Source organism: Pseudomonas sp. B14(2022), assembly GCF_012030485.1.
Taxonomy (GTDB): domain Bacteria; phylum Pseudomonadota; class Gammaproteobacteria; order Pseudomonadales; family Pseudomonadaceae; genus Aquipseudomonas.
This window is the reverse complement of the sequence record NZ_JAAUVM010000001.1, coordinates 397133-512475: the sequence shown is the minus strand read 5'-3', so window position 1 is coordinate 512475 and position 115343 is coordinate 397133. Positions and strand designations below refer to the sequence as shown.

At 61.2% G+C, this 115343-nt stretch carries 96 protein-coding genes (2 of these 96 running past the window's edge); 43 read left to right on the top strand and 53 right to left on the bottom strand.

Going from position 1 to position 115343, the window contains the following annotated elements; all coding sequences use genetic code 11:
* From metG to HCF10_RS02410, 4 genes are all read left to right on the top strand, one after another.
* Positions 1-852, top strand: the 3' portion of a protein-coding gene (gene metG, locus HCF10_RS02425) for a methionine--tRNA ligase (protein ID WP_167654817.1). The gene continues 1200 nt to the left of window position 1, outside the view; only the last 852 of its 2052 coding nucleotides appear in the window; its start codon lies beyond the left edge, outside the window; its stop codon occupies positions 850-852.
* A gap of 114 nt (positions 853-966) precedes the next feature.
* A complete protein-coding gene (rsxB, locus tag HCF10_RS02420; protein ID WP_167654816.1) occupies positions 967-1929 on the top strand; it encodes an electron transport complex subunit RsxB in 963 nt (320 codons plus the stop codon).
* Between the two features lie 138 nt (positions 1930-2067).
* Positions 2068-2706, top strand: a complete 639-nt coding sequence (gene nth / locus HCF10_RS02415; RefSeq protein WP_167654815.1) for an endonuclease III — start codon at positions 2068-2070, stop codon at positions 2704-2706.
* A gap of 107 nt (positions 2707-2813) precedes the next feature.
* Positions 2814-2996, top strand: a complete 183-nt coding sequence (locus HCF10_RS02410) for a PA3496 family putative envelope integrity protein (protein WP_090408779.1) — start codon at positions 2814-2816, stop codon at positions 2994-2996.
* Between the two features lie 84 nt (positions 2997-3080).
* Here the strand turns inward: HCF10_RS02410 and HCF10_RS02405 are convergent, their stop codons facing one another.
* The 3 genes from HCF10_RS02405 to HCF10_RS02395 all read right to left on the bottom strand — a co-directional run bounded on the left by HCF10_RS02405 (position 3081) and on the right by HCF10_RS02395 (position 6561).
* Positions 3081-3713, bottom strand: coding sequence for a response regulator transcription factor (locus HCF10_RS02405; protein WP_027604587.1), 633 nt, complete (start codon positions 3711-3713; stop codon positions 3081-3083).
* A 592-nt stretch (positions 3714-4305) separates the two neighbouring features.
* The gene (locus HCF10_RS02400; protein ID WP_012722490.1) at positions 4306-5523 is read right to left on the bottom strand and encodes an argininosuccinate synthase; all 1218 of its coding nucleotides are present in this window, start codon (positions 5521-5523) and stop codon (positions 4306-4308) included.
* Positions 5524-5652: 129 nt separating this feature from the next.
* Positions 5653-6561 carry a flagellar protein MotY gene (locus HCF10_RS02395; RefSeq protein WP_145335128.1) on the bottom strand — a complete coding sequence of 303 codons (909 nt, stop codon included), beginning with the start codon at positions 6559-6561 and terminating at the stop codon, positions 5653-5655.
* A gap of 156 nt (positions 6562-6717) precedes the next feature.
* On the opposite strand from HCF10_RS02395, the gene pyrC reads away from it, so the two are divergent.
* Positions 6718-7764: a dihydroorotase gene (gene pyrC, locus HCF10_RS02390; RefSeq protein WP_131697372.1), complete on the top strand. Its 1047-nt coding sequence runs from the start codon at positions 6718-6720 to the stop codon at positions 7762-7764.
* A complete protein-coding gene (rnt, locus tag HCF10_RS02385) occupies positions 7761-8432 on the top strand; it encodes a ribonuclease T (RefSeq protein ID WP_078740972.1) in 672 nt (223 codons plus the stop codon). Before pyrC ends, rnt begins: the two co-directional genes overlap by 4 nt.
* Positions 8433-8498: 66 nt before the next feature.
* Here the strand turns inward: rnt and HCF10_RS02380 are convergent, their stop codons facing one another.
* Positions 8499-9101: a peroxiredoxin gene (locus tag HCF10_RS02380; RefSeq protein ID WP_003172097.1), complete on the bottom strand. Its 603-nt coding sequence runs from the start codon at positions 9099-9101 to the stop codon at positions 8499-8501.
* 244 nt (positions 9102-9345) lie between these two features.
* On the opposite strand from HCF10_RS02380, the gene HCF10_RS02375 reads away from it, so the two are divergent.
* Together HCF10_RS02375 and bfr are read left to right on the top strand one after the other, a co-directional pair.
* Positions 9346-9564 (top strand): bacterioferritin-associated ferredoxin, encoded by a 219-nt coding sequence (locus tag HCF10_RS02375; RefSeq protein ID WP_078740971.1) that lies wholly within the window; start codon positions 9346-9348, stop codon positions 9562-9564.
* A 200-nt stretch (positions 9565-9764) separates the two neighbouring features.
* Positions 9765-10235, top strand: coding sequence for a bacterioferritin (gene bfr, locus HCF10_RS02370; protein ID WP_012722487.1), 471 nt, complete (start codon positions 9765-9767; stop codon positions 10233-10235).
* Between the two features lie 69 nt (positions 10236-10304).
* Here the strand turns inward: bfr and grxD are convergent, their stop codons facing one another.
* On the bottom strand, positions 10305-10643 hold the full coding sequence (grxD, locus tag HCF10_RS02365) for a Grx4 family monothiol glutaredoxin (RefSeq protein WP_027604591.1): 339 nt from the start codon (positions 10641-10643) through the stop codon (positions 10305-10307).
* A gap of 86 nt (positions 10644-10729) precedes the next feature.
* Complete coding sequence (locus tag HCF10_RS02360) at positions 10730-12838, bottom strand: molybdopterin oxidoreductase family protein (RefSeq protein ID WP_167654814.1); 2109 nt, start codon at positions 12836-12838, stop codon at positions 10730-10732.
* Between the two features lie 431 nt (positions 12839-13269).
* On the opposite strand from HCF10_RS02360, the gene argF reads away from it, so the two are divergent.
* Both argF and HCF10_RS02350 read left to right on the top strand, forming a co-directional pair.
* Positions 13270-14190 (top strand): ornithine carbamoyltransferase, encoded by a 921-nt coding sequence (argF, locus tag HCF10_RS02355; protein ID WP_131697374.1) that lies wholly within the window; start codon positions 13270-13272, stop codon positions 14188-14190.
* Positions 14187-15296 (top strand): ABC transporter ATP-binding protein, encoded by a 1110-nt coding sequence (locus HCF10_RS02350; protein ID WP_131697375.1) that lies wholly within the window; start codon positions 14187-14189, stop codon positions 15294-15296. Before argF ends, HCF10_RS02350 begins: the two co-directional genes overlap by 4 nt.
* A 63-nt stretch (positions 15297-15359) precedes the next feature.
* Here the strand turns inward: HCF10_RS02350 and ybaK are convergent, their stop codons facing one another.
* On the bottom strand, positions 15360-15830 hold the full coding sequence (gene ybaK, locus HCF10_RS02345) for a Cys-tRNA(Pro) deacylase (protein ID WP_167654880.1): 471 nt from the start codon (positions 15828-15830) through the stop codon (positions 15360-15362).
* A gap of 326 nt (positions 15831-16156) precedes the next feature.
* Between ybaK and HCF10_RS02340 the strand changes: the two genes are divergently transcribed.
* The 11 genes from HCF10_RS02340 (at position 16157) to HCF10_RS02290 (ending at position 28485) form a co-directional block, all read left to right on the top strand.
* A complete protein-coding gene (locus HCF10_RS02340; RefSeq protein ID WP_167654813.1) occupies positions 16157-17011 on the top strand; it encodes an MIP/aquaporin family protein in 855 nt (284 codons plus the stop codon).
* A gap of 77 nt (positions 17012-17088) precedes the next feature.
* Positions 17089-18594 carry a glycerol kinase GlpK gene (glpK, locus tag HCF10_RS02335; protein ID WP_145335138.1) on the top strand — a complete coding sequence of 502 codons (1506 nt, stop codon included), beginning with the start codon at positions 17089-17091 and terminating at the stop codon, positions 18592-18594.
* A gap of 95 nt (positions 18595-18689) precedes the next feature.
* Entirely contained in the window at positions 18690-19445 is a 756-nt protein-coding gene (locus tag HCF10_RS02330) for a DeoR/GlpR family transcriptional regulator (RefSeq protein ID WP_027604598.1), read from the top strand.
* A 235-nt stretch (positions 19446-19680) separates the two neighbouring features.
* Positions 19681-21219, top strand: coding sequence for a glycerol-3-phosphate dehydrogenase (gene glpD, locus HCF10_RS02325; protein ID WP_145335140.1), 1539 nt, complete (start codon positions 19681-19683; stop codon positions 21217-21219).
* 314 nt (positions 21220-21533) lie between these two features.
* On the top strand, positions 21534-22460 hold the full coding sequence (locus tag HCF10_RS02320; protein WP_090408822.1) for a glutamate/aspartate ABC transporter substrate-binding protein: 927 nt from the start codon (positions 21534-21536) through the stop codon (positions 22458-22460).
* 194 nt (positions 22461-22654) lie between these two features.
* The gene (locus HCF10_RS02315; protein WP_024073702.1) at positions 22655-23401 is read left to right on the top strand and encodes an amino acid ABC transporter permease; all 747 of its coding nucleotides are present in this window, start codon (positions 22655-22657) and stop codon (positions 23399-23401) included.
* A complete protein-coding gene (locus HCF10_RS02310; protein ID WP_131697380.1) occupies positions 23401-24072 on the top strand; it encodes an amino acid ABC transporter permease in 672 nt (223 codons plus the stop codon). Before HCF10_RS02315 ends, HCF10_RS02310 begins: the two co-directional genes overlap by 1 nt.
* Positions 24069-24803 (top strand): amino acid ABC transporter ATP-binding protein, encoded by a 735-nt coding sequence (locus HCF10_RS02305; protein WP_131697381.1) that lies wholly within the window; start codon positions 24069-24071, stop codon positions 24801-24803. The genes HCF10_RS02310 and HCF10_RS02305 overlap by 4 nt, the downstream gene beginning before the upstream one ends.
* Positions 24804-24911: 108 nt before the next feature.
* Positions 24912-26813, top strand: a complete 1902-nt coding sequence (locus HCF10_RS02300) for a sensor histidine kinase (protein WP_167654812.1) — start codon at positions 24912-24914, stop codon at positions 26811-26813.
* On the top strand, positions 26810-28147 hold the full coding sequence (locus tag HCF10_RS02295; RefSeq protein WP_167654811.1) for a sigma-54-dependent transcriptional regulator: 1338 nt from the start codon (positions 26810-26812) through the stop codon (positions 28145-28147). Before HCF10_RS02300 ends, HCF10_RS02295 begins: the two co-directional genes overlap by 4 nt.
* Positions 28147-28485: a GlpM family protein gene (locus HCF10_RS02290; protein ID WP_131697384.1), complete on the top strand. Its 339-nt coding sequence runs from the start codon at positions 28147-28149 to the stop codon at positions 28483-28485. The genes HCF10_RS02295 and HCF10_RS02290 overlap by 1 nt, the downstream gene beginning before the upstream one ends.
* Before the next feature lie 124 nt (positions 28486-28609).
* Here the strand turns inward: HCF10_RS02290 and HCF10_RS02285 are convergent, their stop codons facing one another.
* The 6 genes from HCF10_RS02285 to HCF10_RS02260 are packed head-to-tail and all read right to left on the bottom strand — an operon-like array spanning position 28610 to position 35966.
* On the bottom strand, positions 28610-30007 hold the full coding sequence (locus HCF10_RS02285) for a sigma-54-dependent transcriptional regulator (protein WP_131697385.1): 1398 nt from the start codon (positions 30005-30007) through the stop codon (positions 28610-28612).
* Complete coding sequence (locus HCF10_RS02280) at positions 29997-31766, bottom strand: HAMP domain-containing sensor histidine kinase (RefSeq protein ID WP_167654810.1); 1770 nt, start codon at positions 31764-31766, stop codon at positions 29997-29999. The genes HCF10_RS02285 and HCF10_RS02280 overlap by 11 nt, the downstream gene beginning before the upstream one ends.
* Positions 31766-32890 carry a GNAT family N-acetyltransferase gene (locus tag HCF10_RS02275; RefSeq protein ID WP_131697387.1) on the bottom strand — a complete coding sequence of 375 codons (1125 nt, stop codon included), beginning with the start codon at positions 32888-32890 and terminating at the stop codon, positions 31766-31768. The genes HCF10_RS02280 and HCF10_RS02275 overlap by 1 nt, the downstream gene beginning before the upstream one ends.
* A 31-nt stretch (positions 32891-32921) precedes the next feature.
* Positions 32922-33881, bottom strand: a complete 960-nt coding sequence (locus tag HCF10_RS02270; RefSeq protein WP_167654809.1) for an alpha/beta fold hydrolase — start codon at positions 33879-33881, stop codon at positions 32922-32924.
* Positions 33878-35272 (bottom strand): aspartate aminotransferase family protein, encoded by a 1395-nt coding sequence (locus HCF10_RS02265; RefSeq protein WP_053133503.1) that lies wholly within the window; start codon positions 35270-35272, stop codon positions 33878-33880. The genes HCF10_RS02270 and HCF10_RS02265 overlap by 4 nt, the downstream gene beginning before the upstream one ends.
* Positions 35265-35966 (bottom strand): MtnX-like HAD-IB family phosphatase, encoded by a 702-nt coding sequence (locus tag HCF10_RS02260; protein ID WP_167654808.1) that lies wholly within the window; start codon positions 35964-35966, stop codon positions 35265-35267. Before HCF10_RS02260 ends, HCF10_RS02265 begins: the two co-directional genes overlap by 8 nt.
* A 215-nt stretch (positions 35967-36181) precedes the next feature.
* Here HCF10_RS02260 and HCF10_RS02255 point away from each other — a divergent pair, with 215 nt between their 5' ends.
* Positions 36182-36952 carry a MipA/OmpV family protein gene (locus HCF10_RS02255; RefSeq protein WP_167654807.1) on the top strand — a complete coding sequence of 257 codons (771 nt, stop codon included), beginning with the start codon at positions 36182-36184 and terminating at the stop codon, positions 36950-36952.
* Between the two features lie 116 nt (positions 36953-37068).
* Here HCF10_RS02255 and HCF10_RS02250 read toward each other — a convergent pair whose 3' ends face one another.
* From HCF10_RS02250 to HCF10_RS02230, 5 genes are all read right to left on the bottom strand, one after another.
* Positions 37069-37473: an EamA family transporter gene (locus tag HCF10_RS02250; RefSeq protein WP_131697392.1), complete on the bottom strand. Its 405-nt coding sequence runs from the start codon at positions 37471-37473 to the stop codon at positions 37069-37071.
* Complete coding sequence (locus HCF10_RS02245) at positions 37470-37850, bottom strand: transporter (protein WP_131697393.1); 381 nt, start codon at positions 37848-37850, stop codon at positions 37470-37472. Before HCF10_RS02245 ends, HCF10_RS02250 begins: the two co-directional genes overlap by 4 nt.
* Positions 37847-38767 carry an arginase gene (locus HCF10_RS02240; RefSeq protein ID WP_131697394.1) on the bottom strand — a complete coding sequence of 307 codons (921 nt, stop codon included), beginning with the start codon at positions 38765-38767 and terminating at the stop codon, positions 37847-37849. The genes HCF10_RS02245 and HCF10_RS02240 overlap by 4 nt, the downstream gene beginning before the upstream one ends.
* A gap of 117 nt (positions 38768-38884) precedes the next feature.
* Positions 38885-39544, bottom strand: coding sequence for a DsbA family oxidoreductase (locus tag HCF10_RS02235; RefSeq protein WP_131697395.1), 660 nt, complete (start codon positions 39542-39544; stop codon positions 38885-38887).
* Positions 39545-39599: 55 nt separating this feature from the next.
* Positions 39600-40619 (bottom strand): alpha/beta fold hydrolase, encoded by a 1020-nt coding sequence (locus HCF10_RS02230; RefSeq protein WP_167654806.1) that lies wholly within the window; start codon positions 40617-40619, stop codon positions 39600-39602.
* A gap of 182 nt (positions 40620-40801) precedes the next feature.
* On the opposite strand from HCF10_RS02230, the gene metR reads away from it, so the two are divergent.
* The gene (gene metR, locus HCF10_RS02225) at positions 40802-41719 is read left to right on the top strand and encodes a transcriptional regulator MetR (RefSeq protein ID WP_053133526.1); all 918 of its coding nucleotides are present in this window, start codon (positions 40802-40804) and stop codon (positions 41717-41719) included.
* 17 nt (positions 41720-41736) lie between these two features.
* Here metR and HCF10_RS02220 read toward each other — a convergent pair whose 3' ends face one another.
* The 3 genes from HCF10_RS02220 to HCF10_RS02210 are packed head-to-tail and all read right to left on the bottom strand — an operon-like array spanning position 41737 to position 44011.
* Positions 41737-42243, bottom strand: a complete 507-nt coding sequence (locus HCF10_RS02220; RefSeq protein WP_167654805.1) for a GNAT family N-acetyltransferase — start codon at positions 42241-42243, stop codon at positions 41737-41739.
* Positions 42244-42248: 5 nt separating this feature from the next.
* On the bottom strand, positions 42249-42662 hold the full coding sequence (locus HCF10_RS02215) for an NUDIX hydrolase (RefSeq protein ID WP_145335158.1): 414 nt from the start codon (positions 42660-42662) through the stop codon (positions 42249-42251).
* Positions 42663-42694: 32 nt separating this feature from the next.
* Entirely contained in the window at positions 42695-44011 is a 1317-nt protein-coding gene (locus tag HCF10_RS02210; RefSeq protein ID WP_167654804.1) for an HD domain-containing phosphohydrolase, read from the bottom strand.
* Positions 44012-44266: 255 nt separating this feature from the next.
* Between HCF10_RS02210 and HCF10_RS02205 the strand changes: the two genes are divergently transcribed.
* From HCF10_RS02205 to HCF10_RS02190, 4 genes are read left to right on the top strand one after another with little or no spacing between them, the layout of a single operon-like run.
* Positions 44267-46141, top strand: coding sequence for a putative bifunctional diguanylate cyclase/phosphodiesterase (locus tag HCF10_RS02205; RefSeq protein ID WP_167654803.1), 1875 nt, complete (start codon positions 44267-44269; stop codon positions 46139-46141).
* Positions 46142-46166: 25 nt separating this feature from the next.
* Positions 46167-47135 carry a cytochrome-c peroxidase gene (locus HCF10_RS02200; protein WP_131697401.1) on the top strand — a complete coding sequence of 323 codons (969 nt, stop codon included), beginning with the start codon at positions 46167-46169 and terminating at the stop codon, positions 47133-47135.
* Positions 47136-47145: 10 nt separating this feature from the next.
* Positions 47146-48960, top strand: a complete 1815-nt coding sequence (locus HCF10_RS02195) for a DAHL domain-containing protein (RefSeq protein WP_167654802.1) — start codon at positions 47146-47148, stop codon at positions 48958-48960.
* On the top strand, positions 48957-50336 hold the full coding sequence (locus HCF10_RS02190; RefSeq protein ID WP_167654801.1) for an ATP-binding protein: 1380 nt from the start codon (positions 48957-48959) through the stop codon (positions 50334-50336). The genes HCF10_RS02195 and HCF10_RS02190 overlap by 4 nt, the downstream gene beginning before the upstream one ends.
* Before the next feature lie 158 nt (positions 50337-50494).
* On the opposite strand, the gene HCF10_RS02185 is transcribed toward HCF10_RS02190, so the two are convergent.
* Complete coding sequence (locus HCF10_RS02185) at positions 50495-51022, bottom strand: hypothetical protein (protein ID WP_145335163.1); 528 nt, start codon at positions 51020-51022, stop codon at positions 50495-50497.
* Between the two features lie 320 nt (positions 51023-51342).
* Between HCF10_RS02185 and HCF10_RS02180 the strand changes: the two genes are divergently transcribed.
* From HCF10_RS02180 to HCF10_RS02155, 6 genes are all read left to right on the top strand, one after another.
* Positions 51343-52974 carry a glucan biosynthesis protein gene (locus HCF10_RS02180; protein ID WP_167654800.1) on the top strand — a complete coding sequence of 544 codons (1632 nt, stop codon included), beginning with the start codon at positions 51343-51345 and terminating at the stop codon, positions 52972-52974.
* Positions 52971-55235: a glycoside hydrolase family 3 N-terminal domain-containing protein gene (locus HCF10_RS02175; RefSeq protein ID WP_337782108.1), complete on the top strand. Its 2265-nt coding sequence runs from the start codon at positions 52971-52973 to the stop codon at positions 55233-55235. Before HCF10_RS02180 ends, HCF10_RS02175 begins: the two co-directional genes overlap by 4 nt.
* Positions 55236-55316: 81 nt before the next feature.
* Entirely contained in the window at positions 55317-56936 is a 1620-nt protein-coding gene (locus HCF10_RS02170; RefSeq protein WP_167654799.1) for an FMN-binding glutamate synthase family protein, read from the top strand.
* 12 nt (positions 56937-56948) lie between these two features.
* A complete protein-coding gene (locus tag HCF10_RS02165) occupies positions 56949-57233 on the top strand; it encodes a putative quinol monooxygenase (RefSeq protein WP_131697407.1) in 285 nt (94 codons plus the stop codon).
* 248 nt (positions 57234-57481) lie between these two features.
* Positions 57482-58615, top strand: coding sequence for an OpgC family protein (locus tag HCF10_RS02160; protein WP_167654798.1), 1134 nt, complete (start codon positions 57482-57484; stop codon positions 58613-58615).
* Between the two features lie 66 nt (positions 58616-58681).
* The gene (locus tag HCF10_RS02155; RefSeq protein WP_167654797.1) at positions 58682-65173 is read left to right on the top strand and encodes an NEL-type E3 ubiquitin ligase domain-containing protein; all 6492 of its coding nucleotides are present in this window, start codon (positions 58682-58684) and stop codon (positions 65171-65173) included.
* Between the two features lie 50 nt (positions 65174-65223).
* On the opposite strand, the gene HCF10_RS02150 is transcribed toward HCF10_RS02155, so the two are convergent.
* Together HCF10_RS02150 and HCF10_RS02145 are read right to left on the bottom strand one after the other, a co-directional pair.
* Entirely contained in the window at positions 65224-66642 is a 1419-nt protein-coding gene (locus tag HCF10_RS02150; RefSeq protein WP_167654796.1) for an amino acid permease, read from the bottom strand.
* Between the two features lie 258 nt (positions 66643-66900).
* Positions 66901-71520: an apolipoprotein A1/A4/E family protein gene (locus tag HCF10_RS02145; RefSeq protein ID WP_167654795.1), complete on the bottom strand. Its 4620-nt coding sequence runs from the start codon at positions 71518-71520 to the stop codon at positions 66901-66903.
* 192 nt (positions 71521-71712) lie between these two features.
* On the opposite strand from HCF10_RS02145, the gene HCF10_RS02140 reads away from it, so the two are divergent.
* Positions 71713-74856: a transglycosylase domain-containing protein gene (locus tag HCF10_RS02140; RefSeq protein ID WP_167654794.1), complete on the top strand. Its 3144-nt coding sequence runs from the start codon at positions 71713-71715 to the stop codon at positions 74854-74856.
* Here HCF10_RS02140 and HCF10_RS02135 read toward each other — a convergent pair.
* From HCF10_RS02135 to HCF10_RS02105, 7 genes are all read right to left on the bottom strand, one after another.
* The gene (locus tag HCF10_RS02135; protein WP_131697413.1) at positions 74799-75539 is read right to left on the bottom strand and encodes a molecular chaperone; all 741 of its coding nucleotides are present in this window, start codon (positions 75537-75539) and stop codon (positions 74799-74801) included. The genes HCF10_RS02140 and HCF10_RS02135 overlap by 58 nt on opposite strands.
* 13 nt (positions 75540-75552) lie before the next feature.
* Complete coding sequence (locus HCF10_RS02130) at positions 75553-76071, bottom strand: CS1 type fimbrial major subunit (RefSeq protein ID WP_237683036.1); 519 nt, start codon at positions 76069-76071, stop codon at positions 75553-75555.
* Entirely contained in the window at positions 76071-76811 is a 741-nt protein-coding gene (locus HCF10_RS02125) for a molecular chaperone (RefSeq protein ID WP_167654793.1), read from the bottom strand. Before HCF10_RS02125 ends, HCF10_RS02130 begins: the two co-directional genes overlap by 1 nt.
* 15 nt (positions 76812-76826) lie before the next feature.
* On the bottom strand, positions 76827-77750 hold the full coding sequence (locus HCF10_RS02120) for a hypothetical protein (protein ID WP_260403616.1): 924 nt from the start codon (positions 77748-77750) through the stop codon (positions 76827-76829).
* Between the two features lie 365 nt (positions 77751-78115).
* Positions 78116-79375 carry a hypothetical protein gene (locus tag HCF10_RS02115; RefSeq protein WP_237683035.1) on the bottom strand — a complete coding sequence of 420 codons (1260 nt, stop codon included), beginning with the start codon at positions 79373-79375 and terminating at the stop codon, positions 78116-78118.
* A gap of 5 nt (positions 79376-79380) precedes the next feature.
* Positions 79381-81906 carry a CS1-pili formation C-terminal domain-containing protein gene (locus HCF10_RS02110; protein WP_167654791.1) on the bottom strand — a complete coding sequence of 842 codons (2526 nt, stop codon included), beginning with the start codon at positions 81904-81906 and terminating at the stop codon, positions 79381-79383.
* A 118-nt stretch (positions 81907-82024) separates the two neighbouring features.
* Entirely contained in the window at positions 82025-82516 is a 492-nt protein-coding gene (locus tag HCF10_RS02105; protein WP_131697417.1) for a CS1 type fimbrial major subunit, read from the bottom strand.
* Positions 82517-83038: 522 nt separating this feature from the next.
* Between HCF10_RS02105 and HCF10_RS02100 the strand changes: the two genes are divergently transcribed.
* A complete protein-coding gene (locus HCF10_RS02100; protein ID WP_145335182.1) occupies positions 83039-83587 on the top strand; it encodes a PadR family transcriptional regulator in 549 nt (182 codons plus the stop codon).
* Positions 83584-84351, top strand: a complete 768-nt coding sequence (locus HCF10_RS02095) for a siderophore-interacting protein (RefSeq protein WP_131697419.1) — start codon at positions 83584-83586, stop codon at positions 84349-84351. Before HCF10_RS02100 ends, HCF10_RS02095 begins: the two co-directional genes overlap by 4 nt.
* An 18-nt stretch (positions 84352-84369) precedes the next feature.
* Here HCF10_RS02095 and HCF10_RS02090 read toward each other — a convergent pair whose 3' ends face one another.
* From HCF10_RS02090 to HCF10_RS02040, 11 genes are all read right to left on the bottom strand, one after another.
* The gene (locus HCF10_RS02090; protein ID WP_145335184.1) at positions 84370-85326 is read right to left on the bottom strand and encodes a fimbrial protein; all 957 of its coding nucleotides are present in this window, start codon (positions 85324-85326) and stop codon (positions 84370-84372) included.
* 106 nt (positions 85327-85432) lie between these two features.
* The gene (locus HCF10_RS02085) at positions 85433-85981 is read right to left on the bottom strand and encodes a fimbrial protein (protein WP_145335186.1); all 549 of its coding nucleotides are present in this window, start codon (positions 85979-85981) and stop codon (positions 85433-85435) included.
* A gap of 11 nt (positions 85982-85992) precedes the next feature.
* Positions 85993-86472, bottom strand: a complete 480-nt coding sequence (locus HCF10_RS02080) for a fimbrial protein (RefSeq protein ID WP_131697422.1) — start codon at positions 86470-86472, stop codon at positions 85993-85995.
* A gap of 13 nt (positions 86473-86485) precedes the next feature.
* A complete protein-coding gene (locus tag HCF10_RS02075; protein WP_371920959.1) occupies positions 86486-86998 on the bottom strand; it encodes a fimbrial protein in 513 nt (170 codons plus the stop codon).
* Entirely contained in the window at positions 86991-87572 is a 582-nt protein-coding gene (locus tag HCF10_RS02070) for a fimbrial protein (protein ID WP_131697423.1), read from the bottom strand. The genes HCF10_RS02075 and HCF10_RS02070 overlap by 8 nt, the downstream gene beginning before the upstream one ends.
* 21 nt (positions 87573-87593) lie before the next feature.
* Positions 87594-88355, bottom strand: coding sequence for a fimbria/pilus periplasmic chaperone (locus HCF10_RS02065; protein WP_145335188.1), 762 nt, complete (start codon positions 88353-88355; stop codon positions 87594-87596).
* Positions 88352-90955: an outer membrane usher protein gene (locus tag HCF10_RS02060; protein ID WP_167654790.1), complete on the bottom strand. Its 2604-nt coding sequence runs from the start codon at positions 90953-90955 to the stop codon at positions 88352-88354. The genes HCF10_RS02065 and HCF10_RS02060 overlap by 4 nt, the downstream gene beginning before the upstream one ends.
* Before the next feature lie 19 nt (positions 90956-90974).
* Positions 90975-91535 (bottom strand): fimbrial protein, encoded by a 561-nt coding sequence (locus HCF10_RS02055; RefSeq protein ID WP_131697426.1) that lies wholly within the window; start codon positions 91533-91535, stop codon positions 90975-90977.
* Positions 91536-91585: 50 nt separating this feature from the next.
* On the bottom strand, positions 91586-92107 hold the full coding sequence (locus HCF10_RS02050) for a fimbrial protein (RefSeq protein WP_131697427.1): 522 nt from the start codon (positions 92105-92107) through the stop codon (positions 91586-91588).
* 424 nt (positions 92108-92531) lie between these two features.
* A complete protein-coding gene (locus HCF10_RS02045; protein WP_131697428.1) occupies positions 92532-93155 on the bottom strand; it encodes a Pr6Pr family membrane protein in 624 nt (207 codons plus the stop codon).
* A 4-nt stretch (positions 93156-93159) separates the two neighbouring features.
* On the bottom strand, positions 93160-93393 hold the full coding sequence (locus tag HCF10_RS02040) for a VF530 family DNA-binding protein (RefSeq protein WP_016977534.1): 234 nt from the start codon (positions 93391-93393) through the stop codon (positions 93160-93162).
* Between the two features lie 507 nt (positions 93394-93900).
* Here HCF10_RS02040 and HCF10_RS02035 point away from each other — a divergent pair.
* The gene (locus HCF10_RS02035) at positions 93901-96318 is read left to right on the top strand and encodes a glucose/quinate/shikimate family membrane-bound PQQ-dependent dehydrogenase (protein ID WP_167654789.1); all 2418 of its coding nucleotides are present in this window, start codon (positions 93901-93903) and stop codon (positions 96316-96318) included.
* Between the two features lie 104 nt (positions 96319-96422).
* Here the strand turns inward: HCF10_RS02035 and HCF10_RS02030 are convergent, their stop codons facing one another.
* From HCF10_RS02030 to HCF10_RS01990, 9 genes are all read right to left on the bottom strand, one after another.
* The gene (locus HCF10_RS02030) at positions 96423-98759 is read right to left on the bottom strand and encodes a putative bifunctional diguanylate cyclase/phosphodiesterase (RefSeq protein ID WP_167654788.1); all 2337 of its coding nucleotides are present in this window, start codon (positions 98757-98759) and stop codon (positions 96423-96425) included.
* 213 nt (positions 98760-98972) lie between these two features.
* Positions 98973-100148, bottom strand: coding sequence for an ABC transporter substrate-binding protein (locus tag HCF10_RS02025; RefSeq protein ID WP_167654787.1), 1176 nt, complete (start codon positions 100146-100148; stop codon positions 98973-98975).
* Positions 100145-101119, bottom strand: a complete 975-nt coding sequence (locus HCF10_RS02020; protein WP_167654786.1) for a CobW family GTP-binding protein — start codon at positions 101117-101119, stop codon at positions 100145-100147. The genes HCF10_RS02025 and HCF10_RS02020 overlap by 4 nt, the downstream gene beginning before the upstream one ends.
* 14 nt (positions 101120-101133) lie before the next feature.
* Positions 101134-101436, bottom strand: a complete 303-nt coding sequence (locus HCF10_RS02015) for a hypothetical protein (protein WP_065938646.1) — start codon at positions 101434-101436, stop codon at positions 101134-101136.
* Between the two features lie 13 nt (positions 101437-101449).
* Positions 101450-102199 (bottom strand): SDR family NAD(P)-dependent oxidoreductase, encoded by a 750-nt coding sequence (locus HCF10_RS02010; RefSeq protein ID WP_167654785.1) that lies wholly within the window; start codon positions 102197-102199, stop codon positions 101450-101452.
* Between the two features lie 77 nt (positions 102200-102276).
* The gene (locus HCF10_RS02005) at positions 102277-103038 is read right to left on the bottom strand and encodes an SDR family NAD(P)-dependent oxidoreductase (RefSeq protein ID WP_167654784.1); all 762 of its coding nucleotides are present in this window, start codon (positions 103036-103038) and stop codon (positions 102277-102279) included.
* Between the two features lie 10 nt (positions 103039-103048).
* Positions 103049-104389: an MFS transporter gene (locus HCF10_RS02000; RefSeq protein ID WP_065948897.1), complete on the bottom strand. Its 1341-nt coding sequence runs from the start codon at positions 104387-104389 to the stop codon at positions 103049-103051.
* Between the two features lie 38 nt (positions 104390-104427).
* Positions 104428-105306: a polysaccharide deacetylase family protein gene (locus tag HCF10_RS01995; protein WP_003234086.1), complete on the bottom strand. Its 879-nt coding sequence runs from the start codon at positions 105304-105306 to the stop codon at positions 104428-104430.
* Between the two features lie 11 nt (positions 105307-105317).
* Complete coding sequence (locus tag HCF10_RS01990) at positions 105318-106649, bottom strand: amidase (protein ID WP_167654783.1); 1332 nt, start codon at positions 106647-106649, stop codon at positions 105318-105320.
* Positions 106650-106985: 336 nt separating this feature from the next.
* Here HCF10_RS01990 and HCF10_RS01985 point away from each other — a divergent pair, with 336 nt between their 5' ends.
* From HCF10_RS01985 to cmoB, 6 genes are all read left to right on the top strand, one after another.
* Positions 106986-107975, top strand: coding sequence for a GntR family transcriptional regulator (locus tag HCF10_RS01985; RefSeq protein WP_027604651.1), 990 nt, complete (start codon positions 106986-106988; stop codon positions 107973-107975).
* 119 nt (positions 107976-108094) lie between these two features.
* Entirely contained in the window at positions 108095-110515 is a 2421-nt protein-coding gene (gene lon, locus HCF10_RS01980) for an endopeptidase La (RefSeq protein WP_131697436.1), read from the top strand.
* A 190-nt stretch (positions 110516-110705) separates the two neighbouring features.
* Entirely contained in the window at positions 110706-111095 is a 390-nt protein-coding gene (locus HCF10_RS01975) for a protease inhibitor I42 family protein (RefSeq protein ID WP_131698287.1), read from the top strand.
* A 1-nt stretch (position 111096) separates the two neighbouring features.
* The gene (locus HCF10_RS01970) at positions 111097-111753 is read left to right on the top strand and encodes a lysoplasmalogenase (RefSeq protein ID WP_131698288.1); all 657 of its coding nucleotides are present in this window, start codon (positions 111097-111099) and stop codon (positions 111751-111753) included.
* 35 nt (positions 111754-111788) lie between these two features.
* The gene (gene cmoA, locus HCF10_RS01965) at positions 111789-112532 is read left to right on the top strand and encodes a carboxy-S-adenosyl-L-methionine synthase CmoA (RefSeq protein WP_131698289.1); all 744 of its coding nucleotides are present in this window, start codon (positions 111789-111791) and stop codon (positions 112530-112532) included.
* Positions 112529-113485, top strand: a complete 957-nt coding sequence (cmoB, locus tag HCF10_RS01960; protein WP_167654782.1) for a tRNA 5-methoxyuridine(34)/uridine 5-oxyacetic acid(34) synthase CmoB — start codon at positions 112529-112531, stop codon at positions 113483-113485. The genes cmoA and cmoB overlap by 4 nt, the downstream gene beginning before the upstream one ends.
* Before the next feature lie 139 nt (positions 113486-113624).
* Here cmoB and tadA read toward each other — a convergent pair whose 3' ends face one another.
* Both tadA and HCF10_RS01950 read right to left on the bottom strand, forming a co-directional pair.
* Positions 113625-114122: a tRNA adenosine(34) deaminase TadA gene (gene tadA / locus HCF10_RS01955; RefSeq protein ID WP_167654781.1), complete on the bottom strand. Its 498-nt coding sequence runs from the start codon at positions 114120-114122 to the stop codon at positions 113625-113627.
* Positions 114122-115343: the 3' portion of a multicopper oxidase family protein gene (locus HCF10_RS01950; protein WP_145335210.1), read on the bottom strand. 155 nt of this gene lie beyond the right edge of the window; only the last 1222 of its 1377 coding nucleotides appear in the window; its start codon lies beyond the right edge, outside the window — the gene reads right to left on this strand; it ends in the stop codon at positions 114122-114124. The genes tadA and HCF10_RS01950 overlap by 1 nt, the downstream gene beginning before the upstream one ends.

Here is a 115343-nt window from a genome sequence, read left to right as displayed (position 1 = left end):
AAGGGCAACGCGGGCCTGCTGGTGGCCGAGAATGCCGCGCCGGAACTGACCGACGCGTTCCTGGCTGCCGCGCCAAGCATCGCGGACGCCTATGAAGCCCGCGACTTCGCCCGCGCCATGCGCGAGATCATGGGCCTGGCTGACCGCGCCAACGCCTGGATTGCCGACAAGGCCCCCTGGTCGCTGAACAAGCAGGAAGGCAAGCAGGCTGAGGTCCAGGCGATCTGCGCCACCGGCGTCAACCTGTTCCGCCAGTTGGTGATCTTCCTCAAGCCGGTGCTGCCGTTGCTGGCCGCCGACGCCGAGGCGTTCCTCAATGTCGCGCCGCTGACCTGGAACGACCACGCCACCTGGCTCAGCAACCATCAGTTGAACGAATTCAAGCCTTTGATGACCCGTATCGACCCAGTCAAGGTCCAGGCCATGACCGACGCATCGAAAGAAGACCTGGCCGCCAGCCAGACCGATACCGGCGAATCGAAACCGACCGGTAACGGCGAGCTGGCCAAGGACCCGATTTCTCCGGAAATCGACTTTGACGCCTTTGCTGCCGTGGACCTGCGTGTGGCGCTGATCATCAAGGCCGAAGCAGTGGAAGGTGCGGACAAGCTGCTGCGCCTCACACTGGATATTGGTGACGAACAACGCAACGTGTTCTCCGGGATCAAGAGCGCTTATCCGGACCCGTCCAAGCTCGATGGTCGCCTGACCATGATGATTGCCAACCTCAAGCCGCGGAAAATGAAGTTCGGCATCTCCGAAGGCATGGTGATGGCGGCAGGCCCTGGCGGCGAAGAGATCTACCTGCTGAGCCCGGACAGTGGCGCCAAGCCGGGTCAACGTATCAAGTAAGCCCTGCAAAACAGCCCTGTCGTTTCTGCGACGGGGCTTTTCAGCTAGTCCCCCTTTCTCGCTTGCCGGATAATCAGACCCTGTTTGTTCAACCGGCACGCCAATGATCACTCCATGAATCTGATTCAACGTATCGACGCGCTGCTGCCGCAGACACAATGCGGCAAGTGCGGGCACCCGGGCTGCAAGCCTTACGCCGAAGGTATCGCGCGCGGCGAGGCGATCAACAAGTGTCCGCCCGGAGGACAGGAGACCATCGCTGGCCTTGCGCTATTGCTGCGTGTGCCGGTTCTGGAACTGGACACCAGCCGCGGGGAAGCGCCGGCCCAGGCCGCCTACATCCGCGAGGCCGAATGCATCGGCTGCACCAAATGCATCCAGGCCTGCCCGGTGGACGCGATTGTCGGCGCCGCCAAGTTGATGCACACCGTTATCATCGATGAGTGCACCGGTTGCGACCTGTGTGTCGCGCCCTGCCCTGTCGACTGCATTGAGATGCGCCCACTGGCCACAGGGCTGCCGATCGTTGGCGGCCTGGCAGCGAACGAAAACGAGCGCCGTGAACGAGGCTTCAAGCGCGACCGTGCCCGGCAACGCTTTGAACAACGCAATGCGCGCCTGCGACGGGAAGAAGAACACAGGATTGCCCAACGTTTGGCGCGGGCCCAGCGCTCAGCGCCAGTGCCCCCCTTGCCACTTGACGCAGTGCGGGCCACCCAGGATGCGGCGGTAAAAAAAGCCAAGATCAATGTGGCCATGAGCCGCGCCCAATTGCACAAATCCTTGAAGGCTTTTGGGCACCCGCCGACCTTTGACCAGCAATCCCAGCTGATCGCCCTGCAACAGCAGTTCGAGGCAGCGGAGCAGGTATTGGCAGCCTTGGACCAGCATCACACACCCGCGACACCGCTGCCTGCCGTCAACAACCCCGACCTCAAGCGCGCCAAAATCCAACTGGCGATGCGCCGAGCCGAGTTGAAGAAAGCCCTGGATCAACAGGCTGATCCGCAACAATTGGCCGACGCGCAACACAAGCTCGATGACGCGCAGCGCCAAGTAGACGCCCATGGTGCATGACTGAATAATCCTGGGGGTTGTTACGGTCCATCGCCGACACCACATTGATATCCGTCGGGTTGATCCCGCTCGCAGGCTCCCAGGCCTGGCCCCATTATTCGAAACTACGCTGACCGCCCGAAAGGAAGCCTGAACCCCATGAACGCCGCAAAACGCCTGGAAATTTTCCGCAGGCTTCACGAAGACAATCCGGAGCCCAAGACCGAACTGGCCTACTCCTCGCCGTTCGAGTTATTGATTGCAGTGATCCTGTCGGCCCAATCCACGGACGTCGGCGTCAACAAGGCCACGGCCAAGCTTTACCCCGTGGCAAACACGCCAGAGGCGATTTATGCCTTGGGTGTGGATGGGTTATCGGAGTACATCAAGACCATCGGCCTGTACAACAGTAAGGCCAAGAATGTCATCGAGACCTGCCGCTTGCTGATAGAACGGCATGACAGCGAAGTGCCACAAACCCGCGAAGCGCTGGAAGCCCTGCCGGGGGTGGGCCGCAAAACCGCCAACGTGGTGCTCAACACCGCATTCCGGCAATTGACCATGGCCGTGGACACCCACATTTTTCGGGTCAGTAACCGAACCGGCGTAGCCCGTGGCAAGAACGTGGTCGAAGTGGAAAAGCAGCTGATGAAGTTCGTGCCCAAGCCATACCTGCTCGACTCTCACCACTGGCTGATCCTGCACGGGCGCTATGTTTGCCAGGCCCGCAAGCCGCGCTGCGGCAGCTGTCGCATCGAAGACCTTTGCGAATATAAGGACAAGACATCCGACGATTGAGGGTTCATTGGTTTTCTCGATCAGCCGATTGAAAAAATCTTTTTTACCCATTCATGGATTATCGTTATAAGGAGCGCCAACGGCAGTCTTACTCCGGAGTTAACGTTATGAGCACTGACAAAGAACAGTTGGACGTAGAAGACGACCTCGTTGAGTCGGAGGACGATGGCGCAGAGGCACCTGTGGCAGAGGTCGCCAAGACCAATCTGAGCAAACGCCGTACTATCGACAACCTTCTGGAAGAACGACGCTTGCAAAAACAACTGGCCGACTACGATTTCGACCTCTAATCAAGCGGTCGACGGCCGAAAGCCTCCCTGACGGAGGCTTTTTTCTGCCGGTTACGCGGCCTGTGTGCAGTGCTGTGCCCTCACCTATACCAAGCCGTTACGCTGGGCCAACTCGATCAGGTCCACGAGAGAGCGGGCATTGAGCTTGAGCAGCAGACGAGTCTTGTAGGTGCTGACGGTCTTGTTGCTGAGAAACATACCGTCGGCAATCTCCTTGTTGGTTCTGCCCCGAGCCAATTGCTGCAACACCATCATCTCCCGGCCCGACAGACGCTCGACCATATCGGCCTCACTGGCATTGCCCATGGTGGAGCGTACCGAGTTGAGTGCCTGGTTTGGAAAATAGCTGTAGCCCGACAAAACCGCCTTGATCGCACTCAGCAACTCGGTCAGGTCCTGTTGCTTGCACACATAGCCAGCAGCGCCCGCCTGCATACAACGCATGGAAAAGTGACCTGGGGCCTGGGAGGTGAGCACCAGGACCTTGAACGGTACAGCCTGTTTGGTAGACGAAAGCCGGCAAATAACTTCCAGGCCATCGAGTTTGGGAATCCCAATATCCAGTATGACAATGTCCGGCATATGCTCCCGCGCAAGTTGCAACGCATCGACACCGTTATTGGTCTCGGCAACGACCTCATAACCATGACGTTCCATTAGCATACGCACAGCAAGACGAATGACGGGATGATCATCCACGATCAGCACTTTATTCATGAGAAAGTCCAATTTCGCTGTTCGAATTATTTAGAGCAAACACAATAGCCTAGTCGTTTCCTAGTTGGCATAGCGTTCCCCCCCGAGCAACAGCAAGCAGAGACCCACCCCACAACGATAAAGGAAATCCCCTACAAAAAAACACCGATTCGGATGTTTCCAGTTTTATGGAGCCTTTCAGAACTTTCCGGGGCATCACATATTTTGAGTGAAATTTCCAGAGTCCCCAGGGGATAAGGTAAACGTGCCGTACGCAACTATCAGGAAATGCCCCTTGCCTGGCGACTGCAGGTGCCGGAGCTGGCAGAGAAAAATCGGTAGTTTCAGTTCCATTTAACATATTTACTTACATCCTTATTTCCTACAGAATTTTTGACTTCTTACGTACTCCTCGCATCTATATGAGTGAATTATCTGTAAGACTGGTTCCTACATAAATGATAAAAAATCATTCACCCGACAAAAAAACCAGCGACCCGATAAGTTGGAGCACTGATTAAACAAGTTTAAACAACGTGGACTTATTAAAAATCTCCAGGCAAAAAAAATGGCCCCTTGAACAAGGGGCCATTTTTTACAACAGGCTAAACACTCAGAACAACGAACGGCCTTTGTTGGCAGCAATGCGCATGCGCAATGCATTCAACTTGATAAAGCCCGCTGCGTCGGCCTGGTTATAGGCGCCGCCATCTTCTTCGAAGGTGGCGATGTTGGCGTCGAACAGCGAGTCATCGGATTTGCGGCCGGTAACGATCACATTGCCCTTGTACAACTTCAGACGCACAACGCCGTTCACGTGGGCCTGGGAAGCGTCGATCATCTGTTGCAGCATCAGACGCTCAGGGCTCCACCAGTAGCCGGTATAGATCAGGCTGGCGTACTTGGGCATCAGCTCGTCTTTGAGGTGAGCCACTTCACGGTCCAGGGTGATGGATTCGATGGCGCGGTGGGCACGCAGCATGATGGTGCCACCGGGGGTTTCGTAGCAGCCACGGGACTTCATGCCCACATAGCGGTTCTCGACGATGTCGAGGCGGCCGATGCCGTGTTCGCCACCGATACGGTTCAGGGTCGCCAATACAGTGGCCGGGGTCATTTCCACGCCGTCCAGCGCGACGATGTCGCCGTTGCGGTAGGTCAGTTCCAGGTACTGCGGCTTGTCTGGAGCGTTCTCCGGGGAGACGGTCCATTTCCACATGTCTTCTTCGTGCTCGGTCCAGGTGTCTTCCAGCACGCCGCCTTCATAGGAGATGTGCAGCAGGTTGGCGTCCATCGAGTACGGGGACTTCTTCTTGCCATGACGCTCGATCGGGATCGCGTGCTTTTCAGCGTAATCCATCAGCTTTTCACGGGACAGCAGGTCCCATTCACGCCAAGGGGCAATCACTTTCACGCCGGGCTTGAGCGCGTAGGCACCCAGTTCGAAACGCACCTGGTCGTTGCCCTTGCCGGTAGCGCCATGGGAAATGGCATCAGCGCCGGTTTCGTTGGCGATTTCGATCAGGCGCTTGGCGATCAGCGGACGTGCGATGGAAGTACCCAGCAGGTACTCGCCTTCGTAGACGGTGTTGGCGCGAAACATCGGGAAGACGAAATCGCGGACGAACTCTTCGCGCAGGTCGTCAATGTAGATCTCTTTCACGCCCATGGCTTGCGCCTTGGCACGTGCAGGTTCGACCTCTTCGCCCTGACCCAGGTCAGCGGTGAAGGTCACCACTTCACAGTTATAAGTATCCTGCAGCCACTTGAGGATCACCGAAGTGTCCAGGCCGCCGGAATACGCGAGAACGACCTTGTTTACGTCGGCCATGCCATCACTCCACGGGGTTTTACGGAAAGGCGTCGATTCTACCGATCAAAACCGTGGATTTACAGGGGCGCGACAGCAAATGAAGATAAAGCGACAGATTATGTCGAGCGAGCGACCGGTGGTCGCACGTTACGAAGTGTGCGCAGGGTTGCTCGGGCCAGTGACCTGGGGGGCCGGCTTCTCGGGGGCAGCCACACGTTCGAGCTGAATATTCACACGGCGGTTACGGGCCCGGTTGGCGGCAGTAGTGTTGGGCGCCAAGGGGTAACTTTCGCCATGGAACCGCAGGGTGATCTGGGACTCCGGGATACCGTTGGCCTTGAAGTAGTCCATCACCGCCAGCGCGCGACGGCGGGAAACATCACGGTTGCTCAGGCGATTGCCGCTGTTGTCCGAGTGACCGTTCAACTCGATATGGTTGACGGTCGGGTCCGCCTTCATGAATTCGAGAATCACCGCCAGCTTCTGCTTCGCCGCAGCGTCCAACTCGATGCCGCCACCGGGGAAGCCCACTTCGGTCTGCTTGACCTGATCGTAATTCATCGGCAGCAATTTGGCCGTGCACAGCTGATAGTCGCTGTAGGCCTTGTTGAATTTCACCGGCAGCAGGCGAATCTCTGAATAGCCACCCTCGCGTCCATAGTGCCGCACAGTGGGCGAGCGTCCATCGAGCAACCCGTTGAAAAGACGCCCGGCCTGGGCCTGAGAGCTATTGAAGAGCACATCACCGCTGCCGGCACGTACGGCACCGAGATTGATGTCACCCCGACCGGGCTGCCAGGGGGCAGCGGCGGCCAACAAGGTGGCCGACCCTGCACCCAGCGATCCGTTATAGGCTTTCAGACGAAACGTCGCCTGCTCGCCGGCCCGGCGCACGAACTCACCCGAACCGAAGTCGGTGATCGGCTGGGTCAGGCGGCACTCGAACTTGTCCCCCTCTACCTTCCACTCAATGTTCTCCAGACGTGTCTGGAACGTAAGGGCCATCGCAGGCAGGCTGGCGAACACACTGAGCAAGGCTAGATAATGCTGGCGCACGGGAGGCTCCACTGGTTTCTACAACACTTCAAAGCGTCATACATCGATAAGGCATACGAAAGGCTATCGGATGCATCCCGCAAAACTTGATAGCGAGTGCCTGCAAGAGTCTTTTCCGGTAGCATTCCCACCAGATTGACCCGCCTGGAATCCCCAATGTCCGACCGCCTGACCCTGCTGCGTCCCGACGACTGGCATATTCATCTTCGCGATGGTGCTGCGTTGCCCCAAACCGTGGCCGATGTAGCGCGTACGTTTGGCCGCGCCATCATCATGCCTAACCTGGTACCACCGGTGCGTAACGCCGCCGAAGCCGACGCCTATCGCCAGCGTATCCTCGCTGCACGGCCGGCCGGCAGCCGCTTCGAACCGTTGATGGTGCTCTACCTCACCGACCGTACCCAACCTTCCGAGATCCGTGAGGCCAAGGCCAGCGGCTTCGTGCACGCCGCCAAGCTGTACCCGGCCGGCGCAACCACCAACTCCGACTCCGGCGTGACCAGCATCGACAAGATCCTGCCCGCCATCGAAGCCATGGCCGAAGTCGGCATGCCGCTGCTGATCCACGGTGAAGTCACCCGTGGTGATGTGGACGTGTTCGATCGCGAGAAGATTTTCATCGACGAGCATATGCGCCGTGTGGTCGAGCTGTTCCCGACCCTCAAGGTGGTGTTCGAGCACATCACCACGGCCGATGCCGTGCAGTTCGTCACCGAGGCCTCGACCAACGTCGGCGCGACCATCACCGCTCATCACCTGCTGTACAACCGCAACCACATGCTGGTGGGCGGGATTCGGCCGCACTTCTATTGCCTGCCGATCCTCAAGCGCAATACCCACCAGGTGGCCTTGCTGGATGCTGCGACCAGCGGTAATCCGAAGTTTTTCCTCGGCACCGACTCTGCGCCCCACGCTCAGCACGCCAAGGAAGCCGCATGCGGTTGTGCCGGTTGCTACACCGCGTTCGCCGCCATCGAGTTGTATGCCGAAGCGTTCGAACAGCGCAACGCCCTGGATAAACTCGAAGGTTTCGCCAGCCTCAATGGCCCGCGTTTCTACGGCCTGCCAGCGAATACCGACCGCATTACCCTGGTCCGTGAAGACTGGACCGCCCCTGCCAGCCTGCCGTTTGGCGAGCTGACCGTTATCCCGCTGCGCGCCGGTGAAACACTGCGCTGGCGCCTGCTGGAGGAAAGCAAGTGAGTGAAGACCATTACGATGACGAACACGAGCACAGTGGTGGCGGCTCCCGCCACCCGATGGCCGAGCGGTTTCGCGGCTATCTGCCGGTTGTCATCGACGTAGAAACCGGTGGTTTCAACTGCGCCACCGACGCCCTGCTGGAAATCGCCGCGACCACCATTGGCATGGACGAACAGGGCTTTGTGTTCCCGGAGCACACCCACTTCTTCCGCGTCGAGCCGTTTGAAGGCGCGAACATCGAAGCAGCGGCCCTGGAATTCACCGGGATCAAGCTCGACCACCCACTGCGCATGGCAGTCAGTGAGGAAGCGGCGCTGACCGATATCTTCCGTGGCGTACGCAAGGCCTTGAAGGCCAATGGCTGCAAGCGCGCGATCCTGGTCGGGCATAACAGCAGCTTCGACCTGGGCTTCCTCAACGCCGCCGTGACGCGGTTGGACATGAAGCGTAACCCGTTCCACCCGTTCTCCAGTTTCGACACCGCCACCCTCGCCGGCCTGGCCTATGGCCAGACCGTATTGGCCAAGGCCTGCCAGGCGGCCGGTATCGACTTCGACGGTCGCGAAGCCCACTCGGCCCGCTACGACACCGAGAAGACGGCCGAATTGTTCTGCGGCATCGTCAACCGCTGGAAACAAATGGGCGGCTGGGAAGACTTCGGCGACTGAGGTCAAATCCCACCCATAAAAAAACCGGCCTTCTCAGGCCGGTTTTTTTTGTCCCGCGAATCTGGCTTACAGCTTGCCAGCGTTCTCGGTCAGGTAAGCCGCAACGCCTTCTGGCGAAGCGTTCATGCCCTTGTCGCCTTTTTTCCAATTGGCAGGGCAGACTTCGCCGTGCTCTTCGTGGAATTGCAGGGCGTCGACCAGACGGATCAGCTCTTCCATGTTACGGCCCAGTGGCAGGTCGTTGATGATCTGGGAGCGTACAACGCCCTTGTCGTCGATCAGGAACGCGCCACGGAAAGCCACGCCGCCTTCGGACTCAACGTCGTAGGCCTTGGCGATGTCGTGCTTCATGTCGGCTGCCATGGTGTATTTGACTTTGCCGATGCCGCCATCGTTGATGGCAGTGTTGCGCCAGGCGTTATGGGTGAAATGGGAGTCGATGGAAACGGCAACCACTTCAACGTTACGCGCCTTGAAATCGTCCATGCGGTGGTCCAGAGCGATCAGCTCCGAAGGGCAGACGAAGGTGAAGTCCAGCGGGTAGAAGAACACCAGGCCGTATTTGCCTTTGATGGCTTCAGACAGTTTGAAGCTGTCAACGATTTCGCCATTGCCGAGCACGGCAGGTACGTCGAAATCCGGGGCTTGTTTGCCGACGAGTACGCTCATTGGGTATCTCCTGATGTAAAGGTGACGATTGAAGTAAAAGGACCGGCCCTGAGTCTGCCGCATTCAAGCGACAGCCCTGTGACGCAGTCACGCTTCGTGAAGACCGACCATCATACACTGAAAAAACCGTTCGTCAGCGTGAGGGCAACGCAGGCAAATACCCTACGAATCTACTTTGACAATCATTCTCGTTAACATTAAGATCCATCGCACTTAAGCCTTAAACCCGCGACGGTTCTCCCTTATGTATGTGTGCCTGTGTACTGGCGTCACCGACGGACAAATCCGCGAAGCGATCTACGAAGGTTGCTGCAGCTACAAGGAAGTACGTGAAACCACTGGCGTTGCCAGCCAGTGTGGTAAATGTGCTTGCCTCGCCAAGCAAGTGGTACGGGAAACCCTGACGCAGCTGCAAACAGCCCAGGCTGCGCTCCCCTACACAGCAGAATTTACACACGCATAATTGGCGTGTTTTAAAGAGCCGGACTTAGTGTCCGGTTTTTTTATGCCTTTAATTCAATTAGTTAGCGCCAAGACGCGGAACACAAACATTCTTATTCCGATTAATTTTCATTTATTATTCAATAACTTAGGTTTGACACTAGGGTTTTCGCCGCTCAAACTCCGCCTTATACACAGCTATTACAGGGCAGGACCCCAGTCATGAAAGGCGACATCTCAGTCATCCAGCAACTCAACAAAATCCTTGCCAATGAACTGGTCGCGATCAATCAGTACTTCCTGCATGCGCGCATGTACGACGATTGGGGCCTGGAAAAGCTTGGCAAGCGCGAATACAAAGAATCCATCAAGGCCATGAAGGACGCCGACGCGCTGATCAAGCGCATCCTGTTCCTGGAAGGGCTGCCGAACGTCCAGGACCTGGGCAAGCTGAACATCGGCGAGCACACCCAGGAAATGATCAGCAGCGACCTGGGTTTCGAGCGCAAGAGCCACAGCGACCTCAAGGCCGCCATTGCGCACTGCGAAACCAAAGGCGACTTCGGCAGCCGTGAACTGCTGGAAGACATCCTGGAAGACCAGGAAGAACATATCGACTGGCTTGAAACCCAACTGGGCCTGATCGACAAAGTCAGCCTGGAGAACTACCTGCAATCGCAGATGGGCGAATAACCCCCTCGCTCACAGGTACAAAAAAGCCCCGCTCTCTCACGAGAAGCGGGGCTTTTTATTGCAGGCGAATCAAGCGTCGGTCTTGGCCGCCGCGTTTGCCGCTGCATCTTTGATCAACGCCTGCAACGAACCATCAGCTGCCATTTCAGTGATGATATCGCTACCGCCGACCAGTTCACCGGCTACCCACAGTTGTGGGAACGTAGGCCAGTTGGCGTACTTCGGCAGGTTGGCGCGGATTTCCGGGTTTTGCAGAATATCCACGTAAGCGAACTTCTCGCCACACTGCATCACAGCCTGGGAAGCCTTCGCGGAGAAACCGCACTGAGGAGCGTTAGGTGCGCCCTTCATGTAAAGCAGAATGGTGTTGTTGGCAATCTGCTCTTTGATCGTTTCGATGATATCCATGGAACACCTCGGCTGGAACTTTGCGACTCACAGGTCGGCACGGTGGCGCATTGTAACGCAAAATTCCAACGCGGTGCTCGGGCGCCTTATGCGGCAGCGACTTGGACCGGTACGCCATTCAATGCCGCATTGCCCGATAACTCATCCAATTGCCGCTCGTCGGTCAAGTCATTGGCGCTCGCCCCCGGTAGCTCGCTGGCGATGGTCATCTGCACGCCCGGACGGCCGTGGCCCCAACCATGGGGCAGGCTGACGACGCCGGGCATCATGTCCAGGCTGGCGACCACCTCCACCTCGATCATGCCGATACGTGAACTGACGCGCACCCGCTGCCCATCTGCCAACTGGCGACTGGCCAGGTCGTCGGGATGCATATGCAGCTGGTGCCGAGGCTTCCCCTTCACCAGCCGGTGATAGTTATGCATCCAGGAATTATTACTGCGCACATGGCGACGGCCGATCAGCAGCAACTCGCCAGCCACCGGCATCGGCTGCGCCGCAAAGCGCGCCAGATCCGCCAGAATCACTGCCGGTGCTGCCTGCACTTTGCCATCCACGGTTTTCAAGCGCGCGGCAAGATTGGGCTTGAGCGGCCCCAGGTCCATGCCATGAGGATGATCCGCCAGCTTCGCCACCGACAACTTATGGCTCGACGCATCACCATAAGCACCGGCGCGCAACCCGAAGTCGATCATTTGCGCAGGCGGCATGGTTGGCTTGAGCGCCATACCGGTCTGCGCAGCGAATGCCGTGGCCAGGCCGACAAAAATCTCCCAGTCATGCAGCGCCCCCTCAGGCTTGGGCAGGATCGCGCGATTGAAACGTGTGACATTGCGCACGGCGAACATATTGAACGTGGTGTCGTAGTGGTCGTTTTCCAGTGCCGACGTGGAGGGCAGGATCAGATCGGCATAACGCGTGGTCTCGTTGATATAGAGGTCGACGCTGACCATGAACTCCAAGCCGTCCAGCGCCTGCTCCAACTGGCGGCCATTGGGAGTCGACAGCACCGGGTTGCCCGCCACCGTCACCAGCGCACGGATCTGTCCTTCGCCGCCGGTGAGCATTTCTTCTGCCAATGCAGACACTGGCAACTCGCCACCGTACTCCGGGCGCCCGGACACGCGACTCTGCCAGCGATTGAAATGCCCGCCACCGGTAGACGCGACCAAATCCACCGCCGGACTGGTGCATAACGCACCGCCCTCGCGGTCGAGGTTACCGGTGACCAGGTTGATCAACTGCACGAGCCAATGACACAGCGTGCCGAACGCCTGGGTCGACACCCCCATACGCCCGTAGCACACCGCTTTATTCGCAGCAGCGAAATCCCGCGCCAACTGGCGGATCTGCCCGGCAGGCACTGCACACTGGCGACTCATGGCTTCGGCGGTAAAACCGGCAATTGCACGACGCACCTCCTCAAGGCCTTCTACCGGCAAATGACTGTCGCGCGTCAGGTTCTCGGTAAACAGCGTATTGAGTACCCCGAACAGCAGCGCCGCATCCCCACCAGGCCGCACGAACAGGTGCTGATCAGCGATCGCCGCCGTCTCACTGCGCCGAGGATCGACCACCACTACTTTGCCACCCCGGGCCTGGATGGCCTTGAGGCGCTTCTCCACATCGGGCACGGTCATGATGCTGCCATTGGAGGCCAACGGGTTGCCGCCCAGAATCAGCATGAAGTCGGTGTGGTCGATGTCCGGAATCGGCAGCAACAGGCCGTGGCCGTACATCAGGTGGCTGGTGAGGTGATGGGGCAACTGGTCAACGGAGGTGGCAGAAAACCGGTTGCGCGTCTTGAGCAGGCCCAGGAAGTAGTTACTGTGGGTCATCAGCCCATAGTTGTGCACGCTGGGGTTGCCCTGGTACACCGCCACCGCATTCTGCCCATGCCGCGCCTGGATGCCCGCCAGCCGCTCGGCGACCAGGGCAAACGCCTCATCCCACGGGATGGGCTGCCATTCGCTGCCCACCCGCAACATGGGCTGATGCAGGCGGTCAGGATCATTCTGGATGTCCTGCAACGCCACAGCCTTCGGGCAGATGTGGCCACGGCTGAAGCTGTCCAGCGCGTCGCCCTTGATCGAGGTGATCGCCAGGCTGCCGTCTTCGGCTTGGGTGGTTTCCAGGGTCAGGCCACAAATGGCTTCACACAGATGGCATGCACGGTGGTGGAGAGTCTTGGTCATGGCCAGTCTCTTTATTGGGCTTTGGCCTGACTATGGGCCGTGACCCTGACAGGCACCAGCATCGTTAGTCCTGTGAATCGAGAGCCATCAAGCCAGGCCATGAGCAAACATGAGCAAATGTTACAGAACCTGTAATCAACCCCTGAAACCGACGCAGCCTGGCCCAAGCCCGCCCCCGCGCATTGCAAAAGGTTGCGGCGTCAGTGTACAAATGGCCCGCTGCTGTCTGGAAATCGTCTTCAAAAGCGCTAGCGCGCCCGTCTGAACATCCGTAAAAACCGTAGCCCTATTGGTAAGACGCGACATTTAATTATAAGATCGCGCCTTCCCCTATTTCGTCGCCCCGTGCGGCTTTCGCCGCAGGTCTCGCCCGTTGTCACAATAAACAAGGCTTTGAGTATCTGCGGTCTGTTGCAAAAAGGTAGTTAATGATGAGCGCAAGGCACTTTCTCTCCCTGATGGATTGCACGCCCGAAGAGCTGGTCAGCGTGATCCGTCGAGGCATTGAGCTTAAAGACCTGCGTAACCGCGGCGTACTGTTCGAGCCTTTGAAAAACCGCGTGCTCGGGATGATTTTCGAGAAGTCGTCGACCCGCACTCGCCTGTCCTTCGAAGCCGGCATGATCCAGTTGGGTGGCCAGGCCATCTTCCTGTCGCCGCGTGACACCCAACTGGGCCGTGGCGAGCCGATCAGCGACTGCGCGATCGTCATGTCGCGCATGCTCGATGCGGTGATGATCCGCACCTTTGCCCACAGCACCCTGACCGAATTCGCCGCCTACTCCCGCGTGCCAGTGATCAATGGCCTGTCCGATGACCTGCACCCGTGCCAGTTGCTGGCGGACATGCAGACCTTCCTTGAGCACCGTGGCTCGATACAAGGCAAGACCGTGGCCTGGATCGGTGACGGCAACAACATGTGCAACAGCTATATAGAAGCGGCGATTCAGTTCGACTTCCACCTGCGCATTGCCTGCCCGGAAGGCTTCGAGCCGGCTGCCGAGTTCCTGGCCAAGGCCGATGGCCGCGTGCAAATCCTGCGCGATCCAAAGGATGCAGTGATCGGCGCGCACCTGGTCAGCACCGACGTCTGGACCTCGATGGGCCAGGAAGACGAAACGGCCAAGCGTCTCGCTATGTTCGCTCCCTATCAGGTTACGCGGGAACTGCTCGACCTGGCCGCGCCCGATGTACTGTTCATGCACTGTCTGCCGGCACACCGTGGCGAAGAGATCAGCCTCGACCTGCTCGACGACACGCGCTCCGTGGCTTGGGACCAGGCCGAAAACCGCCTGCATGCCCAGAAGGCCCTGCTCGAATTCCTCGTCGAGCCGGCGTACCACCACGCATGAGCCAGCCCTTACTGCTGAACTTGCGCAATCTGGCATGCGGCTATCAGGATCAACGGGTGGTGCAGAACCTCAATCTGCACCTCAACGCCGGCGATATCGGTTGCCTGCTCGGTTCTTCGGGCTGCGGCAAAACCACAACGTTGCGGGCGATTGCCGGATTTGAGCCGGTGCACGAAGGCGAAATCAGCCTCGCCGGCGAAGTGATCTCCAGCGCCGGTTTTACTCTGGCACCGGAGAAACGTCGCATCGGCATGGTGTTCCAGGACTACGCGCTGTTTCCCCACCTCAGCGTGGCCGACAACATCGCCTTCGGCATTCGCAAACACCCGCAAAAAGACCGCGTGGTCGCCGAACTGCTGGAATTGGTCAACCTGAAGAACCTGGGCAAGCGATTCCCCCACGAACTGTCGGGCGGCCAACAGCAACGCGTCGCCCTCGCCCGCGCCCTGGCGCCGGAGCCACAACTGTTGCTGCTGGACGAGCCGTTCTCCAACCTCGACGGCGAACTGCGGCGCAAGCTCAGCCACGAGGTACGCGATATCCTCAAGGCGCGGGGCACCAGTGCGATCCTGGTCACCCATGACCAGGAAGAGGCGTTCGCCGTGAGTGATCACGTCGGAGTCTTCAAGGAAGGCCGCCTGGAGCAGTGGGACACGCCCTACAACCTCTATCACGAACCACTGACGCCTTATGTCGCCAGCTTTATTGGGCAGGGCTATTTCATCCGCGGCCAATTAAGTTCGCCCGATTCCGTCCATACCGAACTGGGGGACCTGCGCGGTAACCGGGCCTACACCTGGCCTACGGGCGGTGCAGTTGACGTCTTGCTACGCCCGGACGACATCGTCTACGCGCCGGACAGCCCCTTGAAAGCGCGGATCGTCGGCAAGACCTTCCTCGGCGCGTCGACCTTGTACCGCCTGCAACTGCCGACCGGCGCGCAGCTGGAGTCGATTTTCCCGAGCCATGCCGACCATCAGGTGGGCGCCGAGGTGGGCATTCGCGTAGCCGCTGAACATTTGGTGCTGTTCCAGGCGTCAGGCAGCATCGCGGCGCAGGTGCCTCGATCCGAGTCCGGCGTACGGCGCTATAGCCCGGCTGGCTGAGTCGATGATCAACGTGTGGGAGGGGCTTGCCCCCTCCCACATTGGCTCTCCAGTGGCCAGGAATTACACCCGGCCAATTTCTGCAAATTTGGCCTGGGTATGTTCCGCCAGCACCGCGGCGGACAACTCCACCTCCAGCCCCCTTCTCCCCGCACTCACAAAAATTGTCGCAAACGGCTGCGCCGTCACGTCGATAAATGTGCGCAAACGCTTTTTCTGCCCCAGCGGGCTGATACCGCCCAGCAGGTAACCGGTAGAACGCTGCGCCGCGGCTGGATCCGCCATCTCGACTTTTTTTACCCCCGCCGCATGAGCAAGGGCTTTGAGGTCCAGACTTCCGACGACCGGCACCACGGCCACCAATAATTCGCCTTTCTCACTGCTGGCCAGCAAGGTCTTGAACACCTGCGCCGGGTCGAGGCCCAATTTTTCTGCGGCCTCCAGGCCATAGGAGGCCGCCTTGGGGTCATGTTCATAACTGTGGATGCGATGTTCGGCGCGAACTTTTTTCAACAAATCCAATGCGGGGGTCATGACCTCTCCGGGCGTGGCAAAAAGATGGCCAATTCTAGGCCAAGCCCGCGCAAAACGCTCTAGTCCGCCCTCCCCGCCGACAAGACTTAACGCAGGGAGCGTGATCATTCATCAAACCAATAGTTCGAAAGTGACCAACAGTTCACTTTCGACCTTTGACAGCCGTCATTCTTGTCTATATTTTGTCGTTTCCGAATACTGTAGGAATACCTCTACAGAGTTCCAGCAGTAAGCCGTGCCTTGGATGGGGATCCTCGTCACGGTGAAAATCGCGCAACCGCCCGTTGAGGCCGTGCGCCAGACAAGAACAACAATCGAGGTTTTCCATGACAACTGCTCTTCAACAGCCTTCACTTTCAAGCCAATGCATGGCTGAGTTCCTGGGGACTGCGCTTCTGATCTTCTTCGGTACGGGATGTGTCGCTGCGCTCAAGGTCGCGGGTGCCAGCTTTGGGTTATGGGAAATCAGTATCATCTGGGGGATCGGCGTCAGCATGGCGATCTACCTGAGCGCCGGCATCTCCGGGGCTCACCTCAACCCAGCGGTGAGTATCGCCCTGTGTATTTTTGCGGATTTCGAAAAGCGCAAACTGCCCTTCTACATTCTTGCCCAAGTCGCCGGCGCCTTCTGCTCGGCCGCGCTGGTGTACACCCTCTACAGCAACCTGTTTTTCGATTACGAACAAACTCACCACATGGTCCGCGGCACCCAAGCCAGTCTGGAATTGGCGTCGGTATTCTCCACCTACCCTCACGCGCTGCTGAGCACCGCCCAGGCCTTCCTGGTGGAAATGGTCATTACCGCGATCCTGATGGGCGTGATCATGGCCCTTACCGATGACAACAACGGCCTGCCGCGCGGCCCGCTGGCCCCCCTGCTGATCGGACTGCTGATTGCGGTGATTGGCAGCGCCATGGGGCCGCTGACCGGTTTTGCGATGAACCCGGCGCGGGATTTCGGGCCCAAGCTGATGACCTTTTTCGCCGGCTGGGGTGAAATGGCCTTCACTGGCGGCCGCGATATTCCTTACTTCCTGGTTCCGATTTTCGCGCCGATTGTCGGCGCATGCCTCGGTGCTGCGGCCTATCGCGGGCTGATTGCCCGCCACTTGCCGAGCGCCGCACCTGCTATAGCTGAAACAACTGACACGGCTGTCAACGGCAAGACTCGTATTTCCTGAAAGCGCCAGCCTGGTCCTCTGCCCTTTGCGGCCCAGGCTGATTTCTGACTTCCTTATTTCCGTGCAAGGCAATCAATATGACCGACCTTCAGAATAAGAACTACATCATTGCCCTTGACCAGGGCACCACCAGTTCCCGGGCGATCATCTTTGATCGTGACGCCAACGTGGTCTGCACCGCCCAGCGTGAATTCACGCAGCACTACCCACAGGCTGGCTGGGTCGAACATGACCCGATGGAAATCTTCGCCACCCAGAGCGCGGTGATGGTAGAAGCCCTGGCACAAGCCGGCCTGCACCATGACCAGGTCGCCGCCATCGGTATCACCAACCAGCGTGAAACCACCGTGGTATGGGACAAGGTCACCGGCCGTCCGATCTACAACGCCATCGTCTGGCAGTGCCGCCGCAGCACCGAGATCTGCCAGCAGCTCAAGCGCGACGGTCACGAGCAATACATCAACGACACCACCGGCCTGGTCACCGACCCGTACTTCTCCGGCACCAAGCTCAAGTGGATCCTCGATAACGTCGAAGGCAGCCGCGAGCGCGCGCGCAACGGCGAGTTGCTGTTCGGCACCATCGACAGCTGGCTGATCTGGAAATTTACCGGCGGCAAGACCCACGTCACCGACTACACCAACGCCTCGCGCACCATGCTCTTCAACATCCACACCCTGGAGTGGGATGCGAAGATGCTGGAGATCCTCGACGTTCCGCGGGAAATGCTGCCGGAAGTGAAGTCTTCCTCCGAGATCTACGGCCGCACCAAAAGCGGCATCGCCATCGGCGGTATCGCCGGTGACCAGCAAGCGGCGCTGTTCGGCCAGATGTGCGTGGAGGCCGGCCAGGCCAAGAACACCTACGGCACCGGCTGCTTCCTGCTGATGAACACCGGTGATAAAGCGGTGAAATCCAAGCACGGCATGCTCACCACCATCGCCTGTGGCCCGCGTGGCGAAGTGGCGTATGCGCTGGAAGGCGCGGTGTTCAACGGTGGCTCCACCGTGCAATGGCTGCGGGACGAGCTGAAAATCATCGCCGATGCCACCGACACCGAATACTTCGCCGGCAAGGTCAAGGACAGCAACGGCGTGTACCTGGTGCCGGCCTTCACCGGCCTGGGCGCCCCGTACTGGGACCCGTATGCCCGTGGCGCACTGTTTGGCCTGACCCGCGGCGTACGCGTGGATCACATTATTCGTGCCGCTTTGGAGTCAATTGCCTACCAGACCCGCGACGTACTCGACGCCATGCAACAGGACTCGGGCGAACGTCTCAAGGCCCTGCGCGTAGACGGCGGCGCGGTGGCCAACAACTTCCTGATGCAGTTCCAGGCCGATATCCTCGGTACCCAGGTCGAACGTCCGCAAATGCGTGAAACCACGGCACTCGGCGCCGCTTACCTGGCGGGCCTGGCCTGTGGCTTCTGGAGCAGCCTGGACGAGTTGCGCGGCAAGGCCGTGATCGAGCGCGAATTCGAACCGCAACTGGAAGAAACCGCCAAAGAGAAACTCTACGCCGGCTGGCAAAAAGCGGTAAGCCGCACCCGTGACTGGGAACCGCACGAAGGCGCCGAATAAGCCACGCGCTGGACCCATATTGGGTTGTAACTGGCAGGGAGCAGATTCCTGCGTCATCATGGGCCACTTTTGTATGGCAGCCCAAAGGACGCCCCATGAATCTGCCTCCCCGCCAGCAGCAAATCCTCGAACTGGTCCGCGAACGCGGCTACGTGAGTATCGAGGAAATGGCGCAGCTATTCGTTGTCACCCCGCAAACCATCCGCCGCGACATCAACCAGCTGGCGGACGCCAATCTGCTGCGCCGCTACCACGGCGGCGCGGCCTATGACTCCAGTGTCGAGAACACCGCGTACGCCATGCGTGCCGACCAGATGCGCGATGAGAAACAACGCATCGGCGAAGCCATCGCGGCACAAATCCCCGATCACGCCTCGCTGTTCATCAATATCGGCACCACCACCGAATCCATCGCCCGTGCGCTGCTCAACCACAACCACCTGAAAATCATCACCAACAACCTCAACGTCGCCACCATGCTCAGCGCCAAGGACGACTTCGATGTGTTGCTGACCGGCGGCAATGTGCGCCGTGACGGCGGCGTGGTGGGCCAGGCCAGTGTCGACTTCATCAACCAGTTCAAGGTCGACTTCGCGTTGGTGGGTATCAGCGGTATCGACGAGGACGGCAGCCTGCTGGACTTCGACTACCAGGAAGTCCGGGTTTCCCAGGCGATCATCGCCAATGCGCGCCAGGTGATCCTGGCGGCGGACTCGAGCAAATTCGGGCGCAATGCCATGATTCGACTCGGGCCGATCAGCCTGGTGGACTGCCTGGTGACGGATCAGGAGCCGGTGCCCGCCTTGGTGCAGTTGCTGAATCAGCACAAGGTTCGTCTGGAAGTCGTATAGCGCCTGCACTGACGCCATCGGGGGCGACGATTCGACTTGCCCCCGATGGCGGTTTATCCAGCGCTTTTTTCTCGAGCCTTGCCCAGGCTTATGTTCACAAATTTTCCTTTTCCCGCCCTTCGATGAGTTTTTTCAATCGAAGTCGGCTGGCTGTGGCCACGTTTATCAGCTACCATTTTCGAAAATGAACATTAATGTTCGATTTCCAATATGAAAAAGATCCCGAGGCCAGCCGATGAACCCTTCTACCTTGCCTGCTCCACCGCTTGCCGAAGTCTATGACGTTGCCGTAATCGGTGGCGGGATCAATGGCGTCGGCATTGCAGCAGACGCAGCCGGTCGCGGTTTGTCGGTATTCCTTTGCGAAAAGGACGACCTGGCCAGCCACACCTCCTCCGCCAGCAGCAAGCTGATCCACGGCGGCCTGCGCTACCTCGAACATTACGAATTCCGCCTGGTACGCGAAGCCCTGGCCGAACGTGAAGTGCTGCTGGCCAAGGCCCCGCACATCGTCAAGCAGATGCGCTTTGTCCTGCCACACCGCCCACACCTGCGCCCGGCGTGGATGATCCGTGCCGGCCTGTTCCTGTATGACCACCTGGGCAAGCGCGAGAAACTTGCTGGCTCCAAGAGCCTCAAGTTCGGCCCCGACAGCCCGCTGAAAAGCGAAATCACCAAAGGCTTCGAATACTCCGACTGCTGGGTCGACGACGCGCGCCTGGTGGTACTCAACGCCATGGCTGCCCGTGAAAAGGGTGCGCATATCCACACCCAGACCCGCTGCATCAGCGCCCATCGCAGCAATGGCATGTGGGACATGAACATGGAACGCGCCGATGGCAGCCTGTTCTCGATCCGCGCCCGCGCGCTGGTGAACGCCGCCGGCCCGTGGGTCGCCAAGTTCATCAGGGACGACCTGAAGCTGGACTCGCCCTACGGCATCCGCCTGATCCAGGGCAGCCACCTGATCGTGCCGAAGCTGTATGAAGGCGCCCACGCACACATCCTGCAGAACGAAGACCAGCGTATCGTCTTCACCATTCCGTACCTGAACCACCTGACCATCATCGGCACCACCGACCGCGAATACACCGGCGACCCGGCGAAAGTGGCGATCACCGAAGGTGAAACCGACTACATGCTCAAGGTGGTTAACGCGCACTTCAAGAAACAGCTGAGCCGCGACGACATCGTCCACACCTACTCGGGTGTGCGCCCACTTTGCAACGACGAGTCGGACAACCCGTCGGCCATCACCCGCGACTACACCCTGTCGCTGTCCGGTGGCGTGGGTGAGGCACCGATCCTGTCGGTGTTCGGCGGCAAGCTGACCACCTATCGCAAGCTCGCCGAATCGGCGATGGCGCAACTGGCCCCGTACTTCACCCAGATGCGTCCAAGCTGGACCGCCACCGCCAGCCTGCCCGGCGGCGAGGACATGACCACGCCAGAAGCCCTGGCCGAGGCCATTCGCAGCAAATTCGACTGGGTGCCGAGCGAGATCGCGCGCCGTTGGTCCACCACCTATGGCAGCCGCACCTGGCGCCTGCTGGAAGGCGTGCAATCGCTGGCTGACCTGGGCGAGCATCTGGGTGGCGGCCTGTACACCCGCGAGGTCGATTACCTGTGTGCCGAGGAATGGGTAACCCAGCCCCAGGACGTGCTGTGGCGCCGCACCAAACTCGGCCTGTTCACCACTCCGCAGGAACAGGACAACCTGCAGCGCTACCTGTCCAAGGTTGAGCAGAACCGCAGCAAGATCGAAGCGGCCTGACAGGCCCGTCGTACAAAAGCCCCTGCGCCGTAAGGCCCAGGGGCTTTTTTATGCCGGCCTTGGCATTCGGTTTTCCGAACGCCACAGGCAAGCCTATTCGGTTTGCCGGATCAAACAGTTACACATACGCTGCCACACAAATTTAATCTTTATATAAATCATACGGTTAACCTTTTGATCCGGGTCTGGCACGACTCATGCTCTACACTCTTTGACGATTGCCTGAAACGCCTTAGGAGCCGTCACGGGCATTCGCTGTACAAGAGAGCCGTCTAGCCGGCTTCATAAAAAAAACAAATGTCGAGGAAGTATTGATGCGCATCGTTCCCCATATCCTGGGCGCAGCTATCGCTGCTGCTCTGATCAGCACTCCAGTTTTTGCCGCCGAACTCACCGGCACGCTGAAGAAAATCAACGACTCCGGCACCATCACCCTCGGGCACCGCGACAGCTCCATTCCGTTTTCCTACATTGCGGATGGTTCGGGCAAACCTGTGGGCTACTCTCACGACATTCAGCTGGCCATCGTTGAAGCCCTGAAAAAAGACCTGAACAAACCCGATCTGCAGGCCAAGTACAACCTGGTCACCTCGCAGACCCGTATTCCGCTGGTTCAGAACGGCACCGTCGACATTGAGTGCGGTTCCACCACCAACAACGCCGAACGCGCTCAGCAAGTCGCCTTCACCACCAACATCTTCGAAATCGGCACCCGTCTGCTGGTCAAGAAAGACAAGGAAGGCAAGCCTAGCTACGCCGACTTCGCCGACCTGAAAGGCAAGAACGTCGTCACCACCGCCGGCACCACGTCCGAGCGCATCATCAAGGCGATGAACGCTGACAAGCAGATGGGCATGAACGTCATCTCCGCCAAAGACCACGGCGAGTCCTTCCAGATGCTGGAAAGCGGCCGTGCCGTAGCCTTCATGATGGACGACGCCCTGCTGGCCGGTGAAGAAGCCAAGGCCAAGAAGCCGGATGACTGGGTCATCACCGGTACTCCACAGTCCTTCGAAGCCTACGCGTGCATGGTTCGCAAAGAAGACCCTGCCTTCAAGAAAGCGGTAGATGACGCCATCGCGGGCCTGTACAAGTCCGGCGAAATCAACAAGATCTACGCCAAGTGGTTCGAAAGCCCGATCCCACCCAAAAACCTGAACCTGAACTTCCCAATGAGCGACAAGGTTAAGGAACTGATCAAGAACCCGACTGACAAGCCGGCGCCTGACGTAAAAATCTGATTTCTGACTAACCTTATCGCCTGAGGGAGCCAACCCTCCCTCAGGCGTCTGTTACTACCTGCTGGCTATACTTTGGAACACTCGACCTGGCGGTTTTCGAGCCGATCGTGTGTGCCTGGCGTTCATCGTCAGGCGGGAATGGACTTTCCCCAAGCGGGTGCTTGTACATCGATCGATCTCGAGGGGAGACCCTAATGAATTACAACTGGGACTGGGGCGTGTTCTTCAAGTCCACCGGCGTGGGCAGCGAGACTTATCTCGACTGGTACATCGCCGGCCTGGGCTGGACCATCGCCATCGCTGTCGTGGCATGGATTATCGCCTTGCTGCTGGGCTCCATTCTTGGGGTCATGCGCACTGTGCCAAACCGCCTCGTATCAGGCATCGCGACCTGCTACGTGGAACTGTTTCGTAACGTGCCGCTGCTGGTGCAGCTGTTCATCTGGTACTTCCTGATACCCGACCTGCTGCCGCAAAACCTGCAGGACTGGTACAAGCAGGACCTGAACCCGACCACCTCGGCCTACCTGAGCGTTGTCGTGTGCCTGGGCCTGTTCACCGCTGCCCGTGTGTGCGAGCAAGTGCGCACCGGTATCCAGGCGCTGCCACGCGGCCAAGAGGCCGCCGCGCGTGCCATGGGCTTCAAGCTGCCGCAGATCTACTGGAACGTGCTGCTGCCCCAGGCTTACCGGATCATCATTCCACCGCTTACCTCGGAATTCCTCAACGTCTTCAAGAACTCCTCCGTGGCGTCCTTGATCGGCCTGATGGAACTGCTGGCACAAACCAAACAGACCGCCGAGTTCTCGGCCAACCTGTTTGAAGCCTTCACCCTGGCCACGCTGATCTACTTCACCCTGAACATGAGCCTGATGCTGCTGATGCGCGTGGTCGAGAAGAAAGTCGCCGTGCCCGGCCTGATCTCCGTGGGGGGTAAATAATGGAACTCGATTTCAGCGGCATCATCCCCGCCATCCCAGGCCTGTGGAACGGCATGGTCATGACCTTGAAGCTGATGGTCATGGGCGTGATCGGCGGTATCGCGCTGGGTACGATCCTCGCACTGATGCGCCTGTCGTCAAACAAACTGCTGTCCCGGGTGGCCGGCGCCTATGTGAACTACTTCCGCTCGATCCCACTGCTGCTGGTGATCACCTGGTTCTACCTGGCGGTGCCGTTCGTGTTGCGCTGGATCACTGGCGAAGACACACCGATCGGCGCGTTCGCCTCCTGCGTCGTGGCGTTCATGATGTTCGAAGCCGCGTACTTCTGTGAGATCGTGCGGGCCGGCGTGCAGTCGATCCCCAAGGGCCAAATGGCGGCGGCACAGGCAATGGGCATGACCTATGGCCAGACCATGCGCCTGATCATCCTGCCCCAGGCGTTCCGCAAGATGACCCCGTTGCTGCTGCAACAGTCGATCATCCTGTTCCAGGACACCTCGCTGGTCTACACCGTGGGCCTGGTGGACTTCCTCAACTCCGCCCGCTCCAACGGCGACATCATCGGGCGCTCCAATGAGTTCCTGATCTTCGCCGGTGTCGTCTACTTCATCATCAGCTTTTCCGCCTCGCTGCTGGTCAAGCGTCTGCAAAAAAGGTTTGCCGTATGATCTCTATCAAGAACATCAACAAGTGGTATGGCGACTTCCAGGTGCTGACCGATTGCAGCACCGAGGTTAAAAAAGGCGAAGTGATCGTGGTGTGCGGGCCATCAGGCTCGGGCAAGTCCACCCTGATCAAGTGCGTCAACGCGCTGGAACCGTTCCAGAAAGGCGACGTGATCGTCGACGGCACGTCCATCGCCGATCCGAAGACCAACCTGCCGCAACTGCGTTCGCGCGTGGGCATGGTGTTCCAGCACTTCGAACTGTTCCCGCACCTGACCATCACCGAAAACCTGACCATCGCGCAGATCAAGGTGCTCGGCCGCAGCAAGGAAGAAGCCACCAAGAAAGGCCTGCAACTGCTTGAGCGCGTGGGCCTGTCGGAACACGCCCACAAGCACCCCGGCCAACTCTCTGGAGGTCAGCAACAACGCGTGGCCATTGCGCGTGCACTGGCCATGGACCCGATCGTCATGCTGTTCGACGAACCGACCTCGGCGCTGGACCCGGAAATGGTCAACGAAGTGCTGGACGTGATGGTGCAACTGGCCCAGGAAGGCATGACCATGATGTGCGTGACCCACGAAATGGGCTTTGCCCGCAAAGTGGCCGATCGCGTGATCTTCATGGACAAAGGCCAGATCATCGAAGACTGCCCGAAAGAGGAATTCTTCGGCGACGTCAGCGCCCGCTCCGAGCGCGCGCAGCACTTCCTTGAGAAAATCCTCCAGCACTAAGCACTCCATAGCGCCTACTGTAGAAACCGGGCCAATGTGGGAGGGGGCAGCCCCCTCCCGCATTGGACCGCACAGGCTGGCAGCTCTGGTTGACCCAAGGCATCTGTGATGAAATGCGACCCCAACCAATTTCGCGCCGCACCGCCATCACTTGCCGTGAAACCTCGCCTGATTCGCCAACTGTTCCTGCCGCCGCTGATCATCGCCCTGATGATCGGCCTGGGTTATATCGGCTTCTGGATCAGTGAGTACTACGGCATCCGTACGCTCAGCGACAATGGCGAACGCCAGCTGGAGCTGCACGCCCGCACCGTCGAAAGCGAAATCAGCAAATACACCTACCTGCCCAGCCTGCTGGAGCTGGAGACCAGTGTCTCCAAGCTGCTGGCCGAGCCGAGCCAGGAAACCCGCAAAGCGGTCAACGACTACCTCGAAGGCCTGAACCGACGCAGTCGCAGTCGGGCCATCTACGTGATGGACACCACCGGCCGCGTGCTGGCCACCAGTAATTGGCGCGATGCCGACAGTTACCAGGGTGAAGACCTGTCCTTTCGCGCCTATTTCCAGAATGCCGTGCGCGGCCAGCCCGGGCGTTTCTACGGCATCGGCAGCACCAACGGCGAACCCGGTTACTACCTGGCCCACGGTCTGGAAGAGCACGGCAAGATCATCGGCGTGGCGGTGGTCAAAGTGCGCCTGGAAGCCCTGGAGGAACGCTGGCAACGTGCGCGCCTCGAAGCCTTTGTGAGCGACGAGAACGGCATCATCATCCTCTCCAGCGATCCCGCCCGTCGCCTCAAGGCGGTACGCCCGCTGAGCGATGAGATCAAGGAACGCCTGGCGCACAGCCTGCAATATTACTGGGCCACGCTGAACGAGCTGGAACCCCTGGCCCGCGAGCGCTTGAATGAACGCAGCGAAAAGCTGACCTTCCCGGCCAACACCGAAGTGGTCAACGACGAGCACGAAGTCAGCTACCTGGCGCAAACCCGTCCACTCAACGACACACCGTGGAATTTCACCCTGCTCACCCCGCTCAACGACCTGCGCCGCGCGGCGATCAACCAGGGCATCCTGGTGGCTGTCGCGTTTGGCCTCGTCGCGTTTTTGCTGATTGCCTGGAACGAGCGACGCAAAGTCATTGCCACCCGCCTCGCTGCGCGGGAAGCCTTGCAGGAAGCCAACAGCCAGCTGGAGCGACGGATTGCCGAACGCACCGCCGACCTGCGCGCCAGCAATGAACGACTCAAGGGCCAGATCCGCGAACGGCGCCAGGCCGAAGAAACCCTGCGCCGCGCCCAGGATGAACTGGTACAGGCCGGCAAACTGGCAGCCATCGGCCAGATGTCCACCAGCATTGCCCATGAACTGAACCAGCCGCTGGCCGCGTTGCGCACCTTGTCCGGCAACACCGTGCGCTTCCTCGAACGCGGCGCCCTGGACACTGCCAGCGCCAACCTCAAGACCATCAACGAACTGATCGACCGCATGGGCCGCATCACCGCCAGCCTGCGCTCCTTTGCCCGACGCGGCGATGACCAGGGCGAAGCCAGCCTGGCCAAGGCCGTGGACGCCGCGTTCCAGGTCCTCGGCCCACGCCTGGACAGCCTGCCGCTGACCCTGCACCGCGACTTTATCCCGGCCCAATTGCAGATCGACCAGACACGCCTGGAACAGATCCTGGTCAACCTGATCGGCAACGCCCTCGACGCCATGCAGGCACAACCGGCTCCCGAGTTGTGGCTGGAAGGCAGCGTCGCCGAGGGCAAATACCGCCTGCTGGTACGCGATAACGGCCACGGCATCGACGCCGAGGTCCGCAAGCATTTATTCGAACCGTTCTTCACCACCAAACCCGGCGAGCAAGGCCTGGGCCTGGGCCTGACCCTCTCCGCCAGCCTCGCGGCGGCCACCGGCGGCAGCCTCGCCGTGGAACACCCGGCCGGTGGTGGAACTGCCTTTGTCCTGAGCCTGCCGCTGGTGGGCGCTCAACCAGCTGAGTCGACATGAATATTGATCCTCAAGACCTCACCGTGCTGATCGTCGAAGACGACCCCCATGTGCTGCTCGGCTGCCAGCAAGCCCTGGCGCTGGAAGATATCCCAAGCGTGGGCGTGGGCAGTGCCGAGGAGGCATTGAAACGTATCGGCGAGAACTTCGCCGGCATTGTGATCAGCGATATTCGCCTGCCGGGCATCGACGGCCTGGAGCTGCTCACCCGTCTCAAGACCCTGGATAAAAGCCTGCCCGTGGTGCTGATCACCGGGCACGGCGATATTTCCATGGCCGTCGGCGCCATGCGCAATGGCGCTTACGATTTCATGGAAAAGCCCTTCTCCCCCGAACGCCTGGTCGATGTCGCACGTCGCGCCCTGGAACAACGCGGGCTGGCGCGGGAAGTCTGGTCGCTGCGCCGCCAGTTGGCTGAACGGGATTCGTTGGAAGGCCGCATCATCGGTCGCTCGCCGGCCATGCAGAACCTGCGTGAGCTGATCGCCAACGTCGCCGACACCTCGGCCAACGTGCTGATCGAAGGCGAGACCGGCACCGGTAAGGAACTGGTCGCGTGTTGCCTGCATGACTTCAGCCGCCGCCACGATCACCAGTTCGTCGCCCTCAACTGCGGCGGCCTGCCCGAGAACCTGTTCGAAAGCGAGATTTTCGGCCACGAAGCCAACGCCTTTACCGGCGCCGGCAAGCGCCGTATCGGCAAGATCGAGCACGCCCACGAAGGCACGCTGTTCCTCGATGAAGTGGAAAGCATGCCGATCAACCTGCAGATCAAATTGCTGCGGGTGTTGCAGGAGCGCACCCTGGAACGCCTGGGCTCGAACCAGAGCGTGGCCGTGGATTGCCGGGTAATCGCCGCCACCAAGTCCGACCTCGACGAACTGAGCCGCGCCAGCCAGTTCCGCAGCGACCTGTACTACCGCCTCAACGTGGTGACCCTGGAACTGCCGCCCCTGCGTGAACGCCGCGAGGACATCCTGCAACTGTTCGAACACTTCCTGCAGCAGTCGTCGCTGCGTTTTGACCGCACCGCGCCGGAACTGGACAACCAGACCCTGTCCAGCCTGATGAGCCACGACTGGCCCGGCAACGTACGCGAACTGCGCAACGTCGCCGAACGCTTCGCCCTCGGCCTGCCCGCCTTCAAGAAAAGTGGCAGCAGCAGCGGCAGCCAAGGCCTGGCCTTTACCGAGGCGGTCGAAGCCTTTGAACGCAACCTGCTCAGCGATGCCCTGCAACGCAGCGGCGGCAACCTGACCCAGGCCAGTCAGGAACTGGGCATGGCCAAGACCACCCTGTTCGACAAGGTCAAGAAATACGGGTTGAGCCACTGATGGATCTTTTTTTGAAAGCCGCCCTTGGCGCGGCGGTGGTGTTGATCCTGGCGGCACTGGCCAAGACCAAAAACTATTACATCGCAGGGCTGGTGCCGCTGTTTCCGACCTTTGCGTTGATCGCCCACTACATCGTCGGCAAGGGCCGTTCGGTGGACGACTTGAAGACCACCATCCTGTTCGGGATGTGGTCGATCATTCCGTATTTTGTGTATTTGGCGACGCTGTATGTGATGGTGGATCGAATGCGGCTGGAGGCCTCTTTAGCCGTAGCAGCGGTGGCGTGGCTGATGGCCGCGACGATCCTGGTGAGTATCTGGGTACGCATCCATACCTGACCCGACTCGGCCAAAAAATGTGGGAGGGGGCTTGCCCCCGATAGCGGTGTGTCAGTCAGCTCATCTTTAACTGATCCACTGCCATCGGGGGGAAGCCCCCTCCCACATTTTTAATCGAGGCGTGTCAGCGAACTATCTTGTCGACCTGGATCCCAAGCTTCTTCAGGCGATACCAGAAACTGCGCTCGGAAATACCGATCTTCGCCGCCGCAGCAGCCTGCACGCCGTTGCTCTCCTGCAAGGCGGCCAGGATATAAGCCTTCTCCACCTCCGCCAGCGCCGCATCCAGGTCCCGGGGAATGCCCGGCCCGTCGCTGAGGATCGCGGTCACGCCGCCTTCGCTGGGTTTGGAAGCAAACAGATAACCCGGCAAATCAATGTCTTCGATCACAGGCGTGGCGGCCACGATGGTCGCGCGCTCCACACAGTTTTGCAGCTCACGAATATTGCCCGGCCAGTGATACGCGGCCATGGCCTGCAACGCCTCAGGGCTGAAACCGGTGATACGCTTGCCGGCCGTGGCGCTGAGGGTCTGGGCAAAGTGACGGGCCAGGGGCGCGATGTCCTCCACACGCTCACGCAGGGCCGGCAGCGGGATCGGGAAGACGTTGAGGCGGTAATACAGGTCTTCGCGAAACTCTTTATTGGCCACCGCCTCCAGCAGGTTCTTGTTGGTGGCGGCGATCACCCGTACATCCACCTTGCGCTCGCGCGGGTCGCCCACCGGCTCGATCACCCGCTCCTGCAAGGCCCGCAGGATCTTGGCTTGCAGCGCCAAGGGCATATCGCCCACTTCATCAAGAAACAGCGTGCCCTTGTCGGCTTGCTGGAAACGCCCTACCCGGTCAGACACGGCGCCGGTAAACGCGCCCTTGCGATGGCCGAACATTTCGCTTTCCAGCAGCCCTTCGGGGATCGCCGCGCAGTTGACCGCCACGAACGGTTTGTCGGCACGGCTGCCGTGCTTATGGATGGCGCGGGCGACCATTTCCTTGCCGGTGCCGCTTTCGCCGGTCAGCAGAATGGTGGTGCTGCTGTCGCGCACCGAATCCACCGCCTGCAGCACTTTGCGAAACGCCGGGCTGTCGCCGACCAGGCTGTCGAACTGCGTCTGCTCATCCAGCTCGGCGCGCAGGCGGACGTTGTCGCGCATGATGTCGCGAAACTGCAGGGCCTTGGCCACGGTGATGTCCAGCTCGTCGATATCGAACGGCTTGGCGATGTAGTCGTAGGCACCGTTGCGCATCGACTGCACGGCGTTTTTCACCGTGCTGTAGGCGGTCATCACGATCACCGGCACGTGGGGATAACGCACCTTGATCTCGGCCAACAAGGCCGGCCCGTCCATGCCCGGCATCCGCCAGTCACTGATCACCAGGTCAATGTCTTCCTGTTCCAGCACCTTGAGCGCATGCAGGCCGTTGCCCGCAATGAACACCTGCACGTTGTTCTGGCCCAGGGCCGACGCCAGCAGGTCGCAGAGCTTGGGTTCGTCGTCGACTACCAGAATGTTATGCGTCATGACTGTCCTCGTCGTCTTCGCCTATCGCTGGAATGTACAGGCTGAAGGTGGCACCGGCATCGTTTTCGCTGGCGCATTCGATGCTGCCGTCGTGACTTTCCATGATCGAATAGACTTTGGCCAGGCCCAGGCCCGTGCCCGAGGCCTTGGTGGTGACGAAGGGCGTAAAGATGCGCTCGATCATCTCCGGCGCAATGCCCTGGCCGGTGTCGGCGATGGTGATGACGGTGTTGTCGCCCAGGCTGCGAATGCCCAGGGTCAGGCACCCGCCTTCGGGCATGGCATCGATAGCGTTGATAATCAGGTTGAGGCACGCCTGCTTGAGCTGCTTGGCATCGGCGTAGATCGTCGCTCCCGGCGCCTGGTCATCGATCTGCGCGTCGATGTTATGGCTGGCCAGTTCCGGCGCACAGAAGCCAAGGATCTCCTCCACCAACGGGCGGGCCGGCTGCAGCACGCGCAACGGTGGGTTGGGTTTGGCAAAGTCGAGGAACTCGGTGATCAAGTCGTTGATGCGGCTGACTTCGCTGATCACATATTCCAGGTGACGCTTGTCGGCGTCCGGCAGGTCTGCGCGGCGGTGCAACAACTGGGTAGCCGTCTTGATGATGCCCAACGGGTTACGAATCTCGTGGGCCAGGCCCATGGCAACTTCACCCAGGGCATGCAGGCGATCACGCCGGCGCAGTTGGGCTTCGAGGTGGTGCAGCTCGCCCAGGCGCTCGGTCATATGGTTGAAGGTGCTGCTCAATTGCGCCAGTTCGTCGCCACCACTGACCAGCACGCGGTGCGCGTAGTTGCCTGAGATCACCGCGCTCACGCCTTCGGACAAGTCCCGCAACGGCTTGGTCAGGCGCCGCGACACCAGCACACCGGCCGCCAGGGACAATGCCGAACTGAGCAGGAAAATCAGCACGAACAGGTTGCTCTGGTTCACCAGCCCCACCAGGCTGGTATGGCGCAGCAGGCCGCTGAAAATCACGCCTTGCAGGTCACCGGCGTCATTGAAGATCGGCCAGTACAACCCACTGTAGCTGTTGGTGAACTGCTCGCTGGGCTGCTTGGTGTTGCGCATCGCGGTCTCGACACTTTTCGGGATGCGCGAAGGGTGATCCACAAAGCGCTGGGTCGAAAATATCTCCGAGAACCCCTCGGGGTTGGCCAGGTACAAGCGCAGGTCGAGGGAATGCACATCGGCCACGCTGGTGAGGAAGCTGCTGTCCAGGTAGGTCGCCACCAACAAGCGGTAGTCGACGCCGTCCTGGCTGGTTTCGAAGGTCGAGACCACAATCCCCGTGCTCACCCCCGCCACTTGCACGGTCTGCAGCACCGCGTTGCTGGTCAGGCTGATCTGTTTGACGATGTCATCGGAGGCGGTACTGAACACCACCTTTTGATCGCTGGTGCGAATCAGCGCCACCACGTCGATGTCAGTGGCATCGGCGATGTCCGCGGTCAGCCGGTCATGCTTGGCGGCCTGCTTGCTTGAGGGCGGGCTGGTGTAGCGCAGGAACAACTTGGCCATGCGCGCGTTGTCGTGAAGGATGTCGCCGATCTCATCCTTGACGATCTTGGTCGATTCTTGCAGCCAGATACGCACGTTGCTGTCGAAAATCTGCGACAGCGTGGTCGCCGCCAGCTCTGCCGCGATCATGGTGGGAATCACGCTGACCAGCCAGAACGCCAGCACCAGCTTGCGCTGGACGCTCCAGCGCGAAATGGCAAAGGGGCGGGCTTTCTGGCGGGTCTTGGTGATCATCAGGTTTCGCTTATCGCAGCAGCCATGGCAGGGTCGGAACGATCCGGTCGAATAAACAGTTTTACAAGCTTGAGCAGGCCGTTGACCAGCCGGTTGCGGTGGCGGAAAAACACACTGTTGCCCTGGAACTCGCAGCCCAGGCGCAGCTTACTGGCATACCCGGCCTGACCGCACTCATACACCGCAATATTGTGTTGAATACAGTAGTCGACGTTGGTCAGCCAACTGCGGAAGTACAGGTTGTAGTCACGGGAGAACGCAACGTCATGCCCGAAAAACTTGTCCACCAGCCGGTGCTCGTCCACCAGGATCAGGTTGAACGCCACTAACTGCTCGTCGACCCAGTAAAGAACACAGACGGCGCGATCGCCAAGGCGTTCCAGCACGCCGGTAAAATAACCGGCAGGCAGGCGTTCGAACTGCAACTCGGCCCGCTTCAGCGTGGCCTCGTACAGGCGCATGACCTCGGGCAGCACATCGTCGATATTGCCTCGCCATTCCACCCGTGGTCCCGGTGCACGCAGCTTGCGGCGCAAGTCCTTGCGGGTGGATTTGCCCAGCGAGCCGAGGTAGGCGTCCACCGAGCCGTACGGCAGCGGCAACACCCCGGTGGGCAAGCTCGGCATGCTTTGAAAACCCACCGCCCGGCAACTGTCGAGCCAATGCGGGTCCTGGCTGGGTGCATCCTTGACCGCCACCAGGCCGATACCGAAATCATCGGCATCCTGTCGCGCGGCGTCCAGCAAGTGTTTAAGCAACAACGGGCGACGCGACTCGGGCACGCCACTGGCAACCCCGGCGTCGCAACGCTCGGCCACCGGGGAGCCAATGGCATACAGGCCCAATTGCAAAACACCCGGCCACAGCCGCTCCACACGTTCGGCCAAACGCTTGCCGGCGCCCGACACCGTGGTGTCGAGCCGGTAATGGGTGATGAACGCAGTGGCCACGGCCACCAGCGTTCCATCGTCGTAGACCGCCAGGTAGCGCCATTGGAAGTCATCGATGGCGGCGTTTTCCACGGCGACGTAATAGTCCCAGTCTTCCAGCGCACCGGGAAAACAGTCGTTCCAGGCACTACGCTGGAGGGCCCGGATAGTCGGGAAGGCTTGGGTGGTGATCACAGGTATCCCTTATTTCTGTGGTGAACGCCGATCAAATGTGGGAGCTGTCGAGCCCCGGCGAGGCTGCGATGGCATCACCTCGGTGTACCTGAAAGACCGAGGCGCCTGCATCGCAGCCTCGCTGAAGCTCGACAGCTCCCACATCGACCTGTATTGGGCTGACGCCCGTGTGCTGCTCGACAAAGTCGGCACTCAACTCGATCACCCGCCGGTATTGCAGGTCGACGGTGATCATGTGGTAACAGTTGTCCAGCAGGATCTTGGTCACCGGGCCACCCAGGTGACGCTCCACGTAATCGGCGTTCCAGCGGCTGGTGATGTCGTCTTCGAGGGAGTGCAACACCAGGGCCGGCACCTTGACCTTGGGCATGCGTTTCCTGACCACGGCGTTCATGCGGTGCAACTCGCGCACCGTGATGCCTTCCATGGTCAACAAACCGGCTTCGCTGCTCTCCCCTTCCTTCATCTGCCGCTCGACGATTGCCCGCAAGCGTTCGTTCTTGATGCCGTAGGGCGGCTTCTCTTCGAAGCGACAGACGTGCACGCCGAACGGAATCTTCATCAGCAACGGCGTGAGGAATGCCAGCTTGTTGATGCTCCAGCCGTCGTACTTGAGGGTGGTGGAATACATCAGCAGCCCGGCGACTTGCCCTGGGTGCTCGGCGGCCACGTACATCGACATCACCGCGCCCATGGACAAGCCACCGACAAACACCTGTTCGTGGCGTTGCCTGACCTGTACGAAGGTCTTGCGCACGCCTTCGTACCAGTCGCGCCAGCCAGTGGCCTGCAGGTCGCTGTTATCGCCGCAATGCCCGGCCAGGGTGGGCACGTACACCGTGCAGTTACCCGCCTTGGCCAGGCCCTTGGCGACCTGGCGCAATTCCGTCGGGGTGCCGGTCAGGCCGTGGATCAACAGGATCCCGACCGGACCTTCACCGAGAACGAAACCGGCACTACCTTCACCGAGGTCGATCCCAGTTGCGTTCACCGTTTGGTCGCCCGTACCAGCAGTTGTTCGAGCAGCTTCAGGCCCAGCTCGATTTCCGGGTAGCTGATTTCCAGGGACGGTGCCAGGGTGATCACGTTTTTGTAGTAGCCGCCCACGTCGAGGATCAGGCCGAGTTTGCGCCCATCCACCACCATGTCGCCTTTCATGCCTTCTTCGACCATGTAGTCCAGGGTCGCCTTGTCTGGCGTAAAGCCGTCCGGGCCGCAGATTTCGCAGCGCAGGGCCAGGCCCAGGCCGTCGACGTCGCCGATGATCGGGAAACGCTTCTGCAGGTCTTGCAGGCCTTCGAGGAAGAATTTGCCTTTGGCCATGACCATCGCGCCGTAGTCGACTTCGTTGGTCATCTTGAACATTTCCAGGCCCACCGCCGTGCCCAATGGGTTGGAGGCGAAGGTGGAGTGGGTCGAACCTGGCGGGAAGATCTTCGGGTTGATCAACTCTTCACGGGCCCAGATGCCGCCCAGTGGGTTGAGGCCGTTGGTCAGCGCCTTGCCGAACACGATTACATCCGGTTGTACGTCGAAGTGCTCGATCGACCAGAGTTTGCCGGTGCGGTAGAAGCCCATCTGGATTTCGTCGGACACCATCAGGATGCCGTGCTGGTCCAGCACATGCTTGAGCTCGCGGTAGAAGTTCATCGGCGGGATCACGTAGCCACCGGTGCCCTGGATCGGCTCGACGTAGAACGCGGCGTATTCACTCTGGCCGACTTTCGGGTCCCACACACCGTTGTATTCGGTCTCGAACAAGCGGGCAAATTGCTGCACGCAGTGGCTGCCGTACTCTTCCTTGGTCATGCCTTTGGGGCCGCGGAAGTGGTACGGGAACGGGATGAACTGGGCACGCTCGCCGAAGTGACCGTAGCGACGACGGTAGCGGTAGCTGGACGTGATCGACGAGGCGCCGAGGGTACGCCCGTGGTAGCCGCCTTCGAAGGCGAACATCAGGCTTTTGCCGTTGGTGGCGTTACGCACCACTTTCAGGGAGTCTTCGATCGACTGCGAGCCGCCGACGTTGAAGTGCACGCGACCGTCGAGGCCGAATTTCTTCTTGGCGTCCACCGCGATCATTTCCGACAGCTCGATTTTGCCTTTGTGCAGGTACTGGCTGGCGATTTGCGGCAGGGTGTCGATCTGCTGTTTCAGCGCGTTGTTCAAGCGCGGGTTGGCGTAGCCAAAGTTGACCGCCGAGTACCACATTTGCAGGTCGAGGTAGGCCTGGTCTTCGGTGTCCCACACGTAGGAACCTTCGCAACGGCTGAAAATACGCGGTGGCTCGATGTAGTGGACGGTGTCGCCGTAGGAGCAGTACTTGGCTTCTTTATCCAGAAGGATCTGGTCTTCGGCGGTAGCGATGCGGATATCAGACATGATGGAAGAGTTCCTGGTTGTCGGCAGCAGAAAAAGGGGTGGCGTTGGCGGCGATGCCCTGAGGCAGTCGGGCCAGCAATGCAGGCACTTCGGCGAAGGTGTCGAAGCGCGCGTAAGGAATGTTGTTGGCTTCGCAGTACAGGGCGAGGCTGCCTTTGGCGAACACGAAGTCGGCGGCGGAGGCCACGCACATGTCCGACTTGCCGTCGCCGATCACCAGCACGCGCTTGTTGCGCGGGGTGGATTTGCACTTACAGTTGCCGGACGCCGCGCGGCAGGCGTCGCTGGCGTACGGGAAGTCGATGCGCCAGCTGTTCTGGTCGACCTGGCGCAGGCGGTTGGCGAGGATCGGCAGCAAGGTCACGTAGTTGCGCGACAGGATCCGCGCGATGCCTTGCTCGATGCCGTCGCTGACCACTTCGATGGACGCACCCAGGCCCATGACGTGATCGACGAAATCCGGGAAGTCCGGGTCGATCTCGACACTGTCGAAGTACGCCAGCAGTTCGCTTGGGGTCGCCTTGATCAGCGCCAGTTGGCGGCTCAGGCATTCGCGGGAACCGATATGCCCATCCAGCCATTCCTGTTCGATGGTTTCCCACTCGGGGCCGGCGAAGCGTTGGAGGACGTTGTCGATGACATCGGTGGGGGTAATGGTCCCGTCGAAGTCACACACGATATGCCAGTGGATCATCTGCGTTTACCTTGAGGAGCGCGCTGTGTGCGCTTGCCCAAGGGGTAGAGCAGGGAGTGTGCCAACTGGCTGAAGCCCGGCGGGGCTGGGCGCGCGCGGGGATATGTGTCGCAGGAGCTACAATTTTTGTAGCTTGCTACAAACAAGATGAGTGCTTGCGCAGGCGCGGCGGTTTGCGCGTTCATGCGGGCGTATTCAATCAAGGAACTGTGACCATGTTGAGGATCACATGCGCGGCATTCGCCGGTTTACTCGGACTGTGGAGTGTCTCCAACACCGCATTGGCGAATAGCATCAGCGGTGACGTCGGTGCTGGCATCAGCTACCAACCCCACGACCCCACCGGCAGCCGCTATGAAACTCGGCCGGTGCCCTATCTCGACCTGGACTGGGGCAACGTCAGCCTGGGCACCGATGACGGTTTGACCTGGAGCGCGCTGAACACCCACGGCTTCAGCGCCGGCCCTTACATCAATTACCTGCAGGGGCGCACCTCCAATGGCTCACTGCAGGGGCTGCGCAATGTGTCGGACATGGCCGAGATCGGCGGTTTCATCCAATACGCACCGGCCGACTTCTGGCGGGTCTATGCCCAACTGGGCCAGGCGGTTGGAGGCGGTCATTCGCAAAGCGGCGCGCTCGGCAAGGTAGGCGGCGAACTGGGCTACCCGCTGGGCGGTGGGATTATCGGCAGCAGCGGCCTGGTGGCGCACTTTGCCGATGCGCGCCAGACCCAGACGTTTTTCGGGGTAGACGATAACGAGGCGGCAGCCACAGGTTTCAAGGCCTATAACGCCAGCGGCGGTTTCCAGAACATCACGCTGAGCCAGAGTTTCCAGTTCCCGCTGGCGCCCAACTGGTCACTGCTGACCAGCGCCAGCTGGGTGCACCTGGTGGGTTCGGCGGCCAACAGCAGCATCGTCAAGGAAACCGGGGACGTGAACCAGGGCCAGGTACAGACGGCGATCAGCTACACGTTCGATTGATCACTTCGGACGAAATGTGGGAGGGGGCTTGCTCCCGATAGCGCAGGGTCAGCCAATGCATACTGGACTGATCTACCGCTATCGGGAGCAAGCCCCCTCACACATGGGTGCGTATTTCAGTTTTCCTCGCCTTCGGCCAGCAGCGCTATACCGCCAATAATCACCGCCACCCCCGCCCAATGCAGCGGGCTGATATGTTCCCCCAGCCCCAGCCACGAACCCAGCAACACCACCACAAACACCAGCGAACTCAGGGGAAACGCCAGGGACAGGCTGCTGCGCCGCAGGATCAGCATCCACACGAAAAACGCGCCGATATAGCAGGCAATCGCCGCCAGGATCCCCGGATTGCGCGCCACCTCGGACAACCACTGCCAGTTGAAATCCATCTGCCCCAACTGGTCGCCGGCAACCTTGGTAAACAGCTGCCCGGCACTCTCGGTGCAGATCAGCAAGGCCCATAGCACCACCGTGCCCAGGCGCCCATGTAACCAACCGGTGTGGATCGTTTGCGTACTCATGCCTGACTCCCTGCAATCGCTACCAGCATCACACCCAAGGTAATCACCAGCGTGCCCAACCAACGGCGGCGGCTGACGACTTCGCCCAGTACCACTTTGCCCGCCAGCACCACGCCGCAATAGGCCAGCGCCGCGGCCGGGAACAACAGGCTCAACGGCGCACGAGACAGCGCTTCGAGCCACACGAAAAACTCAATCACATAAGCACCGATCCCCGCCCACAGCAGCGGCGCATTGAATACCTGGCCCCAGAACGCATTCAGGCGAAAGTTGCCCTCCAGCTCCGGCAAACGGTCCAGGCCGAGCTTGAAACACAGTTGGCCGATCACATCGAGCACGATGGAAAAGGCCACCAGCAACACCACGGTCAGGGTCACGGGAACAGCTCCTCAAACAGGTCGATCAGGGCTTCATTGGTGGCGGCGTTGCGCTGCAAATCCTCCGGGCTCCAGCGCTCCGGTGGCGGCTGGTCGGACTTGGCTTCCCAACGCTTGAACGCATTGCTGAAGGCCGGCGTGGCGAACTCGCCGCACACGTCGATGCCGATGATGCGCTTACGCGCTGCCAGCGCCCGCAGGGCTTGCAGCAGGTGGGTCAGGCGCATGCCACCCTGGTCCCAGTTGGTGGCGGCGTCTTCGCTGGCGAGCACGTCTTTGTCGAGGGTGATCCAGATCGCTTCGGTGGGCAGGCTGCTGATCATCTGTTCGAGAAACGCCGCCCAGTCCAACTCGGCCAGGTTGCGCCAGTGCAGGTGGTTTTCCCGTTGCTGGTGGCCGGCGCCATCGCCGACCCGGCCCCAGACTTTCGACGGCGGATGCTGCCAAGGAAACAACTGCAACTGCCCACGCTTGAGGGCGGCGAGGTTACCGCCACGCAACTGCGGGTTATGCAGATCATCGCTGCACGGGCCGAGGGTGACGATGCGCTTGATCGCCGGCATGTTCAGCGCGCGGTTGACCCACGAGCCACAGTGGCGCTTGGGCGCAAAGCGCACCCAGTCGGGGTGGTTGTCGAAGTGGATCAGGCTGATGGGTTCTTTCAGGTCGGCCAGGAACGCCGGGGTCAGGTGGTGATAATCGCCGGAGCCGACGAACAGGATTTCCGGGCGCGCATCCGTGGGCCGGGGCCGCAGGGCCAGGCGTTCGGCGAAGCGCTTCCAGGTTTTTTCGGTAGACCACAGGCGCAGCTTCGGGCCCAGGTCCAGCAGGTCGATACGCGTGGCACGGCCACTGGCCAAACGTCGGGCAATCGGTGCCTGACCGGTGAGGCTGTGGTCGAGGTCAAGAATGTTCAAGGTCATGTTCCCCTATGGCTTTAGGGGGTCAATGCAAGGGGCGGGCCAGCGCTTACCTCAAGGTCAGTGAGAAATAAATGTGGGAGGGGGCTCGCCCCCTCCCACATTGGATCTCAGTCAGCCTTGGTTTTTGGCTTCGCTGATGATCTGGCGAATCGCGCCGACAAAGGCTTCCGCCGGCTGGCCACCGCTCACGGCGTACTGGTCGTTGAACACGATGGTCGGCACCGACGTCACCCCACGGGAAGTCCACAACTGCTCTTGCTCGCGGACTTCGGCGGCGTATTCATCGGAGGCGAGAATCTCGGCGGCGCGCTTTATATCCAGGCCGACGCTTTCAGCGATGATCGCCAGGGTGGCGTGATCGGAAGGGTCCTGGCCATCGGTGAAGTAGGCTTTGAACAACGCTTCCTTGAGGTTGTACTGCAAGCCTTCGAGCCCGGCCCAATGCAACAGGCGGTGTGCGTCGAAGGTGTTGTAGATGCGGCTTTGGCCATCGGTGCGAAAGGCAAAACCGAGCTCGGCGCCCATGTCACGGATGCGCGCACGGTTGGCCTGGGATTCTTCGGCGCTGGAGCCGTATTTCTCGGTGATGTGTTCGACGATGTTCTGACCGATGGCGGGCATGTTCGGGTTCAGTTCGAACGGCTGGAAATGGATCTCGGCCTGCACCTCGGCACCGAGCTGGTCGAGGGCTTCGGTCAGGCCGCGCAGGCCGATGATGCACCAGGGGCAGGACACGTCGCTGACGAAATCGATTTTCAGGGGAGTACTCATGGTAGGCAACCTCGCAGGCTTCAATACGCCGTAAAGGGTGCACGATACACCAATGTCACAGCAGCTTCGAAGGCGCGACCGGATCGATCTGTGCCCAATGTGCGGCATCTTCGCGATGAGCCTGCAGGTACGGCAACACCGCTGTCAGCAGCGGCGCCTTGAACGCTTCCTGGAAACGATGGGCCATGCCGGGAATCAACTTCAACTGGCTGCCCTGGATATGCGCCGCCAGGTGCACGCCGTGCATCACCGGCAGCAACGGATCGGCGGTGCCGTGGACCACCAGCGTCGGTACACGCAGTTGGTTGAGCAACGGCACGCGGCTCGGTTCGGCGAGGATCGCCATGATCTGGCGCTTCACGCCGTCCGGGTTGAAGGCGCGGTCGTAAGACAACGCCGCCTGGTGCAGCAACGCCTGGCGATCATCCTTCACGTTCGGGCTGCCCAGCGCCGCGAGCAAATCGGCCTGCTGCTCCAGCGCCACTTCACGATTCGGCGCACTGCGTCGCGACAACAACTGCACCAGCGCCGCATTCGGTGCCGGCAAGCCTTCGGCACCGGAGCTGGTCATGATCAGGGTCAGGCTTTCCACGCGCTGCGGCGCCATCGCCGCCAGGTGCTGGGCGATCATGCCGCCCATGCTTGCGCCCAGTACGTGAAACTGCTGGATCTGCAAGGCGTCCATCAAGCCCAGGGCGTCGTCGGCCATATCCGTCAGCGTGTAGGGTGCCGCCACCGGCAGGCCGAGCTTGTAGCGCAGTACCTCAAAGGTCAGGTTGGCGTTTACCGGCGCCTGGCGCCAGGTCGACAGGCCGACATCGCGGTTGTCATAGCGGATCACTCGGAAACCCTGCTGGCACAGGGCGACGACGACTTCGTCGGGCCAGTGGATCAGTTGCCCGCCCAACCCCATCACCAGCAGCAAGGCAGGGTCGGACGCACGGCCGATACTCTGGTAGGCGATGCTCACCTGAGCCAGGTCGACCGTTTGGGTCGGGACATTGACATCACATCGAGAAGCCGCAAAAGACGGCAGGCCGAACAGTAGAGCGGCCAGTAAAAGCAACACGCGCATGAAAAACACCGAAACGCAGAACCCCAGTAGAGCGCGAGTCTGATGAAGTTTGTTCAAGCGCGCTGCCACACTTCCATGACAGTTTGATGAAGAGTGCCCGGCGGTCCTGGTCGACACGGGTTGCAACATGAGACAAACTCACGCCATCCCGCTTCGTCACAAATTGTCTTCATGGAGAGCCCGTGCTCGAGATCCGCCACCTCAAGACCCTGCACGCCTTGCGCGAAGCCGACAGCCTGGTGGAGGCCGCCGAGCGCCTGCACCTGACGCAGTCGGCGCTGTCCCACCAGTTCAAGGAGCTGGAAGAACGCTTGGGCATGCCGCTGTTCGTGCGCAAAACCAAGCCGGTACGCTTCACCAGCGCGGGTCTGCGCCTGCTGCAATTGGCCGACGCCACCCTGCCCCTGCTGCGCGGCGCCGAGCGCGACATCGCACGCTTGGCCGGTGGCACCGCCGGGCGCTTGCACATGGCGATCGAGTGCCACAGTTGTTTCCAGTGGCTGATGCCGACCATCGACCAATTCCGCGATGCCTGGCCGGAAGTCGAGCTGGACCTGGCGTCGGGCTTTGCGTTCGCCCCGCTGCCGGCCCTGGCCCGTGGCGACCTGGACCTGGTGGTGACCTCCGACCCGCTGGAGCTGCCGGGCATCACCTATGTGCCGCTGTTCACCTACGAAGCCATGCTCGCCGTGGCCAACCAGCACGCGCTGGCGAACAAGGCGTACATCGTGCCCGAAGACCTGCTGACCGAAACCCTGATCACCTACCCGGTGGAGCGCGATCGCCTGGACATCTTCACCCGCTTCCTGGAACCGGCCGATGTGGAACCGGCCCAGGTGCGCACCTCGGAACTCACGGTGATGATGATGCAACTGGTCGCCAGCGGCCGCGGCGTGTGCGGCATGCCCCATTGGGCGCTGCATGAATACAGCTCGCGCGGCTACGTGAAGGCCAAGCGTTTGGGCGAGAAAGGGCTGTTTGCGACGTTGTACGCGGGGATTCGTGCGGACATGCTGGATGCGCCGTACATGCGCGACTTTTTGCTGACGGCCAAGGACACGTCGTTTTCAACGCTGGATGGCGTGAGCGCGGTACGCTGAAACAACACATCTGGAACTCAGTGAGCCGTGAGCTCGCGCCACATGTAGATTTTGTCGAAGTAGTCCACGCCCACCCGCACCGCCAACGGTTCCAGGCCGTACTGGATAAACCCGCAGCGTCGGTACAGTGCAAACGCTGCATCGTTGCCGGCAGTGACGGTCAGCTGGATCACTTTCAGACGCGGATGTCGGCGCGCTTCATCCAGCGCGGCCTCGACCAAGCGCCGACCCAAGCCTTTGTGCTGGTAAGCCGCGTTCACGTACATGCCGAACAGGGTCACCTTGTGCCGCGCCTTCTCGCGAGGCTCGAAGGCCAGGCCGACGATGCCGGCCAGTTCCCCGTCGACGTACGCGCCGAGCAAGCGATCCAGCGGACTCTCCAGGCGCTTTTCCCACCAGCTCAACGGCATGGCTGCACGCTCGGCCACACTGGAAGTGAACGCCTGGGGATAGGCGCCGTAAGCTTCCAGCATCAACGCCCGATAAGCTTCGGCATCGTTGGCCCCCAGCGCACGGACGCTCATTCGCGTCAGGCCGGCGTGGTCAGTGACGCACGGTAAAACGGCAGGATCAGGTCACGGGTCAAGGGCGCCAGAACCAGGCCACCATCACCGGCAGGATCGATCCAGCGCACCTCTTCGATTTCAGCGGCCGGGCTGACCGGACCATCGATCTGCACCTGGAACAATTCAGCGTCCACGGTGAATCCCGGTTCGTTGGCTGCGGGGGCCGAGAAGTGACCGAGGTAGACCGCGTCACCGGGCTTGATGCGCAGGTTCAGCTCTTCGTACAGCTCGCGGGCCAGGGCCTCGGCGGGCTGCTCACCGGCGTCGATCTTGCCACCGGGTTGCATAAAGGCCTGGGTGCCGCGCTTGCGTACCAGCAGGGTGTGGCCATCGCTGCCGATCAGCAGGGCAGCGGCGATACGGATAGTGCTAGGCATGAACTGAAAACCTTGAACTCAAAAAATGAAAATTAATGAAGCACCGCGTCGGTCTCGTCCGGCTCCTTGATAAACACGCTGTACTTGGCGCCTTCCATCGCCTCAAACGCAATCAGCTTGTCCACCAACGGCAGGTTCAACACCTTGCCGGCATTGAGCAGCAACATGCCGTTATCGGCGTTGAGGTTGCGCGCCAGGACCATGCCTTCTTCCAGCTCACGGGTGGTGAGCACCTTGACGGTGGGGTCGCCCAGGGTCACATCACTGAGAAACGCGGCGCAGGCCAGGATGAAGTCCTCGACCAGCTCCGGATCGTAGAGGCGCCCGGCATATTTGCGGATGTACAACAATGCCTCATCGCTGTTCATCTGCCGCTCAAGGATCAACCCCTTCTGCAACTCGATGAAGTCCACCGCCAGTTTCAGCAGGCGCGAACCAAACGGAATCGCATCGCCCTTGAGGTGGTCGGGAAAACCGCTGCCGTCCCAGCGCTCCTGGTGATGACGAATGATCCGCGCGGCATCCTTCATCGGCTCCAGGGTCATCAGCAGCGATTCGCTCTGGGCCGGATAGCCACGGTAGCGCTCGCGATCGGTGCTGTGCAGCTTGTCGGCTGGCTCGATCAACATGCTGTCGCTCCAGCTCAGCTTGCCGATGTTGTACAACGCGGCGGCCATGGCCAGGTCGCGCGAACTGGCTTCGTCCATGTACTGGGCGGCGCAGTACACGCGCACCAGTTCGATCAGCGGACGATTGGTCTGTTTGTTCTTGGGCAGGCGTAGGTTGGCCAACAACGAAAACACTTCAGTGCCGGTCACGTAGCTGCGCTTTAGCTCGTCATAGGCAAGGTCGAGCATGTCGGCGGTTTGCTGCAACTCGGACGTGCGCGCCGCCACCCGTTTTTCGAGTGTGGCGTTGAGCACCTTGAGCTGTTCGTTCTGCTCCAGGGTCAAGCGCTCCAGGCGCTGATGATCCAGGGTCTGCAGGAGGATCAGCTTGAGTTCGTCGTCGTTCCAGGGCTTGCCGATATAGCGGTGGATCTGCCCTTCGTTGATCGCCTTGATGATCGTCGGCAGATCGGCGTAACCGGTCAACAGGATACGGCAGGTGCCGGGGTACAACCGATGGACTTCGGCCAGCAATTGCGCGCCGTCCATGCCAGGCATACGCGCATCGCTCATGATCAGGTCGATGGGCTGGGCCGCCATTATTTCCAGGGCTTGGGCACCGCTGCCGGCCAGCACCACATCGAAAGGCTGGCCACGCAGCAGCCGACGCAGGCTGTTGAGGATCGACTCTTCGTCGTCGACCAGCAAAATAGTGGGCTGTTTAGCGAGTTGTTCATCCATGCTGACTGCGCCTTCAAATTAAACAAAATTGAGCCGATTTATACACTTGTGCCATGCCGCCTCCGTCTCTGGAAGGGCAAAGCCGGTCGACGCGGTGTGTATACATGCAAAAGCCTGCACTGATTTGACGCCAACTGGCCGTCGATATCAAGGGAGCTCGACTATGCTGTCACCTTAAGTGGGCGTCTCACTCATCTTTGCAATCAGGGAAGGAATCGTTATGTCGTCGAGTCGCTTGCAGCTATGGAGTGCGTCATGACCCCGGACTCAGGACGGGCCAATCGGCGAATTCTGATCGTCGATGACACCACATCCATCCACCAGGACTTTCGCAAGATCCTCTGCGCCGACACAGACGGCGAGGCTTCCCTGGACACCCTTGAGCAAACCCTGTTCGGCACCACGACGGTTGTGCGCCAGGCGTTTGTGCTGGACTCCGCCTACCAGGGCCAGGAAGCCCTGGATCTGGTGAATCGGGCCCTGGCAGCCAATGCGCCCTATGCCATGGCGTTCATCGACATGCGCATGCCGCCTGGCTGGGACGGCCTGGAAACCATCGAGCAGTTGTGGAACGTCGATCCCAACCTGCAGATCGCCCTGTGCACCGCCTATTCCGACTATTCGTTTGAAGCGATCGAAGCGCGATTGAAGTACAACGACCAGTTGCTGATCCTGAAGAAGCCCTTCGACCACCTGGAAATCCGCCAGATGGCCAGCGCCCTGACCTGGAAATGGCAGCTCGCCCAGGATGCCGCCCTTAAGGTGATCGGGCTCGAACGCACGATTGAGGACCGCGTGCAGGAGTTGCTGAAAGTCTCGCACCTGCTGCAATACGACGCGCTCACGGAGTTGCCCAACAGCACGTTGCTGGGCGACCGCCTGACCCAGGCCATTGCCCTGGGCCGACGCCATGACACGCAACTGGCGGTGATGTTTATCGGGCTCGACCGCTTCAAGCGCATCAACAACGCCCTGGGTTATCCGGTGGGAGATGAGGTGCTCCAGCAGGTCAGCCAAAGCCTGGTGGCGGCCGTTCGGGCGTCGGACTCGGTGTTTCGCTATGGCTCGGACGAGTTTGTGATCCTGCTCAATGATGTCCAGCATCCCCAGCAAACCCAGCACATCGCCCAGAAGGTACTCAAGGCCATCAGCGTCACCCGCCATGTCGCGGGGCACGACCTGAGCGTCACCGCCAGCCTGGGCATCAGCCTCTATCCGAATGACAGCAGCACTGCGGTGGAGCTGATCAAGCACGCCGAAACCGCCATGCACACCACCAAGGAGCGTGGCCCGGACGATCTGAGTTTCTACACCGAAGACATGAACCTGCGCGCCCAGCATCAACAGAACCTGGAAAGCGCGATCCGCCAGGCCCTGGAACACGATGAGTTTGCGCTGCACTACCAGCCCAAGCTGGACCTGAAAACCGGACGGATCCTCGGCGCAGAGGCGCTGATCCGCTGGTTTCAACCGCGCTCGGGCTGGGTCCACCCGGCCGACTTCATTCCGGTGGCCGAAGACAGCGGGCTGATCGTCCCCTTGACCCAGTGGGTGCTGCGCCACGCCTGCGAACAGGCACAGGCCTGGCGCACCATGGGCCTGGCGCCGCTGCGCATCTCGGTGAACATCTCGGCCATCGACTTCCGCCAGCGCGAGTTTGTCGACAACCTGGCCGCCATCCTCAAGCAGACCGGCCTGCCGCCCAACCAGCTGGAGCTGGAAATCACCGAAAGCGTACTGATGCAGAATGTCGACGATACGGTCGATATCCTGAACCGGATCAAGGCCATGGGCGTGCGCCTGGCCCTGGATGATTTCGGCACCGGCTACTCCAGCCTCAGCTACCTGCGACGCTTTCCCATCAATGTGCTGAAGATCGACCAATCATTCGTGCGCGGGCTGCACGAAAATAGCCAGGACGCGCAGCTGATCAGCGCTATCATCGGCATGGGCAAAAGCCTGGAGCTGAACATTATCGCCGAAGGGGTGGAGACCGTCGAACAGCTGAACTTCCTGAGAGCCCAGCACTGCGAAGAAGGCCAGGGTTTTCTGTTCAGCAAGGCCGTACCTGCGAAGGATTTCGCCCAGTTACTGCAGGTGGGCAGCCCCACACTGATGCCCGACCAATAGCCCTATGCCTGCAAGGAGTGCTCGCTTGAGCGACGTTTCAACCTACCGTTTCGGCCTCACCCTCTCGTTGGGGCTGTGCCTGGGGATGACCGTGACGGCCGCGCCGCTCGACGAAGCGCTCAAACCCATGCCGCCGGTGCCGCCACTCGACCCGGCCAAGGTCGAGCTGGGGCGCCAACTGTTCAATGAGCCGCGCTTGTCGGTCAACAACACACTGTCCTGTGCCAGCTGCCATCACCTCGAATCCGGGGGCGCCGACACGAAACCCTTCTCCCTGGGTTTCGACGGCAAGCCCGTGGAAATCAATACGCCTTCGGTATTCAACGCCAGCCTGAACTTCAAACAGTTCTGGAATGGCCGGGTGGATACCCTGGAAGCGCAGGTCGAGCAGGTGGTCATCAGCCCGGTGGAAATGGGCAGCGACTGGAAAACCGTGGTGCAGAACCTGACCGCCCTGCCCGCCTACCAGGCAGCGTTCAAACAGACCTACCCCGATGGCATCACCGCGGCCAATGTGCAAAATGCCCTGGCCACCTATGAACGCACGCTGCTGACGCCCAACTCACGGTTTGACCAGTACCTGCTGGGCAACACGGAAATCCTCACGATCCAGGAAAAGTACGGTTACCAGCGCTTCAAGGATTACGGCTGCATCGCCTGTCACCAGGGCATCAACATCGGCGGCAACATGTTCCAGAAGTTCGGCGTGATGGGCGACTACTTCAAGGCACGCGGCAACCCCGTCGAGTCGGACCTGGGGCGCTACCTGCTGACCAAGGATGAAGAAGACCGCCACGTGTTCAAGGTGCCCAGCCTGCGCAACGTCGCGGTCACGGCGCCGTATTTTCACGATGCCTCGGCCAGGACCCTGGAAGAAGCGGTTGACGTCATGTTCAAGTACCAACTGGGACGCAACCCCTCACAAGAGGATAAAGACCTGATTATCCAGTTTCTCAAGACCCTGACCGGCGAATGGTTGGGCAAGCCTTTATGAGCAGATTGTCATGACCCTCTATCGCCGCCGCGCCAGCCAGTTGGCCTTGGGGTTCATCACCCTGTTGCTGGCCTCGACGCTGATCTTCCTGTACGTCAAGTCGTCCAGCGACCAGTCGTCTTCCTACACCCACTCCCGGGACCTGATCCGGCAGCTGCAACAACTCAACGCCCAGTGGGACAGCGAAGTGCTCAAGGCCAGGATCGCCATCACCCACAATTACGACCCCCTGGTGGCGCCTCTGACAGAAATGACGCGGCTGTGGGCCGAGCTGGAAGCGCACGACTCGTACCACAGCGCGCAAGACCTGCCCGCCTGGCAAGCCAGCCGGCAGGCTTATCAAGCGGCCATCCAGGAAAAGGCCCGGCGCATCGACCAGTTCAAATCCCACAATGCCGTGTTGCGCAACTCCCTGGCCTTCCTGCCGACCGCCGAAGACGATATCCAGGCGCAGTTCAACCAGGTGAACGACGATACAAAACCGCAACTGCAAAGCGTGGCCACCGACACCTACGACTTGCTGCTCAGCAGCCTGGAATTCGCCCTGGTCACCACCCAAGAGCGCGCCGCCGACATCCTCGTCGGCCTGGGCAAGCTGGCAGTCAACAAGGAACTGCTGCCCAGCGAGTTCCGCGCCCCGGTGGAGATCCTGAGCAATCACATCGAACTGATCCTGCGCGAGCAGCCGGTGGTGAACACTTTGCTCGAAGAGATCGCCGCCATCCCGGTTGCCGAACGCCTGGATGACCTGACCAACCACCTCAACCAGGACCAACAGGCCCTTGACCTTGTCGAACAGCAATACCACCGCTACCTGCTGGTGTTCTCGACCCTGCTGGTGGCCTTGTTGCTGTACCTGACGATTCGCTTGCTGCGCAGTTTCGCCGAGATCAACCGCGTCAATCGCGCCTTGCAGGCGGTGAACGAAACCCTGGAACAGCGCGTGGAGCGGCGCACCCAACAGCTCAAGAATGCCCAAACCGAGCTGATGGACAGCGCGCGCCAGGCCGGCATGGCAGAGATCGCCACCAACGTGCTGCACAATGTCGGCAATGTGCTTAACAGCGTGAACATCTCCGCCGACCTGGTCACCCGCAAACTGCGCAGCAGCAAGGCGATGGGCCTGGGCAAAGCCATGCAGTTGATCAATGAGCGCCAGGCCGACCTGGGCACCTTTATCACCGAGGATGAAAAGGGCAAACTGCTGCCCGGCTACTTGAACCAATTGGTGGACGCCATTGCCGTCGAGCAACAAGGCCTGATCGAGGAACTGGCGCAGTTGAGCAAAAGCGTGGACCACATCAAGGACATCGTCTCCACCCAACAATCCTATGCGGGTGCAGCCTCACTGAAGGAGCCGGTGCAGATCAGCACCTTGATGGAAGACGCCCTGCGCATGAACGCGGGGGCACTGAGCCGGCACAATGTCACGGTGGTCAAGCACTACGGGCAGGTTCCGGAAGTCCTCGGCGACAAACATCGCTTGCTGCTGATCATGGTCAACCTGATCAGCAACGCCAAGTACGCCATGTCCAACCTCACCGACCGGCCACGGCAGATGACCCTGACGGTCCAGCAGCTGGATGAAGACACTCTGCAGATCAGCGTGAAGGACGAGGGCGAAGGTATACCCGCAGAAAATATGACGCGCATCTTCACCCACGGTTTTACCACCCGCAAGGAAGGCCACGGCTTCGGCCTGCACAGCTGCGCACTGGCCGCCGTGGAAATGAATGGACGGCTCACCGCCCATAGCGACGGGCCGGGCCAAGGTGCGATATTCACCCTGACAATCCCCCTCACTCCTGCCGGAAGCCCCGTATGAACCAGCCTCCCAACCGGCGCATCCTGCTGATTGATGACACGCCGTCGATTCACGACGATTTCCGCAAGATCCTGATGCCTGCCGTTGAATCCAACCAGGTGCTGGACGACATGGAGTCGGCACTCTTCGGCGATACAGCCAAAGCCCAGGCCCAGGTGTTCGATCTGCACTCGGCCTACGGCGGCGAAGAAGGCCTGCAGTTGCTCATCACCGCCATGGCGCAACAAAAGCCCTATGCCCTAGCGTTTGTCGACATGCGTATGCCCCAAGGCTGGGACGGTGCGAAGACCATAGAAGAACTCTGGAAAGTCGCCCCCGACCTGCAAGTGGTGGTGTGCACCGCGTACTCGGACTATTCCTGGGAAGACCTGCTGGATCGCCTGCACGGTCATGATCGCTTGCTGATCCTGAAAAAGCCGTTCGACAACATCGAAGTCCAGCAGATGGCCAACACCCTGAGCAATAAATGGGACATGGCCCGTCGCGCCACCCTGCAAACCAGCCAGCTGGAACGGCAGGTGGAACAACGCACGCAAGCGCTGCAGCAGGAAATCGAAGAGCGCAAGCACCTGGAAAGCCAACTGGTGCAGTCGGAAAAACTCGCCTCGCTGGGGCAGCTCGCCGCGGGCGTGGCCCATGAGATCAACAACCCGGTAGGCTTTATCTCGTCCAACCTCAGCACGCTCGACGGCTACTTCAACCAGTTGCAACAGATGCTGGAGGCTTACCAGCAGGCCGAAGAAACCCTCGCCACGGGTGAACAGCACGCGCAGCTCAAGGCATTGCGCACCCGCCTGGAACTGGACTTTCTACAGGACGACATTCCGATATTGATCCACGAGTCCAAGGAAGGCATCGGTCGCGTGGCGCAGATCGTCAAGGACCTGAAAAACTTTTCGCGGGTGGACAACGACCAGACCTGGCAATTTGCAAACCTGCAACAAGGCATCGATTCGACACTGAACATCGTTGCCAGCGAACTCAAGTACAAGGCCGATGTGGTCAAGCACTACGCGCCGCTGCCAGAGATCGAATGCCTGGCCTCGCAGCTCAACCAGGTGGTGATGAACCTGATGATCAATGCGGCGCAGGCCATGGGGCCGGAACGCGGCATCATCACCCTCAGCAACGGTGTGGAAGGCGAGAACGTGTGGCTGGAAGTGGCGGACAACGGCTGCGGGATTGCCCCCGAGGCGATACAGAAAATCTTCGACCCGTTTTTCACCACCAAGCCGGTGGGCGAAGGCACGGGGTTGGGGCTGTCACTCTCCTACGGCATCGTCAAGAAACACCATGGCGATATCTCTGTCAGCAGTGAGCTGGGCAAGGGGACGACGTTTCGCGTGGTATTGCCGATTCGGCAGACGACGACGTAGGACACGCCCTCCGCGAACTGAACGTAGGCCGCTTGACGCTCAGCGGCCCCGCCAGTAAGGACATCGCTCGAATGCGGGGGATCAAATCCCAGTCGGCGCTGTTTTCAGTGCTCCTGCAAGCCCGGCAGCGCAAACGAACGTGCCCCCCAGCGCCTGGGTCAGCCCAACATCGACTTGACCGACTTGGGCGTGGACTCGTTATGGGCGACCGCTTGCCCGTATCCGTTTATAACCGACAACCAATCGCCCCTCGTGGCCCCCGCAATCGCTGTGGCCAAACCCGTCTTCAGGGTTTTATCAAGGCCGCTTTTCAGCCCTTCCATCATCCCGTCTACGCTGCCATCTGACTTTTCCACCCCATGAAGCATGTTGCTCAAGCCGGGAATAAACCAGGTGTGCCGAGCAATGTCGCCACTCGCCTTTTGTATCCCGCTGCGCTCTGCGGCTTCGGGCGTCTGCGCCGATGGAGCCCGGTGAGTAGAACCCAATGACGGTGCCAGTTGCCGATCGAGCCTGGCCTTGACCAACGCGTTGTCATTGGACATGGCGGGTGCAGATTCGCGGCGTGTCGACGTATAGAGCGGCGTGCTGTCTGACGCAGAATGAGGCGCGGTAGAAGGCACCTGCGGCGGCTGGGCAAAGCGTGCCAGGAGGTCCAAAGAGGTCAGGGCAGTATTGATATTCATGGTCGGCTCACTTTGGGAAAGGTGGAGGAACTCTTGTTTAAGTGGCCAGGGACGACCTATGAGTTCCGCGCGCCAAGGCCTCTGAAATGGGCACCTGCGTGGCCAAGCCTTGGCCGCGATTTCGCAGCAGACGCAGCATGAACGATCGACCTTTAAAAAAACCTGCTCAGAGCGTTGATCTGCCTGCCCTCGCAACCTGTTATTTCTGACAGTAGACAGACCCTTTTCCCGACTCGACACTCCACACAAGCAACACGGTTGCATGCCGGTGGCGTGCTGAACGTGAGGCCCGGCCCCTCATCGTCGAAGGAAAGGACACCATGTCTACGCGCCGCGAGTTCCTCACATTCGCTTCACTGGGCGCCTTGCTCACGCCACTGGGCAGGGGCGCCCTGGCGACCGATACAACCGACCAGCCCAGCGCGTTTTCCTTCGAAGACTTGATCGAACAGGCACAAGCCGATGCCTTGAAACCCTACACCTACCCCAGCACCGCATCGGCCACGCTGCTGGCGAGACTCGACTACACCGCCCACGGCCAGATCCGCTTCAAACCCGAGCGCGCCCTGTTCGCCAAAGGCCCCGGCAAGTTCCCCGTGACCTTCTTTCACTTGGGGTCGTTTTTTCGCACCCCCGTGAGGATGTATGTCCTGGACAACGGCATAGCCCGCGAGATCGTCTACGACCCGGCGCACTTCGATATGCCAGGCGACAGCCCGGCCCATGCCTTGCCCCGTAACAGTGGGTTCGCCGGTTTCCGTATCCAGGAAAGCCGCCTGGGCGACCAGGCCAGGCTGGCGTGGCAACAGAACGACTGGGTGGCCTTTCTTGGCGCATCGTACTTCCGGGCCATCGGCGAGTTGTACCAGTACGGTCTATCGGCACGGGCGATTGCCCTGGACGTGGCACAAGCCGGCAAGGCCGAAGAATTTCCCGACTTCACCCACATCTGGTTCGAGCCGCCAAAGCACCCACACGCAAACGCCATGACCCTCTATGCGCGGCTCGACGGTCCCAGTATCTGCGGCGCCTACCGTTTCGAGATCCACCGCACACAGGGCGTGGTCATGGACATCGACTGCACGTTTTTCCTGCGCAAGAACGTCAGCCGGCTGGGCATTGCGCCGCTGACCTCGATGTTCTGGTTCAGTGAAACCGCCAAGCGCACCGCCGCCGACTGGCGCCCCGAGGTCCACGACAGTGACGGCCTGGCGCTGTGGACCGGCAGCGGAGAACGTATCTGGCGCCCCCTGAACAACCCGCCACGCACCCTGGTTTCGGCGTTCAGCGATCGTCAACCGAAGGGCTTCGGCCTGCTACAACGCGACCGCAATTTTGACCACTACCTCGATGGTGTGAATTACCAGCGGCGTCCCAGCCTGTGGGTCGAGCCGTTGGGCGATTGGGGCGAAGGCAGCGTGCAACTGATGGAAAACGGCACCGACGACGAGATCCACGACAACATCGTCGCAATGTGGGTGCCCTCGGCGCCAGCCGAAGCGGGCAACCGCTATGCGCTGCGTTATCGCCTGCACTGGCTGGCCCGGGAGCCCTACGTTTCGCCACTGGCAGTGTGCGTGGCCACACGCCTGGGCAAAGGCGGCCAACCGGGCCAGCCGCGCGCTGTGGGTGTGCGTAAATTCGTGGTCGAACTCCAAGGCGCACCCTTGGAAAAACTCGCGCCGGGGGTCAAGCCCGAGGCCGTGATCAGTTGCTCCAGAGGCGAGCTCAGCCAGGTTTTTACCGAAGCGGTGCCGGACGACGTCGCCGGCCATTGGCGAGCACAGTTCGATTTGAGCGTCGACGGCAAGGACCCGGTGGAACTGCGCCTTTTCCTGCGCCTTGACGGCCAGCCGCTGTCAGAGACCTGGCTGTATCAGTACCATCCCTTCAATTCGGAATCGACGGCAATTGGTACCCCTTCAACGGCTGACACCGGCAATCGCCCGTGAGGCTCTATAGCAAATTGGCACTGTGCTACCTGGCGTTCAGTCTCAGCGGCAGCGCTCTCCACGCCGGCGAGCAAGACCCCGTCGAGCGCTTGTTGCAGCAGATGACACTCGAAGAAAAAGTTGGCCAACTCAACCAACTCGGCGTCCAGGACACGCCTACCGGCCCCGTCATTGACCAGGGCGAACTGACGCAACTGCCCATGCACACCGTTGGTTCGGTCCTCGGCGTCTACGGTTTCGAGCGGACTCGCCGGTTGCAGGAACAGGTCGTCACGCGTTCGCGCCTGCATATACCGCTGTTGTTTGCGTTCGATGTGATTCACGGTTTTCGTACCGTATTTCCCGTTCCGCTGGCAGAAGCCGCGGCCTGGGACCCCGACCTGGCACAACGGACCGCTCGCGCGGCGGCCGTTGAAGCGACGGCCAGCGGCGTGCATTGGGCCTTCGCCCCGATGGTCGACATTGCCCGCGACCCGCGCTGGGGTCGCGTGGTGGAAGGTACCGGCGAAGATCCGTTCCTGGGCGCGGCGCTGGCCAGCGCTAAAGTGCTGGGGTTCCATGGTCCCGGGCCTCCAGCCCCCTCATTTATGCTGGCGACCGCGAAACACTTCGTGACCTACGGCGCGGCGGAAGGCGGGCGCGACTACAACGTCGCTGACGTGTCGGAACGCACGTTGCGGGAAGTGTATTTGCCGCCTTTCCAGGCGGCTATAGCAGCTGGCGTCGATGGGATCATGCCCGCATTCAACGAGCTGGCCGGGACACCCCTGCACAGCAACAGCGCCTTGTTGACCGGTGTGCTGCGCAATCAGTGGCGGTTCCGTGGCCTCATTGTCAGTGACTTCAACGCCCTCTGGGAGCTGAGCCAGCACGGCATCGCCGGCGCTCCGGCCGACCGGGCAAGGCTGGCGTTCAACGCCGGCGTGGACATCGACATGGCCAGCCAGACTTACCGCCAATACCTGCCCTCGCTGGTGCGCAATGGCCAGGTTCCCCTGGCCGCCGTGGACGATGCGGTGCGCCGCGTACTCCAGGCCAAGCAGCGCCTGGGACTGCTTGAAGATCCCTACCGCTACAGCGACGAGGCACGGCAACGGGCCAATGTGCTGACACCGCAGCACCGGGCACTGGCGCGCGAGGCCGCGCAGAAGTCCATCGTACTGTTGAAAAATACCGACGCCCTGCTGCCGCTGTCCAAGCACCTGCGTAACGTGCTGGTGGTCGGCAGCCTGGCCACGGATGCCGAGGCCACGATCGGCCCATGGGCCTTGGCGGGTCATCCCGAAGATTCGATCACGGTCTTGCAGGGCATACGCCGCGCCGTCGCGCCTGACACTGAGGTGGTTTACCTGCCCGGCGCTTCGCCCATCAGCAACGAGACTCAGGACCTCAACGAAGTCCAGCAGGCCGCCCGCGTTGCCGAGGTGGTGGTCGCCGTACTCGGCGAGCACGCAGATCTGAGCGGCGAAGCCCGCAGTCGCGCGAATCTGGGCTTGCCGGGTGGCCAGGAGGCGCTGTTGCGTACCCTGCTGGACAGCGGCAAACCCGTGGTCATCCTACTGATGAATGGCCGCCCGTTGGTGCTCTCGCAGACCGTGCGCCAGGCGCCGGCGCTGCTGGAAACCTGGTTCCTGGGCAGTGAGATGGGCAATGCCGTGGCCGATATCCTGTTCGGTGACGTCAACCCCAGCGGCAAACTGCCGATCACGTTCCCGCGCAGCGTGGGGCAGATCCCCCTCTACTACGCGCACAAGCGCACCGGTCGTCCGCCCAGCGGCGATGAGAGGTATGTCTCCGGCTACATCGATGAGCACTGGGCGCCGCTGTACCCCTTCGGCTTCGGCCTCAGCTACACCTCGTTCAGCTACTCCCCGCCGCGGCTCAGCGCACAGCGGCTGGCGTCCACCCAAGCGTTGGCCGTATCGGTCACCGTCACCAATACCGGAGCGCGCTCAGGCGAAGAAATCGTGCAGTTGTACCTGCGCGATGATGTCGCCAGCGTGACCCGCCCGGTTCGCCAATTACGCGGCTTTCGCAAAGTGCACTTGGCGCCCGGCGAGGCTCGGGACCTGACCTTTACCCTTGATCAAGAGGACTTCGCCCTGCTGGACCGCGATTTTTCGCCGGTGGTTGAGGCCGGCACGTTCACCGTCTTCGTCGGGGCAGATTCGACCACCGAAAACCAGGCCCGGTTTGAACTGACCGATAGCCGCGCATTGTCTATTTCGGGCCAGTCTGTCCCATCACGGGGATCAAACTGAGCACACCTGCAGGTTGTCTGGCGTTTCGTTACTGGCGCAGAATGCCGGATCGACCTGAGAGTCCGAACCCAAGGAAACCGTATGAGCCTGTCCTTGCTAAGCCGTTACGCCTTCTTTGCCGTGTGCGTCATTTTCACCCTCGCCAGCCTCCCCTTTATCCAACACGAATGGCTGTGGCCCATCACCCTGGTCACCGGTGTGTTGAGCCTGATCGGTATTTTCGACCTGTTGCAAAGCCCCCACGCGGTGCGCCGCAACTACCCGATCCTGGGCAATATCCGTTACCTGGTAGAAGCCATCCGCCCGGAAATCCGCCAGTACCTGCTGGAGTCCGACAGCGACGCCCTGCCCTTCTCGCGCTCGCAACGCTCGCTGGTGTATTCGCGCGCCAAGAACGAAACGGCCGACAAACCCTTCGGCACCCTAATCGATGTGTACCAGCTGGGTTTTGAATTTATTGGCCACTCCATGCGCCCCGCGCCGCTGAGCGACCCCAGCGCCTTTCGCGTGATGGTCGGCGGTCCGCAATGCACGCAGCCGTATTCGGCGTCGGTGTTCAATATCTCGGCGATGAGCTTTGGCTCGTTGAGCGCCAACGCGATTCGCGCGCTCAACCAAGGCGCCAAGCTCGGCAATTTCGCCCATGACACCGGCGAAGGCAGCATCAGCCCCTATCACCGCGAAAACGGCGGCGACCTGACCTGGGAATTGGGCAGCGGCTACTTCGGCTGCCGCACCAGCGACGGCCGCTTCGACCCGGAGCGCTTTGCGGTGCAGGCGCAAAACCCGCAGGTGCGCATGATCGAAATCAAGATGAGCCAGGGCGCAAAACCCGGCCACGGCGGTATCCTGCCCAAGCACAAGGTGACTAAAGAGATTGCCGAAACGCGCGGCATCATGATGGGCGAAGACTGCATCTCGCCGTCGCGTCACAGCGCCTTCTCTACCCCTGTCGAGTTGATGCAGTTCATCGCGCAACTGCGCGAACTGTCCGGCGGCAAGCCGGTGGGCTTCAAGTTCTGCCTGGGCCACCCGTGGGAGTTCATGGGCATTGCCAAGGCCATGCTCGAAACCGGCATCCTCCCGGACTTTATCGTGGTGGACGGCAAGGAAGGCGGTACTGGCGCGGCGCCCGTGGAGTTCACCGACCATATCGGCGTGCCGCTGCGCGAAGGCCTGTTGTTCGTGCACAACACCCTGGTGGGCCTGAACCTGCGCGACAAGATCAAGCTCGGTGCCAGCGGCAAGATCGTCAGCGCCTTCGACATCGCCAGCGTGCTGGCCATCGGCGCCGACTGGGCCAACTCGGCGCGTGGCTTCATGTTCGCCATCGGCTGCATTCAGTCCCAAAGCTGTCACACCAACAAATGCCCGACCGGCGTCGCCACCCAGGACCCATTGCGCCAACGCGCCCTGGTGGTACCGGACAAGGCCCAGCGCGTGTTCAACTTCCACCGCAACACCCTCAAGGCCCTGGCCGAGATGCTCGCGGCGGCAGGTTTGGACCATCCGTCGCAGCTGTCGGCCAAACACTTGGTACGGCGCATGTCGGCGACCGAGATCAAGCTGTTCTCGCAGTTGCATGTGTTCCTCAAGCCTGGCGAATTGCTCACCGGCGAGGTCACTGGCGAGTTTTATTCACGCATGTGGCAAATGGCGCGGGCGGACAGTTTTGAGCCCCATGAAGTCGACGCTGCTTAAAGGACCCAGATCGTGTTGAAAGTCATCGCCGAAGATTTCATCAAACCCGAATACCTCGACACCGTGCGCCCCTGGTACGCCGAACTGGTGGAAAAAACCCGCCAGGAACCGCTGTGCATTTCGTACGATCTGTTTGTCGATCAGAAAGACCCAGGGCACTTCATTTTCATCGAGCAATGGCCCGACCAGGCCGCGCTCGACACCCATTGCCGGACCGAACACTTCACCCGGCTGGTGCCGCAGATCAACGAGCACCAAGCCAAGCCGTGCACAGTACTGTTGATGAATGCGTTCTAGCCCACCCTTTCCCCGCTGAACCGGACCACCGACGGCATCGTTGAAGCAAGGAGATTCACATGCCGTTACTGGACTTCGCTGCAATCGCCGGGCTACTGGTGATCATTGATGCCTAGAGACATTCAGTAATACCCAACCTTTGCAATTACTTACAAATAACGCCAACCTGCGCCCGCCCGACGTGCGGCGTACGACGACGCGCGCGTTCGCCTGTCATTACTAAACCTTTTGTTCAAGAGCCCGCTGCCATGCTGAACGGACGCGACCCACGCATCGATTTTTTTCGGGGCCTGGCGTTGATCTTCATTTTCTGGGATCACGTCCCCCACAATCCTCTCGGCCAGATCACCCTGCGAAATTTCGGCTTCAGCGATGCGGCGGAGGTCTTTGTATTCCTCGCGGGTTACGCCGCCGTCCTGGCCTACGGCAAGATCCTGCAACGTGACGGCTACTGGATTGCCGCACTGAAAATCCTGCGCCGCGCCTGGGTGTTGTACGTGGTGCATATCTTCCTGCTGGCGATGCTGATGGGCATCGTGTTCTTCGCCAACAGCCATGTGGAAACCCGCGACCTGGTCGAGGAGATGGGCCTGACGCACTTCGTCACCCACCCGCAACAGGCCCTGACCGATGAGTTGCTGCTGCGCTTCAAACCCAACCTGATGGACCCGCTGCCGCTGTACATCGTGCTGCTTGCCGGATTGCCGCTGGTGTTGCCGCTGCTGTTGCGCAAGACCTGGCTGGTGGTGGCCGCGTCGGCGACCGTGTACCTGCTGGCGCCCTGGATGGGCTGGAACCTGCGCGCGATTGCCGACGGTGTGTGGTACTTCAACCCGGTGACGTGGCAGTTCCTGTTTATCCTCGGTGGCGCGGCGGCGCTGCATGCCAGCCAAGCGCGCCCGCCGGAACAGCGCCCGCTCAAGCGCCAGCCGTTGTTCCTGGCGGCGGCGGTGTACACCGTGGTGGCGTGTGTGCTGACGCTGTCGTGGCGCTGGCCCGAGGTGCATGACGCGGTGATGCCGTCCTGGCTCAGCGACCTGATCTACCCCATCAGCAAGACCAACCTTTCGCCGCTACGCCTGCTGCACTTCCTGGCCCTGGCCTATGTCACCGCCAAACTGTTGCCGGGTCGCGGCTGGACGCAAAACTGGCTGGCCGAGCAAAGCTGCCGCATGGGCCGCTACTCCCTGGAGGTATTCTGCCTCGGCGTGCTGCTGGCGCCGCTGGCAGACATGCTCAACGCCCAGGCCGAGGATGCCTGGCCTATGCAGATTTTCAGCGCACTGCTGGGGCTGGCGCTGATGGCCGGGCTGGCGGCGTGGCTGGAGTTCAACAAGCGTCTGGACCAGACGCTGCGCGGCGATGCACCGGCCTTTAAATAGATAGCCCCGGCGCCGGCATGCGCGATGGTTCCATCTGCCTTCCACTTATCGTGAAAGGTAGAGCGCATGCCGACTCATCAATTACTCAACGGCCTGTCCGGCAATCTGCAATCAAGTACCGCCTGGTCCCAGCAACAGGCACTGGCACTGATCCAGCGTAATGTCCTGCAAGCCCTGGAGGGCCTGGACGCCGAGGAAAAACCACGTTTCCTGCGCTTGCAACGCAACGCCCTGGCGGCCCTGGCCGCGGTTGAGGCCGAAAAGGAGCGGGTGGTACGCAGCTTCAAGACAGATGGCCTGGCGCAGTTGCGTAACCGAATCGGTGGGCGCGATCCGGAGCACTATCGCTTCGAGACCACCTACCTGGAAAAGGTCGAGCAACCCTTGCCCTGGGACCGGCAGCCGGGCAGCCACGTCCGCGTGCCCCGTCGCTCCGATAGGGATCTGCGCGACATCGAACACGTCAAGAGCCTGTCGTTATGGGAAGCCGCCTGCCTGAATTTTGGTTTCACCACTTCGATCCGCCAGGACTCCGGCTACAGCCTGGTGGACGCCAGCCGCGTCGTGGGCGAAGACGGTGATCTGAGCCTCACGGCGCAGGCATTCATCGCCATTGCCCGCGAGCTGGACCTGGGCCACCAACTGCAAGTGAAAATCCAGGCCACCCTCGGTGAGAAAGGCACGCTGCGCCGGCTGATGGGCGAGGCGGTACTGGCGCTGTTGCAATTCGATGTGCTCGACGCCTGGCGCAACCGCGCCCGCAACGGCCTGACCCGCGAGGTGTATGACCGCCTTACGGCATCGCTCGAAGGCAGTGGGCCGCAACTGCCGGTCGACAGCCTGAGCCTGACGTCCGGCGTCACGCCCATCATCGCCGTGCCTTTCGTCCCCTGGGAAAGCGCGATTCCCGTACCGCTGCTGCTGATCAGGGTGGCCAGCCTCGGCGTGCTGTCCTATTTTCCGTTCCGCCCCGGCGGGGCGTTGCGCCACCACAGCGACGCGCGCGCGGCAGAGGCGGATTTTCGCCAGCAGTTGCTGGACAGTCACCAGCAAGGCGACCTGGGTTGGTTTTCCCAGCAACTGCCGTTGGTGGGGCTGTCGGTGTTCCAGTCGTTGCTGACCCAGGCGCCACGCCCCGAGGGCATGAGCTGGCTGGCCGGGCGGCTTTACGATGGCTTTCACACGGCGTTCCCGGAGCGGACGCTCAACGATATGCGCTTCTCCACCGACCCGCATACCGGCCCCGCCGTCACCCTGGTGCAAGCCCTGACTTACCGCCAGATCCAACGCTGCCAGGCCGATCTGGACACCCTGGCCAACAGCCGTTCCGAAGCCGATTGGCAAGCGGTCAAGGACGCCACCGCCGCCATTGCCGCCGAAGTCCTGCAACTGCTGCTCACACCCCTGCCCGGCGGGGTCACGGGCATGAACCGGGTCATGCAACTGGCAGTACTGGGCAGCATGACCTACAGCGTCAGCGCAGGCCTGGATGAAGCGGTCAAGGGCGATGCCAGCAGCTTCGCCTCGACCCTGAGCGATGTCGCCGACCTGGCCATCAGCGGGCGCTTGATCAGCGTTGCCGGCAGCGCCCATCGCCAGCGCATGCGCGAACACCTGCACCGGCTGGGCAACCCGCGCAAAGTCACGCGCCCCGACGGTGTGGATGAACTGTGGAAACCCGACGCCCGCCCCTATGCCCACAGCCAGCAATACCTGCTCGAGGGTAAACGCGCCGACGCCCTGTGCGTGTTCACCGTACAAGACCGGCAATACGTCAAGCTACACCATGACAACCAGACCCTGGTGGCAGAGGTCGTCCACGACCAGGTCTCGCAGCGCTACAGCCTCAAGCGCAGCAGCAGCAGCGGGTACAAGCCGCCGATTATCTTCAACCCGGCGCTGCAAGCCTGGACCTTCGACCTGCACAACACCCAAGCCCTGTCGGATACCCAATTGCTGCAGCAGATGCTGCCCAACGATGCATCGGTTATCGCCCAGGCCGATCTGGAACGCACACTGCGCAGCACGGCCACCTCCCGCGATACCCTGGAGCATGTGTGGCGCGGCGAACCGGCACCGTTGAACCTGATCGAAGGCGTGCGACGCCTGCAGGCCGACCAGGTGATCGAACACATCATCAATCGCTTTCATGAAGCCGGCTACCTGCCTCCCTATGGCGAAAGCGTGGTGTTATGCCTGCTGACCCAGCTCCCCGATTGGCCCAGCGCCGCCCTGCTGAGCATCAAGGACCCGCAACGCAGGGTGATCGCAACCTTCGGCAAGACCGAGCAGCCGATGCCCGGCTCGACGACGATCACGATCATCCGCAGCGCTAACGGCAGCTACCAGGCCGAAGGCGATCACGGCCAGCCGCCCTATCGGGCCGACCCCCTGTTGAGCCTGGTCATCAGCCTGCAACCGGGCACCTCACCACTGGGCTTCACGGATCAACCCGACGCCACGCCTGAACAGCGGATCATGGCGGTACGGCGCGACGTCGCCGCCCTCGCGCGTCGCGAACGCCTGGCATTGTTCGCCGCCGTGGTGAATTACGCCGGTTATGAAAAACATGAGGCATTGCCACCCACCAATGTGCGCCGCTTCCTGCCACTCAAGGCTTCAGCGCCGGCGGTCGCCGTCACTCCACTGCTGAAAAAATTGCGCGACCTCAATAACCCACTGTCACCGGCCATGCTGGAGCGTCTATTGGCCCAGCATCCGCTGACCCCGCGCCAACAGCAGGCCTACTTACGAGAAGGAGGACTGCCGACGGTCTTTGCCGAACTGCTGGATAACCATCGCACCGCGCTGCGTATCGACGCCGCGATCGACGCGCTGTATCACCCGCGCCAGTTCAACAACGATGCCGATCAATGGGCCAGGGAGTTTGCCTCGGCGTTGATACGCCGAAGTCTCAAGCGCAATTTCGTCATCACCGAAGTGGTTGCCGGCCGTATCGCCAAGCCGTATGCCAGCAGCGGTCCTGACGACCTCACTGTAGAGCTGCGTCACTACGGCGAGGGCGTCTATGAAGCCTACGATATGCACAATGCCGGCACGATTGCGGTATCGCCGGCGGTGGACAGTTTCTACCTGGCCATCAGCTCGGTGCTGCAACCCCATGAGCGGCAACAATTGGGCATGCGCAGAGCCTCCGACGCCATGGGCCTGCGGGTCACCTTGGGCGACTACATGAGCAACCAGCGCGGCCCGGAGGGTTTTGTGAGGCTGGCCGACGGGTCGCTGGCGCAGTACGAGCATACGCTGTCACTGCCGACCCACCTGCGGCCGGATGCCCTGGGCATTTTCGCGCTTGGGGGCGAGCACTATCTGCCCCTGTTCGGTTCCTGGTACCGGATTGTCCATGACACGCGGACCTTCAAGTGGCGGCTCAAGCACCCGCAAAAGATCGGCGTCGACACGCCAACCCTGGAGCACAATGGCGACGGCGCCTGGCGCCTGTCCAGCGAGAATCCCATGGGGTGGGACGACCACAGCCTGCTCTACCGTCTTGGGGGCGACCACTACGCATTCCCTCGGGATACCGCCCGCACCCTTCTCGCCCTGACCGACACCCCGGCCCACGTACTGCGCCAGGCACACCGCAGCGGCCGGGCGGCGCCGCCGCTGCTGGCCGATACCTGCAAACGCCTGCGTATCGACCAGGAAATCAACCGATTCATCGAGGCAATGTATGAGTTTCCCGGCTCCCCTTCCGCGCGCCCGGACCTGCAATTGCTGGTGATCTCCAGCCTGCCCGGCTGGCCCGACAGCCACGTGCTGCAGATTGTCGACAGCAATGATCGTGTCACCCACCAATACCCTGAGCATCGGCGGCCCAACGACCAGGTCGTGAAGGTCACCGATGCGCAGTTCAAAAGCGCCAGGCTGCTGGACGCCATCGTCCCCCACGACGATGTGGTCCAGGGCCTGCTGGGTCGGCTACCGAAGACCCCGGAACAGCGCCGGGTCGAGCTGATTACGCAAATCGTCGAGTACACCGACCGGGAGCGGGCGCAAATCCTCAAGTCCCTTTACCGACGCAGCGAGTCCGAAGGCACCGAGCAAGAGCGCCGCTTCAAGACCCGGCATCCAGACCTGCCGACCCGCACGGTCAAGGCCATTCTTGGCCACGCCTCGCCACGCGAGCTGAAGCAGTTGCACGAGAAAAACCAGTTGAGCCTGCGCCTTTCGGAACAGGCGCGCCTGAGTAGCCACGAGTTGCGCTTGAATCGCGCCTTCGAAGGCTTATATGCAGACGCCTGCGCCAATGCCGACAGCGACAGGATCACCTTGTACCTGCTGCGTTCCCTGCCGGGTTGGCCACGGAGCCTGCGCATCGATATCCGTGAACGGGACAACGAGGGGCGCCTGCTGGAAACGGCGGGTTACCTGGTGGGTTCATCACGCAAGACCGTGGCCCGAACCACCCACGGCTATCAAGCCTATGACCAACAGGGCCGAGCCTTGGGCCAGCCTTCGATCAGACTGCTGCGGGTCATTCTCAGCACCTTGACTGCCGCCGAGCAGGCCGTCCTTGAAGTGGACACCGAAGCCGGTATCGCCGACCTGCGCAACCAGCTTGCCGAACTGGCCTTCGCCCGTCGCGTGGACATCAAGGGCCTGCTGGACATCCCGCACTTGCAGCCCTGGATGCAACCGGCCATGGGGCTGGACCGTTCGTTTCTGGTGTATCCGCTATGGCGCCAGATCCAGTCTTTTTTCGGCCCCCGACCGCCGAGTCTGGTGGCCAAGGCCCAGGAGCTTTACCCCAGCTTCAACAACGACGACGCACGGCGCTTCTTGCGGTCGTTGAACATGACGGACCCGGAAATACTGATCGAGCTGGAGCGCCGCCAGGCCGAGTACCAGGCCATGGATGTGGAGCTTTCCCGCTGGAGTGAAACCTTGCTGCCGGCTGACAACGCACTCAACGACCCCTTGGGCATGAACCGTGGCCGGCGACGCCATATCGCCTACCAACTGCGGGGCGCATGGCGGCGCGAAAACGCGACGTTCTATATCGCCGGCCTGTTCAACGTGCCGTCACTGGAGTTGCAACTGGACGATGAAGGTCTGCCGCCGGGGTCTTTCCTGACGGGTACCAGCGGCTTCAGCCACATTGAATACCTGCGAATTTCCGGCAACACGTTCCCTGCCACGGGGGCGGAATTTCTCAGTAAGTTCGCCCAGCTCAAGGCATTGCGCGTCGACTGTCGCCTCACGGACTTGCCCAGCGCGATCACGGATATGACCACCCTCACCCACCTTGACCTGAGTGACAACGACCTGCGTTTGACCGAAGAGGCCGTGCAGCGCCTGGCAAACATGGTCAACTTGCAAAAACTCGACCTGAACGACAACCCGGACCTGACCCTCACACCGGATGTCAGCCGGATGCTGCAGATGAATACACTGCGCCTGGCCAACACCGGCATCACGCAATGGCCCATCGGGGCCAGCGCGCTTCCGGTGCTTACAGAGCTGCACCTGCAGGCAAACGGGATCACTACCGTTCCCGAAGAAGTCTTCACCAACCCCTGGCTGCAAACCGCCAATCGCAACACCCTGCTGCACGAAAACCCGCTGTCGGTGGAGACCCTGGAGAGCATCGACGCCTACCGGATTGCCACGGGTATCCGACTGGGTGGCCAACTGCGTACACCGGCCCATGCCCCGGCGGCGCCGAACGACCTCGATACCTGGCTGACCGGCGTGGCGGCGCAGGACGTGGCCGCCCGCCAACAACTGTGGGAGCAGTTGAAGGCGAATGAAACGGCAAGTGCCGATGATGTGTTCCGGGTACTGCGTGACCTGAAGAGGACCCACGCCTACCGCAGCCCCGCGTCAAGAACACGGCTGACCGAGCGGGTCTGGAGCCTGCTGATCGCCATGGGCGAATCGACGCAACTGCGCAACACGATCTGCCTCAATACCTATGGTTCAGGCAATTGCGGCGACAGCGTGCTGCTGGCCTTTACCAACATGGAGCTGCATCACCGTATCCACCAGGCCAAGCTGCAACCCAGGAGCTACCTGGCCGACCGGGCCTTGCTGGAACTGGCCAAGAGTTGCTTCTACCTCAATCAGCTCGATCACTTTGCCGACCAGTTCGTGCTTGCGCGCGAGCGTGCCGACCTGGACGTCGATCACGCCGAGGTGACCATCTACCTGCGCAGTAAACTGGCGCGGGAATTCAACCTGCCGTTTTATCCACTGGAGCTGCTGTACAGCGTGGATGACTATGTGACGCCGGCAGTGATCGACGACGCGCGCCGAACCCTGCGCAGGCTCGGCCAGTCACCGGCGTTGCAGGAGGCGATCGTGGCCACCGAGTTCTGGATCGAGTACCTGGCCAGCAGTGAGCCGGAGGCGTTTTTCACCGTCAAGGACACCATCACCTACAAAGTCAGCGTGTTGGATCAGGCGTTTTCGGACAGGCGTTCGGATGAATACCTGGAGCGTCGCCAGCAACTGGCCGACGAGGAAGCCAACGAACACAACCGCCTGGTGCGGCAGTTGACCGAAGGCACGCAACGCACGTTGCAGCGGGTCTGAGACAGTGCGGGCCGACCTGTCGCGAAACAGGCCGGCCCGCGCTCAAGGGATCACACCGACGGCTGTGAACCCTGGGCGACCTGGGTCGGCTGCAGCTTGAACACGTAGAACAACACGGTCAGCAGCACCAGGAAGGCCGGTCCCACATAGAGCGCCACGCGGGTATCCGGGAAGTACGCCATCAGGCCCACCACCAGCACCAGGAACGCCAGGGCCAGGTACGAACTGACCGGGTACAGCCACATGCGGTACTTGAGGGCTTTCTGTTCGGCCGGGCTCAGGCTGCTGCGGAACTTGAGCTGCGCCAGCAGGATCATGACCCACGTCCAGATCGCACCGAAGGTGGCGATGGATGTGACCCAGACGAAGACTTTCTCCGGCACCAGGTAGTTGAGCAACACGCCCAGCAGCAAGGCAAAAATCGACAACAGCAGTGCCTTGCGCGGTACCCCGTTGCTCGAGGTGGTACCGAACGCGGCCGGTGCCTGGCCGTTCTGCGCCAGGCTGTAGAGCATGCGCCCGGTGCTGAAGATGCCGCCGTTGCATGACGACAACGCTGCGGTGATCACCACGAAGTTGATGATGCCGGCGGCGGTCTTGATGCCCAGGCGCTCGAAAGTCATCACGAACGGGCTGCCCTGGGTGCCGATTTCATTCCATGGGTAGATCGACAGGATCACGAACAACGCGCCCACGTAGAACAGCAGAATGCGCCAGAACACCGAACCGATGGCGCGGGGAATGGTCTTCTGCGGGTTCTTCGCTTCCCCGGCGGTGAGGCCGATCATCTCTACGCCCAGGTAGGCGAACATCACCATTTGCAGGGACATCAACACGCCCTGGACGCCATTGGGCATAAAGCCGCCGTGGGTCCACAGGTTGGAAATGCCGAGTGCCACGCCGTCGTTGCCAAAGCCGAACGCGATGATGCCGACGCCGCCGATCACCATCGCAATGATGGTGACGATCTTGATCAACGCGAACCAGAATTCGAATTCACCGAAGGCCTTCACTGCGATCAGGTTGATGGTACCCATGCTGATCAGGGCTGCCAGGGCCCAGATCCAGCGCGGTGTGTCGGGGAACCACACGCCCATGTAAACGGCCACGGCGGTAATCTCCGCCACGCAGGTCACCAGCCACAGGAACCAATAGTTCCAGCCGGTCAGGAAGCCCGCCAACGGGCCGAGGTAATCCTGCGCGTAGCGACTGAATGAGCCGGCGACCGGGTTGTGCACGGCCATTTCGCCGAGGGCGCGCATGATCACCAGGATGGCCAGGCCGCCGATGATGTAGGAGAGCATGATGGCCGGGCCGGCCATTTCGATGGCCTTGGCCGAGCCAAGGAACAGGCCGACACCGATACAGGCGCCGAGCGCCATCAGGCGGATATGCCGTTCGCCCAGTTCGCGTTTGAGCGGGCCGCCCGAAGCGGTCTCGCCATGGGGCAGGTGGTTGCCGACTGGCATAGGGATACAACCTCGTCTTGTTATTGGATATGAGCCTCCGAGTCCGGCACGCCACGGCGGGTGCGCCATGGGGTGCCGTCTCCGCTTGACCTTTTGGGTCAAACGGTCTGGCCGGGCCAGATCAGGGGGGTGCAGTATAAAAAGCTCAACCCAGTGATTTTCACTCTATAAACGGCAATATTCAGCGAGAATTCCCGGAAAACTCCGATTGCGCGGTTGGAGTATCGCACGGCAATGGTGCGTCATTTCAAGCCGCGCCTATTCGTCACGCCTCCACTGCGGTGCGTCGAAGAACAACTTGCGCGCCATGCGCAGGTTGATTTCGCCACGATGGATCTCCAGGGCCTGCGAGGCCCGCCCGCCCTGCCCGGCCTGGATGCTGGCAAACGCCTGGGCCTGCGCCTGGGCCTGGGTTTGTTTGCCCATGCGGTGTTGCTCCGGGGTCTTGAGGTGCGCCGCAGTGAAATGGTCGTCCGGCCCCGCCTGGCGTTCATAGTGGAAATGCGCGTACCACAGGGGCTGGCGCGTGTGTACATCCACCACCCCATAAGCCTGCAACCAATCATTGGGGCGTGCGGCGAGAGCGACACGCCCGCCCTGCCGGAAAATATTCGCCTCATGATGGCTGACCAGCACGTCCACCCCGGACTGAGTGGGCAGGCGCGCTTTGATCGCATTCAATCGAGCCTGCAGGCCCTGCTCGGATAAACGACTGGCAGCAGCCCGCAGTGCGTCGGCTTCGGTCCTGGCCCGCGCCCGCTGGGTGGCAGCCAGGCGCGCCGGCTCGCTGTGCTGAAGGTGGCGCTGGATGGCCTCGGCACACTGGCGCAACTTTTCGGCGCGCTGCTCCAGGATGTCCTGCAGCGACTGCGGTTCGTTGGCCCTGCGCGCCATTTTCAGGACTTCGCCAATGGCTTGCTCCACCGCAGCCCGCAAGGCCTGGCCCTGCTCAATCAAGCGACTGAGACTGGGCATTGAACCTGCACGCCGGGGAGCCGCTTTCTCGACCGGTTCCCAGATCCCATCGGCGGCCGGGGTGAACGAGGCAATCACGCTGTTCTGGGCATCCAACACCTCTGCCACCTGCGTCGGCTGTTCGCCAGTCGTCATCTTGAGTTGAGCGACATACAAACCCTGATTGCGTGTGCGAATGATATTTTTGCGCGGTGCACGAGGTGCCGGCACCGGGCGTGGCGCAGGGTTCGCGGGCATCAGGGCCGCAGACAGCTCGCGTTCGACCTCAGCGTGCAGTTGGGTGAACAGCTGCTGCAACTTATCCAGGTAATCGAGATGGAATTTATCCGGCTCCATGGCCCGCCAGAATTCGATGCGGTCATCGGTCTGGGCGTAGACACGGTTGAAGCTCTCCAGCAACTCGATGCGTAACTCCGTGCTATGGGGCGCCAATTCGTCCAGTTGCGCCTGGGACCCACTGGCCCAACGCGCGCGCTGAATGGTGTCGTCCAGGCTTTGGAAAAAATCTTCATCCAGCCTCGGCCCTTCGGTCTTCAGCGCCACCGCCCACAGGGCCGTCACCTGCAACGACTGCAGTTCCAGCACCGTCGGCCCAACCAACTCGTTCTGCCGCAAAGCTTGGGCCCTGTCCCGCCCGAACTTGGGAACCGCTTCCAGCTCTTGCAGCAAGTTGAGTTCCTGAGTACGCCAGCGGATCGCATTTTCGTTGCTGTCAGCCAACTGCCGCAGCCCTTCCATCAACACCTGGTGAGCCTGTTGATTGACGTCCCAGGTGGCCTCGTCCTCACTCAGCGATTGCACCCGGTCCAGCACCGGTACCAATCGGGCATTGATGGCGACGGTCGTTGCCCGGGCGTGCATCAGCAGTTGCCGCAGGCTGAGGATCAGCCCCTCGAGCGACGTCGACAGTTCACGTTCATAACCCGCTCGGGGCTTGAGCAGTTGCAGCGCCTTGAGGCATCGCAGTTCCAGCAACGAAGCCTCCAGCTTGCTTTGCAACTCCTGGGTATAACGACTGCTCGCCGTGGCGCGCTGCTGGTCGGTGACGCTGGCGGCATCACTGGTCTTAAGGGTGTAGGCCACGACCATGGCCCGATTCGCAGTTTCCCGACGCTGGCCGTATTGACGATAGTCCCGCTCCAATTGCTCGTGACGCGACTCAGTGTCCGCCCCTGCCACCGGTGTATCGGGCTGCCCGCCGATCAAGCGCAGACGCAGGCTCAAATCCACGTCCCAATAGACATTGTCCACCAACTTGAGCCAAGGCCCGGACACACGACCATCGGCACTGATGATCCGCACACTGTTGTCCGTGACCCTGGCCCGGTACAAATGACCGCGTACCAGCACCTGCCACTGCGGCGGTTGCGTGGAGGGGTTGAATAACATCCCATTGAGCCGCCCGCCCACCTGCGCGCCGGGCAAACGTACCGGCCAAGGCAGGGCAAAGGCCTTGAGACTCAGCTGCTCAAGGCGGGCTTTCAAATCCGCTGTCAGGGTGTCGCGGGCATTGCTCCAGCCACCGGGGGCGCGTAGTTGCACGTCGAGTGGGCCACGCACCAGGGTTGCCGGCGCGAGCCTCGGGGGGATCGGCTCGAACGCCGGGTGTTGCAGGTCCAGGGTCGACGGCCACTCGTGGGGCGAAGCCCGGTGCGCGAGTATCAGCACCAGGTTGCTCAACAGGTCCATCACACCCGATGCCTGTAAGGCCGGCTGGTTGCCGCTGATGGCCTGCACGTCCTGCTGAACACTGTCCATCACCTGAACCATCCATCCCACCAACGCCACCGGTCCCCTGAGGAACGGCAACAGGCTGTTGAACAGCAACCAGCCGCCTTCCTTCAACGTCGCCCAGCGCTGCTCGGCGTTGGACACCGATTGGCGTTGGGCCAGACTGACCAGCGCCTGGACCGTGGAAGCAAATACCTGAGGCAGCGGGTCAGCGGCCAGCGGTTGCTTGCTCAAGCGCGCCGGCGCCGGGCGCTCGGGCACGCTGAACTCATCGCCGGCCAGGAAGCGCCGCACATGCGGTTCCTCGAAACCGCCGTTGGCATACACCGCCTGGCGTGTCGCGGGGAGCCAGGCCAGTACCGTGTCCTGCAGTTCGCCGGGAGCCTTGATCGCATCGAACAAGGCTTGAGCCGTTGCGAATTCACGCAGGCAGGGACTGAACAAGGGCTGGTAGAGCAGATGCGGCCCCTCCTCGGACTGCCGGGGGCCAATCACATACAGATTGACCACCGCATCCGGCGATGAGGTCGGCGTGGCCTCGAATGCCAACGGCCAAAACGCCGCCTCCGGCTGCTGCATCACGGCCGCCTGCACCAGGCGATAACCGGCCTCGGTCAAGCCGTGCTCGCCCTTGATCTTCATCTGCAACGCCAGCAGCGGCAGTTGTGCACGGACCTGCCGGGTGAACAACCCTTCACGGCGCTGCCGCTCAGCCGCATCGTCCACCAGCGTTTGCTGGAGCAGCGCCGGGTAGGTTTGCCCGATATCCACCTCGGTCACACACCCCTTGAGCAACGTTGCCGTCAGCCAGTCGGGGGCGGGGCTGCCGTTGAGGTGGATCGACGACGGCAAATGGGGAAAACCACCCAGGTTCGCCAAGGCCAGGTCCGTAAGGCTCAGGCTCACCGGGTGCACCTCGCCCGTGGCAAACCCGCCCGGCGTCATCGCCGCCGTTACGATGTGGTAAGTCAGTTCGATGTCTTCCGGCTCGATGCCGTCGGCCCGGCGATCCTTGCGCAGGCATTGCTTCAGAGCCTGTGCGGCAAAGGTACGCAGCGGCGCGATGCCGTCAACAAAGCTACGCCCGTCGGCTGCGGCCTGCGCCACGACCAGTGCCTGAAGCGCACGGGCGTACGCCAGGCTGTCTGCCGCCGACGCATGGATCAGCCACAGCGGCAGTTGGTCCTGCAAGCGCAGTTGAAACGGGGTCAGGACTGACTCAAACCAGCGCGAAGGATCAGTCACATAGTCGAGCATGTGCTGAAACTGCGCGGGCGTTCGGGGCACCGTGAGGTCGATGGCCAATACATCCGCCCGCTGGCGCTCGGCATAACTGGCGGCCAGCGCATCGAACGGATCCCCCCAGGGCACCTGGACAAACCACTCGAGCGTCGGGCCGGCCAGGCGCTGGCTGAGGTAGTCGGGAATCAATGGCTCGATGTCCTCCAGGCGGGCGAGCGGGTGAAGGCCGGTCGCCGGGCTGAACAGCAGCAAGGCAGGCAGCTCGGCACCGGGCAACCGATGGGCGAGGATCAGCAGCGGCAGCATTTCCGAGGTCTGTGAACCTTGCGGCCTGACATGTACGGTCTGGACCTGCAACGTTGCGCCGTGCAGGCTCCATTCGCGATCCGGGCGACTGGCGCGTAACGCCGTGCGGGGGAATAACCGGGCAAATTGCTGCTCATCCATCCCCGGCGGTTTCTGGCTGTCATACAACAAGGCCAGGCAGTCATCGGACAGGTAGGCCCATCGCGTGGTGTTCACCGGCACCGTTGCCCGCCACCATGCTTCCAGCCGCTCCAGCCAGGCCTGCAACAGGTTCGGCCCGAGCTGGTTGACCACCTGCTCAATAGCAGCCAAGGGCGGGCCACCGGGCACATGGATTTCTCGTTGACGCAGGCATACTTGATGGTAGTCCTCGATATACCGCATCGGCCGGGCACTGGTCAGGCGCACCATCACCTCATCGGCAAGCAGGCTGTAGTGGTACTGGTCGGCCTGCATCGGGGTGCCGATGGCCACCCGTTCGGCCAGCAGGTTGAAGGCTGGGAAACGTCGATCGAGTGTGGCCTGCACCTGCGTGATCGCCACCTCCCGCAGGGTGGGGACGTTGGAAAACAGTGTGAGAATTTGCTCGATATGGTTACGACGCAATGAAGGTGTTTCAGGCATGGGCTGGACTTCCTTGTACGGACGCTGGAATCGGTCCGATAAGCCCTGAACGGTAGGGGCAGTCCCGCGCCCATTTGTGGTAACCGGGTATGCACCCGCCCGCCCTCACTGCAGACAATTTCCTCGACAGCGCCAATCAGCGTCTAAGCTTCAGTCAAGTCCGATCAATCTGCAGGGATGGATCAATCGACTATGGGCGCTTTATGGCAAACCGATTCAACCGAGGCTGCGGCTCCCACCGACAGCATGGACGAACAGCCATTGCCACGACGCCCCCGCAAACCGTTGTACAGGTGGCGAATGGTATGGCTGCTGCTGGTGATCGGCCTGATCGCTGCGGGCTTTGCCGCCCAGCGCGAAATGCGCACGTCGCACTGGCAGGCCCGGGAACTGAGCCGCCTGGCCGCGACCTTGACCTACACCCTGGAACCCGGCCCCAGCGATGCGCTGGTTTATCCCGGTGCCGGGCCGTTCGACAAACGCCTGGGTTACAGTGACCTCGATGAGTTCCTGCCGCGCCTGCTCAAGCGCAACTACCTGATCCAGAGCCAAGTGCGCTTCTCCGCGCCCTTGATGACCTATGTCGAGCGCGGCCTGTTCGTGCCCTACACGGAGAAAATCCAGGCGGGCTTGTCGATCAGCGACTGCCGCGCCGAGCCGTTGTACCAGTTCATCTATCCACAGCAGTCCTACCAGCGTTTCGACGCGATCCCGCCCGTGGTGGTCAACAGCCTGCTGTTCATCGAAAACCGCGACCTGCTCGACCCGGCACACCCCCAGGCCAACCCGGCGGTGGACTGGCCGCGGTTCGCCAAGGCGGCGTGGTCGCAAGTGGCCAAGCTGTTGCATTTGCCCGGACAGACGGCCGGCGGCAGCACCCTGGCCACCCAGCTGGAAAAATACCGCCACTCCCCTGATGGGTTGACGCTGTCGGGCGGCGAGAAACTGCGCCAGATGTTTTCCGCCAGCGTGCGCGCCTATCAGGACGGCCCGCAGACCTTGCAGGCGCGCCAGAACATCGTGCGCGACTACCTCAACAGCGTGCCGTTGTCTGCGGTGCCCGGTCACGGCGAAGTGCATGGTATGGCCGACGGTCTGCGGGTGTGGTACGGCGCCGACTTCAACCGCACCAATGCGCTGCTCGCCGACAACAGCCCGCAGAACCTCGCGCAAAAGGGCCTGGCCCTGCGCGAAGTGTTGTCGTTGATGATCGCCCAGCGCCGGCCTTCCCATTACCTGTCCAAAGGCCACGCGGAGCTGGCGACCCTGACCGACAGCCATATCCGCCTGCTGGAACAAAACAGCGTCATCGCCCCTGCCCTGGCCAAGGCGGCCCTGGCCAGCAAGGTCAGTTACCGCGACTGGCAGCAGCAACCGACGATCCAACCGATTGAAACCAACAAAGGCATCAGCGTGGCCCGCAACCGTCTAGCCACCCTGCTCAACCGCCCGCTGTATGACCTTGATCGCCTGGACCTGAGCGCCACCAGCACCTTGCAAAATGACCTGCAAACCCAGACCACCGCCTACCTCAAGCACCTGGCCGATCCGGCCTTCGCCGGGCAACTCGGCCTGCTCGGCCCGCGCCTGCTGACACCCGCCAGCACGACTCAGGTGCGCTACAGCTTCACGCTATACGAGATGACGGGCGACGGCGCGCGGGTGCGGGTGCAGACCGACAACACCGACCAACCTTTCGATATCAACGAGAGCAGCAAGCTCGAACTGGGCTCCACCGCCAAGCTGCGGGTGCTCACCACCTACCTGCAAATCATCAGCGAGTTGCACCAGCGCTATGCCGGCCAGACGCCCGCCGCGTTGAAGAAAGTCGAGATTGACGAGCAGGACCGCTTGTCGCGCTGGGCCGTGGACTACCTGACGCAAACCCGCGACCAGAGCCTGTCGAAAATGCTCGACGCCGCGCTCGACCGGCAATATTCCGCCAGCCCCGGCGAAAGCTTTTTTACCGGTGGCGGCCTGCATCGCTTCCATAACTTTCGCAATGAAGACAACGGCCGCAACCCGACCTTGCGCGACGCCCTGCGCGAGTCGATCAACCTGCCGTTCATTCGCCTGATGCGCGACCTGGTGCGCTACAGCACCTATCACGGTGACAACAACAGTGCCGAGTTGCTCAAGGACGACAGCGACCCACGGCGCCAGGAATACCTGGCCCAGTTCGCCGACCGCGAAGGCACAACCTTCCTGCTGCGCTTTTGGAAAAAGTACCGCAACAAGGACACCCAGGCCCGGCTCGCGACCTTTCTGGACGGCCTGCACCCTACCGCCATCCGCCTGGCCGCCGTGCACCGCTACCTGTTGCCCCAGGCCAGCCAGGCGAGTTTCAACAGCTTCGTGCGCTCGCACCTGACCGGCACCAAAACCGCAGAAAAACTCACCGACGAGCGCCTGAGCAAGCTCTACAAAAACTACGGCCCCGGTGCCTACGACCTGCCGGACCAAGGTTATATCGCCAGGGTCCACCCCCTGGACCTGTGGTTGCTCGGTTACCTGCTGAACCACCCCGACGCCACCTTCACCCAAGCCGTCGCCGCCAGCGAGCACGAGCGCCAGGAGGTCTATGGCTGGCTGTTCAAGAGCCGTCATAAGAGCGCGCGCGACAGTCGCATCCGTACCATGCTGGAGATCGAGGCGTTCCTGGATATTCATCAACGCTGGCGGGCGGTCGGCTACCCGTTCGACCATTTGGTGCCTTCCCTGGCCACCGCCATCGGCAGCTCGGGAGACCGCCCGGCGGCGTTGGCGGAACTGGTGGGGACGATCCTTAACGACGGCATACGCGAGCCGACGCTGCGCATCGACAGCCTGCATTTTGCCGCAGACACCCCCTATGAAACCCACCTGGTCAACAACCCCGACAAAGGCAAGCGGGTGATGCCCAGCGAAGTCGCCACCGCCTTGCGCGGGGCGTTGTCCCAAGTGGTGGATGCGGGCACGGCGAAACGCGTGTCGGGCAGCTTCAAGCTGGGCGACGGCACACCGCTGGCCATGGGCGGCAAGACCGGCACCGGCGACAACCGCATCGAAGCGATTGGCGCCGGTGGGCGCGTGCTCAGCTCCAAGTCGATCAACCGCACGGCAACCTTTGTGTTCTACATCGGCGACCGGCATTTCGGCACCCTCACCGCCTTCGTCCCCGGCAGCGGCGCGCAGAACTTCACCTTTACCTCGGCACTGCCGGTGCAGGTGCTCAAGGGCATGGCGCCGGTGCTGATGCCGTATCTGCAACCGGGTGGCCATACCTTGTGCAGCGTGCCTCAGCCACTGATCTCGACGACTTTCTCGGTGCTGCCCTCTACCACGAAGAACCGATAGACCCGTCCGGCCTGCTTCTCAAAGCTGAACACCCGACCCGGGAAGATATGATTCTTGGTGATCGGCGCGCAGTCCGTGCGGTCGGCGACCGAACAGTCCTTGAACTCATCCACCACTACGACGGTGTTACCGGCATTGCGCAGGGTGTAGGTGCGCCCGCCGTTCTCGACGCGGGTATCAAAACGGCTGTGTTCGGGCCGCACAAAAAACACCGTGCCGTATCCGGACATCACCCGCACACCCGCCGCCAGGGATGCTTCATAGGCGGCGCGGTCTTCGTCATTGATGCCGAAGTCATCGTCCTTTTCCGGCGCCACCGGCAGGTAGCGCACCCGGAAGTAACGTTCCCGATCGCGCTCGCCCATGAACAGGAAGCGCGTGCTTTGCATCGCATTGGCCGGCACGATCAGGCGTGCCGGGCTGGCCATCAGGCCATCGCGCACGAGGCCGTCGGCCTGGCTTTTGAGGGGCACTTCGTCGTAGCTGCCATCGGGTTTGTAGAGCATCTCCGTGACTTTGATCTTGACGAACGCGGTGCTGGTGCCGCCGTTGAACACGCGCTTAAGGTAAGTGTTCTTGTCGCCATTCAAGTAGTCGTAAAAATCGCCGACGTTGATGGCCGGCCCGGCCTGGGCGTTGAAGGACCACAGGCACATGCCCAGTACTGCATAAACGTATTTCATAAGCACCTCGTTATCACGGTCGCAACGCGTCGAAGATCAGATGAACGCTGCCGAAATAGTCGCCCGGGGTATAACCGTCCTCGGGCTCGACAGCGGCAATTTCCAACAGCACCCGCTTGCCGGCCCGCGCCTCCTCGGCAGGCACCACCAGGGTGTCGGTCAAGTCCAGCCATTCGCCGTTGAAGTTGACATTCAACAGAATCAGGCGCCGGCCGTTGGAGAGCACCGGCAACTCCCCCAGGCGCGCAACGATGCCGCCGCCGCTGTTCTTCACATCGAAGTGCTCACGCAATGGCTTGAGCGTGCGACTCACCAGGTTCCAGGCCATCTCCTGCTCGCGCTCCAGAAACACCGGGTTGATGGGCAGCACGTAAAAATCGGCGGTTGGGATGGTGACCGACACATCGAACACCTGCTCCTCACGGATCGCGAGGGCCTGGGTACTGAGCAGCGCTGTAACCATCAACAGCAATAGCGTCGCGATGACCTTGTCCGGGCGATACCCGGCTCCATGGGCTCTTTTTCTGAGCATCAGCCTTTGACCTCATAAGGTTTTTTTTCGCTGCCCTCAACCAGGGTAAAGCGGTAGGTACGCCCGGCCTGCTTGGGAAAGCTGAAGGCACGACCCGGCAGGATGTGGTTCTTGGTGACGGGCAGACAGTCCTGGGCATCGCCGCTGGCGCAGTCCTTGAACTGATCCACCACCACGACGCTGTTACCGTCGTTATGCAGCGCGTATTGGGCGGGTTGCTCGTCGATACGGGTGGCAAAGCGAGTGTCTTTGGGGCGCACGAAGAACACCGTGCCAAACCCGGCCAGCACCGTGACCCCGGCCGAGAGACTTTCTTTATAGGATTCACGCGCCTCACTGGACACGGCAAAGTCATCCTCGGGCTCCGGCATCACCGGCACGAAGCGCAGGCGGAAATAGCGCTCTTTTTCCCGCGCGCCCAGGTACAGCAAGCGTGTGCCCTGCATGCCATTGGAGGGGACGATCAGACGCGCCGGCGTGGCCATCAAGCCATCGCGAGCGGTGTTTTCTGCGTTGCTCTGGAGCTCGACTTCCTCGGAGCTACCGTCGGCCTTGTAGAGGATCTCCATCACCGACACCTTGATGAACGCCGTACTGTCGCCGCCGTTGAAGACCCGTTTCAGGTAGGTGCTTTTGTCGCCGTCCAGGTAGTCATAAAACACCCCCACGTTGATATTGGGGGCCGCTGGTGCCGACAGCGGCAACCAGCACAGCGCGCACAGCGCCAACAAATGTTTCATTGCTGTAAACCTCATTTAGAGCTCCGAATCCCAGACCACCGTGACCTGGCCCGAGTAGGTGGATCCACCCCGGCTGAGCATCTGGTCGGCGTAATCCTTCTTAACCTCGAAGTGCAAGGTGCCGGGCCGTTGGTTGACATAGAAGCCCGGCTGGAACTGCTCGGTACCGGCGCCGCTGCGCAACAGCGGTTGGCGATTCACAGCGCTGCCGTCCGGTCGATTCAGGCCATGGGGCAGGCTGACGCTGACGTCCAGCGGCACCTCATGGCCGTCGGTGGGGTTCTTCAGGGCGCAGGTGTCGCCTATGGTCCGCTCGCAGCTCATTTGCATCTTGAAACGCGACGAAGCAGAAATGCGGAAGGTCTGGTCGCGGAACAAACGCGCAGGTTTGCGGCCCTGGTTCAGCCAGGCTTGCCAACCGCCTTGGGGCACCAGCTCGATACGGTTGCCGTTGGGGGGAACTTCGACTTTAAGGTCATGTTGCACCGCCAGGGTGAAGTTCAGGGTCAGGGTAGGACTGCTGGGCAACATCACGTCGCCCAAATCAAAGTCCTTCCCTGGCCCTACGGTGTATTGATGGCGACCGACGTACTCCCCTGAAGTCATGCCCAAGGGGTTGGGCGTGATGAGTTCATAGGCGAACTCCAGGTTGGTTAAGCGCATGGTGGGAATATCGAACCTGGCTTGTCTGGCACAGAGAGAACCGACCGGTGTTCGCCAGAAAAACCCATACGTTGTCGTCCCATACAAGCTCACCCCTGTGCCCAGGCAGGTGCGCGGCGGGTAAACCCAACTGGAGCCGGTCCATAATTGCTGGTGAGCTTGCAAAGGTGTAACGCCGCCGCCCACCAGGCTGACCAGATTGGGGATGGCATACGTCGAGCCGACACCCATGATCCGTACCCTTAACGTCTCGGTCTCCTGAGTCTGTCGATGCACGACGGTCAGGTCCTGCCACTCCGTTGGCACTTTAAACATCGCGCCTTGGCGTTGATCCGTATGAAAAGCAGCGATCTGCGTAACGGAATCCGCCGAAATGGCGGCCCTGAGACTGAATATATTCAAGGCAGTACATTGGGCGGGAAAAGACGCACAGTAACCAACGCTTGGCGTTTTGTTCTCGAACTTATTCAAGTGCGGCTGTGAAGGGTCCGGCCGAAACTCAGCATGGATGTTCATCTCCACACCCATTACGGGCATTGCCAGCGACGCCAATAACAAACTGGCAGCAAGCTGCGAACACCGCCCTGCCAGCCTCGATACACTCTTGCCTCTTCCAGCAACGGCATCCATCTGACGGCACCTCATACTTCTGAATCCCAGACCACAGAAACCTGGCCCGAATAGGTCGATCCGCCCCGGCTGAGCATCTGGTCGGCGGAGTCTTTCGTGACCTCGAAGTGCAACGTACCGGGCCGTCGATCGACGTAGAACCCCGGCTGGAACAACTCGGTACCGGCACCGCTCAACAGCAGCGGCTGGCGGTTCACGGCTGCGCCATCCTGACGATTCAAGCCATGGGGCAGGCTGACGCTGATATCCAGGGGTACTTCATGACCGTCGGTGTTGTTTTTCAACGCACAGGTGTCACCGATGACGCGCTCGCAGGCCATCTGCATCTTGAAGCGCGACGAGGCGGAAATATTGAAGGTCTGGTCACGGAACAGCCGCGCCGGCTTGCGCCCCTGGTTCAACCAGGCCTGCCAGCCGCCCTGAGGGATCAGTTCGACACGGTTGCCACCGGGGGGAACCTCGACCTGAAGTTGGTGTTGCACAGTCAGGGTGAAATTGAAGGTGATGGAATTTTGTGAGGGCATCATCACATCACCAAAATCATAATCACCCCGAGGTCCCATCGTGTAGGTGAGGCTACCGGTGTATTCGCCGGAGGACATGCCCAGCGGGTTGGGCGTCCTGAGCTCATAGGCATACTCCAGCTGAGTGAACCTCATCACCGGGATGTCCACCGAGGGCTTTCGATTGCAAATGCCAGCCCCTTCAGGAACCAGCCAGAAGTACGAGGCAAACGTAACGCCTGCCGCCAGATGGTTGGTGCTTTGGCAAGGACTGGGCGCTTGTCGCCATTGACGGTCCCAGCCAACACCTGGTTGGGCCCAAGCCGAGACTCCCGGCGGGCGCGAAACACTCCACATCCCACCCAGACCTGCAATGCGCATCTGCACAGTCTCAGTCTCTCCCGTTCTAAGATGCGTGACGGTCAAATCTCGCCAGTCTGAAGGCACCTGCACCATAAACCCTTGACGGTCGTCCTCGTGATTGGCCAAAACCGGTCCATTGGAGCTGGCGGTGAAGGTCGGTTCTCGAAGACTGAAAATATCCAGCGCCTTGCACCGCGCCGGAATATGGAATTCGCAGATCGTACTGATGGGCGTGGTGTTCTTGAATTTGTTGACCATCGGGTTGCCGGGATCGGGGCTGAACACAGCAGTAATTTCCTGGGTAAATGCAGCCGCCGTTGTACTGAACAACAGAGCTGCGCCCACACTGCCGAACCGGGTGATCAATGTGCTGATAGGTCTCATGGTAATTAGTGAACGTGTCATGACACTCAACCTGCTACGTGTGTGGTGATAGCGGAATCGGCCAACGTATCCGGCGTACACCGCAGATCACCGATCATCAGCACGTCGTTTTCATTGCGCGCGTTGGCGGTATCCAGGCGGAACTGGCACAGCAACTGGTTGTTGCGGCGCACTTCGAGGGTCGGCGAGCTGGCGTTCATTTCCAGGGAGAAGAACCCATCCACTTCGCTTACCCCACGGCTGGCGTGGTTGAGGATGTGATGGCCCTTGAGCGGCTTGCCCTGGGGGTCCACCAGGCGCCCGAGTACGGTGACGGTGCGCATCACGCTGACCTTGCGGTAGTCCACGCCGCCCTTGTTCAAGTGGTAGGCGGTGCGCGGTGGCTGGATATTGGCCGCCGGGGCGTGGTTGCCGTCGAAGTCGAAGCTGACCGAGCTGCCCCTGTAGGCGGTGATCGGAATGAAGTTGCGCCCCGGCCGCAGCACGGTGCTGCCGCCACTCAGGTCATCGGCGCGCAGGACGATGTCGTCCACGTCGCTTTCAATATCGACAATCATCCCCGAGCCGCTGCCGGCGTATTGGCTGGTGAACACCATCTTCTGCCCGCCGAAGGCGAAGGTACTGTCCAGGTTCAGGCCACCGGTCAGTTCGTTATTGAACGATGAGCGCTGCACGAAGCCGTCGCCATTGACCGCGTCGTTCTGGAAGCTGGCCATGCCCGACAGGCCCACGCCGTAGGTATCGGTCAGTACCGTAGCGGAGACGCTTTGCAGCACGTGGTCCTGCAGGTCGCGTCGGTAGCTCAGCGAGCCATTGTTGTCACGCTTGCCATCGCGGGAGGTTCGCGTACCGATGCTGGCGGACCACTGCTCGCCGGGGCTGCCGAGCGCCAGGCTGACGCTCAGGTCGATCCCGCGATTGCGTTTGTCGCCGGTGCTGGAGCTGGCCGGGCGGTCGAACACCGACAAGCGCCAGTTGGCATCGCTGCCGAACAATTGGGTGCGTTCGGTCCAGCCCAGGTCCAGGCCCAGGCCTTCGTTGTTGCCTTCGCTGTAGGCCAGCCGCGCATTGATGGAACGCAGGTTGCTCAGGCGATGATTGATGGACAGCGACGAGAGGCTGGTCTGGCCGATGAACACATCGCGCTGGCGGATGCGGGTACCGTCGGGCAGGGTTTCGTAGGTGTTGCGGTTGTCCAGCCAACTGCGCGTGTGGTTGAACACCACGCTGCCCAGGCCGTAGTTGTAGAGGCTGTTGAAGTCGACGCCGGTGCCGTAGTTGTCGGTCTGGTAGACGTTGGCATACAGGCTGGCGTTACTGGCCAGGCTCCAGTCCAGCGACGTGCCGTATTGCATGCTGTCCTTGACCTGGCGCCCGGACATGCCCAGCACCACCCGCGGGTGAGCCAGGTAGTTGAGGGATACGCCGGCGGTCAGGTCGCCGCTGGATTGTTCGTCCCAGTTGCTGAGCAACTTGCTCTCTTGCCCGGCAAATACGTTGTAGCGCCAGCGGTTGTCGAGGTTGCGCCAGTTGTTGGGCTTGTACACCAACTCCTGGGTGGTGCTGGTGATCTGACCGTCTTCTACCAGGCGCACTTCCACCTCGTAGATGCCGCCGGGCAAGGGCCGCGTGTCCAGGCTTTGCAGGCCGGTGGAAACGGCTTGGGTGTTGATCAGCAGGCCGTTGCGGTAGATCTCCGCCGAGGCCTGGCGATTGGCGGTGACGTAAATCGGGTAGATGCTCGGCTTGGGGTTGCTGATCATCAGGCTGTCGGAGCTGCCATACATCACGCCGACGGCGGTGTCGGGGCTGGCACCGAAGGTGCGCAGTTGGCGGGTCAGGCCTTCGGCATTGGGGGTGAAATAGCCCAGGCGCAGGAACTCACCGCGCATTTCGCGCTGGGCATACAGCGAGTACACGGCATGGTTGAGGGCATCGTCGTCCGGGCCGCCCAAGCGCGAAAACTGCATGTTCATCACCTGGTTCCAGTTGCCCAGGCTGCCGCTGGCGTCCAGCCCCAGGCGTCCGCCGAGGTCCTGGCCCTGGCCGCCGCTGAGGTTGAGCTGGTTACGTACGATCAGGCCGGTGCTACCACCGGAGGGCAGGGAGTAATACTTGGACTCTTGCCCCTCACGTTCGGCGTTTTCGGTCAACAACGTGACCAGGGACTTTTCCAGGTTGTAGTGGACCGCCAGCAGTTGCGCCGGGCAGCTACTTTCGCAGGCGCCCAACGGCACGCCCTGCTTGAGGTAATCACCCCAACTATCACGCTCGACGTCCTTGATCACACTGCCTTCGTGATCGGTGAAATCCAGCAGGGTCAGGCGGTCATCACGGGTCAGCACGATCATCGCCTCGGCGACAAACTCCTGGTCCAATTCGACCCGTACTGCCAACGGCACATCAAAAAAGTGCTCTTCAAAGTCCGCCGGTAAACCCTTGGCCTGGGACAGCAAACTTCTTGGGGTTGTGCCAGTTGTCGCGTCAGCTGCAAACGCCCCCGTACAAAACAACAAGGCAAGCGCTGCCGCGATGAGAATCATCGGGAACATGAACGGATACTCTGATTACACTCGGGGAATTCTTGGATACCGATCAACCGACAGAGGCTGCCCGTCGATCGGTAAGGGCTAAGCAATAAGCCGATGCTTATCGATCAACAAATCGCGCTCAACGGGTGACGCGCGGCTCGTGATCGAACACCACGGTGTAGTTGGTGGTGTACAGGCCAGCGTCGGTGTCAGCCGGTTTGGCGGCCGCAACGACCAGGTCAGCCTGGGTGCCGGGAGTGGAGCTGGCATCATCCACGACTTCCAGTGGCGAACCGGTGAGGGTCACGCCGTTGAAGGTGGTGGTCAGGGCAATCGAAGAGGTGCCGTTGCTCAGGGAAGCCGGGCCGCCTTCGATGTAGGCCTTGATCGAACCGTCGGTATTTTTTACCGCGTAGGTCGCACGGATCGGGCTCAACTGACCGGTCACGGTGTTGTAGGACATGGTTTCGTCCTTACCGAAATCCGGGTCCAACGGCTGGGCGTGGAACTGTTTGGTTGGGATCGTTGCCTTGATGTTGATGACGCTGGTGGCTTCACCGGCGGCAAACACGCTGGAAGCGCCGACAGCCAGTGCGATCAGTGGCAGTACGAAAGCGGTCTTTTTAAGCATTTTAATTACCTGTTGTGGCATCAGATGTTAGTGGGGGATTCGTTATTTACTGCATGGCAAAACCCGAGCAATTCGTGTCTTGCGACGCCGGTAAATAGTCCCTCGAAAACCCACTTAACGATGCCAGCGCTTTCGCTTAAACGCGTAATTAATCACGACGCGACGCGACAGATAAAAACCTTATTATTCAATAAGATGAATATTAACTGTCATCCATTTATTACACCGCAGATACCTCAGTACCACTCGCATTAATCACTTATCCGTAGGACATGGGCTACACGCTATCTATTGAGGGGTTCTCAACGTGATTAGAACTAACGCACTGATTAACCAGTTTATCTTTCATTCATAAAAGTGCCATTTACCTGTCAAGTAATTGCTGGTATTGCCAGGCGCTAATTCAATGCATCCGGCCCGTTGCAGGCTGCCTTTTGTCGCCGCTACCGCTCGTCAGACGCTTTTGCGCAAAGCGTAAGATATATCTTAAGTTGTATCTAAATCAGACAGGAGAACACGACAATGAGAGACCCTCATCACCACCGAGACCACGGTGACGACCGCGACGGCTTCGAAAAACGCCCCGGCCGCGAACGCGGCGGACGTGGCCCGCGCGTCTTTGCGCCGGGTGACCTGAAATTGCTGCTGCCAGCTCTTATCGCCGAACAGCCATGCCACGGCTATGACCTGATTCGCCGGATCGAAACCCTCTTCGATGGCGCCTACAGCCCCAGCCCCGGCGTGATCTACCCCACGCTGACCTTCCTGGAAGAAAGCGAATTGATCGCCGGCGATGCCGAGGGTGGAAAAAAACGCTACACAATCACCGACGCCGGTCGTCTGTTCTTAAGCGAACAGGCTGTCGCTCTCGACGGCATTCGCCTGCGCATGGAGGTGAGCAAGCGCTCGTTGCGCGGCCATGATCGCCCAGCGGAAATCCACGAGGCGGTGCATAACCTGCGTCACGCCTTGCATTCGCACCACGGGCGCTGGAGCCCGGAAGAAATCGTTCGTGTCGCGGCGCTGCTCAACGGCACCGCCCAAGCCATTGCCGACGGGGAAGCCCAATGAATACTCAAGCCATCCACCGCGTGACCCACGAAATCAAACGCCGCCGCCTCGAGGTACTGCGGGTAGTCGATATCACCCCGCGCATGCGCCGCATCACCTTGGGCGGGCCGGAACTGGCGGGCTTTATCAGCCTGGGCAGTGACGATCACATCAAGCTGCTGTTCCCGCAGAACGCCGCCGAACAGGCAGCGCTGGAGAGCCCGACGTTCAGCATCAAGGGTGACGGCCCGCAACCGGCGATGCGCGACTACACGCCACGCCGCTTCGACCTGGACACCGGCGAGCTGGACATCGACTTCGTGCTGCACGGCGACGGCCCCGCCTCCACCTGGGCCGACCAGGCCAAGGTCGGCCAACACCTGTACATCGGCGGGCCACGCGGCTCGATGATCGTGCCGGACATCTTCGACAGCTACCTGCTGATCGGTGACGAAACCGCGCTGCCGGCCATTGGTCGACGCCTGGAAGAACTGCCGGCGGGGCGCAAGGTACTTGCGCTGATTGAAATCGCCAATGCGGCGGAACAGCAGGCCCTGGAAAGCGCCGCCGATGTGGAGGTGATCTGGGTGGTGCGCGGTCAGGATGACCTGCTCGACAGCGTGAAAAACCTCACGCTGCCGAGTGGCTCGCTGTACAGCTTTGTCGCCACCGAAACCAAGCTGTCGCGCCAGGTCCGCCGGGTGCTCCTGGACACGCATAAGGTCAATGAGGAATTCCTCAAGGCCGTGGGTTACTGGCGTGCGGCCGACAGCGAAGAGGAGTAAGCCTAAGGTGTGGGAATGTCATGGCACCCCCATGACAAGTACACCGCTGCCGCTCACAGCCCCGGCGGCAGGCAAGGACCCGGCACGCCGTACGAGGGAAAACGTCACATCGTCGCCTCCTACACTGTTGGTAATCTGGGTCAGGAACGAACCACCGACTTGAACCGCACTTGCGCCACGAACAAGGGCTGTCCCCACGTCCGGGTTGGTCATCATCAGCAGACGCGTGTCGAACGATGAGGGGCTGCCCTTGTAAGTGATGGTGATCGGCGTGGAAATCCCGCCGTCCGGGCATGAATAAGTGAGCCGGCGATTGCTGCGGATGGACGTGGTCAGCGGATCGGTACCTATTGCTCTCTGATGAACATCGCCGAAGTTGATCTCGATCGGGTTGTTATTGTTGATCGTGCAGGTAGACGGGGAGATGGTGAAGTTGTTGGCGGCCGTATAAGTGACGGTGAGTTGCGGCCGAGTCGCGTCGTAATTGTTCGAGCTGGTCAGGCGTAACAGGCCGAGGGTGTCGCCTGCTCGAATATCGATCGGGTTGGAGGGACTGTGGCGCACCAGAATATAGGGGGTGATATTGATCGGATAGCCGATCCCGTTGTTGGGCATGGTGGCCACCCGTATACCCGCCGGAACCGGGGTATTGAGGAAAGCGCCATTGATGCGCAAACCACTCTGTTCACCGGCGAACTTGGGGCCGGATGTCCAAGGTGTACCTGAGGCATTGCCCGTTTCCCAATAGTCAGCGCCCCACACGGGGCCCGCTCCAGCCGTAAACCGACATTCGAGCCGAGCACCTTCCATCAGAATCCTCGTGCGATCTGTATCGAGTCGCACAGTTACGGGAACGGTCAGATGAGTGACGCGCGCCCACTCACCGCCATTGACCCTGCAGTCTACGGCTTGCGCGGTTGTGTTAATGCCCATCAGCAGGAGAAGCACAATGGCGCTGTCATATAGTCGTTTCATGTTGATCTCTCGTTGCTTCTCTACACAGGCGCCATCCAGCGAACAATCAGCCCGTGTAAATGACCTGAAAGCCAATGCGTATGCACCCGGTTGTTGAGCTTATGAATTACGGATAGTCCAGCGTAAACGTAGAGGTCACGGTGTAGGCGCCATGGCCAATGGTCTGATCCCTGATGGCATTCGGCTCACCCTGCACATAGGCTTTGAGCTCGATCACATTGCTGCCATTGACCAATACCTGTTCGTCACTGACGTTATTCACGGGTAATGGCTTGTTGCTCAGCGTCTCCAGCCCCAGCCCGATACCCGAGGCACCGCTACCGCCATCAAGCGCGAACAATCCGGGCAGCGCCTGGTTTTCCACGCCGCCGAACGTGATGGTCACCGTGTTGCCGATCGTGGTGTCACAGTCCTCCAGATGCAGCTTGAAACCTTTGCCCACTGAGCGCGTGTTGATGTAGAGGTGCTTGCTGGTAAGGTCCCAGAGCTCCAGGTTAATTGCCTCGTCGCCAGGCCGGATAGTGCAGGCCTCTTCAACCAGGTTGCCCTTGAAATTCAGGTTGTCCGCCGCCTGCGCCCCGGGGATCAGGCTGAAGGCTGGCAGCCCCGCCAGCACGGCACACAGCCACCTCCGATGAACCCTTTCATGTCCCATGGCTTCAACTCCTACTGGTATTCGGCCAACAGCGTGGCCACCGCTGTAAACCTTGCGGGGGCCAGCGTTGCACCCGGCTGCTTGACCGGCACGACTTCCAATACCGGCGGTGACGACACGGTTATGTCCAGTGGCGTATTGAGTCGAAACGGCAGGTTATTCTGAAATATCCGAATCCCCAGGTCTGGCGCACTGGTCTGCAATGCCGCGCCGTCGAATGTCGTAGGTGCCCCGTTGACACTCAACTTCAGCACCCACGGCAGCGTGTCAGCCCCACAACTGATGGTGTAGCCAACCTCCTGACGGTATCTCACACCATCGACTCGCTTTACGCCGACATCGCCGAAATCGACTTCAATTTTGTTCCCCGCATCGATCGTGCAGGGCGGCGGTTCATTAAGCGTTCCGCTGAAGGTCAAGTTGGCCGAGGCGCCGCTGCTGAGGGCGATGGAACACAAGGCGAGCAAGGCTCGCCGCTGCCAACAGGTCATTGATCGTTCCTCATCACTGGTAATCGACCACGAGGGTAGCGGCGGCATCGAACGCGCCCCCCGTCAGTCTGCTGCCCGCGCGTTTGACAGGCACCGCCTGCACGACGGGGAAGGTTGGATAGGTAAAGTTCACGGCCGCATTCAGGGGCCAATCCGCGCCATTAACGAACAGTTTCACCCCAAGATCCGGGTTACGGGTCGAGAGTACGCGACCATCGAACGAAGCCCCGGTGCCCCTGAGCTCAAGCCTCATCGCATTGCTGAAAGGCGCGTCGCAGGTGACGGTATAGGGCACGTCGCGACGATAGTTGACACCGTCCACCCGCGACGTCAGCAGATCATTGCCAAAGGGCACGTTGAGCGTACTCCCACCATTAATGACGCATGGAGGAGGCGCAATGATGACCGCGCGGATGATCAGGCTGGTTTCGGCCAGCGCACCCTGGCTGACGGCCCACAGCAGGCCTCCCCCTATAAGAATGGCCCGCGAGCCGACTGCCTTCGTCATTAGATTGCCCTCACTCATAACTGAGCCTGAAATCCACCACGGCCCGAAATGCCCCACTGGTCAACGGAGCGGAGGTGCGCGTGGGTTGAACATGCCAGGTCTGGAGACTGCTGCCCTCGGTCAAAAACAACGGCTCGCCCCGGGAGCCCAGTTGCACGTCCCGGCCCAGGGCGTCGGTCAAACGCAGCCCCATCCCGGTGATGCCTTGCACTTTGACCAGCCGTGGATCATCAGCATCGGCAGGCGCGATAAACGTGACCGACAGCACCGGTTGATGGGCGCTCCATGCCAGGTTCCCGGTACGCTCACTGCGGATACTGCCGGCGATGCGCTGGCAGTCCTGGAAGCGCAGCTGAAAGGGCCTCGATGGCGCCTGATCGCCAGGTCTTTGCAACTGGCTGGCCGACACAGCGCCCAGGTCAATCGTTTGATGGCGCGATGTCATCTCCAGGCTGCAAGGCGATTCATGCATGGACCCGTTAACGTTCAACCGGCCACGCTGACCATCGATACCGTCGTCATCCTCGGCGCTCACACGCGCCGCCAAGGCCAATAACACGCAGCCCAGGACTTTCACGTTGTGCGACTTCATGGCGTTCTCCCGCAGCAGACGCTACTCATTAGGCGATGAGACTTGCGCGTTCACCGTGCAAGTCTGGCCACTGCAGGTGAACGCCAGGAGCGGGCGTCCACCGTAATCGTTCACATAGGCCAGATAGGGGGCCTGGCCAAGTGCCTTGGCCGTTGGCCCCAAAGCCAGCGTGCCCTTGGGCGGGATCATCACCGGTTCAAAGCCCGCCACGGTTTTGCCGTCTTTGCTGCTGCGCGCGTCCACCAGGGACACGTAGTAAGGCGTGGGGTTATTCACCTGGTAACGGTCGCCTTGCCGGGTGAGGGTGAGCTTTTCCTGCCAGGGATTAGCCAAGTCCTGCTGGCTGGGCATGATGGCTTGCGGGCGGTAAAACAATTTGATGCGGGTCTGCAGCGCAATTTGCAGGGTGTTGGATTTGTCGCTGCGCGGCGGAATTTCCCTCAGGTTGAAGTAGTAGACGGTCTCGCGATCCTGGGGCAACGATTTGACCGCTGGCAACGCCTGGACTTTCACCTGGCTTTGTTTACCGGGCTCCAAGCGTTGAACCGGCGGCAGCACGATAAGGGGCGAGGCGATTTTGTTGCCCTGCTCGTCCTCGATCCACCCCTGGGCCAGGTACGGCAACTGGGTGTTGTTATTGGTAATGTTCACGCTGGTGGCATCCTTGCCCCCATCAAAAATCACACGGGTCCGGTCCAGGCCAACCGCAGCGTCAGCGTTCGGATTGAGGCCCAGAGCCAGCAGTGCGAAGACCAGGAGTGTAGGGCGCGTATTGAGCATCATGAGGCGGTATTCTCCGTATCGGTGCGCTTCCCGGTCAGCGCTGCTGGCTCGGGTGAGGATTGATCAGTGGCGACACTCTGGCAGCGCAGTTGCAGGGCATCGGTCAAGCTGTCTGCTGGCAACACCACAGGCAGCGTGAGCAGGCATTGGTCGATGCCGCCCCAACTGACGATCATCTGCTCGCCGGCCTGGATGCCGCTCAGGTAAACGGCGCCGCCGTCGTTCACAATTCCGGTGTCCTGCTGTTTTATGTTTTTCACCGTCGCGCCGAAGGGCGGTGAACTGCCATCCGGCAGGCGCAGGACTGCCATGGCCTTTTCACCGGCAATCACGTCCAGCGATCGATAACCAATGGCCCCGTCGGTGAGTGTCAGTTGCGTCACCGACTGAGTGGCCTCGACGTTGCTCGGCAAGCTCTCCAGGTCAACACTGGCGGCCGTACGCTGGTAGCTGCTGATATCGGAGATCACCGCCTTGCCGAAGGCATTGGTGCGGGTCGACACGCCGTAACCCCGCACAGGCACGTCGGGTACCCCACCGGTGTCGAGCATCAGGCGGGTCCCGCCGACGGTATTGGTTCGGTGCAGGGCCGCACCGTAGGGCGTGAGCGTGCCGCCACCGCGAATAGACGCACTGAGGGTTCTGCCATTGCCTTGTTGTGTGCTGGCGCTGAGATCGATATCAGCCTGGTCGCCAATATGGCTCAGATAACCACTGGCAGAGCGATCGCTGGCACTGAGCTGGTAGCTGTTGCGTTCATCGATGCGGTCACTGTAACGCGTGGAAAAGCTCTCTTTGCCCGAGGTCCTGCTCCCATCCAGCGACAGTGTGCCGCTGCGCCCCAATGGCAGGCTGACCGTCAGCGCCATTCCGCTATCCTTGTAGGCGTACTCCTGACTGCGGTACATGTTCAGGGACAGGCTCATGTTCCTGACGGAGCCCACATTGAAGTAGCGCGACATCGACAGGTTCCAGCGCTGCGTGTCCGGGCGCCCCCAATACGTCTGTTTGTTGTAACTGGCGTAGACCGTCGCCCCAAGGTCACGAAACTGCTTATTGAGCGTCACCGTATACAGTGCCTTGCTGTCGCCGATCGGTTTCCAGCCCTCGATGAACTCAACGTTATCGATTTCGCCGCGCTCGCCATTCAACCCGTAATGGCGAGCATCCAGGTACTCACTCATGCTCAAGTAGTTTTTCTCGGAAAACCGGTAACCGGCAAACGTTACCTGGCTGTCGTACTGCTCGAAGTGCTTGGAGTATTGAAGGCGGTAGGATTTGCCCGAGAGCGACTGACTCCACACACTGGCGTGGGACTGAGTGACATCCAGCGATACGGCTCCAAGCGCCAACAGGTCACGACCGGCGCCGACAGACAACGCACGGTAGTTGTTATCGGTGATAGCGCCGCCGAACAGCGACCAGCCATTGCTGACCCCCCAGGAGAATTCACCGGTACCGAAAACATTGCCATCGGCGCCGTATTGAAGATCGGAGGGTCGCCCCGCCGCCAGCTTGTAACGAACCTGGCCAGGGCGCGTCAGGTAGGGAATGCTTGCCGTATCGATCTGGAAGGTGTGTACCGAACCATCCTGCTCTTCCACCCGCACATCCAGGGTGCCGCTCACGGCGTCATTGAGGTCCTGAATACGATACGGGCCTGCCGCGACCAGCGTTTCATAGAGCACGCGGCCCTTCTGGCTGATAACAACCCTGGCATTTGTTTTGGCGACCCCTACCACTTCCGGCGCGTAACCACGCAAGTTGGGGGGCAGCTGGCTTGCATCCGAAATGAGAGCGGCGCCGGTATAGCGGAAGCTGTCAAACAGGTCCGAATACAGGTAGTCCTCTCCCACCGTCAGGCGCGCCTTCAGTGCAGGCACTGCGCGATAGGCGTAGTAACGACTCCACTCCAGCTGTTGTGGGTCCCCGTACCCGCTGTCGAGGCCTTTTTCGACACGCGCCTGCCAGTCCGCCCTCAGGCGCCAGGCCCCGGCATTCGCCCCCAGGGTACCGTTACCACTGAGATTGTTACGGGTGCCGTCATTCTTCTGATAACTGGACTGCACCGTCATGTTGTAATCGACCAGCAGCCCCGGCACGCCCTCATCCCAACGGGAAGGTGGATCCCAATTGATGGCGCTGTATTCAAGGTAGGCCTGGGGCACGCTGATGTTCAGCGTGGAGGTGGCCAGGTCGCCACTGACCTCCATGCCCGGCAAGCTTTCTATATCCAGGCAGTCACTGCCTTTCCACCACTTGAGTTCAGCAGCGCCCGACGCCTTGAGGCCCAACAGGCCCACCAAGGCCGGCGACAAACAGGCCTGGCTGCCTTTAGGATCATTATCGGGAGGATAGAAAGCCACTGAGTGCTCGGCAATCGCCTGGTTATTGATCTGCACCCCCATCGAGTAAGTGCCAGGCAGAATAAAACCGCTGCGCGCGAACTGAGACAAGTCAATATTAGTTCGATCACTCAGATCAAGAACGTCCGTATTAAACTCAATATCCCCGACAGCCATCGCAGTGCCCGGCAATAATATCAACCCACTGAAAAAGTTTGAGCGCAGCGTATTTTTGACCTTCGCCGTATTCAACATGCAAGCAACCCATCAAAGTTCAGAAATATTCCAACTTGAACCGCACTGCGGCACGGTGCGCGCCGGCCACTATGGGCAATCCGTTGCCAACAAAATGAAGCGTGAAGTGAAGCGTCATGTCGCCTTCCGACAAGGGATGCGGCGTCATCGGCTGACCGGGAATACTCAATTGGCCAACGGAATCCTCGATATTGAGGGCAACACCTTGTGAGCCACCAAATACCGCAAAAGAACGGCCGCCTCTGTCGGTGGGGCCATCAAATGTCACCCGCAGGTGCTGCCAGTCGGGCAGCGTTACCCCAGGGCGCAACGGGTCGGTGCGACTCAATGTGCAATTGACCAGGCGCAACTGGAAGGATTGGTCCCCTCCCCTGGCGCGTCGCAAAAACCGGCCAATGGGCTCGGGGTCCACATCGATGGTTTGATCGACACTGACCAACTCCAGCCCACAGGCCGAGTCAACGACCTCTCCTCCCAGCGTGACGAGCCCATTACCTTGCGCAGGCACCTGGGCAACCACCCAAGGGCTGATGAACATCGTCAATGAAGAGGAAATAGCGAGACTTATGAATGTTTTCACCTATGCCTCCACCAGCCTCCCCCGCCACCCTGGGTGGCGGGGGAAAAAGCTTACTGATAAGCCAAGGTGAAATTGGTCACCGCGCTGAAATCGCCCGGCACGATGTCGCCCGTAGCAGCGCCTTGCACATAGGCACCGAACTCCAGTGTGTTATCACCGGTGGCAATAACCTGCGGTGTGGTAGCCACACCCAACTGAACGGGTTGGCTGCCATGGGTCATCATGATGCCCACATTGCCCGCGCTACCGACGGTACCCAGCGCACCCGGCACAACGCTGGATGGCGCCCCCGTGAAAGTCGTGGTCACGGTGTTATCGGTGAGGCCGGCCAGATCGCAGCCTTCGAGCTCAATCAGCAAGCGCCGAGGCTCGGACTTCCCTCCCGCCTGCAACTGATGCTTGGCAATCGCGCCGAGGGGAATGGTTTGATCGACGGAGTCAGGCTTGATGGAGCAGGCCCCGGAATGGACCGAGCCCACAAACGTGACCGTTCCATCCGCCGCCTGAGCGACAGACATCGACCCTACCAACAACCCGATGGATAACAGCGCAGTGTTAATTTTAGCGTTCATGTATAGAGGCTCACATAGTAATAAACGTCATTAAGTCATTCCGCCGCTTTAGCACGCAGAACATCCCACTTTTTTCCAATTACTTGCATTGCAACTCAGCTCATTTGAAGCCCGGCAATTATCCAGCGCAGATTTTAGAAGTTAAGTCGGCACATTCATTTAATTACGTAGCCCTGCAACACCAAGACACATAGGAAAATTATGGCAATTTGCCAAAACTTTGAATATATCTGTAAGAATTGGATTACATGGATTTTAAGGAGAAGGTTTTATGGGTAAATATAACTGTAGGAACAGGATTACATCACCTGAAAAACCAGGGCATTTATGTGAAAAGATTAACTAATGAGTTGAAGAGATCGAGAGGAAGCACGCAACCGTTCGACAAGACGGTGCGTGCCCAATAGCGCTAAGGAAAGGTGAATCAGGCGCGGGGCTTGATGAGCTTATCCAGCCCCACCACGGCCAGTGCAACCAGCACAAACCCGGCCAGAATGCCCCCGGCATTCACAAACACCTGTGGATAACCGAGGGTGCCGACATCGATGAACGGGTATTGATATTGCCCGAGCAAATCCCCGCGCAGCAGCACATAAGCGAAGTAGATCAGCGGATAAATTACCCACGCACCAACGTGCTTGAGGCGCAGGCTGCCCTTGGGTACACACCGGCACCAGTAGATGACAAACAACACCGGCATCACGTCGTGCAGCAATTCGTCGGCGATAAATTGAAAGCCTTCGGGCTGCCACAAGTGCCGCAGCAACAGGCTGTAGGCCAGGCTCACCACCACGATGCTCACGGCAATGCCACTGCTGACACTGGGCGCGAGAAAAAACCGCCTGGCGGCAGAGTCCCGACGAATCAGTGCGTAACTGAGCACCACCGCTGCCAGGGTATTGGTCAGCACCGTGAAGAAACTGAAGAAGTTGATCAGCCCGCCCAGCAGGCTGGCGCCGGCTTCCCAGCGCGAATAGAAAATCAGGTATTGCTGAATCGCCAACCCCACCCAACCGGCCAGCGCCGCTGCCGCCACATACCGCTTCATGGGATCAATCCAGCGGGCGTTTGGTGCGCATCAGCTTGACGTACAAGCCTTCGACCTTCTCCCGCGCCCAAGGCGTCTTGCGCAGGAAGGTCAGGCTGGACTTGATACTCGGGTCACTCTTGAAGCAGCGCACATCAATGCGTTCGGCAAGGCCTTCCCATTCGTAATGTTCCACCAGGGTGGTGAGGACGTGTTGCAGGGTCACGCCGTGGAGGGGGTCGTTGCTTGTCGCGGTCATGCCGGGCCTATGAAAAAGTACTCACGAAGGTGCACACCTTATCACTCCACCCTTACAGGTAAAAAAGTTCCCGCTTTCGGCGAAAGACAGATGTTAGGTTGTAACCACCCGTCTCAACCCTTATCACCGTCCGCCCCCACCGTCTAAAAAACCCTGAAGTTCCCCCTCCCCCCCTATTTGGCAGCGACGATCTGTCACTGTTACCAAATCGGAAATGATGCATCTTGCGATTCGTGCTTTCTCTTGGTGCGCCGGCGCTTTATCCTTGTCGGCAATAACCTGAAACGTTTCACTCCCCCGGTCGACCCCATTTTGCTGATTATTCCTACCCGTCAAGACAGCGCTGTCTTACACCGATCTGCGCCTGGGAATAAATCGCCCGCCTGTGGATAACGCTGATATCCCCAGAAAAACGTAATTAACGCTGAACCAAGCCCGTGCCGAATCGTCATCTACAGTGAAGAAACACGGGGATACATAATTCCAACGTAACGGAGAAACACAACTATGAGCACTGACGGTGCTTCAAGTCCAAGCCGCCTGCTCCCAAGGCTGCTAGGCGTCTTGCTGCTGATCATGGGGCTGGCCCTGCTGGCCGGTGGTATCAAGCTGAGCCTGCTCGGCGGGTCGCTGTATTACCTGCTGGCCGGTATCGGCATCACCCTGACCGGCCTGTTGCTGCTGGCCACCCGCCGCGCCGCGCTGGGCCTGTACGCGCTGGTGCTGTTCGCCAGCACCGTGTGGGCCCTGTGGGAAGTCGGCCTGGATTGGTGGCAGTTGGTGCCGCGCCTGGCGCTGCTGTTCGCCCTGGGCATCGTCATGCTGCTCCCGTGGTTTCGCCGTCCATTGCTGCGTGGCCAACCTGCCCCGCTGGGCACTGGAGCGCTGAGCGTGGCCGTGGTGCTGGCCGGTGCTACTGCCCTTGCCAGCCAATTCACCACCCCCGGTGAAATGGTCAAGACCGGCCAACTGGACCGCGACGCGGTACCGGGCATGGCCAGCGCCGCACCGTCCCAGGCGGATGGCGATTGGAATTCCTATGGCCGCTCGGCCTACGGTGATCGCTACTCGCCATTGGCGCAGATCACCCCGGAAAACGCGCACAAGCTGGTACCGGCGTGGACCTATCGCACCGGCGACATCCCAGGCCCGAACGATCCGGGTGAAACCACCGCAGAAAACACCCCGCTGAAAGTCAACGGCATGCTCTACGTGTGCACGCCGCACAGCCAGGTGATCGCGCTGGACCCGGACACCGGCAAGGAAATCTGGCGCTTCGATCCGAAGATCAGCAGCCAGGGCGCCGAGAACTTCAAGGGTTGGGCACACATGACCTGCCGTGGCGTGTCGTATCACGATGACGCCGCCTACGCTTCCGAGCAGAGCCCGACCGGCAGCGCCAGCCCGGCTGCCGCGCCGAACGCCTGCCCGAAACGCATCTTCGTACCGACCGCCGACACCCGCCTGATCGCCCTGAACGCCGACACCGGCAAGATGTGCGAAGACTTCGGTGACAAAGGCCAGGTCGACCTGCGTGCCAATATCGGCAGCTTCGCCCCCGGCGGTTACTACTCCACTTCGCCACCGGCCGTGACCAAAAACCTGGTGGTGATTGGTGGCCACGTCACCGATAACGTCTCCACCGACGAGCCCAGCGGCGTGATCCGCGCGTTCGACGTACACACCGGCAAGCTGGTGTGGAACTGGGACAGCGGCAACCCGGACGACACCACCCCGTTGGCCGAGGGCAAGACCTACACCCGCAACTCGCCGAACATGTGGTCCATGTTCGCCGTGGATGAAAAACTCGGCATGCTCTACCTGCCGATGGGCAACCAGATGCCTGACCAATACGGCGGCGACCGTACCGACGATTCCGAGAAGTACGCAGCGGGCCTCACCGCTTTGGACATCGACAGCGGCCACGTGAAGTGGACCTTCCAGTTCACTCACCATGACCTGTGGGACATGGACGTTGGCGGCCAGCCGTCGCTGATCGACATCAAGACCGAAGCCGGCGTGAAGCAGGCGGTGATGGCGTCGACCAAGCAAGGCAGCATCTACGTACTGGACCGCGCCACCGGCCAGCCGGTCGTGCCGATCCACGAAGTGGCCGTGCCGCAAGGTGCAGTCGCGGGTGACCGTACTTCCCCGACCCAACCGAAGTCCGAACTGAACTTCATGCCACCGCCGCTCAAAGAGCGTGACATGTGGGGCGTGACGCCGTTCGACCAGATGCTGTGCCGTATCGATTTCAAATCCATGCGCTACGACGGTGCTTTCACCCCGCCTTCGCTGCAAGGTTCGATCGTTTACCCAGGTAACTTCGGCGTGTTCGACTGGGGTGGCATTTCCGTCGACCCGGTACGCCAGATCGCCTTCGTGAACCCGAGCTACATGGCGTTCAAATCCAAGCTGATTCCGGCGGCCGATATCGCCAAGCAAGGCCCACGCGTCAGCGAAACCGAAGGCGTGCAGCCGAACAAAGGCGCGCCGTACGGCGTGATCCTCGAAGCCCTGCTGTCGCCCCTGGGCCTGCCGTGCCAGGCACCGGCATGGGGTTACGTGGCCGCGGTCGACCTGACCACCCACCAGACCATCTGGATGCACAAGAACGGCACCGTGCGTGACAGCTCGCCGGTCCCGGTTCCCCTGACCATGGGCGTACCGAGCCTGGGCGGCACCTTCACCACCGCCGGTGGCGTGTCGTTCCTCAGCGGTACCCTCGACCAGTACCTGCGTGCCTACGACGTGAAAAACGGCAAGCAACTGTGGGAAGGCCGCCTGCCGGCCGGCGCGCAAACCACACCGATGACCTACACCGGCAAGGACGGCAAGCAGTACGTGCTGGTCGTGGCGGGTGGTCATGGTTCCCTGGGGACCAAACAGGGTGACTACGTGATGGCGTTTAAACTGCCGGATTAAGCGTTATCGGCGGCAAAACAAAGGCGGCTACCCTCACAGGTAGCCGCCTTTTTCATAACCAATGAAGATCAAAATCCGGGAGGGGCGATGGACGGCACCCGTCGTTAGAGCGGTGTCCGTTCACGCCGCATCCACATCTCGAACGCCATGGCATTGAGCGGCCGGCTGATCAGGTAGCCCTGGGCAGTGTCGCAGTTCCAAAGCTTGAGCAGCTTGAGGCTGGGCTCGAATTCCACGCCTTCGGCCACCACCTTGAGCCCCAGGTTGTGGCTCATTTCGATGGTCGAACGCACGATCACGCCGTCACCGCTGGTGCTGTCGAGGTTGCGCACGAAGGACTGGTCGATCTTCAACTCCTGCACCGGCAGGCGCTGCAGTTGCGCCAGCGACGAATAGCCGGTGCCGAAGTCATCCACCGACAGGCTGATGCCACACCCGCGCAGTTGCTCCAGCACGCTCAAGGCTTGTTGCGGGTTGTGCATGATCGCGCTTTCGGTGATCTCGAAAATCAGCTGCTTGGCCGCCACGCCGTACTGCATCAGCAGGGTGGTGACACGGATCGCCAGGTCGTCATCGACCAAGTCATCCACCGAGATATTCACCGACAACTGAATGTGCATGCCGCGCTGCGACCACTCACCGATCTGGCGGATGGCTTCTTCGATCACCCACTGGGTCAGCCCGCCCATGCTGCCGGTGCGCTCGGCCAGGGGGATGAATTCGGCGGGCGACACCAGCCCCAGGGTGGGATGCTGCCAGCGCAGCAAGGCTTCGGCCTGGCACACGTCGCCGTGCTTGAGGTCGAGCTTGGGCTGGTAGCACAGGTACAACTCGCCTTCGACGACGGCCCGGCGCAGGTCGCGGATCAGGGTGATCTGGCGCTGGTGGGCGAGGTCGCGGTCCTGTTGGTATATCTGCAGATAGCCCGGCAGCGTCGCCGCATCATGGCGGGCGATGGCGGCGCGGCTGATCAGTTCTTCAACGTGCTGACCATCGGCGGGGTAAGCGGCGATACCGATGCTGACTTCGTGGCGCACTTCGTCATTGCCGATGCGCTGGGGTTCGGTAAGCAGCGCGTAGAGGCGGTCGGCGCGGGCCACGGCACGGTCGACCTCGGTGTTTTCCAGCAACAGCAAAAACTCGCTGCCGGTGATGCGCGCCGCCGTGTCGCTGGCCAGCAGGCTCATGGACAGGCAGCGGCTGGCTTCGCGCAGCATTTCATCCACACCCTCGGGACCGAAGCCCTCGTTGATAACGCGGTAGTTCTCGATCCCCAGGTACAGCAACACCACCGGCCGCCGCGCACTGATCGCACTGCCCAGGCGCTCCATGGCCAGGGCACGGTTGGGCAGGCCGGTGAGGGAGTCATGCAAAGCGTTATGGGCCAGTTGCCGTTCGCGCACGGCGATGCCGCTTTGCATGGCATTGAAGGCGCGGGCCAGCAAACCGAATTCATCGTGGCTGCGTACCCGCACCGGCGTGCGGTAATCACCGGCCCCGATGCGCCCGGCCGCCTCCACGAGTGCATTGAGCGGGCGCGAGACCCGCCGCGCCAGGAACAGCGCGCCGGCCAACGACACCAGCAGCACCGCCAGGGCAATCCCGAGAAACTGCCGGTCCAGCGGCGCAAAGGATTCCAGTGCATGGTCCAGCGGGCTCTGAAGCAATACACGCACTTCATCACCCTCGCCAGTGTTGGCCAACGCCAGCACTCGGCTGAGCACGCGCTGACCGTGAAACACATGGATCTGCGCCTCAGGGTTGAGCGGTGCGCCGTGCAGCAGGCTGAGGGCAGTGGCCTGGTACGCGTCGGGCTGGGTGCTGAACAGCGGGCCGGGCGTGCCGTCCTGCACACTGAGGAACGACACTTCCAGGTTGCTCATGGAGCGCAGTTCATAGGCGAACAGTTGGTCCATGGCAAAGCCCATCACGATGCGCGCGATGGGCAACGGGTCGCGCACCTCATCCTGCACCAGCAGGTAAGGCCGCCCGTCCAGGGCCACGATCAACATTTGCAGGCCATTGCGCCGCGCATGACGCAAGGCGACGTCATAGGGGAACCGCTGGCCGCGGGTGAGGATGGGGAGCGTGCTGACCATGACCTTGCCGTCCAGGCCCAGCACAAACACTTCGCTGGAACGGATGCCGGTGCCGTGGCGACGCAGTGCCGCCAGGATCGGCGCAGGCTTGCCCGCGGCCACGGCCTGCTTGAACGGGCCATCGCCAGCGAGCCAGTCGAGCCCGTATCGCAGGCGCCGCCCGCGCAGGTCCAGCAGACGCTCGAATACCTGGGTTCCGGTTTTCAGTTGGACTTGTGCCTGATTCTCCACGGCTCGGCGGGTGGCGCTCTTGACGGCGAAATAGGTCGCGGCGACCACCACCAGCAGCAACAGCGCCAACACCCCGGCGATGCGGGTTTGAAAGGTATGGCGCCATGTCATGGCAGTGCCCTCCGGCAGCGTTCGCCTCTCTCTGCCGCCGCGTCCCTTAGTCATGTGCAGTCCCTGCGCCCAGACCCGCCGTCAAAAAAACATCTATTTAGATTGTAAATTTTGTTTTAGCAGATTAGCTGGGACAAAGCAGAAGCGCACCGAATAAAACCGGGGATTTTACTGTCATTTTATTGGCGACAACCGGTTGGCCATTCCGGTCAATCAAAGAGCGCGAGCGCGCATGAAGTCCCCCCAACGCCGCACCAGATAGTTGTGCTCATCCATGACCGAGTTCCACACCGCGATATGCCCCATGCGCTGCTCGTAGGAGCCGCCATCGCGCACCTCGCCGATATCGATCAACGGCAACCCATCGCTGCCGGGCAACTCTTCCCGCGCAGGCTTGCCGGCGTACCAGTAATCCCACTCGGCACTGCTGAGGTGATCGCGGCTGCGCGCCGGATTGCCGATGTAGTAACCCTGGCGCGCCATCACCGCACCCGGCCAGCCGGACAACCACCAATTGAGGTACGCATACGCCGCATCCAGCACCGGGCCCTGGGCATGGCGCGACAATGACAAGCCGCCGAACCAGGCGCGATAGCCTTCGCGGGGGACCGCCAGGCGGTATTTCACCCCGGCGCGGTGCAGGCGCATCAGGGTCGGCGACCACAAGCTCTGAATATCGATGCTAGGGCTGAGCATCAGTTGCGCCGCCTCTTCATCGTCGGACCAGAACGCGGCGAAATGTCCTTCCTTCTGCTTGCGCACCAGAATATCGGCGAGCACGTCGATCTCTTCGATGCTCATATTGCCGATGTCGTTAAAGCGCGCCAGCCCCGCGCCCTGCACGGCCAGCGCAGCATCCAGGGCGCCGATGGCGGCATCGCTCTGCAGCGCCGTGCGGGCGCGCCAGGCCGGGTCCAGCAGCCAGCCCCAGCTTTCGTTACCGTGGCAAAACCCCTCGGGCAGGCGCTCGGGGCGGTAGGCGAAGCTGTCGGCATTGTGGGTCAGGGGCAGCATGCTGATGCGTTCGGTGACGGTGCTGCCAAGGCCGCCGTCGTGCTGAACGAATAGGCGCTCGCTGGGTACGCTGCCGCTGCCCAGGCGGTCGCTGGGCGACAGCCGACCGCGCTTGGGCAGGTCGTTGATCTCGTGCCACAGCGCGATACGCCGCGTGTCGATGGGCTGGATCGCCCGGGCCGGCCACACGAAGTCGACGTTGTGAAACCATTGGTCGTACAGGTCATAACTGTCGGGCTGCATCACCGCGATGCGCTGGGCCTGTTCGACGTCGTGCACCTGGTACACCAGGCGAATCCCCAGTTCCTGTTCGGCGCGCACCCGCAGGCATTCGAGCAAAGTGACCGAGGTGCCGAGCACCCGTAAGGTGATCATCCGGCGAACCGCCGTGAGAACACTTCAAAGGAACGCTGCAGCAACGCAGGGTCGAGGCCACGCAGGATAAACACCAGGCGCGATTGCCGGTCGGTGCCTGGCCACGCAGGCAGATGGACCGGAGCATGCAGGCAATGCTGCACGCCATGAATGACGATGGGGGCGTTACTGGCGTTCACGTTGAGCAGTCCTTTGACGCGAAGGATTCGTTCGCCGTGGCATCTTAACAGCATCGACAACCACACCCCGAAGCCGACCCAGTCCAGCGGCTGGTCGAAGGTCATACTGCACACTTGGGCTTCCCCATGGCTGGCGCTGGTGGTCTGATGCAATTGCCAGCGGCTGACTTCCATGGCGGGTTCGGCACTGCGCAGGCCTTCACCGAGCAACAGTTGGTCGCCGCTGTGGATGGCGTGGGTATCGAGGATCGGCGTACCGGCGTTGAGCGCCTGCAGGTGCGCACGCAGCGGTTCGCAGTCATCCACAAGATCAGTCTTGCTCAGCAGCAAACGGTCTGCCGCCGCGACCTGGGCCAGCCATTCCGGGTGCAGGCGTTCTTGCAACGCGGCGTGGCTGGCGTCGACCAGCGTCACCACCAGGCCGATATGAAAACGCCCGCGCAGTTGCACGTCGTTGTTCAAGGTGGCAAGGATCGGGGCCGGGTCGGCCAGGCCGGTGGTCTCGAGGATCACCCGTTTGAACGCAGGAATTTCGCCACGCTCGCGGCGTTGCAACAGACCGAGCAACGCGTCCTTGAGCTCGCCACGGATGGAGCAGCAGATGCAGCCGCTGGGCAACAGCACGGTATTAGGCGCGACTTCTTCCACCAGCAGATGATCGATGCCGATGTCGCCGAATTCGTTGATCAGCAGTGCCGTGTCACCCAGGCTTTCACCTTGCAGCAGGCGCTGGAGCAAGGTGGTTTTGCCGCTGCCGAGAAAGCCGGTGATCACATTTAGAGCAATGCTCATATTTACCTCCGGCCCTACAATGGGGTGTTTTCCAGGTGGTCAAGTAGACGCGGGTCAAGGGGATCCAGCGGCCGGCCGAGCATGGTTTCAGCTGCCTGCCAGAGTTGATCCAGCCCGCTTGCCAGTGCCTGTTTGCCGGTGGCGCCCAACAGCAGATAGGAGGCGCCCTGGAAGTCTTCGACCTTGAGTCGGAACACCGCCAGCACCTGGTTGATCGCAGCGATACGGCGCAGGCGTTCGCGGCGCCGGGGCAGTTCATCGCCCAGGGGGTCGCTCCAGTGCAGGTCTTCGCCGAGCAATCCGCAGAGTCCGCACATGGCTACACCTCACTCATGGCATGACATCGCCGGAGTTCGGGCCCAGGGTCTGGCCGACGAACAGGTTGCCACCCGGCTCACTGGCCAGCAGCACAGCGGTGGGCGCCACTTCGTCCGCCAGGCCGAAGCGCCCCAAGGGCAGCTCCTTGGCCTTGGCGCGCTTCCAATCGTCACTGATACCGCCCACTAACGGCGTCTCGATCGGGCCGGGGGCGATGGCGTTGACCAGCACGTTGTCCTTGGCCACTTCCAACGCCAGGGATTTGGTAAAGCCGATCACCCCGGCCTTGGCGGCCGCGTAGTGGGTCAGTTCGGCGCCGCCCTTGATGCCCAGTTGCGACGCCACGTTGATGATCCGTCCCCAACGCTGGGCGAGCATATGCGGCAAGGCGCGCTGGCTGGCGACGAACACGCTGGTGAGGTCGACGCGCAGCATGTCGTTCCACATCTCGATGGACAGGTCGACGCAACGCGCCTGGGTAAGCATCCCGGCATTGTTGACCAGGATATCGATGCCGCCGAAGTGTTCGACGCAACGGTCGACACTGGCCTGGGCACCTTCGACCGTGCCGACATCGGCCACGCACTCGACCACTTCGGCGCCGAGGTTGCGGCAGGTGATTGCGGTTTCGGCGAGGCTGGCGGCGTTGCGGTCGGCCAATAGCAGACGCGCGCCTTCAACGGCGTAGGCGCGGGCGATGGCGGCACCGATGCCGCTGCCGGCACCGGTGATCACGGCGCGGCGGTTGGTCAGTTGGTTCATGCAAAAACTCCTGAAAAATTCCACTTCCAATGTGGGAGGGGGCTTGCCCCCTCCCACATTTGGATCAAGTACATCAGTCAGTCAGGCCAGCGCACGGTGAGGCCGCCGTCGATGACGATGCTCTGCCCGGTCAAATAACTCGACGCCTCACTGGTCAAGAACTGCACCAGCGACGCCACCTCATCTGCGCGCCCTACCCGCCCCAGCGGAATCGCCCGCGCGGCCTTGGCCAGGCCTTCCGGGCCGAGGGAGTTCTTCGCATCCAGCGATTGCGGTGTTTCGATCAACCCCGGGATCACCGCATTGCAGCGAATGCCCAGGGGCGCCAACTCCACCGCCAGCGAGCGGCACAACCCCGGCACACCAGCCTTGGCTGCGGCGTAATGGCTGTGTTCCTGCCAGCCATACACGCCGCCGGCAATCGAAGAGATCGCCACCAGCGCGCCGCCTTCGTTCATATGCCGCGTCGCCGCGCGGAAGGTGCGCATCACCCCCGTGAGGTCGACATTGAGCATCTCGTTCCATCGCTCATCGGTCATTTCCAGCAGCGGCGCACGGCGCAGCAAACCGGCGTTGGCCACCGCGTAATCCAGCCGGCCGAAATGCTGTACCGCCTGTTCGGCGAGGGCGTCCACCGAGGCGGTATCGCCCACGTCCAGCGGTAACATCAGGCACTCGCCCCTCGCCTCCTCCACCTGCGACACGGTGGTGCTCGGGTCGTGGGGATCGGCCGGGTAATACCCGCCCACCACCGCCACGCCGCTGCGTGCATAGGCCACGGCGAGGGCTTGGCCAATGCCACTGGCGGCACCGGTAATCAGCGCAACTTTACGGCTCATCACATTCTCCTTACTGAACGGTTTCCGGACGCACATGGCGGGCGGCAAACATCAGCGCGCCGGACAAGAAGCACGGCAGCGCGCCGAACCACAGCGCGGCGGTCTGCCAGTCACTGCCGGCGGACAACACCTGGGTCGCACCAAAGCCTGCGACCACGGCACCAATCGGGCCCATGGCATGGATGATCGCGCCGCCGGTGGCGCGGATGCTGGTGGGGAAGCTTTCACTGATAAAGAACAGCGCCGCCGAGTACGGCCCGATCAGGAAGAACAGGCCCAGGCTGTACAGCCCGACCACCATCGGCATATTGCTCGGACCAAACAGCATGCCGGCAAACGCCAGGCCGCCGAGCATCCAACCCAGGCCGATGACGTTACGACGGCCGATCTTGTCGCCCATCCAGCCGTGGCTGAGGTAGCCGCAGTAACCCACCAGGTTCGACAGCACGAGGATGATCAGCGAGTTCTCGAACGAGATGTGGTGCACGCTGACGATCACCGAAGTGCCGAGCACGCTGAACACCTGGATCGCTGCCCAGTTGAGCAGCAGCGCAGCGCCGATCACCAGCGTGGCGCGACGGGCCGGGCCACGGAAGGCCGCCTTGAGACCGGCCTTGCTGTGTTCGTCGTAGTCCACGCCGTAGGTCACGGCAACGTTTTGCGCTTCGGTCACCGCACCGCTTTTACGCAGTTGGCTGATGCGCTGGTGGATCTGGAACTGCGGGCTCTCCTTGAGCTTGCGCGCCATGATCGCGATCACCACCGCGGGGATCGCGGCGAAGATGAAGCAACCCTGCCAGCCGATGATCGGCAGCAACAGCGCGGTCAAACCGGCGGCGATCAACGCACCGACCGGCCAGCCGCCCTGCACTAGGCTGTAGATGAAGCCGCGACGCTTGGTCAGTCGTGGGTCTTCCGAGGCGCCATACAGCTCGGTCAAATAGGTGGCGTTGACGGTCTCCTCGGCATACCCCAGGCCGCCCAGCGAACGGATCAGAATCAGCGGCGACTTGCCCCACGCCCCGCCAATGGCGGTCAGCGCCGAGCACAGTGCGGAACCGGCCACGGTGAAAATAATCCCTTTGCGCCGCCCCAGCTTGTCGACGATCGGCCCGATGGCCAAGGCGACGACGGCGGTACCCACCGCCACCCAGGTCGCGATTTCAGCTTGCTCCACTTCACCCCAGCCAAAGTGCCGGCCGATCTCCGGCAGCAAGGTGCCGAACAGGATGAAGTCATACACCGCAAACACCCAGGCGAAAAACGCGATCCAGGTGGCGAAGCGCACTTCCTGGGACGTCAGTTGCCGGGGTTTCCAGCCAGTCAGGTCAAGCTTGTTGTAGATGGACATAATCGCGCCTCGGGAGGTGGGGGCTGCTTGGGTTGGGATCAGGTACGCGGTTGGCGGCGGATAAAGTCGTCGGCGATTTCGTCGAAGGTGACGAAGCGCACGCCGGCATGGCTCTGGATGTGTTCGATCAAGCGCTCGAGCATCAGCAGCACTTGCGGGCGGCCGGACACGTCGGGGTGGATGGTCATGGTGAACACCGCGTGTTCGTGCTCGCGGTAGACCCAGTCGAACTGGTCGCGCCACATTTCTTCGAGGTGACGCGGGTTGACGAAACCGTGGCTGTTGGGGGCTTTCTTGATGAACATCATCGGCGGCAGGTCGTCGAGGTACCAGTTGGCCGGGATCTCCACCAGGTCGGTTTCTTCACCGCGCACCAGGGGTTTCATCCAGGTGTCGGGGTGCTGGCTGTAGTCGATCTTGGTCCAGCTGTCGCCCTTGCGCACGTAGTAGGGGTGGAAGTCGTTGTGCATCAGGCTGTGGTCGTACTTGATGCCTTTCTTCAGCAGCAGCTCGTTGGTGACCTTGCTGAATTCCCACCACGGCGCGACGTAGCCGGTGGGACGCTTGCCGGTGACTTGGGTGATCAGTTCGATGGACTTGTCGAGGACGATTTCTTCCTGCTCGGCGGTCATCGCAATCGGGTTTTCGTGGCTGTAGCCATGCACGCCGATTTCGTGACCGGCGTCGGCCACGGCCTTCATCTGCTCGGGGAAGGTTTCCATCGAGTGGCCGGGGATAAACCAGGTGGTGCGCAGGCCGTAGCGTTCGAACAGTTTGAGCAGGCGCGGCGCACCGATTTCACCAGCGAACAGGCCGCGGGAGATGTCGTCGGGCGAGTCTTCGCCGCCATAGGAACCGAGCCAGCCGGCGACGGCGTCGACGTCGACGCCAAATGCACAGAGGATGTCTTTAGCCATGGTGTGTCTCCTTAAATGTTGAGTACGGATTCGACGGATAAGGCCGCGCGCAACAGCCGCGCGTCTTCTCCTGTCGGGGCGCTGAGCAGCAGCCCGGTGGGCAGGCCCTGGGCATCACGGCCACTGGGTAAGCTGACGCCTGGCATGTCGAGAAAGCTGCCGGGCATGGTCAGGCGCAGGGTGGCGAGGTTGGTTTTGACGAACAGTTCGTCGTCGGCTTCAAGCGGTGCCAACGCCGGGGCGACATGGGCGACGGTGGGGGTGATCAGGATCGCGCCGTCGAGGTCGTCGAGCAGTTGCTGTTGCAGGCGGCGGCGCGCCTCGGTCAGGTGGATCAGTTGGCTGGCCGGCAATCCGCGCGCGGCTTCAAGGCGGCGGCGCACACGGGGGTCGAGTTGCTCGGCATCAGTGCTGTCGAGCAGGGCCTGGTGCAGGGCGAAGGCTTCGAACGCGCCGAGCCAGCCTTGGTGCTTGATGAGGTCCAGGGTGGCCTGGAACGGGGGGCTTTCACGCTCTTCAATCAGCGCGCCTTCCGCCTTCAGTCGCTCAACGGCGCGCAGCAGGTTGTTGCGCACGGCAGGCTCCACGTCGGCCAGCACGCCCTGTTCCAACACAAAACGCTGCCCTTTCAGGCGGCGGGCACTGTGCTGCTGGGTACGGCCATGGAGCAGGTCGTCGATGGCCAAGGCATCGCGCACGCTGCGCGTCAACGGACCGAGGCTGTCGAGGGAGTGGGCCAAGGGAAACACACCGTCGCGGCTGTAGCGTCGGCTGCTGCTGCGGTACCCCACCAATCCGTTGAGCGCCGCCGGAATGCGGATGGAACCGGCGGTGTCGGTGCCCATGGCGATCGGCACGATACCGGCCGCGACCGCCACCGCCGACCCGGACGACGAGCCCCCGGGAATGCGCGCATGGTCCGTGCCATGGGGATTGTGCGGCGTGCCGAAATGCGGGTTCAGGCCCAACCCGGAATAGGCCAGTTCGCTGAGGTTGGTCTTGCCGACGCTGACCATCCCGGCACGGCACAACAGGCCCACGCTGGGGGCGTCGAGCAACGCGGCGGGCGCAGTACGGCGGTAGGCGGCGCCCGCGGTGGTGATGCTGCCGGCCACATCGAACAGGTCTTTCCAGGCCAGGGGTACGCCGTCGAACACGCTCAAGGGCTGGCCGGCACGCCAACGGGCGGCGGACGCTTCGGCTTCACGGCGGGCGCGCTCGGCGGTCAGGGAAATAAATACGCTGGTCGAGCGGCTCGCTTGATCGAGTGCCTGCTCAAGGACTTGCACCGGGTCGCTGCGACCGCTGGCGAAATCCTCGGCCAGTGAAGTGGCGTCTGACATCAGGGAAACCTCATAAAACGTACATATTCATAAAATGTACATTTTATAAAGGCAGCTTTCGTGCCAGTCTCTGCGTAGCGCTCTTGACGCGATTACGCATTTTTACCCAGAGCTACGGGATAGATGGTGTTGCTCGATGGAAAAAAACCTTGCGCCACGCTTGCGAAGCGCCTCCGATGAAATAATGTACCTTTTATTAATAAGTACATTTTGGTGCAGAAAAGTAACATTCCTACATTCAAGGCCCCAAAAAAGTGCCACCGACGTGGCGCAGAGTGACAGGCGCAACTTATGAGAGAATCCCCGGCCACCGTCCTACATGCCTTTGAGAAATCGATGAAAGCAGTGTCCGCCTCGGCCTCCCGTTACGCGATGATTCACCAGGTGTTGCGCGACGCGATCGTCAACGGCACCGCCCGCCATGGCCTGGTATTGCTGGAAGCGCCCCTGGCCGAGCTGTTCGGCACCAGCCGCGTGCCGGTGCGCAAGGCGCTGGACCTGCTGCACGCTGAGGGCTTGATCTGCCGTTTCAACGGCCGGGGTTACCTGATTAACCCCGAAGGCCTGGCCATGGAACCGCTGCGCCTGCCCCTGAGCCATGCGCACCTGGGCCTCAATGGCGAGGCCGAACTGGTGGACACCCGGCCGCTGGGCGAGCGCATCGTCGAGGAAATCGGCGCGGCGCTGTCCACCTGCATCGCCTTTGGCCATTACCGCCTGGATGAACAGGCCGCCGCCGACCACTATGGCGTCAGCCGCGCGGTGGTGCGTGAGGCGCTGATGCGCCTGCGCGACCGTGGCCTGGTGGAAAAAGAGCCCTATTCCCAATGGCTGGCGGGGCCACTGACCGCGCGGGAGGTCACCGAGGATTACGAACTGCGCGCCTGCCTGGAACCCGAAGCCCTGCGCCAAAGTGCCCCGAACCTCGACCGCGACATGCTTGAAGCCATGCTGCAGCGCGTGCTGGATGCCCAGGACAGCCCGCAGTGCAGCCTGGAAGCCATCGAGCAGATCGAAGAGGACCTGCACCAGCGCTGCCTGGCCGGCCTGCAAAACCGCAAGATTGCCGCGCTGATTCGCCAAGGCCAGAGCCCGATGATTATCAGCCGGATTTTTTACCGATTGCTGGGGATCGGCGCTGATCCGGCGATGCTCGCCGAACATCGCTTGATTTTGGAACTGCTGCTGCATGGCGCATTCGATGCGGCCGCGTTGAACTTGCGCGAGCATTTGCAGCGGGCGCGGCAGCGGATGTTGCAGCGTCTGAAAGTGCTGTCGGTGCTGCCAGAACAGCCACTCCCCGCCTACCTCCACAAAATCAGCTGACCCACATTGACCAAGTCGCCGCAGTAATTTCATGCAATATATTGCTATCTCACCCCCACCATTGAAACCACTGCTACCCCGCCCCATCTAACCTGCATACTTCCTTATGCAGGTGCCCCATGAGCGACCAGCAAGAATTCCCTGATTACGACCTCAACGATTACGCCGACCCCGAAAACGCTGAAACCCCTTCGTCCAATACCGGCCTGGCCCTGCCTGGGCAAAACCTGCCGGACAAGGTCTACATCATCCCGATCCACAATCGGCCGTTCTTCCCGGCGCAAGTGCTGCCGGTGATCGTCAACGAAGAGCCGTGGGCCGAGACCCTGGAGCTGGTGAGCAAATCCGACCACCACTCCCTCGCCCTGTTCTTCATGGACACGCCGCCGGAAGACCCACGCCACTTCGACACCTCCGCCCTGCCGCTGTACGGCACCCTGGTGAAGGTGCACCACGCCAGCCGCGAGAACGGCAAGCTGCAATTCGTCGCCCAGGGCCTGACCCGCGTGCGGATCAAAACCTGGCTCAAGCACCACCGCCCACCGTATCTGGTGGAAGTCGAATACCCGCACCAGCCAAGCGATCCGACCGACGAGGTCAAGGCCTACGGCATGGCGCTGATCAATGCGATCAAGGAACTGCTGCCGCTCAACCCGCTGTACAGCGAAGAGCTGAAGAACTACCTCAACCGCTTCAGCCCCAACGACCCGTCGCCCCTCACCGACTTCGCCGCCGCCCTCACGTCGGCCACCGGTAATGAGCTGCAGGAAGTGCTGGACTGCGTGCCAATGCTCAAACGCATGGAAAAAGTCCTGCCGATGCTGCGCAAGGAGGTGGAAGTCGCGCGCCTGCAAAAAGAACTCTCCGCCGAGGTGAACCGCAAGATCGGCGAGCACCAGCGCGAGTTCTTCCTCAAGGAACAGCTCAAGGTCATCCAGCAGGAACTGGGCCTGACCAAGGACGACCGCAGCGCCGACGTCGAACAGTTCGAGCAACGCCTGGAGGGCAAGGTGCTGCCGGCCCAGGCGAAAAAACGTATCGATGAAGAACTGAACAAACTGTCTATCCTCGAAACCGGCTCACCGGAATACGCGGTGACGCGCAATTACCTGGACTGGGCCACCTCGGTGCCATGGGGCGTGTATGGCGAGGACAAACTCGACCTCAAACACGCGCGCAAGGTGTTGGACAAGCACCATGCCGGCCTGGATGACATCAAGAGCCGCATTCTCGAATTCCTTGCGGTGGGCGCCTATAAAGGCGAAGTCGCCGGCTCCATCGTGCTGCTGGTGGGTCCGCCTGGCGTGGGCAAGACCAGCGTGGGCAAATCCATCGCCGAGTCCCTCGGGCGGCCGTTCTATCGCTTCAGCGTCGGCGGCATGCGCGACGAGGCCGAGATCAAGGGCCATCGCCGCACCTACATCGGCGCCATGCCGGGCAAGCTGGTGCAGGCGCTCAAGGACGTGGAGGTGATGAACCCGGTGATCATGCTCGACGAGATCGACAAAATGGGCCAGAGCTACCAGGGCGACCCGGCCTCGGCGCTGCTCGAAACCCTCGACCCGGAGCAGAACGTCGAATTCCTCGACCACTACCTGGACCTGCGCCTGGACCTGTCCAAGGTGCTGTTCGTGTGCACCGCCAACACCCTGGACTCGATCCCCGGCCCGCTGCTGGACCGTATGGAAGTGATTCGCCTGTCGGGCTATATCACCGAAGAAAAAGTCGCGATCGCCAAACGCCACCTGTGGCCAAAACAGCTGGAAAAAGCCGGCGTTTCGAAAAACAGCCTGAGCATCAGCGACGGCGCCCTGCGCGCACTGATCGACGGTTACGCCCGTGAAGCCGGGGTGCGCCAGCTGGAGAAACAGCTGGGCAAACTGGTGCGCAAGGCGGTGGTCAAGCTGCTGGACGCGCCGAACTCGGTGATCAAGATCGGCAACAAGGACCTGGAAAGCTCCCTCGGCATGCCGGTGTTCCGCAACGAGCAGGTGTTGTCGGGTACCGGTGTGATCACCGGCCTGGCCTGGACCAGCATGGGTGGCGCTACGTTGCCGATCGAGGCGACGCGCATCCACACCCTCAATCGCGGCTTCAAGCTCACCGGGCAGTTGGGTGAGGTGATGAAAGAGTCCGCCGAAATCGCCTACAGCTACATCAGCTCCAACCTGAAGTCGTTTGGCGGCGATCCGAAGTTCTTCGATGAAGCCTTCGTGCACTTGCACGTACCGGAAGGCGCCACGCCGAAGGACGGCCCGAGCGCCGGGGTGACCATGGCCAGCGCGCTGCTGTCCCTGGCCCGCAATCAAGCGCCGAAAAAAGGCGTGGCCATGACTGGCGAACTGACGTTGACCGGGCATGTGCTGCCAATTGGCGGGGTGCGTGAGAAGGTGATTGCGGCGCGGCGCCAGAAGATTCACGAACTGATTCTGCCGGAGCCGAACCGTGGCAGTTTTGAAGAGTTGCCGGAGTACCTGAAGGAAGGCATGACCGTGCACTTTGCCAAACGCTTTGCGGATGTGGCGAAGGTGTTGTTCTGATAGAGCGCTAGCGCCTGAACTGGCCTCATCGGGGGCAAGCCCCCTCCCACACTTGAATGTGTTCACACATCAACATGTGGGAGGGGGCTTGCCCCCGATGGCGTGAGTGGCCGCAACCTGTATCCTGCTTGTAACACCCTGTCTTATCTTCGGTTATGCTCGGTCTTCGTCGCCAAACAACGGAGCCCCCATGACCGCTGCCCGCCTGCTTCTCCCCCTGAGCCTTTGCCTGCTCGCCGCCTGCGCCAGTGCGCCGAAGCAAAACGTCACCGTGGAAGAACAGGGCGCTTGTCCGCTGCAACTCAAAACCGGGCAAAACCTGATCCTCACCCTGCCAAGCAACCCAACCACGGGTTATCGCTGGGCCATCCAGGATTCCGCTGGCGGCGTACTGCGTGCACTGAGCCCCGAGGTGTACAGCAGCTCGGAATCCGGTGTGGTCGGTGGCGGAGGCCAGTCCACCTGGCGCTTCCAGGCTTTCACGGCCGGCCAGGGTCGTTTGCGCCTGACCTCCCAGCAACCCTGGGAACCGGAAGCCGAGCCCGCCGAGACCTTCGACTGCGCCATTACGGTGAACTGATATGCCATGGCTGATTCTTGCGCTGATGGGCGCAGGCACCTTTATCTACGGCCTGAGCACCCATGCCACGTTGCTGTGCCTGCTGGTCAAGCCGCTGCCGGTACTGGCGCTGCTGGGCTGGCTGCATGATGCGCCGCCTACTGACTATCGACGCTGGATCAGCCTCGGGCTGATTTTTTCCCTGGTCGGCGATGTATTGCTCGCCTGGCCGGGCGACCTGTTTATCTTCGGCCTCGGCGCCTTCCTGTTTGCGCACCTGGCCTATCTCAAAGCCTATTTCAGCGACTGCCGCCGCTTGGCGCTGTTGCCGTTGGTATTGGCGCTGGGCGTGGGCGCGATCCTGCTGAGCATCCTGATCTCCCACGGCCTCGGTGAACTGCTGATACCGGTGGTGGTTTACGCACTGGTGATCAGCGCCATGCTTTGGCGCGCGCTGGCACGCCTGGGCAGCGATGTGCCGAAACGCTCGGCGCTGTTGGCGGCGGCGGGAGCGGTGTCGTTTGTATTTTCCGACACGCTGATCGGCATCAATCGGTTTGTGCTGTCGTTCGAGGCCGCGCCGTATTTGTTGATCACAACTTACTGGCTCGGCCAATGGGGCATCACCGCCTCGGCTTTCCATCAGACAACCCGCGCATCCGCTGACCAACTTGGCTAAAATGCCGGCCTTTCCCCCTCGTCGCCGGAACAACCGTGAGCAAAGAACCCGATCGCCTATTCGCCCAGCCCCTGCCCCAGGTGCCGGACTTCGCCTTTAACGAGGACGTGGTGCGGGTGTTCCCGGACATGATCAAGCGCTCGGTGCCTGGTTACCCGACGATTGTCGAAAACCTCGGCGTGCTCGCGGCGCAATTTGCCCAACCGAACAGCGTGCTCTACGACCTGGGCTCGTCCCTGGGTGCGGTGACCCAGGCCTTACGTCGCCATGTGCGCACGGACGGTTGCCGAGTGATCGCTGTGGATAACTCGGCGGCCATGGTCGAGCGCTGCCGCGAATACCTCAATGGCCAGGACTCGATGTTCCAGGAGCTGCTGCCGGTCGAGGTAATCGACGGCGATATCCTCGCGCTGCAGTTCCAACCGGCCTCGGTGGTGGCGTTGAACTTCACCCTGCAATTCATCGCCCCGGATGAGCGCCTGGCGTTGCTCGGGCGTATCCGCCAGTCATTGCTGCCCGGCGGTGCATTGATCCTTTCGGAAAAGCTGCGCTTCAACGACCTTGAAGAACAGGCACTGCTCACCGATCTGCATATCGCGTTCAAACGCGCCAACGGCTACAGCGAACTGGAGATCGCCCAGAAGCGTAGCGCCATCGAAAACGTCATGAAGCCCGACAGCCTCGAAGAACACCGCGAACGCCTGCTGGCGGCCGGGTTCTCGAAAGTCGTGCCGTGGTTCCAGTGTCTTAACTTTGCCTCGTTGATTGCCTTGCCATGATTGATCTGTCCCCCCTCGCCCGCCATCTGGTCGGCACCCCTCTGGCTGTATGGGCCCAAGGCCTGCAAGCGCAGCTCGATAGCAAGATGGAAAAGGGTCATGGCGACCTGGAGCGTTGGCAGAGTGCCCTGGACGCGCTGCCAAAGATCCAGCCCAGCGAAGTCGACTTGCTCAATGGCTTGGTGCTGGACACCGATTGCGACGATGCCACCCGCGCGCAGATGCACACCGCGCTGATGGGCTTGAGCCCGTGGCGCAAGGGCCCGTTCCACCTGTTCGGTGTGCATGTGGACACCGAATGGCGCTCGGACTGGAAGTGGTCGCGTGTGGCCCCGCACCTGGACCTGAAGGGCAAGCGCATTCTCGATGTCGGTTGCGGCAACGGTTACTACATGTGGCGCATGCTCGGCGCCGGGGCCGACAGCGTGATTGGCGTCGACCCGAACTGGCTGTTCTTCTGCCAGTTCCAAGCCGTACAGCGTTACCTGTCCGAACCCAAGGCCTGGCACCTGCCGTTCCCGTTTGAAGACCTGCCGGCGAACCTGGAAGGCTTCGACACAGTGTTTTCCATGGGTGTGTTCTATCACGGTCGCTCGCCGATCGAGCATCTGCTGGCGCTGAAGGACACCCTGGTCAAGGGCGGCGAACTGGTCCTGGAAACCCTGGTGGTGGAAGGCGACCAGCAACAGGTGCTGGTGCCGGAAGACCGTTATGCGCAGATGCGTAACGTGTGGTTCCTGCCGTCGGTACCGGCATTGATGCTGTGGCTGCGGCGTGCCGGGTTCAGTGATGTGAGGTGCGTGGATGTGAGCGTGACTACGGTGGAGGAACAGCGCGGGACGGCGTGGATGAAGTATCAGTCCCTCAGCGACTTCCTCGATCCGCAGGATCACAGCAAGACGATTGAAGGACTGCCGGCACCGATGCGGGCGGTCATCATCGCTAAAAAGTAACCGCTAGTCTCCCTGAAACAACAGAGATCCAAATGTGGGAGGGGGCTTGCCCCCGATAGCGATGTATCAGCCATAGATGTGGTGGCTGACACTCGGCTATCGGGGGCAAGCCCCCTCCCACATTTGCTCATCAGTTTTTTTAGAGCGGGGGCTTGGCCCGGCGGGCCTTGAAAAATTCGCTCAACACCGTGCCGCACTCCTCCGCCAGCACACCGCCTTCAAACAACACCCGATGGTTCAGAAAGCCCTGGGTAAAAAACTGCCCCTGGCTTTGCACGATCCCTGCCTTGGGCTCCAACGCGCCATACACCACCCGCGCAATTCGTGAATGCACGATCAGGCCGGCGCACATGCTGCACGGTTCCAGGGTCACGTACAGCGTACTGCCCGGCAGGCGGTAGTTGCTGACCGCTTGCGCAGCCGCGCGGATGGCGACCATTTCGGCATGGGCGCTGGGGTCATGGCCGCTGATCGGGCAGTTGAAGCCGCGACCAATGATTTCACCATCCTGCACCAGCACCGCGCCCACCGGCACTTCGCCCAGCGTCGCGCCTTGGGCGGCAAGTGCCAGGGCTTCGCGCATGAAATCCTGATCGCGGCTGCGGTCGATAACGGCCGTGGGGCGAAACTGGCGCATCACGCCACCTCGATGGCGGCCATCAGACCGGTTTCCATGTGGTCGATCACGTGGCAGTGGAACATCCACACCCCAGGGTTATCCGCCACCAATGCCACGCGGGCGCGTTCGTTCTTGCCCAGCAGGTAAGTGTCGGTGAAATACGGGATCACCTTGTGGCGGTTCGAGGCGATCACCTTGAAGCTCATGCCGTGCAGGTGGATCGGGTGCTGGTACTGGGTCATGTTTTTCAATTCGAAAATGTAGCTCTTGCCTTTTTCCAGCTTGGCAATCGGTCGGTCGGCGCAGGTCTTGTCGGTGATGTCCCAGGCCTGGCCGTTGATCTGCCACAGGCTCGGCGGCTTGCCGTTATCCACCGATACGGAGCCGACCCACTCGAAATTGAAGTTGAGTTTCTCCGCATTGGCCAGGTCCGGCTCGGCAATCGGGTTGGCGGGCAATGCCGGGGGCCATTCGCTCGGTGCATCGGTGTTGGCGACTGAGCGGAAAGTGCCCAGGCGCACCGGGCCGTTACGGATCGACAGTTCTTCGCCCGCCGGCGGCGCCTTGATCGCCAGGCAGATACGCATGCCCGGGCCCAGCCAGTATTCCTTGCCCAGCGGGCGCGGCTCGACGGGGTTGCCGTCCAGGGCGTAGATCTGCGCTTCGACGTCGGGGATGTTGATGCGATAGGTCAGGGTGTTGTCGAGGTTGAGCAGGCGCACGCGGGTGATCTGCCCGGCGGGCAGGTCGATCACCGCCTGGGATACGCCATTGATCGTCGACAGCCGCCCGGCCGTGCCGCCACGCGCGGCTTCACGGGGAATGCTGAAGGCGACGAAGGCGCCCTCTTCGTCCACGTGCCAGCTCTTCAGGCTGAGGGTGCGTTCGTGCTTGAAACCGGTGGGCTCGCGCTCTTCGATGATCAGCGGGCCGACCAGGCCTCGGCCGAGTTCTTCGCTGCTGTTCACATGGGGGTGATACCAGTAGCTGCCGGCATCGGGCACGCGGAATGTGTAGTCGAAGTATTCGCCGGGCAACACCGGCAATTGCGAGACGTAAGGCACGCCGTCCATTTCCAGCGGCAGGCGGATGCCGTGCCAGTGGATCGTGGTGGCGACCGGCAGGTGGTTGATAAAGCGCACCCGCAGCCACTCACCCTGGCGCACGCGCAACTCGGTGCCAGGTGCCGAAGGGCCGAAGGCCCAGGCTTCGGTCTTGTGCCCCGGCACCAGCTCTACA

Excerpts from the sequence above, each read along its gene's own strand:
- rsxB (WP_167654816.1), top strand. The coding sequence starts at position 967 with ATGAATCTGATTCAACGTATCGACGCGCTGCTGCCGCAGACACAATGC.
- nth (WP_167654815.1), top strand. The coding sequence starts at position 2,068 with ATGAACGCCGCAAAACGCCTGGAAATTTTCCGCAGGCTTCACGAAGAC.
- HCF10_RS02410 (WP_090408779.1), top strand. The coding sequence starts at position 2,814 with ATGAGCACTGACAAAGAACAGTTGGACGTAGAAGACGACCTCGTTGAG.
- HCF10_RS02405 (WP_027604587.1), bottom strand. The coding sequence starts at position 3,713 with ATGAATAAAGTGCTGATCGTGGATGATCATCCCGTCATTCGTCTTGCT.
- HCF10_RS02400 (WP_012722490.1), bottom strand. The coding sequence starts at position 5,523 with ATGGCCGACGTAAACAAGGTCGTTCTCGCGTATTCCGGCGGCCTGGAC.
- pyrC (WP_131697372.1), top strand. The coding sequence starts at position 6,718 with ATGTCCGACCGCCTGACCCTGCTGCGTCCCGACGACTGGCATATTCAT.
- HCF10_RS02380 (WP_003172097.1), bottom strand. The coding sequence starts at position 9,101 with ATGAGCGTACTCGTCGGCAAACAAGCCCCGGATTTCGACGTACCTGCC.
- HCF10_RS02375 (WP_078740971.1), top strand. The coding sequence starts at position 9,346 with ATGTATGTGTGCCTGTGTACTGGCGTCACCGACGGACAAATCCGCGAA.
- bfr (WP_012722487.1), top strand. The coding sequence starts at position 9,765 with ATGAAAGGCGACATCTCAGTCATCCAGCAACTCAACAAAATCCTTGCC.
- grxD (WP_027604591.1), bottom strand. The coding sequence starts at position 10,643 with ATGGATATCATCGAAACGATCAAAGAGCAGATTGCCAACAACACCATT.
- HCF10_RS02360 (WP_167654814.1), bottom strand. The coding sequence starts at position 12,838 with ATGACCAAGACTCTCCACCACCGTGCATGCCATCTGTGTGAAGCCATT.
- argF (WP_131697374.1), top strand. The coding sequence starts at position 13,270 with ATGAGCGCAAGGCACTTTCTCTCCCTGATGGATTGCACGCCCGAAGAG.
- HCF10_RS02350 (WP_131697375.1), top strand. The coding sequence starts at position 14,187 with ATGAGCCAGCCCTTACTGCTGAACTTGCGCAATCTGGCATGCGGCTAT.
- ybaK (WP_167654880.1), bottom strand. The coding sequence starts at position 15,830 with ATGACCCCCGCATTGGATTTGTTGAAAAAAGTTCGCGCCGAACATCGC.
- HCF10_RS02340 (WP_167654813.1), top strand. The coding sequence starts at position 16,157 with ATGACAACTGCTCTTCAACAGCCTTCACTTTCAAGCCAATGCATGGCT.
- glpK (WP_145335138.1), top strand. The coding sequence starts at position 17,089 with ATGACCGACCTTCAGAATAAGAACTACATCATTGCCCTTGACCAGGGC.
- HCF10_RS02330 (WP_027604598.1), top strand. The coding sequence starts at position 18,690 with ATGAATCTGCCTCCCCGCCAGCAGCAAATCCTCGAACTGGTCCGCGAA.
- glpD (WP_145335140.1), top strand. The coding sequence starts at position 19,681 with ATGAACCCTTCTACCTTGCCTGCTCCACCGCTTGCCGAAGTCTATGAC.
- HCF10_RS02320 (WP_090408822.1), top strand. The coding sequence starts at position 21,534 with ATGCGCATCGTTCCCCATATCCTGGGCGCAGCTATCGCTGCTGCTCTG.
- HCF10_RS02315 (WP_024073702.1), top strand. The coding sequence starts at position 22,655 with ATGAATTACAACTGGGACTGGGGCGTGTTCTTCAAGTCCACCGGCGTG.
- HCF10_RS02310 (WP_131697380.1), top strand. The coding sequence starts at position 23,401 with ATGGAACTCGATTTCAGCGGCATCATCCCCGCCATCCCAGGCCTGTGG.
- HCF10_RS02305 (WP_131697381.1), top strand. The coding sequence starts at position 24,069 with ATGATCTCTATCAAGAACATCAACAAGTGGTATGGCGACTTCCAGGTG.
- HCF10_RS02300 (WP_167654812.1), top strand. The coding sequence starts at position 24,912 with ATGAAATGCGACCCCAACCAATTTCGCGCCGCACCGCCATCACTTGCC.
- HCF10_RS02295 (WP_167654811.1), top strand. The coding sequence starts at position 26,810 with ATGAATATTGATCCTCAAGACCTCACCGTGCTGATCGTCGAAGACGAC.
- HCF10_RS02290 (WP_131697384.1), top strand. The coding sequence starts at position 28,147 with ATGGATCTTTTTTTGAAAGCCGCCCTTGGCGCGGCGGTGGTGTTGATC.
- HCF10_RS02285 (WP_131697385.1), bottom strand. The coding sequence starts at position 30,007 with ATGACGCATAACATTCTGGTAGTCGACGACGAACCCAAGCTCTGCGAC.
- HCF10_RS02280 (WP_167654810.1), bottom strand. The coding sequence starts at position 31,766 with ATGATCACCAAGACCCGCCAGAAAGCCCGCCCCTTTGCCATTTCGCGC.
- HCF10_RS02265 (WP_053133503.1), bottom strand. The coding sequence starts at position 35,272 with ATGTCTGATATCCGCATCGCTACCGCCGAAGACCAGATCCTTCTGGAT.
- HCF10_RS02260 (WP_167654808.1), bottom strand. The coding sequence starts at position 35,966 with ATGATCCACTGGCATATCGTGTGTGACTTCGACGGGACCATTACCCCC.
- HCF10_RS02255 (WP_167654807.1), top strand. The coding sequence starts at position 36,182 with ATGTTGAGGATCACATGCGCGGCATTCGCCGGTTTACTCGGACTGTGG.
- HCF10_RS02250 (WP_131697392.1), bottom strand. The coding sequence starts at position 37,473 with ATGAGTACGCAAACGATCCACACCGGTTGGTTACATGGGCGCCTGGGC.
- HCF10_RS02235 (WP_131697395.1), bottom strand. The coding sequence starts at position 39,544 with ATGAGTACTCCCCTGAAAATCGATTTCGTCAGCGACGTGTCCTGCCCC.
- HCF10_RS02230 (WP_167654806.1), bottom strand. The coding sequence starts at position 40,619 with ATGCGCGTGTTGCTTTTACTGGCCGCTCTACTGTTCGGCCTGCCGTCT.
- HCF10_RS02220 (WP_167654805.1), bottom strand. The coding sequence starts at position 42,243 with ATGAGCGTCCGTGCGCTGGGGGCCAACGATGCCGAAGCTTATCGGGCG.
- HCF10_RS02215 (WP_145335158.1), bottom strand. The coding sequence starts at position 42,662 with ATGCCTAGCACTATCCGTATCGCCGCTGCCCTGCTGATCGGCAGCGAT.
- HCF10_RS02210 (WP_167654804.1), bottom strand. The coding sequence starts at position 44,011 with ATGGATGAACAACTCGCTAAACAGCCCACTATTTTGCTGGTCGACGAC.
- HCF10_RS02205 (WP_167654803.1), top strand. The coding sequence starts at position 44,267 with ATGACCCCGGACTCAGGACGGGCCAATCGGCGAATTCTGATCGTCGAT.
- HCF10_RS02195 (WP_167654802.1), top strand. The coding sequence starts at position 47,146 with ATGACCCTCTATCGCCGCCGCGCCAGCCAGTTGGCCTTGGGGTTCATC.
- HCF10_RS02190 (WP_167654801.1), top strand. The coding sequence starts at position 48,957 with ATGAACCAGCCTCCCAACCGGCGCATCCTGCTGATTGATGACACGCCG.
- HCF10_RS02185 (WP_145335163.1), bottom strand. The coding sequence starts at position 51,022 with ATGAATATCAATACTGCCCTGACCTCTTTGGACCTCCTGGCACGCTTT.
- HCF10_RS02180 (WP_167654800.1), top strand. The coding sequence starts at position 51,343 with ATGTCTACGCGCCGCGAGTTCCTCACATTCGCTTCACTGGGCGCCTTG.
- HCF10_RS02170 (WP_167654799.1), top strand. The coding sequence starts at position 55,317 with ATGAGCCTGTCCTTGCTAAGCCGTTACGCCTTCTTTGCCGTGTGCGTC.
- HCF10_RS02160 (WP_167654798.1), top strand. The coding sequence starts at position 57,482 with ATGCTGAACGGACGCGACCCACGCATCGATTTTTTTCGGGGCCTGGCG.
- HCF10_RS02155 (WP_167654797.1), top strand. The coding sequence starts at position 58,682 with ATGCCGACTCATCAATTACTCAACGGCCTGTCCGGCAATCTGCAATCA.
- HCF10_RS02150 (WP_167654796.1), bottom strand. The coding sequence starts at position 66,642 with ATGCCAGTCGGCAACCACCTGCCCCATGGCGAGACCGCTTCGGGCGGC.
- HCF10_RS02145 (WP_167654795.1), bottom strand. The coding sequence starts at position 71,520 with ATGCCTGAAACACCTTCATTGCGTCGTAACCATATCGAGCAAATTCTC.
- HCF10_RS02140 (WP_167654794.1), top strand. The coding sequence starts at position 71,713 with ATGGGCGCTTTATGGCAAACCGATTCAACCGAGGCTGCGGCTCCCACC.
- HCF10_RS02135 (WP_131697413.1), bottom strand. The coding sequence starts at position 75,539 with ATGAAATACGTTTATGCAGTACTGGGCATGTGCCTGTGGTCCTTCAAC.
- HCF10_RS02130 (WP_237683036.1), bottom strand. The coding sequence starts at position 76,071 with ATGCTCAGAAAAAGAGCCCATGGAGCCGGGTATCGCCCGGACAAGGTC.
- HCF10_RS02125 (WP_167654793.1), bottom strand. The coding sequence starts at position 76,811 with ATGAAACATTTGTTGGCGCTGTGCGCGCTGTGCTGGTTGCCGCTGTCG.
- HCF10_RS02115 (WP_237683035.1), bottom strand. The coding sequence starts at position 79,375 with ATGACACGTTCACTAATTACCATGAGACCTATCAGCACATTGATCACC.
- HCF10_RS02110 (WP_167654791.1), bottom strand. The coding sequence starts at position 81,906 with ATGTTCCCGATGATTCTCATCGCGGCAGCGCTTGCCTTGTTGTTTTGT.
- HCF10_RS02105 (WP_131697417.1), bottom strand. The coding sequence starts at position 82,516 with ATGCTTAAAAAGACCGCTTTCGTACTGCCACTGATCGCACTGGCTGTC.
- HCF10_RS02100 (WP_145335182.1), top strand. The coding sequence starts at position 83,039 with ATGAGAGACCCTCATCACCACCGAGACCACGGTGACGACCGCGACGGC.
- HCF10_RS02095 (WP_131697419.1), top strand. The coding sequence starts at position 83,584 with ATGAATACTCAAGCCATCCACCGCGTGACCCACGAAATCAAACGCCGC.
- HCF10_RS02090 (WP_145335184.1), bottom strand. The coding sequence starts at position 85,326 with ATGAAACGACTATATGACAGCGCCATTGTGCTTCTCCTGCTGATGGGC.
- HCF10_RS02085 (WP_145335186.1), bottom strand. The coding sequence starts at position 85,981 with ATGGGACATGAAAGGGTTCATCGGAGGTGGCTGTGTGCCGTGCTGGCG.
- HCF10_RS02080 (WP_131697422.1), bottom strand. The coding sequence starts at position 86,472 with ATGACCTGTTGGCAGCGGCGAGCCTTGCTCGCCTTGTGTTCCATCGCC.
- HCF10_RS02075 (WP_371920959.1), bottom strand. The coding sequence starts at position 86,998 with ATGAGTGAGGGCAATCTAATGACGAAGGCAGTCGGCTCGCGGGCCATT.
- HCF10_RS02070 (WP_131697423.1), bottom strand. The coding sequence starts at position 87,572 with ATGAAGTCGCACAACGTGAAAGTCCTGGGCTGCGTGTTATTGGCCTTG.
- HCF10_RS02065 (WP_145335188.1), bottom strand. The coding sequence starts at position 88,355 with ATGATGCTCAATACGCGCCCTACACTCCTGGTCTTCGCACTGCTGGCT.
- HCF10_RS02060 (WP_167654790.1), bottom strand. The coding sequence starts at position 90,955 with ATGTTGAATACGGCGAAGGTCAAAAATACGCTGCGCTCAAACTTTTTC.
- HCF10_RS02050 (WP_131697427.1), bottom strand. The coding sequence starts at position 92,107 with ATGAACGCTAAAATTAACACTGCGCTGTTATCCATCGGGTTGTTGGTA.
- HCF10_RS02045 (WP_131697428.1), bottom strand. The coding sequence starts at position 93,155 with ATGAAGCGGTATGTGGCGGCAGCGGCGCTGGCCGGTTGGGTGGGGTTG.
- HCF10_RS02040 (WP_016977534.1), bottom strand. The coding sequence starts at position 93,393 with ATGACCGCGACAAGCAACGACCCCCTCCACGGCGTGACCCTGCAACAC.
- HCF10_RS02035 (WP_167654789.1), top strand. The coding sequence starts at position 93,901 with ATGAGCACTGACGGTGCTTCAAGTCCAAGCCGCCTGCTCCCAAGGCTG.
- HCF10_RS02030 (WP_167654788.1), bottom strand. The coding sequence starts at position 98,759 with ATGACATGGCGCCATACCTTTCAAACCCGCATCGCCGGGGTGTTGGCG.
- HCF10_RS02025 (WP_167654787.1), bottom strand. The coding sequence starts at position 100,148 with ATGATCACCTTACGGGTGCTCGGCACCTCGGTCACTTTGCTCGAATGC.
- HCF10_RS02020 (WP_167654786.1), bottom strand. The coding sequence starts at position 101,119 with ATGAGCATTGCTCTAAATGTGATCACCGGCTTTCTCGGCAGCGGCAAA.
- HCF10_RS02015 (WP_065938646.1), bottom strand. The coding sequence starts at position 101,436 with ATGTGCGGACTCTGCGGATTGCTCGGCGAAGACCTGCACTGGAGCGAC.
- HCF10_RS02010 (WP_167654785.1), bottom strand. The coding sequence starts at position 102,199 with ATGAACCAACTGACCAACCGCCGCGCCGTGATCACCGGTGCCGGCAGC.
- HCF10_RS02005 (WP_167654784.1), bottom strand. The coding sequence starts at position 103,038 with ATGAGCCGTAAAGTTGCGCTGATTACCGGTGCCGCCAGTGGCATTGGC.
- HCF10_RS02000 (WP_065948897.1), bottom strand. The coding sequence starts at position 104,389 with ATGTCCATCTACAACAAGCTTGACCTGACTGGCTGGAAACCCCGGCAA.
- HCF10_RS01995 (WP_003234086.1), bottom strand. The coding sequence starts at position 105,306 with ATGGCTAAAGACATCCTCTGTGCATTTGGCGTCGACGTCGACGCCGTC.
- HCF10_RS01990 (WP_167654783.1), bottom strand. The coding sequence starts at position 106,649 with ATGTCAGACGCCACTTCACTGGCCGAGGATTTCGCCAGCGGTCGCAGC.
- HCF10_RS01985 (WP_027604651.1), top strand. The coding sequence starts at position 106,986 with ATGAAAGCAGTGTCCGCCTCGGCCTCCCGTTACGCGATGATTCACCAG.
- lon (WP_131697436.1), top strand. The coding sequence starts at position 108,095 with ATGAGCGACCAGCAAGAATTCCCTGATTACGACCTCAACGATTACGCC.
- HCF10_RS01975 (WP_131698287.1), top strand. The coding sequence starts at position 110,706 with ATGACCGCTGCCCGCCTGCTTCTCCCCCTGAGCCTTTGCCTGCTCGCC.
- HCF10_RS01970 (WP_131698288.1), top strand. The coding sequence starts at position 111,097 with ATGCCATGGCTGATTCTTGCGCTGATGGGCGCAGGCACCTTTATCTAC.
- cmoB (WP_167654782.1), top strand. The coding sequence starts at position 112,529 with ATGATTGATCTGTCCCCCCTCGCCCGCCATCTGGTCGGCACCCCTCTG.
- tadA (WP_167654781.1), bottom strand. The coding sequence starts at position 114,122 with ATGCGCCAGTTTCGCCCCACGGCCGTTATCGACCGCAGCCGCGATCAG.